This is a genomic window from Streptomyces sp. NBC_00038 (genome assembly GCF_026343635.1).
Lineage (GTDB): Bacteria > Actinomycetota > Actinomycetes > Streptomycetales > Streptomycetaceae > Streptomyces.
Genome location: NZ_JAPELQ010000001.1, coordinates 4,296,507 through 4,411,180, shown reverse-complemented (window position 1 = coordinate 4,411,180; position 114,674 = coordinate 4,296,507). Strand labels below are relative to the sequence as shown.

Sequence of the window (114,674 nt, the reverse complement as noted above, 5' to 3'; positions counted from 1 at the left end):
CCTGAAGCCGTTCGACGGCGGACCGGTCGTACAGATAGGAGATGTCACGGGCGACGAGAAAGAGCCGGGCCTCGTGCGAGTCGCCGAGCTGCTGCAGAAGCGCCTTGACGGGCGCCCACCCCGTACCCGCCGCGATGAACGTCAGCGACCGCTCCCCGGGCGTCCGCAGGGTCAGCCCACCACCGGGTGCGCCGAGCCGAAGGACGTCCCCCTCCCGCGTCTGCCGGACCAGCGCCGTGGAGAGCACCCCGCCCTCGACCCGGCTGATGTGCAGGTCGAGGGTGTGGTCGACGCGGGGCGCGTTGCCCAGCGAGTACGGCCGCCAAATGCCCGGCAGATGCGGGGCGTTGACACTCACGTACTGACCGGGGGAGTACCGCAGCCGCCGGTCGGGCCGCAGGGTCAGCACGACGAGATCGTCACCGTGCCGCGTCCGGGCCACCACTTCGGCGTCCCACCAGGGCGGCTCACCCTCCTGCTGCGCCTCCCACGCGCCCTGGAGCATCACATTCGCGATCGCCCCGTACGCCTCGGCCCACGCCTTCTCGACCTCCGCGTTCCACGCCGACCCCGCGACGACGGTGAACGCGGCGATCAGACTCGCCCCCACGGCGGCGTAGTGATCCGGCTCCGCCAGATACTTCCGGTGATCCCGCCCCAGCTCCCGCAGATACTCCGGCAGCGCCGGATCCCCCAACCGCTCCATCACATACGTCAGCGCCGCGAACAACCGATCCCGCTGCCGCTCCATGTCCTCGGGGAAGTCCAGCGGAAACAGCGCGCGCACCTCCGGGTTGTGCCGGAACAGGTGCGAGTAGAAGTACTTGACCGCGAACTCGGCCCGTCTCTCGACGACCGCGAAGCTGGATCTGAGTATTTCGGGGTCCACTTCGCGAATGTAGGGACCTGCCGAGCCGCGGAGTCAAACAGCAGATGATTTGCGGACAGCCTGGGGTGAAGAGGATGAGAGGCGGAGAGGGGCTCGCTGGGAACGACTCAGAGACCGTGTCGTGCTGGTCTTCGATCGTGCCGGGAGTCCGGCAAGGACTCTGCTGCCGTCAACCACTCACTTCCGGCAGAACATCCGAAACGGTCGTCCAGGCCGGCTCAGTTCTGTTGGTCCGCCCACGCGTTGAACACGGTGTTGCGGCACAGCTGTTCGGCGCACCACCGGAAGTGCCCGTCGCTGTCGTCCAGGCCGAAGAGGTCGTAGGTGGTGAGGGCGTATGCGGCCTGGTAGACCGTGAGGGCGGCGGGTGCGTAGCCGAGCTCCCGTGCGAAGAACCGGGTGAGTTGTGCAGTGTGCTCCTGGGCGTACGGGCCGTACATGTCCCAGACGGCTGCGGTGACGGCCGCCTCGAAGGCCGGGTCACCCGCGGTCGTATAGAAGCCGAAGTCGAGTACGGCGACGGGGCGTCCGGCAGCGTCGGTGTGGATGTTGGGCGGGACGAGGTCACCGTGGATCGCTGTGACCGGACCATCGGGAAGCGACCCCAGCGCGTTCACCGTACGGTCGACTCCCGCGTCGAAGTCCGGTACACGGATAGCGAGGGCAGCGCCGTGTCGGGCCGCGGCCCGAACGACCAGGGCCCCGAGTGCGCCTTGGAAGCGGTCGTGGCCCTGCCACAGCGGACGGTCGTCGCCTTGGACGGTCAACTGGCGCATCGCGGCTGTGCCCGGTACCGAAGCGAGGCCACGCAGGACGGCAAGCAGCGTGTTCCTGTGGTGGACAGGCAGCGCGCGCTCGTAGTCCTCGTGCGCGGAGTCGCCCCGCATCGGGACACCAGGCAGTTCGCGCTCATACGTCACCACGACGCCCTCGTGTTCCTGGACCTCGAAGATCTCCGGGGTGGCGAACGGCAGTCGGTGTCGTGCAATGTCCCCGTACACCTCACGGGCGAGTTTGGCCGGCGGTCGACCGGTCCACACCTTGGCGACCCGGCCGTCCCCCAGCCTGTAGACGACGCCCTCGACGCCGGCGCCGATGCGGCGGGCCCCAGGGTGTCCGCAGTCCGCGAAATATCTGGCCCACCGGTCGGAGGCGGGGGGCGCTTCGGAGTTCGGGGGGATCTCCATCCGCGCATTAGATCAGCAGCTGTACCGGCCCAACCAGGCTTTTTCGAGCGGCGCCGCATCCTGGCACGCAGGCTCATTTCTGAAACATGCCCTACGTCAGGTCGCCGTGAACTCCACCGGAAGGTTCCGCAGCCCGCGCATGATCAAGCCGCCCCGCCAGCGCAAGTCCGCGGGATCAGCCGCGAGTTGAAGGTCGGGTAGGCGGCGCAGCAGGGTGGCCAGCGCGGTGTGGCCTTCGAGTCGGGCGAGCGGGGCGCCGATGCAGTAGTGGATGCCATGTCCGTAGCCGAGGTGCTGGTTGTCCCGGCGGGAGAGGTCGAGTGTGTCCGGCTCGTCGAAACGGGCGGGATCACGGTCGGCAGCGGCGAGGACCACGAGCACGGGGTCACCGGAAGCGATTCGCTGTCCGCCGATTGCGAGTGGTTCGGTTGCGTAGCGCCAGGTGGCCAGTTCGACAGGGCCGTCGTAGCGGAGGAGTTCCTCGATGCCGGTGTCGAGTAGCTCTCGTTCGCCACGCTCGATCGACTTCTGTAGTTGCGCCTGCTGCTTCGGGTTGCGCAGCAGCGCGTACGTGCCGTTGCCGATGAGGTTAATGGTCGTTTCAAAACCGGCGAACAGCAGTACGAAACACATGGCTGCGGCCTCATTCTCGGTGAGGTGCTCGCCGTGGTCAGAGGCGCGGATGAGCCCGGAGATGAGGTCTTCTCCAGGGCCGGGGGTGTCCGGGAGCGCCTCCCGTTTGCGGTGGATCAGCTCGGCGAGATAGCCGCGCATCTTCTTCACGGACCGCGCGACACCGCCCCTGGGTCCTCCCCCGTGCCGGATCATCATCCCCGCCCAGTCGCGGAAGTCGTCCTGGTCCTCGCGGGGGACGCCGAGCAGGTCGCAGATGGCGTAGATGGGGAGAGGGAACGCGAACTCGTGGATGAGGTCAGCGCTTCCGGTATGCGCAAACTCATCGATGAGCTGGTCGGTCAACTCTTGGACCCTGGGCGCAAACTCGGCCACCCGGCGGGGTGTGAACGCCTTGGAGACGAGCCGGCGGAGCCGCGTGTGGTCCGGCGGGTCGATGTTGAGCAGATGGGTCATGAGGTTGGCGCTGCGCTCGCCGGGGATGCCCGTCTTGCTCTTGCCTTGGGCGTCTTCGGAATGGTGCACGGGATTCTTGGAGAGTCGCTGGTCGGCGAGCGCCTGCTTGGCGTCTGCGTACCGGGTGACCAGCCAGGCCTCCACCCCACTGGGGAGTGTGGTGCGGTGTACGGGCGAATGTTCGCGGAGCCACGCGTAGGCCGGGTAGGGGTCGGTGGCGAACTCCCAGGTGAAGAGTTCGGGTTCGATATGGGGGGCGTTCACGGGGTGACGGTACCGGGAGCCGTGTTGCCCGGGTGAGATCGCCGAATTGTGCAATTCCCCTTCAACTGCACAGAGTGACGGGTAAAGTTCCCCAAAACGGCACCGGCCCCAGAGCGCTTGCGACAGCGCAAAGGAGCCGGAACCTTCCCGGCGGTGAGCCAACACCCCGGGGACGGAACAGTCTCGGAGGACTGAACATGCCCATTGTGGCACGCCCATGCCTTGCTGCCCCGGCATCCGTAGTCGTCGCCAAGTACGCGCGCGTCTCGACTCTCGACCAGCTCGACGGCTTCGGACTTGAAGACCAGGACGCGATCTCCAACGGATGGCTTGACCGACAGCCCGGTGTCACCGTCTACGACTCCTATGTCGACGAAGCCGTGTCCGGGTCCCTGGAAAACCGCCCTGAGATGGACCGTCTCGTCGTCGACGCACACCAACAGCGCTTCAACCGCATCCTGGTCCCCAAGGTCGACCGCATCGGGCGCACAGCCCGGGCCGCATACCAGTGGGCTTGGAACATGGCTGACATCGGCATCCACTTCATCTCGGTCACCGAAGGCATCGACACCAGTACTGAAGCGGGCTGGCAGCAGTTCATGCAGTACGTCACCTTCTCCGAGATGGAGTGGCGACGGATCAAGGAGCGGACCTTCGCCGGCCGAGAGCTGAAGATCAGCTACGGCGGCTGGCCCGGGGGTCCGGCCCCCTATGGCTACAGGATCGAGAAGGACACCAAGGAAGTCGGGGGACGCCGTAAACGCTTCTCCCTCCTCGTCACGGACGCCCACGAATCCATGGTCCTCGCAGCCGCCGCGGAACTCATCGTCGACCAGGGCATGACCCTCACCGGGGCTTGTGAAGAACTCAACGCCCGCAAGCTCTTCACCCGCAGCAGTGTTCCTTGGAGCGTCGCCAACCTCCGCAACCGTCTCTACAGCGAGACCATTCACGATGGCTACGTGGTCTACCGCAAGACCAACCGCGGTAGTGGGAAGAACTCCACCCTGCGCTGCGACGACGGCACTCCCGTCCACGGTGAGCAGGTCAAAATCGGTGTCCCGCCGATTCTCTCCGGGGAACGGGCCACGCAGCTCATGGCCGCCCTGAAGAAGCTCGGCTTTCAGAACGGCAGGCGAGGGGATCGCGTCTACCCACTCACAGGACGGATTCACGGCACGTGCGGCGAGGTGTACACAGGAGTCAGCGGGGACACCGGTCGGTCGTACCGTTGCAAGGGAGTTCTCAACCACCCTTCCTGCCGCGAGCCTTACGTCGGGGCCGATGACATCGAAGACGTCGTCTGGAAGGAACTGGCTAGGCTCCTCGAAGCCGACGGCCGTCTGCTGGACCTGGTTGCCGCACGGGTCGACTGCCTCCCGGGAGACAAGGAGAGGTACGAGAAGCGCGTCGCCGAGTTCACGGCCAGAATCGCCGAACAGGAGCACCTGATCGAGGTGCGCATCCCCGAGTACGTTCGTGCCGGCGTCGACCCGGCAGTACTCAAAGCCTCCATCGCGGCGCTTCAGACCGAACTGGCGGAATTCCGGAAGCAGCGCAGTTTCGCCCTGCAATGGCTGGAGGCGTACACCGAGCAGGACCAGCGGGCGCACAGCCTCGTCGATCTCGCGACCAACGCTGAGGAACGGCTGAAGAACCTGACGCTGGAGGAGCGCAAGGAAGTCGTCGAGATGCTCAACCTCAAGATCGTCCCTGGCGACATGACCAACCTTCGCAAGCCCGGCGTACGGTGTGCTGTCAGCGAGTGGCACTGGGCGACCGGCACGAAGGTGCCGCCGGACCCCGACGACAAGCAGTGGGAGAACGTGCTGCATGTACTGCGGCCGTACTTCACCAAGCGTCACTTCACGAGCAAATACGACATCCGCGTTCAGTTCCGGGGGATGCTTCACCGGCTTCGGCAGGGCCTTTCGTGGGTCGGCATGCCCCTTACTTGGGGACCCGTCGACCCGATTCGCGAGCGCCAGCTTTCCTGGTGGCAAAAAGGCGCATGGCCGGAAGTCATGACGACCTTGGACGCCGACACCACCGGAGTCGACGCCTACAAGCGACCGTTTTTGCCGCAACTCACAGTGACATGCGGGCCTGGAGCCGGGCTGTTCGCAGAGTTCGGGAGCAAAACCCCCTAGGGATTCACAGAGGCAGCGACGGTCTGGCCGCATCGAGGGCCAGACCGCGCTCGCCACCCGCCTCCCCGACCTCCAACTCGCGGGAGATTCCGCCGATTTGCGATGGCGTGGTGGGCTCATTATGCGTGGATTGCGCACACTTCCAGTGGAGTTCACGCCTCCGCTCCAGTTGTCCGCCGGGCGGTCGTAAGGCACTTCGGGGGCGCGAAAAACTGACGGTCCCTCAACATTGTGATCTTCACGTGATCTACGCTGCATCGACTTGTGACAAGCGTTCGAGTGCCGATACGTTCGATCACCGGCGCGGATCATCCGTCGCTGACGTCTCCGTACGTCGCTTTAGTCACTTGCTGTCACGTGAAAGGCTTCCGCATGCTCTCCGGGAACGGCCGCCATCGTCGCCCCCGTCAGGCTCCCGCTCTCATCGTCGCGGCAGGAGTGACCGGATCGGCCATCGCGATCCCGTTGCTCGGTGCCACGAGTGCGAGCGCGGCCGACGTCACCACCTGGGACCGTGTCGCGGAGTGCGAGACGGGCGCCGCCTGGAGCGACAACTCCGGTGACGGGTACTACGGCGGGCTGCACGTGACCCAGTGGGACTGGGAGAACTACGGCGGCCTCAAGTACGCCCCGAGCGCCGACCAGGCCAGCCGCTCGCAGCAGATAGCCGTCGCCGAGAAGATCCTCGACGGCCGGGGGCTCGTCGCCTGGCCCACCTGTGGACCCCTCTCCGGGCTCAGCAAGGACTCCGCCTCGGTGGAGGTCGACACGGGTGTGTCCGACGACTCGTCATCCGACACGTCCACTTCGGACTCCTCGGACTCTTCGGAATCAACCGACTCATCTGGTTCGACCGACTTGTCCGCATCGTCCACCCCCTCGCCGTCCGCTTCGTCCTCGTCCGGCACTTCGACCAAATCCGATACTTCGGATGAGGGTGCGGGTGCGGACTCGAACGGATCAAACAGTGACGACTCGGACAAGTCCACCCAGGAGGACGGCTCTTCGAGTACGTCCGACAGCGCGACGACCGGCGCCGGGCGGCACCGTGGTGACACCGCCACCGAGGGTGCGACCGACAGTCGTACGGACAGCACGTCCGGGCGGCACGCCTCGCGTGAATCCGACGCGGCCCGCGATGTCGTCGACGGCTCGTACGTCGTCCGCGCCGGAGACAGCCTCTCGGTCATCGCCGACGCCCTTGGCCTCGAAGGCGGATGGACCGAGCTGTACGCCGAGAACGAGGAGACGGTCGGCACCGACGCGAACCTCATCCTCCCCGGTCAGAGCCTTGCAGTTGATGTCGAACCGGGCGAAAAGTAGCGGGAGTTCACGTCATGGTTCGCCATGGAATGTCCGGTTTGGCGAGAATGAGAGATGGATCTCAGACCCCCTGATCGTCTTTGAAATTCCGCCGATCGCCTGCCTACGGTCGTGACCGCTCGCCACAGCGGGCCCCGACGGACGCAACGCCGAATCCTGCCAGCGGCCGTACGGGAACAGTCGTCGCGTCAAGCGCCGTAGGCAGGAGCGGGGGACCCAAGGTAAGTGCCGCGCCCGGTAGTTGACCGGGAGTGGCTTGGGGTGAAGCCGTGTGCCGAAAGGTGCGCGACCGGGCACTCACCCGCCCGAACCCGACAGCTCACCTCGCAGGCGTCGGTGAGGGGATCACTTCATGCTGCGTTCGTGCAAGGGCAAGCACCGTCGCCCGTCCAAGGTCACCCGCATTGCCACGCTCGCCGGGGTGACCGGCGTAGCCGTCGCCGCCCCGCTCATGGCGTCCGGCACCGCCTCCGCCGCCACCACCTCCGAGTGGGACACCGTCGCCCAGTGCGAGTCCGGCGGCAACTGGGCCATCAACACCGGCAACGGTTACTACGGCGGTCTGCAGTTCTCCTCCTCCACCTGGTCCGCGTACGGTGGCAGCGCTTACGCCGCCACCGCCGACCAGGCCTCCAAGTCCCAGCAGATAACCGTCGCCGAGAAGGTCCTCGCCGCGCAGGGCAAGGGCGCCTGGCCGTCCTGCGGCACGGGCCTGTCGAGCGCCGCGTACGACGGTGGCACGAGCGACTCCTCGTCGTCCTCGTCCTCCTCCTCGTCGAGCAGCGAGCAGAGCACCACTCCTTCGCAGCAGTCGAGCACGCCCACCGCCACGACCAAGGCCGCTGCGACGAAGACCGTCGACACCCCGACCGGCAAGAAGGTCAAGAAGGGTGACGGCGAGTACAAGGTGAAGAAGAACGACACCCTCAGCTCCATCGCCGAGGCGAAGAACGTCAAGGGTGGCTGGCAGCAGCTGTTCAAGCTGAACAAGGACATCATCGACGACGCGGACTTCATCTACCCGGGTCAGCAGCTGCACCTCAGCTGAAGCGCGAAGCCTCAAGACTGAGGAGCCATGGTTGTCGGCCCACGGCGGTCGGCTGACAACAGGCTCGCAGCTGAACCACAGCTCTCTCCTATACGTGGTCTCCATACTGAAGGCCTCGTGTGGGTCACCCCCGTCCCCACGGGCTCCCCGCTCCGGTGCGTGTTCCCCCGTACGCACCGGGGCGGGGTTTTTCATTCCCTTTTTGTTCCGATCTGGAACAATGTTTACCCTGAGTTCTGCCCAAGGGATGGTCGACCGGCTGGCCGATCCCTCCGAGCCGGTTAGGCTCATCCCGCAGGGGTCTAAAAGGCCCCCGCGTACCCGCGTCACATCCCAGAAGGAGATGCTCGTGCCGTCCATCGACGTCGTCGTAGCCCGGGAAATCCTCGACTCGCGAGGGAACCCCACCGTCGAGGTCGAGGTCGGCCTCGACGACGGCAGCACGGGTCGTGCCGCCGTTCCGTCCGGCGCCTCCACGGGTGCCTTCGAAGCCATCGAGCTGCGCGACGGTGACCCCAACCGCTACGGCGGCAAGGGTGTGGAGAAGGCCGTCCTCGCCGTCATCGAGCAGATCGGCCCGGAGCTCGTCGGCTACGACGCCACCGAGCAGCGCCTGATCGACCAGGCGATGTTCGACCTGGACGCCACCGACAACAAGGGCTCGCTCGGCGCCAACGCCATCCTCGGCGTCTCCCTCGCCGTCGCGCACGCCGCCTCCGAGGCCAGCGACCTCCCCCTCTTCCGCTACCTCGGCGGCCCGAACGCGCACCTGCTGCCCGTTCCGATGATGAACATCCTCAACGGCGGCTCGCACGCGGACTCCAACGTCGACATCCAGGAGTTCATGATCGCCCCGATCGGCGCGGAGTCCTTCTCCGAAGCGCTGCGCTGGGGCGCCGAGGTCTACCACACCCTCAAGAAGGTGCTGAAGACCAAGGGCCTGTCCACCGGCCTCGGCGACGAGGGCGGCTTCGCCCCGAACCTGGAGTCCAACCGCGCCGCGCTCGACCTCATCATCGAGGCCATCAAGCAGGCCGGTTACATCCCCGGCGAGCAGATCGGGCTCGCGCTCGACGTCGCCGCGTCCGAGTTCTACAAGGACGGCAAGTACGAGTTCGAGGGCAAGTCCCGCTCGGCCGCCGAGATGACCGAGTACTACGAGGAGCTCGTCTCCGCGTACCCGCTGGTCTCCATCGAGGACCCGCTGTACGAGGACGACTGGGCCGGCTGGAAGGTCATCACCGACAAGCTGGGCGACAAGGTCCAGATCGTCGGCGACGACCTCTTCGTCACCAACCCCGAGCGCCTGGCCCGCGGCATCGAGGAGGGCTCCGCGAACGCCCTGCTCGTCAAGGTCAACCAGATCGGCTCGCTGACCGAGACCCTGGACGCCGTCGAGATGGCCCAGCGCAACGGCTTCAAGTGCATGATGTCCCACCGCTCCGGCGAGACCGAGGACGTCACCATCGCCGACCTCGCCGTCGCGGTGAACTGCGGTCAGATCAAGACCGGCGCCCCGGCCCGCTCGGACCGCGTCGCCAAGTACAACCAGCTGCTGCGCATCGAGGAGATCCTCGACGACGCCGCGGTGTACGCCGGTCGCAGCGCCTTCCCCCGTTTCAAGGGCTGACCCTCCGGGTCAAGTAGGAAGCGTCGTACGTACGTCCCCGTACTCGGTCCCGTACCGTGTGCGGGGACGTACGCACGTGACGGGTTTGTACCGGGGAGGCGGGACTCATGGCCGTGAAGGACCGGGACCGGTTCTCCACCGCGACCAGGCTGAAGCTGCTCGGCGAGCAGACGGCGGCCCGGGTCTACCGCTCCCAGACCAAGCGGCAGGCGCGCCGCTCGCGGCTCACCGGGCGGGCGGCGCTCCTCGCCCTCGTCCTCTGTTCGCTGGTCGTGGCCCTCGCGTACCCGATAAGGCAGTACGTGTCCCAGCGCGCCGAGGTCGCCGACCTGCAGCAGCAGCGCGAGGAGGCCCGTGCGCGTGTCGAGCAGCTGCGTGACCTCAAGGCTCGCTGGCAGGACGACGCGTACGCGGAGCAGCAGATCCGGGACCGGCTGCACTATGTGATGCCGGGGGAGACCGGGTACATCGTGATCGACCCGGACGCGGCGAAGCAGTCCCGCGCCGGCCAGGGGGCGGCCGACCGTCCCTGGTACGCCAACGTCTGGGACGGTGTGGACAAGGCCGACCGTTCCGACGAATGACAGTTGACAGATATTGAAATCTGTCATCTGTCATTCGATATCTGATAGCTGACCACGGAAAGACAGCACCCAGGCATGCAAACGCCCCCGCCGACCACCCCCTACACCGAGCCGACCGACGCGGACGTCGAGGCCTTCAAGCAGCAGCTGGGGCGACCGCCGCGCGGGTTGCGCGCGATCGCGCACCGTTGTCCCTGCGGTCAGCCGGACGTGGTGGAGACGGCGCCCCGCCTTCCCGACGGGACGCCGTTCCCGACGACGTACTACCTGACGTGTCCGCGTGCCGCTTCCGCGATCGGCACGCTGGAGGCCAACGGGGTCATGAAGGAGATGACGGACCGTCTGGCGAGCGATCCGGAGCTGGCCGCCGCGTATCGCGCCGCTCACGAGGATTACATCGCGCGGCGTGACTCCATCGAGGTCCTGGAGGGCTTTCCCAGCGCGGGTGGCATGCCGGACCGGGTGAAGTGCCTCCATGTGCTGGTGGGTCATTCCCTGGCGGCGGGTCCGGGCGTGAACCCGCTGGGCGACGAGGCCATCGGGATGCTGCCGGAGTGGTGGCGCAAGGGGCCCTGCGTGACGTCGTCGGATGACGACACCCGGCAGCTCGGCGCCGAGGCGGCCCCCGCCGCCGAGGAGGCCGCCAAGTGACCCGTGTCGCCGCCGTCGACTGCGGTACGAACTCGATCCGGCTGCTCGTGGCGGACGCGGACCCGGAGACGGGTGAACTCGTCGACCTGGACCGCCGTATGACGATCGTGCGGCTCGGTCAGGGTGTCGACCGGACCGGGCGGCTCGCCCCGGAGGCGCTGGAGCGGACCTTCGCCGCCTGCCGTGAGTACGCGGCGATCATCAAGGAGCACGGGGCGGAGAGACTGCGGTTCGTGGCGACCTCCGCGTCCCGTGACGCCGAGAACCGGGACGAGTTCGTGCGCGGGGTGCTGGACATCCTGGGTGTCGAGCCGGAGGTGATCACCGGTGACCAGGAGGCGGAGTTCTCCTTCACGGGTGCGACCAAGGAGCTGACGGGCCGGGACGACCTTGCCAAGCCGTACCTGGTGGTGGACATCGGCGGCGGGTCCACGGAGTTCGTGGTGGGCGAGGACCATGTGCGTGCCGCGCGCTCCGTCGACATCGGCTGCGTGCGGATGACCGAGCGGCACCTCGTGCACGAGGGCAAGGTCAGTGACCCGCCGGCGTCCGCCGAGGTCGAGGCGATCCGCGCCGACATCGGAGCGGCCCTGGACCTCGCGGAGCAGACGGTGCCGTTGCGGGAGGCGCGCACGCTGGTCGGGCTTGCGGGCTCGGTCACCACGGTCTCGGCGATCGCGCAGAACCTTCCCGAGTACGACTCGGTCGCCATCCACCACTCCCGGGTCCCGTACGAGCGCGTCCGTGAGATCACCGAGTCGCTGGTGAGCTCGACGCATGCCGAACGGGCCGCGATCCCGTCGATGCACCCTGGCCGTGTCGACGTCATCGCGGCCGGTGCCCTGGTGCTTCTTTCGGTGATGGAGCGGATCGGCGCGACGGAGGTCGTGGTGAGCGAGCACGACATCCTCGACGGGATCGCCTGGTCGATCGCGTAGTGGTGGCTCGCCTCGCCGGGCGCCTCTCCTGAGCAGGTCGGACAACGTATGAGCGCGCTTCAGGGCCCTGGAAAACCTCTCGGCGACGCGCCGTCGGAAAAGTTCGTGAAGTTCTTCACAAGGAAAAAGGCCCTGTTGGGCGAGGTTTTCTTCCCCAGGGCCCTTCCGGGGGGCTCAGCAGGCCGGGAAGGGTGCTCACCGGAGCGTTCGGGGAGTGTTTCGGCCGTGTGAAACGGGGGTCGGCCCGGTCGGTTCGGAGGGCCTTCGCGGGGCCTCCGTGGACACGGAGTGGCAGCTCACGCGGTGTTGACAACGGTCCGCGTTACACGGTGGTTCCCCTCCGGCGCCATGACCTGGGTCACGTGGGCGGCGGAGTGTAGCAGAGGGTCCACCCATGCTTGTGAAGGGGCTCACGAGCGACCCCCCTGGGGCAGGTGGATACTCGATGGCATGAGCACCACGGAGCGTCCCAGGATCCTCGTAGTAGGCGGTGGGTACGTAGGCCTGTACGCAGCTCGGCGCATTCTCAAGAAGATGCGCTACGGAGAGGCGACCGTCACGGTTGTCGACCCCCGGTCGTACATGACCTACCAGCCCTTCCTCCCCGAAGCCGCCGCCGGCAGCATCTCCCCGCGGCATGTCGTCGTCCCGTTGCGACGCGTGCTGCCCAAGGCGGAGGTCCTCACCGGTCGGGTCACCACCATCGATCAGGACCGCAAGGTCGCGACGATCGCCCCCCTCGTGGGTGAGGCGTACGAGCTGCCTTTCGACTACCTCGTCGTCGCGATGGGCGCGGTCTCGCGCACCTTCCCGATCCCCGGCCTCGCCGAGCAGGGCATCGGTATGAAGGGCATCGAGGAGGCCATCGGCCTGCGCAACCACGTTCTCGAGCAGCTCGACAAGGCTGACTCCACGACCGATGAAGAGGTCCGGCGCAAGGCGCTGACGTTCGTCTTCGTCGGCGGTGGCTTCGCGGGCGCGGAGACCATCGGTGAGGTCGAGGACATGGCCCGCGACGCGTCGAAGTACTACACCAACGTGTCCCGCGAGGACATGCGGTTCGTCCTCGTCGACGCGGCGGACAAGATCCTTCCCGAGGTCGGCCCCAAGCTCGGCCTGTACGGCAAGGAGCACCTGGAGAGCCGCGGTGTGGAGATCTACCTCTCCACCTCCATGGACTCGTGCGTCGACGGTCACGTCGTGCTCAAGAACGGCCTCGAGGTCGACTCCAACACGATCGTCTGGACGGCCGGCGTCAAGCCGAACCCCGTTCTCTCCCGCTTCGGTCTGCCGCTCGGCCCGCGTGGTCACGTGGACACGCAGACCACGCTGCAGGTGCAGGGCACGGACTACATCTGGGCCGCGGGCGACAACGCCCAGGTTCCGGACGCCGCCGCCCGCAAGGCCGGTGTCGAGAACGCCTGGTGCCCGCCGAACGCCCAGCACGCGCTGCGTCAGGCGAAGGTCCTCGGCGACAACGTGATCTCCGGTATGCGGGGCTTCCCGCAGAAGGAGTACTCGCACGCCAACAAGGGTGCGGTGGCCGGGCTCGGCCTCCACAAGGGCGTCGCGATGATCGTCATGGGCAAGATGAAGATCAAGGTCAAGGGCCGTCTCGCCTGGTACATGCACCGTGGCTACCACGGCATGGCGATGCCGACCTGGAACCGGAAGATCCGCGTCTTCGCGGACTGGACGCTGGCGATGTTCCTCAAGCGTGAGGTCGTCTCGCTCGGTGCCATGGAGACTCCTCGCGAGGAGTTCTACGAGGCCGCCAAGCCCGCGCCCGCCCCGGCGGCCGCTGCCGCTCCCGCTGCGCCCGCCAAGACCGAGGAGAAGGCCAAGGCCTCCTGACCTCCGGTCACTGAACGTCCCGAACGCCCCGAAGGGGCCTCCCGCCATCCGTGGTGCGGGGGGCCCCTTCGGCGTTCCCGTGGGCATTTCTGTGGGCATTTCTGTGGCGTCAGAGGCATCACCAAAAACATGGCCCATGCACGTATTTTGCGAAGCCGTAACGCGGAAGGGGGACTGCGCGAAGACCATGTTGGTGTTTACGTGAGTGTTGGAGCGTTCGGGAGTGTCGTCACGGAGGTGTGCGCCATGCAGGACGCCGCGCTGCGGCTGAAGAGCCTTGTCGAACAGTTGCTGGGAGCCCCGCTCCCGCTGCGCATCCGCGCCTGGGACGGCTCGGAGGCAGGGCCGCCCGGCGGCCCCGTGCTCGTCGTACGGAACCGGCGGGCCGTGCGCCGGCTGCTGTGGAAGCCGGGAGAGTTGGGCCTCGCGAGGGCATGGGTCGCCGGAGACCTAGGGGTGGAGGGCGACCTGTACACCGCCCTCGACCTGATGTCCGGGCTCCTGTGGGAGCGGGGAGAGGGCGCGAGGGGCGTCGGGGAGGCACTGCGGGACCCCGAGGTGCGCGCCGCCCTGCGCGGCCTGGTGAAGCTGGCCGGGCCGCTGCCGCCCGCCCCGCCCGCCGAGGAGGTGCGCAGACGCCGCCACCTGCACACCAAGCGCAGCGACAGGCGGGCCATCAGCCACCACTACGACGTGGGGAACGACTTCTACGAGATCGTCCTCGGCCCGTCGATGGTCTACTCGTGCGCTTACTGGGAGGACGATGGAACTCTCGAGGACGCACAGCGCGACAAGCTCGAACTCATCGCCCGCAAGCTGGACCTGAAGGCGGGGCAACGGCTTCTCGACGTCGGGTGCGGCTGGGGTTCCATGGCCATCCACGCGGCCCGTGAGCACGGCGTGAGCGTGGTCGGTGTGACGCTGTCGCAGGAGCAGGCCGCGTACGCCCGTAAGCGGGTCGCGGACGAGGGGCTCACCGACCGGGTGGAGATCCGGGTGCAGGACTACCGGGATGTCGCGGACGGGCCGTACGACGCCATCTCTTCGATCGGGATGGCCGAACACGTGGGCGCCGAACGGTACTTGGAGTACGCCGAGGTGCTGGGCCGGCTGCTGAGGCCCGGCGGCCGGCTGCTCAACCACCAGATCGCGCGCCCGCCGCGGCGGGACGAATCGGCTTACTCCGTCGACGAGTTCATCGACGCGTACGTCTTCCCGGACGGCGAACTCGCCCCCGTCGGCACCACGGTGACCCAGCTGGAGAGGGCCGGCTTCGAGGTCCGCGACGTGGAGTCGATCCGCGAGCACTACGCCCTCACCCTGCGCCGCTGGGTCGCCAACCTGGAGGAGCAGTGGACGCGGGCCGTACGGCTCACCAGCCCCGGCCGTGCCCGCGTCTGGCGCCTGTACATGGCGGCCTCCGCGCTCGCCTTCGAGCACAACCGCATCGGCGTCAACCAGGTGCTGGCGGTCAGGACACCGGAGGCGTCCGGCGCGTCCGGGATGCCGCTGAGGGCGCGTACCTGGAACTGAGGAGCGTGCGTGTACGAGAAAGGGGCCCCGTTCCCTCGGGAGGGAACGGGGCCCCGAACTCGTGCTCTGCTACTCGGACTTGATCGCCGACAGCATGTTCAGGCGGGACGCCCGGCGCGCCGGCCACAGCGCGGCGAGGATGCCGACCGTCGCCGCGAGGAGCAGGAAGAGACCCATCCTGGCCCAGGGCAGGACCAGTTCGTACGTCGCCATGCTGCTGCCGAGCAGCTCACCGGCGGCCCAGCCGAAGAACACGCCGAGGCCGATGCCGAGCACGCCACCGAAGAGCGAGATGACCAGGGACTCCAGACGGACCATCCGCTTGATGCCCTTGCGGTCGAGGCCGATCGCGCGCAGCATCCCGATCTCCTGCGAGCGCTCGAAGACCGACATGGCCAGGGTGTTGATGACACCGAGGACGGCAACGATGACCGCCATCGCGAGCAGGCCGTAGAGCATGTTCAGCATCAGGGTGAACATGCTCGCGATGCTGTCGGAAATGTCCTTCTTGTCCTGGACCTGGATGGCCGGGTTGTCGCCGAGGGCCTTCTCCAGCTTGCCCTTGGTCGCGTCCGACGCGCCGCTCGACGTCTTCAGCATGACCTGCATGTCGAAGGCGTCCGTGGTGTGCGGGGTGAGCGTCGAGTTGTCGAGCATGATGCCCGAGATCATCTCGTTGCCCTGGTAGACACCGGCGACCGTCAGCTGCTGCTTCGTGCCGTCCTCGTAGGAGACCGTGAAGTCCGAACCGGCCTTCCAGCCGTGCGACTTGGCGGTGTCCTCGTCGACCACGACCTGGCTGCCGCCGACCTTGAACGAGCCCTGCTCCATGGTGAGGTCGGTGAGCTTGGCGATGGACGCGCCGTTGACTCCCGTCAGGTATTCGGTCTCCTGGTCGATGCGCGAGGGCGAGTTGCGCAGCGCGCTGGTGTCCGTGACCCCGTCGACACCGGCGAGCTTCTTCTCGACGTCCGGCGAGAGCGAGATGCCGTTCGCCATGGAGACGACGTAGTCCGCCTTGATCGCGGAGCTGGCCATCTTGTCGATCGACTTCTGCAGGCTGCCCGCCATCACCGTCATGCCGGTGATCAGGGTGAGGCCGATCATCAGGGCGGAGGCGGTCGCGGCGGTGCGGCGCGGGTTGCGTACGGAGTTCTGGCGGGCGAGCTTGCCGGAGACCCCGAAGATGCGGAGCACCGGGGCGGCGGCCGCGATCAGCGGGCGGGACAGCAGCGGCGTGAGGATGAAGACGCCGATGATGAGCAGGACCGCGCCGAGGCCCATCGGGGCCTGGCCGTCCGAGCCGCTCATGGTCGTCGCGTAGAGGACGACGGCGATGCCCGCTCCGGAGAAGAGGGCGCCGATCGTGTTCCGTACGACGAGGGACTTCGTGGTCGCCTGCGCGTGCACGCTGCTCATCGCGGCGACCGGCGGGATCTTCGCGGCGCGGCGGCCCGGCAGCCAGGCGGCCAGCATCGTGATGAGGACGCCGACGAGCAGGGCCGTGGCGACCGTGCCCGGCGAGATCACCAGCGGGCCGTCCGGCACGGGCGCGCCGAGTGTGCCGATCAGGGCGCGCATCCCGGCGCCGATGCCGATGCCCGCGACCAGACCCGCGACCGCGGCGACCGCGCCGACGACGAACGCCTCACCGAGTACGGACCGGGTGACCTGCCTGCGGGAGGCGCCGACGGCGCGCAGCAGCGCGAGTTCCTTGGTGCGCTGGGCGACCAGCATCGTGAAGGTGTTGGCGATGATGAAGGTGCCGACGAACAGTGCGATGCCGGCGAAGACCAGGAGTCCCGTCTTCATGCCGCTCATCGCCGAGGCGATCTGCTCGGCCTGGTCGGCGGCGGCCTTCTCGGCGGTGGTGGTGGAGGCGACGTCCTTCGGCACGACCTTGTCGAGCGCGGCCAGCAGGGTGGTCTGGCTGGTGCCGGCGTCCGCCTTCACGTCGATCTCGTCGTAGGTGCCGACCGAGTCGAAGAGTTTCTGCGCGGTCGCCGTGTCGAAGAGGGCGAGGCTGCCGCCGGCCGCGACGTTGCCGTCGTCGGTGGTGAAGATGCCGGAGATGGTGGGCGTGAGGACGGGTCCGTCGACGGACAGGCGTACGGTGTCGCCGACCTTGTATCCGGCCCGCTTCGCGGTCTCGGAGTCGATGGCGACTTGGTTCGGGCCGCGCGGGGCCTGACCGCCCGTCAGCGGATACCGGGGGTCGTTCTCCTCCCAGTAGTTCCCGCCCTGGGACTGGAAGCCGCTGCCGACGAGCTTGCCGTCCTTGTCGGCGATGGCGGTGAAGCCGTTGACGACGCCGACGGCGGAGGCCGCACCGGGCACCTCGGCGGTCTTGTCGAGCAGCGCCTGCGTGAGCTTCTGCTCCTTGCCGACCGTGTCGCCCGTGGATTCCGGGCTCTCCGGTTCTATGACGACGTCGATCTGGTCGAAGCCCTTGGCGGAGCTCTTCTGGTAGGCGTCCGAGATGGTGTTGGTGAAGACCAGGGTCCCCGACACGAATGCCACGCCGAGCATCACGGCGAGCACGGTCATCAGGAGCCTGGCCTTGTGCGCGAGTACGTTGCGCAAGGCGGTACGGAACATGGGGTCTCAGTCCAGGGAGGTAGAGGAAGTCTTCGGGGCGGCGCGACGGGCGCCCGGCCGGATGGACCGGCGAGCGTCGGCTCGCAGGGCCATGGACCTCAGCTCGTGCGGCCCTTCGAGTCGAACTGCTTCATCCGGTCCAGGACCGAGTCGGCGGTCGGCTCGCGCACCTCGTCGACGATCCGGCCGTCGGCCAGGAAGATGACGCGGTCCGCGTACGCGGCGGCCACCGGGTCGTGGGTGACCATGACGACGGTCTGCCCCAGCTCCCGTACGGAGTTGCGCAGGAAGCCGAGGACCTCCGCGCCGGCCCGGGAGTCGAGGTTTCCGGTCGGCTCGTCGCCGAAGATGATGTCGGGCCGGGAGGCGAGCGCGCGGGCGACGGCGACACGCTGCTGCTGGCCGCCGGAGAGCTGGGAGGGCCGGTGGCTGAGGCGGTCGGCGAGGCCGATCATCTTGATGACCGTGTCCAGCCACGCCTGGTCGGGCTTGCGGCCGGCGATGTCCATCGGGAGCGTGATGTTCTCCAGGGCCGTCAGGGTCGGCAGCAGGTTGAACGCCTGGAAGATGAAGCCGATCTTGTCCCGGCGCAACTTGGTGAGCTGCTTGTCCTTGAGGGAGCCGAGCTCGGTCTCGCCGATGCGCACGGAGCCGGAGGAGAAGGAGTCCAGTCCGGCCACGCAGTGCATCAGCGTGGACTTGCCGGACCCCGAGGGGCCCATGATCGCGGTGAACTCCGCCTGGCGGAAGTCGACGGTGACCCGGTCGAGGGCGACCACCTGGGTCTCTCCCTGTCCGTAGACCTTGGAGAGTTCCGTGGCGCGGGCGGCCACCGTGGTGGTCCGGTCGGCAATGGGGGTGGTGGTCACGGGAGGGTGCTCCTGTCGGGACGACGGCGAATTCCGAGGACGTGTGTCCATCGTCGTGGCCGTTCGGGGTGATGGAGTCAGCCGCTGTTCCGGTTCCGGGGGGCGACTTCGGTCGCACCGCGAGCGCCCGTGTCATACCTGGGGATGAGGCCCGTCCCTGAGGGCCGGCGGCCGCCGGTGCCGTGAATGCCGTGGAGGCCGCTTGTTCGGACGGTGAAATTCCGTCATTCCGCATGCGCCGCCGAAAGTCTCCGACAAGGCTATTGGCAAGTGCGGATGGCCCGTACCGAGGGCTGATGCACCCTCAGGCATCAATAAAATAAGACAACATCGGTCCGCCCGCCCGCTGTTGGGGCGATGCGTCCCGATAGGCTCGGAACCTCGATGCGGAGCCCATGGCCTGCCCGGATGGTGGAATGCAGACACGGCGAGCTTAAACCTCGCTGCCCCTCGCGGGCGTACCGGTTCAAGTCCGGTTCCGGGCACTTCCGACTTCACGGCGCCTTACCTGTCAAAACGGCAGGAAGGGGCCGTATCTCTTTCGTGCATCGGGAGCAGGGTGGGAGCACGGAACCCTGCATTCTGCCGAGGCGGTGCGCTCGGCCCCAGCCGGGATCCCGATCACCTGGGGGACGAGAACAAGCGGCGATACGTCTGCGTCTCCGTTGCCCGTCCGATCCTGTTGGGCAGAGTTGAATCACCGGGATCAGGGTGGCCTCCCGGCGGCTGGATCGGCAGGCGTGCTCAGGGCTCGAGCGGAAGTGAGGTCTGTTCGGCCGCCGGTCCCAGGTACGTGTACTCCGTGGACCTCGTGATGCCCACAGAGTCCAGCCGCTGCCGGAAGCGGACCCGGAAGTGGACGTTGTCCCCCAGGCCGGGGCGCATGCGCAGCAGTTCCTCGGGTTCCTCGAAGCGGACGTCGTACGCCGGAGCGTTCTTGGCCGTCCCTGTTTTGACCTTCACCCAGCCGCTTTCACGCAGTTCCGTGATGCGGCCGGAGATGGTGATCGGCTGATCGCGGTCCCTGGTCTTGCTGAGCCGTTCCACATAGCGCCTGCCTCGCTCGGTGAGCCGGGCCCGGCGGATGCCGCCGTCGGCGCCGTACCAGGTCACGCCCAGGTCCAATTCGTACTTGCTCAGCGCGCGGGACAGTGTCTCGACCGCGTCGAAGAGCCGCGCCCACTCGCGGATGTCGCGCTCCGATTCCAGCGCGGCCAGCAGCTCGGTGAGCGCGCTCATGCCCGTGCTCGCGGCGGATGTGGCGGGAGCGTCCAGGGCGTACGGCTCAGAGGGGACGGCGGGGGTGACAGGTCGGGCGTGCACCACGGTGCTGCCCGCCGAGATTCCCGTGAGTTCCAGTTGGACGGGCGTGCGTGCGGCGACGGAGACCGCGTGCTCCACGGGTTCGAGGAGGGCATCACCCCACTGGAAGCGGAGAGCGCCGTCTTCCGTGTCCGGACCGGTCAGATGGAGCTGAAGTTCTTCGTCGAGCCGGGCATCAGGTGCGTACTCGCGCGCCGCGGAGAGTCGGCTCGCCCGATGCTCCGCCTCGATGTCCTCGTCGTCCCTGTCCTCGGTGCCCAACTCGTCGAGGAGACGCGCGGCGGTCTCGGCCGCGGCGGGGTCGTCACGTAGGAGCGCGCGCCTGCGCTCGCGCCAGCTGTCGCCGGTCACAGTCGCACCTCCAGGTATCCGCGTGCCGGGGCGGCACTTTCTTCCGACGGCGAGCGGTCACCCTGGTCGGGCAGTCGACAACGCTGCCACCAGTCGTCCCACACACCCCGTTGTGTGAAGTATGTCCGCTCGTCCGGGGTAAAGCGTTCCGGCTCGAAGATATGGGCAACGGGCTGGTACCCGATTCTCAGTGGCGAGACGCCGAACTTCTGCCTCATCCTGTCCCGGCTCTTGAAAGCGGTGGTCAGCCACTTGGACCCGGGTTTTCCCCGTACCGCTCGCTCGGCACGCGTGTCGATCAGGAGGGTGGCGTCGATGTTCCCCGGATCGGCCTTCGTGCTGATGAAGCTGCCGCCGAGCCACAGCCGGTGGACGAGTGGGAGACCGTCCAGGACGTCCGCGTACGCGTCCTCAAGCGTGAGAAAGCAGTCGAGATAGCCGTGCAGGCCGTCCCAGAGTCCCGTGCGCGTCGCGGAATCCCGGAACTCGGGGGCGCTGACCAGCATGGACTCCGCATCGTCGAGGGAAATGGAGTACCGGCCGAGAGGAAGGAATCCGTTCGCGGCGAAGGAAGGCAGCACATGAGGTCCTGTGGGGTGAAGGGGGAATCATCCTGCCGGGTTGGCTTCGGTGTCGTCGTGGCTTCCCGAGAATCGGCCCGCTGATGTGCATGCCCGACATGTGCCGGGTCCGGGGCCCCGGAAGGCGCGGTCGCAGCCGTCGCAGTTCTGGAGGGCGTGCCGGACCACCGGTGGTGAGGCGGGCGCGCGGAACAGCGGCGGGGGTGGCAGCTGGGCAGCGAGGCGGTGGGCGAGGAGGGCCGCTGGGCGGCGCAGGTCCTCGGGTGGCAGATCGCTGGTCAGGGCGTGGCGTACGGCGGTTGGGGTGAGGTCGCGCTCCAGCCAGGCGACGACGCCGGGGGCGAGGTGTTCGGCGTCGGTGGCGGAGAGGAGGAGGCGCGGGTCTTCGCGGCGGAGGTCGGCGAGGAGGTCGGTGGCGGTCTGGAGGAGGGTTGGGGAGGTGTACGCGGGCTTCGGTACCGCGGGGAGGGCGCGGCGTGGGGGCTTCTGCTGGGGTGCCGCCGCCCGGCGGGCCGGGGGTCTGACCGGGTGTCCGGGTGCGTCGTCGTTCGCGTCGCTGGGTCGGCCCGGTTGGTTGCAGGAGACGGTGCGGGTGACGACGCGGCCGCTTTCGGTGCGTTCGCGGGTGCGGCGCAGGTAGCCGTGGGTTTCCAGTTCGCGCAGGGCGGCGGCGATACGGGTCGGGCCCTCCGGGAAGCGTGCGGCGAGGGTCTTGATGTCGGCGCGGGCGCCGGTGGGGAGGGACTGGATGTGGACGCCGAGTCCGATGGCGAGCCCGGACAGCTTCGGGTGCTGGGCGAGGTGGTTGCCGATCACTGTGAAGCGGGTGGTGTGGCGGGTGTTGTCGTGGATGACGCCGCCGGAGTGGGGCTGCTGGTGGGGGTGGTTTTTGCCCGCGATACGGGACTGGGCGCGCGGGGGCGCGCTAGGGTTCTGTGTATCCATCGGGAAGGTGCTGTCTTCCTCTGTGGTCAGGCCCTCGCACTGGGATTGCAGTCCCGGCGGGGGCCGTCGCATGTTTGCGGTTGTGTTGTGTCGCGCTGAGCGTAGGGCAGGCAACCGGTCCCGAATCCAGCTGAGTTGGCGATGTTCACTCGCGCGAGTGAGTGCGCGCGATGGGCGCTCCGACCGGCGGGAGGGAGGGGTGGGGCTTGGTGCGGTTACTTTCTCTCCCGTGTTCCTTGGGAAGAGTGCCGGGGGCACCGGAGCACACGCTGTCGGGATGCGGTGCGTCCGGAGTTTCCGGTGGCAGGTCGAGTTCCGCCCATACGGTCTTGCGGGGGGACGGGGCCGAGTTCGACGCCTCGGCGGTCGGCGAGGGCCTCGACGAGGAGGAGGCCGCGTCCGAACTCGGCGTCGGTGGTGGGTGGTTTGCGGCGCGGGAGGTCGTCACCGCGTGTGTCCGTCACTGCGATGCGGAGTGCGTCGGTGGCGGCCAGGAGGGCGAGGCGGAAGTCGCCGCCTGGGAGCCGGCCATGGGCGGCGGCGTTCGCAGCGAGTTCGGCGGCCAGGTGTTCGGCGGCCTCCGTTAGAACGGTGAAGTGGCGGGTGGGGGACTTGAGTTGCGTGGATTTCCGGTTCACGTCACTGAGCGTGGCGGTGTGTGCTTACCGTGATCCGTGACTCGGCCGATGCGTACTGTGACCGTCCGGCGTTCGTCCGGTCGTGTCCGGGCTGTCGACATGGGTCGTGCGGGTAGGGCGTTGCGCCTGGGGAGTCGGCTACGGCGTCGAGACCGTTCACCTCCTCCTAGGTCTCGCCTTCGATGATCTCGGTCTGCACCGCGTGTGGGGCGCCCGGTCCCCCCCACAGCGAGGCATCCGCGAAGACGATGACCGCGGCCGGAATGGTCGAGGAAGGCGTCGTCCGCGGGCACATCCAGAGGCGATGGAGTAGCGCGACTCCGTTGTCCACGCGATCCTCGACCATGAATGGCTCGCCGCCCACCTGTGATGGGCTGCCTGGTCTCTCCAAGCAGGCCACGCGAGCGGCGGGTGTGGACGCCGCGTGCACGACATGCGGCCCGCGTGGCTCGGACGCACTCTGAAGCCATGAACGACAGGCTCCCTTCCGGTCCTCCTGGAGGACCGCTGCAGCGAGACCCGCAGTCTGCCCCTGCGCAGGGTTCGGGGAGGTCGAAGCGGGGGGTTCTGACGCACGCGGCCGTCGGGCTCGTCGGGCTGCTGGTCGGCGGGCTGATCGGGTCGGCCGTCGGGGGTGACTCCGGGGGCGATGCCGCGCGGCCGGCCGAGACCGTGACTGCCACGGCGACCACGGGGCCGGTCACGGGGGCGGAGAGCGCGGCCTCCGACTCCACGGGGGCGGGACCGGCGGACGAGTTCTCCGGCGACGGGACTTTCGTCGTCGGCAAGGACATCGTGGCGGGGACCTATAACAGTGCCGGGCCGCAGGGCGGACTCGTCTCCTACTGCAGCTGGGAGCGGCTGAGCGGCACCTCCGGCGAGGTGGGCGACATCATCGCCGCGAATGCCACGAAGGGGCGGACGACCGTCACCATCGCGTCTACCGACAAGGCCTTCACCACCACAGGGTGCAAGAGCTGGCAGAAGGTCGGGTAAGGAATCCCCCAGCCGCAGCCGTTGGCGGAGGACTGTTGACAGAGGGCGTACGTCGTCGGAGACTCGCGTTCAGAGATTGGTGAAGTAAATTTCACTGTGCGAACGCAAGTGGGTCGAGGAACGCGAAGGGGCGTGCCGATGCGTACCACCGTCGGGATCATCGGGGCCGGGCCGGCCGGGCTGCTGCTGGCGCGGCTGCTGCACAACGCGGGGATCGAGTCCGTGGTCCTGGAGAGCCGGGACCGGGCCTATGTGGAGCATCGGCAGCGGGCCGGGATCCTGGAACAGGGGACCGTCGACGTGCTGCGGGCCGCGGGCGCCGGTGAGCGGATGGACCGGGAAGGGCTGCGGCACGACGGGATCGAGCTGCGGTTCGAGGGCAAGCGGCACCGCGTCGACTTTCCCGGCCTCACCGGGGGCAGCTCCGTGATGGTGTACGCGCAGACCGAGGTGTGCAAGGACCTCATCGCCCTCCAGCTCAAGGAGGGCGGGCCACTGCTCTTCGAGGCCGAGGCGCTCGCGGTGGAGGGGGCCGAGAGCGACCGGCCGCGGATCCGGTTCACGTACGAGGGGCGCGAGGACGTACTCGACTGTGACTACGTGGTGGGGTGCGACGGATTCTGGGGGGTCGCGCGGAACGCCGTGCCCGCCGATCTCTCCCGCGTCTTCGAGCGGACGTACCCCTTCGGCTGGCTCGGGATCCTCGCCGATGTGCCCCCCTCGCACGACGAGCTCGTCTACGCCCGCCACGACCGCGGCTTCGCCCTGCTGAGCATGCGCTCGCCCACCGTCTCCCGCCTCTACCTCCAGGTGCCCGAGGGCACGGACGCCGAGGCGTGGGGCGACGAGGAGATCTGGGACGAGCTGGAGCGGCGGTTCGAGACCGAGGACGGGTGGCGGCTGCGGCGGGGGCCCATCACCGCCAAGTCCGTCACCCCGATGCGGAGCTACGTCCACGAGCCGATGCGGCACGGGCGGCTCTTCCTCGCCGGGGACGCCGCGCACATCGTGCCGCCCACCGGAGCCAAGGGGCTCAACCTCGCCGTCGGCGACGTCGTCACCCTCGCCCGCGCCCTGGTCCGGCTCCGGGACACCGGATCGGCCGAACTGCTCGACACCTACTCCGCGACCTGCCTGCGCCGCGTCTGGCAGGCCGAACGGTTCTCGTACGACATGACGACCATGCTGCACCCCGCCCCCGACGCGACCCCCTTCGAGAACCGCCTCCAGCTCGCCCGGCTGGAACGGGTCGTCGGCTCACGGGCGGCCGAGACGGACCTCGCGGACGGGTACACCGGGTTCCCGCTGGACTGAACCGGTCGTCCGGCCGGTCTCGGCCGTGTCCCGGGTTGGTCATGGATTGGGTGCTCCGTCGCAGGGAATGAGGGCAGCACGTAGCGTGTTCCGCGTCATGACAAGGGAAAGATCCTCCCCAAGCACTAGGCTCTTTCCTTTGCCTACCTATTACTCTTGAGCCAACGCCACGCACGGTGGCCATGGAGGAGTGAAATGAGGAGCAGCAACCCGGTCTTCTCGCGACGGGGGTTCAGCCGCGACAACGGCTACGCGGGATTCAACGCGGCGCCGCAGGCCGGGGGACCCGCTGTCGGCACGCAGGGCAACCCGTACGCCCAGGGCGCCGCCAATCCGTACGCGCAGAACCCTTACGCGCAGCAGGACCTCCAGCAAGGCGCTCCGCCGCAGGCCCCGGTCACCACCGGCCGGATGACGATGGACGACGTCGTCATGCGCTCGGCCATGACGCTCGGCACCGTCACCGTCGGCGCCATCCTGGCCTGGGCCCTGCTGCCGGTCACCAGCACCAGCTTCGGGCTCGCCATCGGCTCCGCCCTCATCGCCTTCGTACTGGCGATGGTGCAGTCCTTCAAGCGCAAGGCCTCGCCCGCGCTGATCCTCGGTTACGCCGCTTTCGAGGGCGTCTTCCTCGGGGTCATCAGCGAGATGTACAACAGCCGGTGGTCGGGCGCTCCCTTCCAGGCCGTGCTCGGCACCATGGCGGTGTCCGGCGCGACCCTGCTGATCTACAAGGCGGGCTGGATCCGCGTGACCGCGCGGTACGCGCGCATCGGCATGGCCATCGCCATCGCCTTCATCCTGGTCACGGCGGTCAACCTGCTGCTGGTCGTCTTCGGTGTCGCCGAGGACGGCGGACTGCGCAGCATGGGCCCGCTGGGTGCGATCGTCGGCATCATCGCGATCATCCTCGGCGCGTTCTTCCTGACGCTCGACTTCAAGCAGATCGAGGACGGCATCGCGTACGGCGCGCCCCGCGAGGAAGCCTGGCTGGCCGCGTTCGGCCTGACCATGACCCTCGTGTGGATCTACGTCGAGATGCTGCGGCTGGTCGCCATCTTCAGCGGCGACGACTAGTCGGGCCGCCGGCTCCGGTCGGCATCGACCGACTGAAGGGCCCGCGAACCCACCGGTTCGCGGGCCCTCTGCCGTGTGCGGATGCCTGCGGTGTCGGATATCTGTCGGACATCTGTTGGCGACTGTGGTGTTTGTGGTGTCTGTGGTGTCTGTGGTTCGCATGCCTGTGGTGCCGGTGGTGCGCGCTCAGAGCAGTTTGCGCGCGGCCCTCCTCAGGTCGTACTCGTGGATGATCGCCTTGGCGTGGCCGTACGCGAGGTCGTGCTCGGCGCGGAGCCAGCTGACCTTCTCCTCGAAGCGGAAGAGCGCGGGGCCTTCGTCGACGGTGCGCAGCCAGTCGGAGATCTCACGACCGGTGCAATGGGGGATGCGGGCGAGCAGGTTGCGATGGGTCTCCTGGGAGAACACTTGGGACATCGGCGCCTCCGGACGCAATGGGGATGTAAGCCGGTCCTTCACGCCACCGTGCCTGAGGGTTGGGTTGTTGGCAACAGTCCTGCTGCGGCGCGTACGCTCGCCGCGTGCTTGATACGACGCCTTTGACCCGTGCCGTGGACCATTTCGCCGACCGGTTGCGGGCCGCGCCGCAGAGCCGGCTGCAGCGGGGGGCTGCCGCCGAGGCGCTGGGTCTGGCCAGGGAGTTGGCCCTGTGGACCCAGCGTGTGGAGGACCCCTCCGGGGAGCCCCGTGAGATGCCCGACGCGGGGATGTTCGCCGCCGCCGATCAAATCACCGTCGCCGTGCATGATTTGGCGCTCGTACTGAAAAACGAGCGGGAGCTCGCGGAGGCTGTGGGGCTTGTGGCGGAGGCGCAGAAACGCGCCGGGGTTTGATCCTGGGATCGGATCGACTCCGGCGCGCTGTGTTTTCACCGCGGGTGGTTCGTGGCTGGTCGCGCAGTTCCCCGCGCCCCTGAAGGGGCGCTCCTGCTCGACTCCGTTTACAGGGACGCTATGACGCGGTCCGCCAAGATGTAGACGTTCTCCTCGCCGCACGCGAACGTCAGCGCGTACGCGCCCGAGACGCCGGAGCCGCCGAGGAGGACCGGGGCGGCGCCCGCGCGCAGGGCCGCGGCCAGTTGCTCCGCGGTCTCGCGGTGGCCCGGGGTCATGCACAGGGTCGTACCGTCGGCGAAGACGTAGACGTCGAGGGTGCCGAGCGGGCCGGGGCGGACGTCCGCCAGCTCCGTGCGGGACTCGGCGAGTTCCTCCAGGCAGGCCACCGTGCGCTCATGGTCGTTCACGACGGGTGACTGGACCGGTACGAAGTCCGGGTGGGACGGGTGGCGGCGGCGGGCCGCGGCCAGTTCGGGGGAGTCGCCGGCGAACTCCTCTGCGTCCAGGCCCGGCTCGGTCACCGGCTCCAGGTACTCCAGGCCGATGAAGTCCGAGTGGCGCGGCAGGAACGGTTCGCCGTCGGGCAGACCGAGCAGGGAAGGCATGTCAGAGGCGTCACGCGCCTCCTGGGCGGCCCAGAACGCCCGCGCCTCGGCAAGCTCCCGCTCCCGCTCCTCGGCGAGCGCCTCGGCCACTGCGGCGCGTATCTCGTCCGCGTCCGTGGCCGCGCGGGCGGCGGGTACGAGGCCTCGCGCGGCCGTGGCACGGCTCGCGGCGAGTTCGGTGTGCAGGGCCGCGACCTGCCGGCGCAGTCCCGTAAGGGTGCGCAGAACGGCGACGCCCACGACCGCGGTGGCGGTCGTGGTGAGCAGCAAAGCAATCGGCATGGCGCTCACTGACGTACTCCCGGTTCAAAGTCGACCCCCGACTTCCTACATCAGCTTGAAGGGCGGACCATCCCGCTGTCAGTGCGTAACGTCACGAAAAGGACAGGACTTTGGGCCTGGGGTTTAGCCGCGCAACGGCTCTGACCTGCGTAAATCGCTCTCCAGGGGGAGATAGGTCACATCTTGGGGGGGATTGGATCACAAATCGGCCCAGATCCCTGTGGTTGCTGGGATCTGGGCCAGTTCGGTCACGCTGGGTTCAACTCCCGTGACAGGAGCGGTACTAGCTGAGGCGCTCGATGACCATCGCCATGCCCTGGCCGCCGCCGACGCACATCGTCTCCAGGCCGAACTGCTTGTCGTGGAACTGGAGGCTGTTGATGAGCGTGCCGGTGATGCGGGCGCCGGTCATGCCGAAGGGGTGGCCCACCGCGATGGCGCCGCCGTTCACATTCAGCTTGTCCAGCGGGATGTTGAGGTCGCGGTAGCTCGGGATCACCTGGGCGGCGAAGGCCTCGTTGATCTCGAACAGGTCGATGTCGTCGACGGTCAGGCCCGCGCGCTTCAGGGCCTGCTTCGACGCCTCCACCGGGCCGAGGCCCATGATCTCGGGGGAGAGGCCGGTGACGCCGGTCGAGACGATCCGGGCGAGCGGGGTCAGGCCGAGCTCGCGGGCCTTCGTGTCCGACATGATCACGAGGGCGGCGGCGCCGTCGTTCAGGGGGCAGCAGTTGCCGGCCGTGACGAGCCCGTCCGGGCGGAAGACCGGCTTGAGGCCCTGTACACCTTCGAGGGTGACGCCGGCGCGGGGGCCGTCGTCCTTGGCGACGACCGTGCCGTCCGGCGTCGTGACCGGGGTGATCTCCCGCTCCCAGAAGCCGTTCTTGATGGCTTCCTCGGCGAGGTTCTGCGAGCGGACGCCGAACTCGTCCATGTCCTGGCGGGTGACGCCCTTGATGCGGGCCAGGTTCTCGGCGGTCTGGCCCATCGCGATGTACGCGTCCGGGACGAGGTCGTCCTCGCGCGGGTCGTGCCAGGTCGCGCCCTCGCTGGCGGCGACCGCGGCGGTGCGGGCCACGGCCTCGGCGAAGAAGGGGTTCTGGGTCTCGGGGAGGCCGTCGCTGGAGCCCTTGATGCTGCGCGACACCATCTCGACGCCCGCCGAGATGAAGACGTCGCCCTCGCCCGCCTTGATGGCGTGCAGGGCCATGCGGCTCGTCTGCAGCGACGAGGAGCAGTAACGGGTGATGGTGCACCCCGGGAGGTGGTCCATGCCCATCTGGACGGCCACGATGCGGCCGAGGTTGTAACCCTGCTCGCCGCCGGGGAGGCCGCAGCCGAGCATCAGGTCGTCGATGTCCTTCGGGTCCAGCTCGGGGACCTTGGCGAGGGCGGCCTCGATGATCGTGGCGGTCAGGTCGTCGGGGCGTACGTCCTTCAGGGAGCCCTTGAAGGCGCGGCCGATCGGGGAGCGGGTGGCTGAGACGATCACGGCTTCGGGCATCGACGGCTCCATTGGCGTACGGGGGGTTGGGCATGGCTGAGTGGGAAGTTACCCGTACGTACCGTCGAGGTCACCGCTCTGGGGGTGTGACTCCGGCCGCACTTTTCTAAGCGCTTGCTTTTCTCTGGCGTGGGCGCCTTGTGCGTCCGGGGCTCCGGCCGGCTTTTTTCGCCCCCTCCGCCCCTACCCGTCCCGTACCTGGGGGCTGCGCCCCCAGACCCCCGCATCGGCCTGAACGGCCTCGTCCTCAAACGCCGGACGGGCTGAAAGATCTCTCCCCGGCCGGGGCTGAAGGGCGGAGCCCCCCACGAATGCCGGACGAGCGGAAAGGTCTCCGGTGCGGACTGGAGGGCGGAGCCCCCACGGGTGGGTGGGGGATCGGGATGGTGCCGTCTCGTCCTCGGATGCCGGACGGGCTGAAGGTTTTCAGCCCCTCCGGCGTTTGAGGAGCGGGGTCTGGGGCGGAGCCCCAGGAACAAGGGACGGGTAGGGGCGGAGGGGGCGAAGAAAAGTCCCCTACGTCGACGGGGCCGGGGCCGGGTCCGTGGCTGGGACGCGGCGTCGGCGGCGGCGTTTCAGGAGGGCCCAGGGGCCTCGGGGGCCTGTGGGCATGGCGGCGGTGACCTCGGTGCCGGGCTCGGAGGCGGCCTCCGCGGCTGCGCGGGCGACGGGCAGGAAGCCCTCGCGGCGGGAGGCGTCCGGCCGCTCCTCCTCCGCCGGCCAGAGGTTGAGGGCCGCGCAGACCGTCGGGAGGAGCGCCATCGCCGCGGTCGCGTAGCCCTCGGCGGAGGGGTGGTAGTTGTCGGGGCCGAACAGCTCCCGCGGGTTCGCCTCGAACTCGGGCCCGAGAAGGTCGCCCAGCGAGACAGTGCGGCCGCCCTGCTCGACCGTACCGATCGTCTGCGCCGCCGCGAGCTGCCGCGAGGCCCGCCGCGCCAGCCACCGCAACGGCTGCTGGACCTGCTCGACCGTACCCAGGTCGGGACACGTGCCCACCACGACCTCCGCACCGGCCGTGCGCAGCCTCCGTACAGCGGAGGACAAGTGGCGTACGGAACGCGTCGGCGGCATCCGATGCGTCACATCGTTCGCACCGATCATGATCACGCAGATGTCGGGCACCCGGGAGGTGTCCGACAGGGCCACCCCCACCTGGCGGTCCAGGTCGTCCGACTGGGCGCCGGGCAGCGCCACGTTGCACAGCTCCACCGGCCGCTCGGCGACCGCCGCGAGCCCGGACGCGATGAGTGCGCCGGGAGTCTGCCGGGCCCGGTGCACACCCTGGCCCGCGGCCGTGGAGTCACCGAGCATGGTCAGCCGCAGCGGCGGACCGTCCTGCCCGGCGTACCCGTACCCGTACAGGCCTTCGCCGCGCGGCGCGTGCGGCGCATGCCCGTTGCCCACCACGCGTTTCGCCATCTGCACCTCGGCAAGCAGCAGGCCGACCGCGGCCGCGCCCACCAGACCGATCCCGCCGCCGCCGTACGCCGCGCCCGCCGCGATCCGGCGTGCCACCCTCGCCCTAGACAAGCCCGCCATGCTCCGCCGCCACCTCCTCATAGCCGTACATCCAGTGCTTGCCCCGTGAAGGCCGTCCCCCAATCTCAACGGTGCGTGAACGGTCATCCGACGCCTTACGCTGACGGAACCATCCCTCTTGAAACACAGCTCCGGAGACAACGGTGCAATTCCACGACTCGATGATCAGCCTCGTCGGCAACACCCCGCTGGTGAGGCTCAACAACGTGACCGCAGGTATCGGGGCGACCGTCCTGGCGAAGGTTGAGTACTTCAACCCCGGCGGGTCCGTGAAGGACCGCATCGCCCTGCGCATGATCGAGGCCGCGGAGGAGAGCGGCGCCCTCAAGCCGGGGGGCACGATCGTCGAGCCGACCAGTGGAAACACGGGAGTTGGGCTCGCCATCGTGGCGCAGACGAAGGGGTACAAGTGCATCTTCGTGTGCCCCGACAAGGTGAGCACCGACAAGATCAACGTGCTGCGCGCCTACGGCGCCGAGGTCGTCGTCTGCCCCACCGCGGTCGACCCCGAGCACCCGGACTCGTACTACAACGTCTCCGACCGGCTGGTGCGCGAGACGCCCGGCGCGTGGAAGCCCGACCAGTACTCCAACCCGAACAATCCCCTCTCGCACTATCACTCCACCGGCCCCGAGCTGTGGGAGCAGACGGAGGGGCGGATCACCCACTTCGTGGCGGGCGTCGGCACCGGCGGCACCATCTCCGGGACCGGGCGGTACCTGAAGGACGTCAGTGACGGCAAGGTGCAGGTCGTGGGCGCCGACCCCGAGGGGTCCGTGTACTCCGGCGGGTCCGGGCGGCCGTACCTCGTCGAGGGCGTGGGCGAGGACTTCTGGCCCACCGCGTACGACCGGACCGTCGCCGACGAGATCGTCGCCGTGTCCGACAAGGACTCCTTCCAGATGACGCGCCGGCTCGCGAAGGAAGAAGGCCTGCTCGTCGGCGGGTCCTGCGGCATGGCCGTCGTGGCCGCGCTGCGGGTGGCGGAGCGGCTCGGGCCCGACGACGTCGTGGTCGTCCTGCTGCCCGACAGCGGGCGCGGATACCTCAGCAAGATCTTCAACGACGAGTGGATGGCGGACTACGGGTTCCTGGAGGACTCGGGTCCCAACGCGCGCGTCGCCGACGTCCTCGACGACAAGGAGCACGGCCACATCCCGTCCCTGGTGCACATGCACCCGGAGGAGACGGTCGGCGAGGCGATCGAGGTGCTGCGCGAGTACGGCGTCTCGCAGATGCCGATCGTGAAGCCGGGCGCCGGGCACCCGGACGTGATGGCCGCCGAGGTCATCGGGTCCGTCGTCGAACGGGAGCTGCTCGACGCGCTGTTCACCAAGCGGGCCTCCCTCGAGGACCCGCTCGAGAAGCACATGTCGCCGCCGCTGCCGCAGGTCGGTTCCGGTGAGCCGGTCGGGGACCTGATGACCGTCCTCGGCGCCGCCGACGCCGCGATCGTCCTGGTCGAGGGCAAGCCCACCGGGGTCGTCAGCCGCCAGGACCTGCTGTCCTTCCTCGCCAAGGGCGGGGCCAGGCAGTAAGAGCGCCCGGTTGTCCGGGGCCGAGCTGCGAGAAAACCTCTGAACGGCGGTTTCGGCGGGGAACTTCGCGGAAGTGGTACGAGCGTGTCACGTCCGCGCAGCACCCGCTTAACACGGGTCCGGCACATTAGTGGATGTCGGCAAGGGCGGGAGCGGCTCCCCGCCCCGGCCGACACCAAAACGGCGTCAAGGACCTCCGGAGCGGCTCCCGGACCTCCATGGACGCCACGGACGCGCACGCCTGGCCCTGACCCGGCACGCGTCCCTCGCGGGGACCGCCGTCGTCCCGCCCCCCGGTATCGGGGGTGCGGCGGTCCCCGCGCAAGACATCGAAGGGCCCGGCACCGTAACGGTGCCGGGCCCTTCGCACGTGCTGTCTTGGCCCTTCTAGCCTTCCCAGTCCGAGTCAGACCTGCCCTTGCGGCGGCGGAGGAAGTTCGGGGAGAGGCGCGCGGCCTGGACCACGTTGACTCCCACGATGCCCGCCCAGGCGACCAGGAGGCCGGGCAGGCCCGCGACACCGCCGCCGATTCCGGACAGGGGGATCGCGAGGACGAGCGAGACGATTCCGAAGCCGAAGCGCTCCCCGAAGGAGTCGGACGACTGGGGTGAGCGCGCGCCGCGGGCCACCACCATCTGCTGTTCCGCGAGCTGGCGGCGTACCTGGCGGTCGACCGCGCCGTCGACGCGCTTTTCGACCTTCTCCAGGAAGGAGTCGATCAGCGCGGGTTCGTACTCTTCGCCCAGCTCCTTGCGTGCGTGCAAGGTGGCGTCGAGTTCCTTCTTCAGTTCGGCGTCGCCGCGGGCATCCATACCGGTCATGGTGCCTACGTTAGGGAGCCGACGGTCTCGTCGCACTGGGGTTAGCCCCCCTGTTCGAAGTGGGCTGCACCCCCGGTGAGGTGGCCCCGGCCGCTACTTCGCCAGCCCGTGCTGCTTGGCATACGTGTTCGCGACGTCCTCGGGGTCCTTCTTGTCCTTGTCCACCTGGCGGTTGAGTTCGGTGAGCTGGGCGGTGGTGAGGACGTTGCCGAGTTCGGCGAGGGCCTTGCGGACCGTGGAGTCGGCCTTGCGGTCGGCGATCAGGGGGACGATGTGCTGGCCGGGGATGAGGTTCTTGGGGTCGGTCAGGACCACCCAGTCGTTGGCCACGATGTCCGTGTCCGTGGTGAAGAGGTTCGCCACGTCCACGTCGCCCTTCTTCAGGGCGCCCTTGACCAGCGGCCCGGAGGAGTCGAGGGACTTGAACTCCTTGAACTCCACCCCGTACACCTCCTTCAGGCCGACCGCGCCGACCTCGCGCTTCTTCACCTCGGGCGCGGCGCCGATGACGAGCTTGCCGTTCTGCTTCTTGAGGTCGGCCAGCGAGGTCAGGCCGTACTTCTTCGCCGTCTCCCGGGTGACCACGAAGGCGTCGGAGTCCTCGGCCATGCCGTACGGGAGGATCTGGAGGCCCGCGGGGAGCGCCATCGCGAGGGCGTTCTGCATCTCGCCCTCCTCGGTGGCCGTCGCCTTCGGGGCGAGGTAGTGCAGCAGAGCGCCCTGGTACTCGGGGAGCAGGTCGATGTCGCCGCCCTTGAGCGCGGGGATGAGGATCTCGCGGGTGCCGAGGTTGGGGCGGACCTTCGTGGTGACGCCCGCCGCTTCCAGGACGGCCGCGTAGAGGTAGCCGAGCACCTGGTTCTCGGTGAAGTTGGCGGTGCCGATGGTGACGCCGTCCGCGCTGGAACCGCTGCCCGAGCCCGCGCTGCCCCCGCCGTCGAGCGAGGTGATGCCGCTGCTGCAGGCGGAGAGGACGGGGACGGAGACGGCGGCTCCGGCGAGCGCGCCGAGGAGAGTACGACGGTTCATGGCTGTGCTCCTAGGCGGGGCGGGGGCGGTGGCGGAAGAGGATGCGCTGGAGCGCGGAGAGGGCGAGGTCCAGGACCACGGCGACCGCGGCGACCAGGACCGCGCCGCCGAGTACCTGCACGAGGTCGCGCTGGGCGAGGCCGTCGAACACGAAGCGGCCCAGGCCCCCAAAGCTGACGTACGCGGCGACCGTGGCCGTCGACACCACCTGGATCAGCGCGAGACGCAGGCCCGTCATGATCAGGGGGAGCGCGAGGGGCAGTTCCACCTGGAAGAGGATCTGGTGCCAGCGCATGCCCTGGCCGCGGGCCGCGTCCTTCACGTCCGGGTCGACGGCGGTCATGCCGGCGTACGTGTTCGTGACGATCGACGGGACCGCGAGGGCGACGAGCGCGATGTACACCGGCCACATGGACAGGCTGCTGGCCAGGAAGACGAGCACGACCAGGCCGACGGTGGGCAGCGCGCGGCCGAAGGAGGAGAGGTTGATCGCGAGGAAGGCGCCCTTGCCGGTGTGGCCGATGAGCAGGCCGACGGGGAGTGCGATCGCGGTGGCGACGAGCGTCGCGAGCAGTGAGTACTGGAGGTGCTCGGCGAGGCGGTGCGCGATGCCGTCGGTGCCGGACCACATCGCGCCGCTGGTCAGCCAGCTGCCGAGGTTCTTGAAGAGTTCGAACATCAGGCTCGCCGCCTCGTCCACGGGGTGAGTACGTACTGCACGGCCACCAGGAGCGCGTCCGCCACCAGCGCCAGGAGGAGCGTCAGGACCACGCCGACGATCACCGGGGTGGGGAAGTTGCGCTGGAAGCCGTCGGTGAAGAGCTGGCCGAGTCCGCCGTCGCCGATGTACGTCGCCACCGAGACCAGCGAGATCGACATGACCGTCGCGATGCGGACGCCCGCCATGATCACCGGGAGGGCGAGGGGGAGTTCGACGGTGAGGAGGGTGCGCAGGGGGCGGGTGCCCATCGCCTTCGCGGCCTCCTTGGTCTTCGCGGGGACCGAGTCGAGGCCCTCGACCGTGTTCCGGAGGAGGACGACGAGCGTGTAGATCGTCAGGCCGATGACGGTGGTGGTGCGGGTGAGGCCGGACACCGGGAGCAGGAGTACGAAGATCGCGATCGACGGGATCGTGAACAGGACGTTCGAGAGGCCGAGGAGGAGGCCGCGCAGGGGGCGGATCCGGTGCGCGACCACGGCCAGCGGGAGGGAGATCAGCAGCCCGAAGAAGACCGCGGACAGGGCCGCCTGGAGGTGGGAGACGGTGAGGGTGGTGAGGTCGTCGGTGTGGTCGCCTATCCACGACCAGTCGATGGTCATATGGCCACTCGCGCTTCGGTGTGCGCGTTGCCCGCGTGCTTGTGGATGTCGTCGCGGGAGGTGACGCCGGTGAGCACGCCGTCCGTGTCGACCCGTGCGATCAGGCCGGTGGGGGAGGCGACCGACTCGTTGAGCGCCGCCAGCAGGGAATCGCTGTCCTTGAGCGGCCGCAGGGGGATCTTGGTGTCCTCGGACGCCCAGTGCAGCGGCTTCCGTGCCTCATCGAGTACGAGGGTCCAGGCGCCGCCCTCCGGGGCCGGGCCCCGCGGGACGTCGGCGAGGCTCGTCAGCGAGAGCAGCTTCAGTCCGCGCTCGGCGCCCAGGAAGTCGGCGACGAAGTCGTCCGCGGGGCGGGCGAGGAGCTCGGCGGGCTCGGCGCACTGGACGAGGTGACCGCCCGTGCGGAAGATCGCGATCTGGTCGCCGAGGCGTACCGCCTCGTCGACGTCGTGCGTGACGAAGACGATGGTCTTGCTCAACTCCTTCTGGAGCCGCAGCAGTTCGTCCTGGAGCTGGGTGCGGACGACGGGGTCGACCGCGCCGAAGGGCTCGTCCATGAGGAGGACGGGCGGGTCGGCGGCGAGGGCGCGGGCCACGCCGACGCGCTGCTGCTGGCCGCCGGAGAGCTGGTGCGGGAACCGCTTGCCGGCGTCGGCGGCGAGGCCGACGGTCTCGAGCAGCTCGGCCGCCCTCGCCCGGGCCTTCTTGCGGCCCCAGCCGAGGAGCAGCGGCACGGTCGCGATGTTGTCGAGCACCGTGCGGTGCGGGAAGAGCCCCGACTGCTGGATGACGTAACCGATGGAACGGCGCAGCTCGGCGGCGTCCTGCTCCAGGACGTCCTTGCCGCCGACCCGGATGGTCCCGGAGGTCGGGTCGACCATTCGGTTGATCATCCGGAGGGTGGTTGTCTTACCGCAACCGGAAGATCCGACGAGTACGGTCACGCCGCCCTCCGGCATCTGCAGGGAGAGGTCGTGGACTGCTGTGGTGCCGTTGGGGAAACGCTTGTGGACCGTGTCGAACTGGATCATGAGGTGTCCCTTGCCCGGTCTGCATATCGTCATGCAGAGTTCTCTGTACCTGAATAGGTTGTCAACGGTCCGGTGTTAATCGCTGGTTACTTATGACCGCCAGGCAAGATCCAATGTCCGGATTGAGGGGAGTTTGCGCTCTATGTCGTCTCGGAATGTGGACGTGCCGAGTGGGGTGACGGCCGGCCTCGTGGTGCTGGACGGATGCAGCACCGGCGTCGCCGACGTCGTCCGGCTCGCCGACGGGGCCGCGCGGCCGGTCCCCGGCACCGAAGCGATGAAGCGCGTCGAGGAATCCTGGGACGCGGCCCGGCAGATCGCCGCGAGCGGCCGCGTGTACGGCCGCTCCACCGGGGTCGGCGCCAACCGGAACGAGGACGTGCCGACGGCGTCCGCCGCGGGACACGGTCTGCGGCTCCTGCGCAGCCACGCCGGAGCCATCGGCGAGGAGCTCCCCGCCCGGCAGGTCCGCGCCATGCTCGCCGTGCGCGCCAACCAGCTCCTCGCGGGCGGCGCGGGGCTGCGGCCCACTGTCGTCACGGCGCTGTGCGAGGCGCTGGAGACCGGGGTGTACCCGGTGGTGAACGAGTTCGGGTCGGTGGGTACGGGGGACATCGCGGCGTTGGCGCAGCTGGGGCTCGCGCTGGCGGGGGAGCATCCCTGGCGGTCCTCCGGGGAGGGTGCCGGGCGGTCCCCCGAGGGGTGGTCCTCCGGCGGGCGGTCCCGCCAGGGGCTGGGCCCCGAGCCCCAGCCGCTCGACAACAACGACGCCCTCGCGCTCATCAGCAGCAACGCGCTCACCCTCGGGCAGGCGGCCCTCGCCCTCGACGAACTGCGCGGGCTCATCGGGGCCACCCAGGTCGTCGCCGCGCTCTCGCTGCTCGCCGTCGACGGCTCGCACGAGGCGTACGCGGCGCCCGTGCACGCCGCCCGCCCGCACCGCGGCTCGGTCGAAGTGGCCCGGCGCATGCGGGAGTTGATCGGGGCGGCGGACCGGCCGGTGCCGCCGCTCGGGCGGATCCAGGACCCGTACGGCTTCCGGTGCGTCCCGCAGATCCACGGGCCCGCGCAGGACGCGGCGGATGCGCTGGAGGGCGTCCTCACCGTCGAGATCAACGCCGCCGCCGAGAACCCCCTGATCTCCCCCGAGGATATGGCCGCGTACCACCACGGCGGCTTCTACCAGGCCCAACTCGCCCTGGCCCTGGACCACTTCAGGCTGGCCGTGACCCAGGTGGCCCGCCTGTCGACCTCCCGGCTCTCCACCCTCAACGAGCCCGCCTACACCCGCCTGCGCCCCTTCCTAGCCGACAACGAACCCGCGTCCTCCGGCGTGATGATCCTGGAGTACGCCGCCGCGGCCGCCCTCGGTGACCTGCGGGCCTTCTCGGCGCCCGCCTCGCTCGGCCACGCTGTACTCTCCCGGGGCGTCGAGGAGCAGGCGAGCTTCGCCTCGCTCGCCGCACGTCAGACCTTGCGGGCGTGCGGTGCGTACCGTCTTGTCGTCGGCTGCGAACTCGTCGCCGCCGTACGGGCGTTGCGCCAGCGCGGCCTGCGGCCCGACCCGGAGCTGCCGGCCGGGCGCGCACTGGAACTGGCCGAGTCGGTGCTCGACCCGGAACAGGCCGACCGGCCGCTCACCGACGACGTGGGCACGGCGGCCGCACTGCTCGACCGGTTCACGGACATCTGGAGGGGGAGCGCGTCATGAGCGGCGTGGACGCAAGTAGGGATGGCGGTACGGATGGCAGTACGGGTGCGGACGGGAGCAGCGGTATGACGACGGACAGTCCCGCCGCGCGGCTTCAGGCGCTCTTCGAGGGGCACCGGCTGACGCCGACCCAGCGGCGGATCGCGCACAGCATGGTGCGGCGCGCCGCCGACGTGCCGTTCCTGTCGAGCGTCGAGCTCGCCGAGCTGGCCGGGGTCAGCCAGCCCTCCGTCACCCGTTTCGCGGTCGCGCTCGGCTTCGACGGCTACCCGGCGCTGCGCAAGCACCTCCGCGAGGTCGCGCCCACCGAGCAGAGCGCGGGCTCCGCCTCGTACAACGAGTACCAGCAGGCCGTCGAGGCGGAGATCGAGAACCTGAAGCACCTGGCGGAGGTGCTGGCGGACCCGCGCCCGGTGGCTCGGGCCGGACGTCTCCTCGCTACGAGCAGGCCGCTCCCCGTGCTCGGTCTGCGGGCCGCCGCCTCCCAGGCGTACGGCTTCGCGTACTTCGCCGCCAAGGTCCACCCCGACGTACGGCTGCTGCACGAGGGCGGCACGATGCTCCACGACCGCATCGACGCTGCCGTGCACGCCGGGGCCACCGCACTGCTCTGCTTCGCGCTGCCCCGGCATCCGCGCGAGGTCGTGGACTCGCTGGCGTACGCGAAGGCGGCGGGACTGACGGTCGTCACCGTCGCGGACTCGGCGTTCGCGCCGGTGGCGAAGGTGTCGGACCTGCTGCTTCCGGCCGCCGTCGGCACCGGCCTCGCCTTCGACACGGCCTGCGCCCCGATGCTGCTCGGCCGCGTCCTGCTTGAGGCGATGTGCGACGACCTGCCGGACGCGCAGGCACGCCTTGAGGAGTTCGATGTGCGGGCCGCGGCCAGGGGACTGTTCGTCGAGTAGCCGTGGAGTAGTCACGGTTTGGTTGAGCGGCCGTGCTTCTCAGGTTCGTCTCACCTTCGCTCGCTAGCGTGCGCGCCCGTAGAGCTGGGACACACGAGGAGGCGGAACGTGGGGCGCGGAGGGCAGGGACTGGCCCGGGTGGCTGTCGTCGTCAGGGCCGGTGCCGCACCGCTGTGGTGGTGCGGGGTGTTCGCGGCGGGTATCGGGTTGCTGTTGCCGGGGCTGACCGGGCGCCGGATCGGGGTCATGGCCGGGGCTGTGCTGTTCATCGTGGCGGCCGTCGTGGTGGCGTACAGGCGCAGGAAGCGGTACGTCGCACTGGCGCGGGCCGCGGCGCGCGCCGGCAAGCACGACGTGCTCCAGGACCGTGCGGTGACCGTACGGAACTGGCGCCGGGGCCATCGCTGGTGGCTGCTGCTCACCTTCGCGGGCGCGCTGGGCAGCTCGTTCGCGGTGCCCGCCGCGGGCGGCATGCTGGTCGCGGGTGCGGGCGTCGGCCTGTGGCTGAAGGCCGGCTGGCTCGGCCGCCGCGAACGCGCCGAGCAGGAGCTGATCTGGGTGCGTGTCGACTGGCTCGGCCGGGGCGCGGGCGCCCCCGCCGGCAAGCCGGTCAAGGCCTGCCGTGCCACCGGAGTGGCGGCGGGCGACGCCGCGCCCGGCGGAGCGCGGCGCCACTGAAGACGCCAGCAGCCGTCGGCCAACGGCTGCTGGCCATCAGCCGTTGGCCAACACTGGTTGGCTCGGCTACACCTCCAGGTCCGCTTCGATCTTGCGCAGCTGGTGGCGGGCCATCGCCAGGTTGGACCGCTTGACGTCGAGCACCAGGTACAGGAAGAGGCCGTTGCCGCCGCGCCCCTTCATCAACCGGATCAGGTGGTACTGGTCGGACAGCGTGATCAGGATGTCCTCGATCTCGCCCTTCAGTCCGAGGTGCTCCATGGTGCGCAGCTTGGCGCGTACGACGTCGGTGTTGCCGGCCGCCGCGACATTGAGGTCGAAGCTCTTGCTGCCGCCGATGGTGCCCAGCGCCATGCCGCTGGTGTAGTCGACGAGGGCGGCTCCGGTCGCGCCCTCGATGGAGGCGAGCGCCTCTTTCAGCGCGGTTTCGGTGTTTGCCATGGTGTCTTGGTTCCTTTCAACTCTCGGATGTGGTCGGGGTGTTGGGGGTACGGGTGGCGGCGGTGGCGGTGCGTTGACCCGCCGTGCCGCGCGCCGTGCGGTTGCGCGAGGGGGTGGCGGCGGTCTTCGCCGGAACCCTCGCCGAGGTGGCCGGTTCGCCGCGCGCCGTCGCGGCGTCCACGAGCTCCCCGATCCGGGTGCCGGAGCGGCGCCCCTCCAGGTGCAGCCGGCCGACGTTCACCCGGTCCTGCGCGAGCAGGGTCAGCACGGCGGAGGCGCCCGCCGCGTACGTCGCCACATAGCCGTGGACGCCGCGCACGAGCAGCTCGCGGAAGTCGCCCTGCCCGGTGGCGTCCGCCATCCGTACGGCGACGCCCAGCGCGGCCGCGGTGAGCGCGGCCAGGCCGTCCGGCTCCACGCCGGGGGTGTCGTGGGCGAGGACGAGACCGTCCGCGCTGGCCGCGAGCGCCCCGGTCAGCTGGGGTACTCGGGCCCTCAACCGGTGGAGTTCGTCGAGGACTTCGGGCTCCGCCGCCATCAGCAGTCTCCTCTCGGCACGCTGTCGTAGCGCGCGGATCACAAGGCCTCCCGCTCATCGGTGCTCACAGGGCCTCCAGTGCGTCTCTGAGCCGCCGCAGCAGGGCCACGTCGGGATCGGCCGAGGGCTGGGTGAGCACACTGGGCACGGGAGGCGGCTGCGCCGGGGCCGCCGCCGTCACGAGCCCGGCGGCGGCCAGCCGGCGCAGGTCGACCAGGGTGTGGAACGCGGGCCGCCCCAGGGCGAGTGAGACGTCCGCCGCGGTGCGTACGCCGTCCACCCGGACCAGTACGGCTTCCTGGCGCAGCGGGACGGACGGCCCGGCGGCGAGGCGGGCGCGCACCAGCGGTGCGGTGTCCGTCGCCGGGTCGGGCCAGATGTGGTGCAGCAGCTTGCGGCGGCGCACGGTCTCGCGCTCCAGTGCGGCCACCGGCACCGGGCGGACGATGCCGAGCCAGTGCGCGGCCCCGTAACGGAAGCGGGTCGGGGTGCTGCTCGCCCCGAGCACGAAGTACGCCGCGTCGTACAGCGAACCGAGATGGCACAGCTCCAGCGCCCCTTCCGCGATCCGGCCGCTGTCGACCAGGAATCGGCCGACCCGGTGGCGTGCGCCGGCTGCCGCGACGGCCTCCCGCCACGCCTCGGCGTCCACGACCCCGCGGGCGGCGAACAGCACGTCGAGCCCTGGTGTGGCGGGGCTCTCGGCGTGCACCACGTCGCCGTCGGCGAGGTAGAGCGTGCCGCGTTCCCGTATGAGGACGCCGGTGGCCCGCTCGGCGGCGAGCCGGCTCAGCATCGGCGAGACGCCGCCACCGGTGTCGGCCGCCCTGTCCCGCAGGGGGAGTCGGGGCGGAGGTGGTGTCCTGACCGCCGTCACCCCAGCACCAGCCGTCCGGCCAGCTCGCCGAGGCGGATGCGGGCCAGCGCGAGGTTGCCCTCCGCCCGGGTCAGCCACAGGTGCAGGAACACGCTGCTGTCGAAGGTGGTGCTCACGAAGCGCAGCAGGTGGTAGCTGTCCCGGTTGCTGAGGATCAGGTCCTCGACCGGCGTCTCCCGGTCGGACCAGTCGGAGCCGTCGGCCGGGGCGAACGCGCGGTGCTCCGCGGCGAGCCGGGCCAGCTCCGCGGCCTCGGCCGCGGTCGTCTCATGGTCACCGCCCGGCGCGTCCCCGACCGTGCCCAGGGCCAGGCCGCTGGTCCAGTCGACCACCGCGGCACCCCGGGCACCGGGCAGTGTCATGGCTTCCAGTAGGCACTCGTCGATTCCGGGCACCGTGTCTCCCCTCCCGCCAAAGGGTTCGGCCGAGTGACGCCGAAGTTACGCAACGTGTGCGCCGGGGGTGAGGGTTCTGGCATTTTCCTGTGGAACATGCCCTGAGGTGACTAAGGTGGGTCAACTGACCATATTTTCTGGCCGGTTGAAGCCGTCGCGAAGGCTCGGCAGGGGGCGCGTTCGGTGGTGCGGGGGCGTGCGGAGTGTTTTGAGCGCCGGTGACCGACGACTTGGCTGGTGGGGCGGGTGCCCCCTGTCGGGCGAGGGCCGAGACCCTTGGCCAAGACCCGCTCGGCATGGCCCGTCAGGCGTGGGCCGGGGTCTGTGCGCGCCGGTGCGCTAGAGCCCCGTCAGCGCCGACGCGTGCGCCCCGCCCGACTCCGCGACGATCTCGTCGAGGGTCTGCGGCTCCCGTACGACGGCGAAGTGGACCCCGCCCTCGCGGTCCGGTGCGAAGCCGTAGATGCCCGGGCGGGCCAGGGAGTTGTACGCGTAGTGGTGGGCGAAGTAGTAGGCGCCGGTGTCCAGCGCGGCCGCGTAGTCGCCCTGTTCGAGCAGCGGCAGCGCGCGCCCCTCGGCGAGGAGGTCGCCCGCGAAGCAGGCGGGGCCCGCGATGTCCTGGACCACGTCCGGTCCCGCCTTGGGGCGCCCCTTCGCGTCGTACCCGGCGATCCGCAGCGGCCAGGACGCGGGTGCGTACACCGTGCGGGCGGCGATCTGCACGCCCGCGTGCGTGACCGCGATCGCCCGGTCCCCGGCGGACTTCGTGTACTCGACCCGGGCGAGGACCGTCCCGTGCTTGGCGAGCAGCGACCGCCCGAACTCGGTGACCAGCCCGTACCGCCCGTCGAACAGCCCCGGCACCACCTCGGCGAGCAGCCGCGCGTACTGCGCGTACGTCGGAGCCGTCGCGTCGGAACCGAAGTTGACCGGAAGCCCGCCGCCGATGTCGATCGTGTCGATCTGCCGGCGCCCGAGGTGCCGGTTGATCTCCTCGGCCAGCGCGTACGTCTCCGCCGCGCCCTGCGCCATCAGCGAGAGCGGGATGCCCTGCGAGCCGGTGTGCGCGTGCAGCCGGGTCAGCCAGGGGCGGTCGGCGTACGCCCGGACGATCCACTCGCGCGCCCCCTCGTCCCGCAGCGCGACCCCGAACTTGGAGGTCGCCGTCGCGGTGGACAGCGCCTCGATCGAACCCCCGCCGACCTGCGGGTTCACCCGGATTCCGATCGGGGAGCCGGTGGCCGCGGACCGCACCATCGCGTCGATGCGGTCCAGTTCCTGGGGGTTGTCCGCGTTGACCGCGATGCCCAGCGCCAGTGCCTCGCGCAGCTCGGCGGGCGTCTTGGCCGGGGAGTCGAGCACCGTGCGCGTCGGCGGTACTCCGGCCGCCCGGGCGAGGGCGAGCTCTCCCGGGCTCGCCACTTCCGCGCCGATGCCCTGCTCGTGCAGCAGCCGCAGGACGGGCACGAGCGGGGTCGCCTTCACGGCGAAGGCGTGCAGCACGGGGGTGCCGGGAGCGGTCACCGCGTCGAAGGCGGCCCGCAGGGCGGCGGCCGAGGCGCGGATGTCGGGGACGTCGAGGAGCGCGACGATGGGGGTTCCCGGCGTGAGGAGTCCTTGCTCGACGGCGGCCCGGACGGCATCGTCACGCCGTAGGACGCGATCGCCGTCCTCGTCGCCCACCGGATCCGCTCGCCTGTCCCTGTCTGCGCCCATACGTACCAGCCAAACATCCACGGCGTGGCCGCGCTGGCCCATGCGGCTATTGACTAGCTCTATTCAAGAAGCCAGGATGTGAATATCTACTGCAATAGTCCGCATAGGAGGCAGACCATGTCAGGACCCCGCCCCGTACGAGCGCCGCGCGGTACGGAACTGAGTGCCCTGGGATGGCAGCAGGAAGCCGCCCTGCGGATGCTGCAGAACAACCTCGACCCCGAGGTCGCCGAGCACCCCGACAAGCTCGTCGTCTACGGCGGCACCGGCAAGGCCGCGCGTGACTGGCGCTCCTTCGACGCCATGGTGCGCACGCTGCGGACCCTGAAGCAGGACGAGACGATGCTCGTCCAGTCCGGTCGCCCCGTCGGTGTCATGCAGACCCACGAGTGGGCCCCGCGCGTCCTCATCGCCAACTCCAACCTGGTCGGCGACTGGGCGAACTGGGAGGAGTTCCGGCGCCTGGAGGCCCTCGGCCTGACCATGTACGGGCAGATGACCGCCGGTTCGTGGATCTACATCGGCACGCAGGGCATCCTGCAGGGCACGTACGAGACGTTCTCCGCCGTCGCCGCGAAGAAGTTCAACGGCACGCTGGCGGGGACGATCACGCTGACCGCCGGTCTCGGTGGCATGGGCGGCGCCCAGCCGCTCGCCGTGACGATGAACGACGGCGTCGCGATCTGTATCGACGTCGACCCGCGCGCCATCGAGCGCCGCATCGAACACCGCTACCTCGACGTCCGCGCCGACTCCCTCGCGCACGCCCTGCAGCTCGCCGTCGAGGCCCGCGATGCCCGCCGCCCGCTCTCCATCGGCCTCCTGGGCAACGCGGCCGAGCTGCTCCCGCAGATGCTGGCCGAGGGTGCCCCCATCGACATCGTGACCGACCAGACCTCGGCCCACGACCCGCTTGCCTACCTCCCGGTCGGCGTCGACTTCGACGACATGGCCACCTACGCGGCGAAGGACCCCGCCGGGTTCACCACCCGTGCCCGTGAGTCCATGGCGCGTCACGTCGAAGCGATGGTCGGCTTCATGGACGCCGGTGCCGAGGTCTTCGACTACGGCAACTCGATCCGGGGCGAGGCCCAACTCGCCGGGTACGAGCGGGCGTTCGCCTTCCCCGGCTTCGTCCCCGCCTACATCCGGCCGCTCTTCTCCGAGGGCAAGGGCCCCTTCCGCTGGGCCGCCCTGTCCGGCGAGGCCTCCGACATCCACAAGACCGACAAGGCGATCCTCGACCTCTTTCCCGAGAACGAGTCCCTGCACCGCTGGATCAAGCTGGCCGGCGAGCGCGTCCACTTCCAGGGCCTGCCCGCCCGTATCTGCTGGCTCGGCTACGGCGAGCGCGACAAGGCCGGTGAGCGCTTCAACGACATGGTCGCCTCCGGTGAGCTCGCGGCGCCCCTCGCGATCGGCCGCGACCACCTCGACTGCGGTTCCGTCGCCTCGCCGTACCGCGAGACCGAGGCCATGCTCGACGGGTCCGACGCGATCGCCGACTGGCCGCTGCTGAACGCCATGGTGAACGTGGCTTCGGGTGCGTCCTGGGTCTCCATCCACCACGGGGGCGGTGTCGGCATGGGGCGCTCCATCCACGCCGGTCAGGTCTCCGTCGCCGACGGCACGAAGCTCGCCGGCGAGAAGATCCGCCGGGTGCTGACCAATGACCCCGGGATGGGGGTCATCCGGCACGTGGACGCCGGGTACGACATCGCCGAGTCGGTGGCGGACGAGCGTGGTGTGCGTATCCCCATGCGGGAAGGCGAGTCCGCGTGACCCAGCGAGAAGGCGCGCCTGCGGCGCGGGGCGGCAACCCCCCGGTGGGGGCGGATGCCTCGTCCCCGCCCGCGGGCCCGGCTGTGCCCACCCGTTCCGCCCTGCGGAACGATTGCCCACAGCCTGGAGCGGCTGCGGCTGCGTCAGCGCCCGGCGCTGGTGGCTCCGCGCGGCCTGCGGTGGCTGCGGCTGGCGACAGCCCGCAGCCCGCGGTTGCAGCGGCCGACAATCGTCCGCAGCCGTCATCGTCAGCCGCAGCGGCCGCCGCTGACGGTCACCCGCAGCCCGCCGTTGCAGCGGCCGGCAATCATCCGCAGCCTGCGTCGGCGGCAGAAGCTGCCGCCGACGGTCACCCGCAGCTCGCGGCGGCGGCAGCAATCGGTGATACACCGCAGCCCGAGGCGGCGGCAGCAATCGGTGATACACCGCAGCCCGAGGCGGCGGCAGCAACCGGTGATACACCGCAGCCCGAGGCAGCCGCAGAAGCCGCCGCCGGCGATCACCCGCAGCCCGCGGCGGCAGCGCTCGGCGAGCGCCCGCGGGCCGTCGCCGTGCCGGCTGCCGGCGCCCCACAACCCGGGCGCCCCGCACCAGCCGCCCCCTCCTTCCACGACATGTGGAGTGACCTGAAGCCCATCGGTCGGCACCCCGACTCCGGTGGTTACCGTCGCTTCGCGTGGAGCGGTGCCGACCTCGACTGCCGGGCCTGGTTCCGGGGGCAGGCCGAGGCTCGTGGGCTCGACTACGAGGTCGATCGGAACGGGAATCAGTGGGCCTGGCTCGGGGATCCCGTCGCGGGGGACGCCGTGGTCACGGGGTCCCATCTCGACTCCGTGCCGGACGGCGGGGCCTTCGACGGGCCCCTCGGCGTCGTGTCGTCCTTCGCGGCGCTGGACGAACTGCGCGCACGCCAAGTGGAGTTCAGCAGGCCTCTGGCCATCGTGAACTTCGGGGACGAGGAGGGCGCCCGGTTCGGGCTCGCCTGTGTCGGGTCGCGGCTCGCGGCCGGGCAGCTCACCGTCGAGCAGGCGCACCGGCTCACCGACGCCGACGGCATTACGCTGCCGCAGGCCATGGAGCGGGCCGGATACGACCCGGACGCCATCGGGCCCGACCCCGAGCGGCTCTCCCGTATCGGCGCCTTCGTCGAGCTGCACGTCGAACAGGGCCGCGCCCTCGACCTCTCCGGCGACCGCGTCGGCATCGCGAGCGCCATCTGGCCGCACGGCCGCTGGCGGTTCGACTTCCGGGGCGAGGCCAACCACGCGGGCACCACCCGGCTCGTGGACCGCCGCGACCCGATGCTGCCGTACGCGGAGACGGTGCTGGCCGCGAGACGAGAGGCCCGACTCGCGGGCGCCGTCGCCACCTTCGGCAAGATCGCCGTCGAGCCGAACGGCGTGAACGCCATCCCCTCCCTCGTCCGCGGCTGGCTCGACTCCCGCGCCGCCGACCAGGCGAGCCTGGACACGGTCGTCACCGGCATCGAGAAGGCGGCCCGCGAGTACGCGGAGGCGCAGGGCGTCGAACTCGACGTCGTCCGCGAGTCGTTCACCCCCGTCGTCGAGTTCGAGCACGCCCTGCGTGACGAGCTCGCCCGCATCCTGGGCAAGGAGGCGGACCTGAGGGTCCCCGTCCTGGGTACCGGCGCCGGACACGACGCCGGAATCCTCTCCGGGACCGTCCCGACCGCCATGCTGTTCGTACGCAACCCCACGGGCGTCTCGCACTCCCCGGCCGAGTACGCCGCCGAGGACGACTGCGTGGCCGGGGTGACCGCACTCGCCGACGTACTCGAAGGGCTGGTCCGCAGGTGACGCAGACGTACTGGCTGGAACACGCCTGGCTCGACACCAACGTCGAGCCGGGCGTGGCCCTCGACGTCCACGACGGCCGCATCACCGCCGTCCGCACCGGCGTCGACACCCCACCCCCCGGCGCCGAGACCCTCCGCGGTCTCACCCTCCCCGGGCTCGCCAACGCCCACTCGCACGCCTTCCACCGCGCCCTGCGCTCCACCGTCCAGGTCGGCTCGGGCACCTTCTGGACCTGGCGCGAGATCATGTACTCCTTCGCGGACAGGCTGACCCCGGAGACCTACCACGCGCTCGCCCGAGCGGTGTACGCGGAGATGGCGCTCGCCGGGATCACGGCCGTCGGCGAGTTCCACTACGTGCACCACGCCCCGGGCGGCACCCCGTACGCCGACCCCAACGCGATGGGCGAGGCGCTCATCGCGGCGGCGGCCGAGGCCGGGATCCGCATCACCCTCCTCGACACCGCATACGTCTCCGCCGGCTTCGGACAGCCCCCGAACCGGCACCAGCTCCGCTTCTCCGACGGCAGCGCGGACGCCTGGGCGGAACGCTCTTCACTTCTCAAGGACCGTGATCACGCGCGGATCGGTGCGGCCATCCACTCCGTACGGGCCGTGCCGGCCAAGCAGTTGGCGACGGTGGCGCGGTGGGCCGAGGAGCGGCGGGCCCCGCTGCATGTGCATCTGTCCGAGCAGACGGCGGAGAACGACGCCTGCCAGGCCACGCACGGCCGCACCCCCACCCAGCTGCTCGCCGACCACGGCGTCCTCGGCCTGCGCACGACCGGCGTCCACAACACGCACCTCACGGATCAGGACATCGCCCTGATCGGCGGCTCCGGGACCGGGACCTGCATGTGCCCCACCACCGAACGGGACCTGGCCGACGGCATCGGGCCCGCGGTCGCCCTGCAGAACGCGGGCTCGCCCCTCTCCCTCGGCTCCGACAGCCACGCCGTCATCGACCTCCTCGAAGAGGCCCGCGCCATGGAGCTGAACGAGCGCCTGCGCACCCGCACCCGCGGTCACTGGACGGCGGCCGCCCTCCTCCGCGCCGCCTCCGCGGACGGCCACGCGGCCCTGGGCTGGGACGGCGCGGGCATCCTGGAGCCGGGCGCGCTCGCCGACTTCACGACGATCGCCCTCGACTCGGTCAGAACAGCGGGACCGGTGCCGCGCCTCGGTGCCGAGACAGCCGTATTCGCCGCGACGGCTGCCGACGTACGCCACACGGTCGTGGGCGGCAGGCACGTCGTACGAGACGGCGCACACACCCTCGTACCCGAAGTGCCGAGGGCTCTCGCGGACGCCATCGACGCCCTGCGCGCCTGAGCCCGACGACCGTCCCCCGCAGCCCCAGCCCCCACAAGGACATCGCCATGACCACCGTCATCACCAACATCGCCAGCCTGGTCACCAACGACCCCTCCCTCGGTGACGGTTCCCCCCTCGGTCTGATCCAGGACGCGGCCGTCGTCATCGAAGGCGACCGCATCGCGTGGACCGGTGATTCAAGAAAAGCACCCGCCACTGACAATCGGGTCGACGCCGGCGGCCGGGCGGTGATCCCGGGCTTCGTGGACTCCCACTCGCACCTCGTCTTCGCGGGCGACCGCACGCAGGAGTTCAACGCCCGTATGTCGGGCCGCAGCTACACGGCCGGCGGCATCCGCACCACCGTCGCCGCCACCCGCGCCGCCTCCGACGAGGACCTGGAACGCAACCTCACGCACTACCTCCGCGAGGCCCTGCTCCAGGGCACCACCACCTTCGAGACGAAGTCGGGCTACGGCCTCACCGTCGAGGACGAGGCCAGGGCGCTGCGTATCGCGGCGGCGCACACCGACGAGGTCACCTACCTCGGCGCGCACATCGTCTCCCCGGACTACGCCGACGACCCGGCCGGGTACGTGGCCCTGGTGACCGGCGAGATGCTCGACGCCTGTGCCCCGTACGCCCGTTGGGTCGACGTCTTCTGCGAGAAGGGCGCCTTCGACGGCGACCAGGCCCGCGCGATCCTCACGGCGGGCAAGGCGAAGGGCCTGCACCCGCGCGTCCACGCCAACCAGCTCTCCTACGGCCCCGGCGTCCAGCTCGCCGTAGAACTGGACGCGGCGAGCGCGGACCACTGCACGCACGTCACGGACGCGGACGTGGACGCGCTCGCGAACAGCAGCACGGTCGCCACGCTCCTCCCCGGCGCCGAATTCTCCACCCGCGCCCAGTGGCCGAACGCCCGCCGCCTGCTTGACGCGGGCGTCACCGTGGCCCTCTCCACGGACTGCAACCCGGGCTCGTCGTTCACCTCGTCCGTCCCGTTCTGCATCGCGCTGGCGGTACGGGACATGGGGATGACGCCCGACGAGGCGCTCTGGTCGGCCACGGCCGGAGGAGCCCAGGCCCTTCGCCGCACGGACATTGGCCGCCTATCCCCGGGCGCCTACGCCGACCTGGCGATCCTCGATGCCCCGAGCCATGTCCACCTCGCCTACCGGCCGGGCGTCCCGCTGGTCTCGGAGGTCCGGCGGCGCGGGATTCCGGTCACGTAGCGGCGGAACCGGCCAGCCACCGCTGGTCCTCGCGGCCGTGGTCCCTGGCCAGCGAGAGCCGGTCGCCGTACGGAGTGACGGCGTGGTCGGGGGCGATGTCCGGGCGGATCAGGCCTCGCGAGTCCACCGTGAAGTGCAGGTTCTTGCCGTTGGGCTCGTAGTCGTCGGCGGCCGAGCACTCCCAGATGCCGACGCCCCGGTCCGTGGAACCCCGGCTGTCCAGGCAGAAGCGGTCGTCGGCGAACGACTGGAGGACGCCGCGGCCGGTGTCGACGCGCCACATCTGGGTGCGGGACGAGGTGCAACGGGCCGTGACGACGTCCGTGCCCAGGTCCATGACACCGTCGCGGATGTCGAGGCAGAGCCCCGAATCGGCGTTCACGACCTGGGCGTAGGTGCCGTTCGGGGGGTGCGGGGTCGGGGACGGCTTCGGCTTCTTCGAAGGCGTGGGTGTCTTCGACGGCGTCGAAGTGTGCGTCGGGGACGGGGACTTGGCCGTACGAGTGGGGGAGGGGGACGCGGACGGCGACGGAGTCACCGAGACCGTCGCGGTCACCGTCACCGGAGGCGGCGCAGCCGGTGTGCTCACCGCGCTCACCGCGGGCTCCGACCCGCCCGACGTCAGCAGATACAGCAGCAGCGGCGCCACCGCGACGCCGAGCGCGGCCGAGGCGAGGACGAAGCGCCGGGAAGGCGGCCAGGAGGAGGAGGCCGGACTCCGGGTGGGAGCGGTCTCGCCCCCGTGGCCCATGACGTAGGCCGCGCCGCCCCACGGCAGCAGTCCCTCGGCCAGCGCCGTGAGCGGGGTGTCGCGCAGGGCGCCCAGCTCCTCGTACGCGGTGGCGCAGTGCGCGCAGTGCGTCATGTGGGCGTTCAAGTCGGCGCTGTAGCGCGGGTTCTCGGGGTGCGCCGCCTCCTCGATCAGCCGGCGGAAGTCCTGGCAGCGGGGGTTGCCGGAGCGGGCGAGGCGGGTCTTCAGACAGGCCTGGCGCAGGGCCTGGAACGCGGGCTGCTTGCCGTACGCCACGTCCTGCGGCAGGGCCCCGAGGAAAGCCGTGGTCCTGGCGTCGGGCTCCTCGTCGACGACGCCGTACCAGATGAGGCCCTGGACACGGCTCGGCAGCGACTGGAACGCGTCGAGCATCGGCGGGACGGGCCCGTCGGGGCCGTTCGTCCCGCGGAGTCGGGCGAGCAGACCCGGATCGAGGCGGCTCGCGCGATGGTCGAGGGGAGCGGCCCAGGATGCGGCCACCCGGCCTGCCAGGAGCAGCAGTTGGTGGCGCCAGGGCCCTCGTGGGTCGATGCCGCGTGCCGTGTCGCGGGCGGCGAGCGCGAACGCCTGAGCTGTCAGCTGCCGTGCGGCGGACTCGCCGACGGTGCACAGACGGGCGTACGAGAGGACCGCGGGCCGGTGCCGCAGGCGCAGTTCGCGCAGTGCCGGATACGCGGTCGGGGTGTCGGCGCGCAGCAGTTCGGTGAGCTGCGCGTCGGACGCCGTGGAGTACATGCCACTCCCGGCGTCGTCCCCGACATAAGGGTCGTCCCCGCCGTACCCGTCTTCACCGTCACCATCGGTCCGGCCGGCCCCAGCCATCCCCGTGCCTCCTCGCACCCCACGCTCCGCCCGCCGGAGTCCTGGCGTACCGGCGGGTACGGGGGTGCCCATAGTGGTGGAAGGCAACCTGTGAGGAAAGAGGTTTCCCGGGGTAACCACAGCCGCTGCCAAGCTGTAACTAGGTCGGGCGCCCCCGGAAGTTGGGGGCGCCCGACCTGGTTACAGCTACTGGAGCCGACAAGCGGCTGTCGAACCGTCACTCCTCGACGGTCAGCCCCTTCCGCAGCCGCACCAGCGTCCGCGAGAGCAGCCGGGAGACATGCATCTGGGAGATGCCGAGTTCGTCGCCGATCTCGGACTGGGTCATGTTGGCGACGAAGCGGAGGGCGAGGATCTGCCGGTCGCGGGAGGGGAGTTCGGCGATCAGCGGCCTCAGCGATTCCACGTACTCGATGCCTTCGAGCCCGTGGTCCTCGTAGCCGATGCGGTCCGCGAGCGCGCCCTCGGAGTCGTCCTCCTCGGGCTGGGCGTCCAGCGAACTGGCCGTGTACGCGTTGGACGCGGCCATGCCTTCGACGACCTCTTCGTTGGAGAGGTCCAAGCGCTCCGCCAGCTCTCCCACCGTCGGCGCGCGATCGAGTTTCTGGGCGAGTTCGTCGCCCGCCTTGGCCAGGTCGAGGCGGAGTTCCTGCAGCCTGCGCGGTACGCGCACCGACCACGACGTGTCGCGGAAGAAGCGCTTGACCTCGCCGACGATCGTCGGCATCGCGAAGGTGGGGAACTCGACGCCGCGGCTCATCTCGAAGCGGTCGATCGCCTTGATCAGGCCGATGGTGCCGACCTGGATGATGTCCTCCATCGGCTCGCTGCGGGAGCGGAACCGAGAGGCGGCGAACTTGACCAGTGCGAGGTTGAGTTCGACCAGTGTGTTGCGAACGTACGAGTACTCGTAGGTGCCTTCTTCGAGGGACTCCAGCCGCTCGAAGAGTGTCTTGGACAGGGCCCGGGCGTCCACCGGCCCCACCTGGTCGTACGGGGGGATCTCCGGAAGGCCTTCGAGTCCGTCGGGTTTCCCGGGGAGTCGCGGGAGTTCCGGCGGGGGAGCCGACGTCGCCGTCTGGGTATGCGATTCGTCGAGCCGGGGTGACATGGTGTCCTCCATGGTTCTCGGCATATGGCCGCCGATGCCAATACGTGCACTGCGGTGTGCGGCGCCTCCAAAGCCGGTCGTGTCGAAAAGGTGTCTCTACTAGCCCTACCCGCTCCCGCGCGGTTGTTGCAAGTGTGCTTACTTGTGAAATGTCCGTTTAATGGCGGTTGTTCGGGTGTCGGGGTGTGTAGAGAAGGCGTAGTGTTCGAGTGCCTACATCAGCAGTCACGACGCTCAGGAGAGAGACGGCATGGACCGCGGGACGGTCGGCAGCGCACAGTCGGGCCGGCTTCTTGTCGAAGTGCGGGTAGAGGGCCCCAGTGCCGTCGTTACCCCCGCGGGTGAGCTCGATCACCACACCGCCGATTTGTTGCGTGAACCACTCGATGCGTGCCTCGAGAAGGGGTACGCCCGCCTGGTCGTCGACTGCTCGCGCCTGGAGTTCTGTGACTCCACCGGACTCAATGTGCTGCTCGGCGCCCGGCTGAAGGCCGAGGCCGCGGGCGGCGCGGTCCATCTCGCCGCGATGCTGCCGGTGGTGGCCCGGGTCTTCGAGATCACCGGGGCGGAGGCCGTTTTCACGGTCCATGACAGCCTCGCCGCGGCTCTGGCCGTCTAGGCGGACCAGGGTGGATCGCGTCACAGTGGTACCCCAGTTGTCCCTGCGTGATCGACGGGTTACGCGCGTCACGGGTTTCGGGTCGAATAATTGGGTGTTCGGACGGTTCGGTCGGGCAGGAGACTTTCTGTATGCGTCCGCCGCCGCAACGTACTGAGTAGTGAAGTCTTGAATTGTGAATGTGAATGGGTGAATCGGTGAGGTGAAGCGCTGATGAGCACCACCCGGCCCTACCCGCCGGGAGACCGCGGCCCGGAGTCGGGCGACGGCGGCGCTTCCGCGGTGTCCGGCACCGGCAGTGGCATCGACAGTGTCAGTGGTACCGGCACGGCCACCGGTACCGGCAGTGCGACTGCCACTGGCGCCGGCGCTACCGGTACAGGCACCGGCACGGGCACCGGCCCCGGCCGCCAGGCCCGCCGCCTGAGCTTCGACGGTCAGAGCGGTGTCGTGCCGCTCGCCCGCGACTTCGCCCGCCAGGCGCTGCACGCGTGGGGCTGGCTGCCCGCCGCGACCGCCGACCGCCGCGCTGCCGCCGAGGACGTCCTGCTGGTCGTCTCCGAACTCGTCACCAACGCCTGCCTGCACGCCGAGGGTCCGGAAGAACTCCGGATCGCCTGCGACAACAAGGTGCTCCGCGTCGAGGTCTCCGACCGCGGCGCAGGACAGCCCGCCCCGCGCACCCCGCACCGTGCCGGGCGCCCCGGCGGCCACGGAATGTTCATCGTGCAGCGACTGTGCCTGGACTGGGGAGTTGTCCGCACTCCGGGGGGCGTGGGCAAGACCGTCTGGGCCGAACTCGGGGCACCCGCGTAGCCCCTGGCGACTCCCACCTTGTGTTACCCGGGGTTCGAACCCTCATTCGCGCCCTTCTCGTACGTCATCGAACGCGCGCCGGATCTCCTCACATCCGGCGCGCGCTTTGTCTTCCCTCCACAAGTCCCCGGGCGTACCTTGACGGCCGATCTGATGTTCCGTCAGGAATGAGGCCCCGAGGTGTCGTACCGGACGTACCAGAAACGAACCGCCGCGCTCGCGTTCGCCGCGGCCCTGGCCGGCTCCGCGGTGCTGATGGCCGCCCCCGCCGCCCATGCCGACGTGGTGGACGTCAACTACCAGTGCAAGACGCCGATCGGCGACAAGAGCGCCGTGTCGCCCATCGACATCAAGAGCGTCAAGAGCGGCAGCGCCTACAAACTCACCATGTCCTGGCAGAAGGGCGTCTCGTCGAGCCCGGTGGAGCTGGGAAAGGGCTCGATGACCCCGAGCGCCGTGATCAAGCTGGGCGGCGCGGAGGAGGGCACGGTGGCGGTGAGCGGTCCGGCCAACGCGGCCGCGATCCCCGCCAACACCCCCATCAAGATCAGTGACTTGAGCGGCACCTACACGCCGAAGGAAACCGGCAAGGTCACCTTCACCGCGGACGTGCTGACCATCAAGGCACTGGGCACCACGACCACCTGCACCCCTTCGAACAACCCCAAGCCCTCACTCACCCTCGACGTCACGGCCGCGGGCGGTTCGGATACGGGCGAGACCCAGAGCGGCTCGGGCGACGAACTCCCGCAGACCGGCCCCGAGGACTCTGCGATCGCGCTCGGCACGCTCGGCGGCACGGTCCTGCTCGCGGGTGCCGCCGGTGTGCTGTGGCTGACGCGCAGGAACCAGGCGGTACGCCGCTGACCGGCCCCCCGTAAAGCAACCAGGAGCCGCTGATGCCGTACGCACTGCCCGCCGCCCGTGTACTGGGCCTGACCTTGCTGTTGCTGGGCATGGCACCCGTGGCCGTGGCCGACGACGGCTGGTCCGTGGTGCCCTCCGCGAGCGCGCCGGAGGGCAGGCCGTACGTCTACGCGGAGGGCGCGCCCGGCACCGTCGTCGAGGACTCGGTGTCCGTGCTCAACCCGGGCGCGAAGCCGCTCACGGTCAGGCTGCGCGGCGCGGACGCGGACAACACGGCGGACGGCGGCTTCACGATCCGCGAGAAGGCGACGGACGCGGGCGCGTGGATCAACTTCGCGGGGAAGGCGGACGGACGGCGGGTCCCCGTGCGGGAGCTGTCCGTACGCGTCCCCGCGCACACCCGCGCCGACGTCCCCTTCACGGTGAGCGTCCCGGCGGGCGCGTCGCCCGGCGACCACCCCGGCGCGATCATGGCGAGCGGCGACGGCGGACGCACCTCGGCGGTCCGGATCCAACTGCGGGTGGACGGACCGACGTTGTCCGCGCTCACCGTCGAACACGTCACCGTGCGCGCGGGCCGCATCTCGTACGAGCTGGTCAATCGGGGCACCACAGCCCTCACCCCGCGACTCGCCGTCCACGCCGACGGCACCCTCGGCGAGGTACTCGACCGCGCCCCGCGCACCCTGCCCGTCGAACTCCTGCCGGGCCGCCGCGTCACGCTCAGCGAGCCGTGGCCGGACACCCCGGCGCTGGACTCGGTCGAGGTACGGCTGACGGTGACGGCGGCGGGCGGGGCGCGCGACACGGGGTCCGCGTCGGCGACCTTCGTGCCGTGGGGCGCGGTGGCGGGGGCCGGGGGCGCGCTCGCGGCGGTCGTCGCGTTTCTCCTCGTACGGCGTCACAGGCGTCGTCCGCCGGGCGGTGTACGGCGTCACGGGCATCGCACGCCCAGCGGTGAGGCGTGTGAACAGCCGCGTACGGAAGTCGAGTTGACGGGAGCGGTGTCGTGAGCGGTGTCGTGGGCGGCAAGGTGCGGATGACGGTGCTGGCGGCGGTGCTGGCGCTCCTCGTGCTGCCCCTCGCGGGGAGCCCCGCGGTCGGCGCGGACAAGCCCTCCGTCAAGTTGTCCAAGTCCCAGGCGGGGACGGGGGGTTCGATCACCGTCACCGGCAGCGGCTGGCGGCCGAAGGCGCTGCTGATGATGCTGATCTGTGGCCAGTCGGTGCCCTCCCGGGGTGTGATCGGCGGCACCAACTCCTGTGCCAACGCCGACGGCCGGGCCGTCACCACCGACGCGAAGGGCGACTTCAGCAAGGAACTGCCGGTCGCCGAGCCGCCCGAGCCGTGCCCGTGCGTGGTGCACGTCGCCACGGTCACGGGGGAGAAGGCGGAGGCGGACGCCATCTTCATGGTTGCCGGGCACTCGGTCGAGCCGCTGCCCGAGGAGGAGAGCGGCGGGCGGCTCTCGGTGCTCACGGACACCCGGCTCGACGGTTCGAGCGGGCTGCTCACCTCGTTCGGCGCCCCGCCCTCGCGCACGCTCGTCTTCACGGTCGGCAACGTCGGCACCGCCGCCGTCAAGGACCCCGTCTTCCAAGTCGGCACCTCCCACGGCGTGTTCGCCCCGACGTGGGAGGAACAGCAGTGGCGCGGCACCGTCGAGCCGGGCAAGAAGGCGCAGATTGAACTCCCCGTGGAACTCGCGGCCGGGGCGCACGGCGACTACACGGTCTCGCTGAAGTACGGCGGGAAGATGCTCGCCGAGCAGCCGTGGGGCGTGGGCCGCCCCTGGGGCGTCACGCTGTTCTGGATCCTGCTCGCCGTGGTCGTGCCGGCCGCGGTGTTCCGTATCGGCATGGCCGTGGTGGACCGGCTGCGGCCGCGCAGGCCGGCCCGGCGCGGTGGTAGCGGCCGTCGGCGGGGCCTGCGGCTGCCCGAACTCACCCTGCGCATGCCGAGGTTGAGCATGCCGTCGGCCACGAAGGCCACGACGGCACCTGAATCCCGTGCGACCCCGAACTCGACTCCGACTCCGACTCCGGCCCCGGCTTCGACGCGGACCCTTCCGTGGTTCACGCCGGACAGCGATCCGGGGATCCTGGCGGCCGGTCAGCTCTCCGCACCGCAAGAGAACAGTCCGACGACTCCCACGAGGAAGGGCAATACGTGAGTACGCAACGGAGAGTGGCACCAACGGCGGGGCGGAGAGTGAGCGCGGCCGGGATCGCGCTGGTACTCGGCGGCGCGGGCATCCTGCTAGGGGTGGCCGCGGTCCCGGCGCAGGCCGCCGAGGTGTCGTACGCGACCAAGTGCATCCCGCCCGCGGCCTCGGGCCTCGACCCCGTCGAGGGCACCACGAAGGTGGAGATCACCGCACCGGCCTCGGCGAAGGTGGGTGACGAGGTCGAGATCGTGTGGAAGTTCACGCAGGCCGCCTCGAAGAACCCCGACCTCATCGACCTGCCGGAGGACTCGGTCCAGCCGACCGGCGTCCTCAAGGCGGCCGGCGCGCAGACCGCCGACATCGCGATGGAGGGGCCGCGCGAGAACCCGGCCATCCCCAAGGGCGGGGACATGGTGCTGTCCGACATGAAGGGCACGCTGACGCTGACGGCGGCGGGCGATGTCACGCTGACACCGGACGCGTACACCATCAACGCCTACTCGACGGACACCGTGTGCACGCCCCAGGAGGCGGTGCCTGTCGCTGCCACCATCACGGTGACGGACGCCGGGGGAGGTACGACGACCTCGGGCGGGACGACCACCGATGGTGGTACGACCTCGGGTGGATCCACGACCGGCGGCACGACCACCGACGGCGGTACGACGACCGGCGGTGGCACGACGACCGGCGGCACGACGTCAGGTGGTTCGACCTCCGGTGGCGATGACGGTCAGACTGACTTCGAGGGCAAGACGGTGACCACGTCCTTCGCCTGCACCTCGCCGGGACCCGAGAAGATCGACTCCACGGCGACGATCAACGCCAAGAAGAACGGCGGGAGTTACGACCTCACGGTGAAGACCGCCGAGGGCGTGATGGACAGCCCCGCACCGCTGCCCGCGGGCGCGCTGAAGCCCTCCATGGTGATCACGGTCGGCGGCGACGACAGCGGCTCGCTGGAGGTCGAGGGCCCCGCCAACAAGGAGGCCCTCAACGCGGGCGACCCGGTCTCGCTCGAAGACATGACGGGCACGTACAAGCCCGGAGCCGACGGCAAGGCCACCCTCAGTCCGGGCGACCTGACGATCGTCGTGACGTTGAGCGCCGGGGCGGACCCGATCACGATTCCCTGCAAGGCGACGAAGACCGCTGTCTCACTGGAACTCGACGTAGAGAAGCAGGAGGGCGGCGTCTCCGGTGCGACAACGTCGGGCTCCGGGTCGTCATCGTCGTCCTCCTCCGGCGGAGGCCTGGCGGAGACCGGCGCGAACGACAACGGCGGGCTCCGGGCCCTCGGCCTGGTGGCCGGCACCGTGATCCTGCTCGGCGGCGCCGTCTTCACCTTCATGCCCCGACGGCGCGTGCGCTGAGCGGCACGGGGAAACCCGAAGGGCCGCCGCACCAATCGGTGCGGCGGCCCTCCGTGCAGAAGCCTCAGGCGTACGTCAGCGGACGTCGCCCATGAGTTCCTTGACCTTGTTGCGGTACATCCACACCGCGACACCGGCGACCACGGCGAGCGTGGCCTCCAGGGCGACGATGCCCATCTTGTTCAGGTCGACCCCGGCGATGGAGAGCAGACCGGTCGTGGCGTCACCGGCGGTGACGGCCAGGAACCAGACGCCCATCATCTGGGAGGCGTACTTCGCGGGCGCCATCTTCGTGGTGACGGAGAGGCCGACCGGGGAGAGCAGCAGCTCACCGACGGTCTGCACGAAGTAGATCGCGACCAGCCACATCGCGGCGGCCTTGTGACCGCCCTCGGCGATCGACAGCGGAGCCAGGAAGAGGAAGAACGACGCACCGACCAGCACGAGACCGGACGCGAACTTCACGATGGTGCTCGGCTCCTTGCCGCGCTTGTTCAGGGCCAGCCAGAACCAGGCGAAGACCGGGGCGAGCGCCATGATCAGTACCGGGTTCACCGACTGGTACCAGGAGACCGGGAACTCCCAGCCGAAGACGGTGTTCTCGGCCGAGCCGTCGGCGAAGATCGACAGCGTCGAGCCGCCCTGGTCGTAGATCATCCAGAACACGGCCGCGGCGACGAAGAACCAGATGTAGCCGGACATCTTCGACTGCTCGGCGCGGTCCAGGTCCTTGTCGCGCTTGATCCGCACCAGGACCATGATCGGGATGATCACGCCGAGCAGGGTCAGCGGAACCAGGATCCAGTTCAGCGTGTAGTGGCCGGTGGTGCCGACGATCGCGTAGAAGACGACGGCGATGCCCGCCCAGATCGCGGCCTTGCGCAGCGTCGAGGACTTCTCCTGGGCGGAGAGCGGCGTCGGGACGATCTTGGAGCGCTCGGCGAGGTTGCGGCTGCCGATCAGGAACTGGCCGAGGCCGAGCGCCATGCCGAGCGCGGCGAGCGCGAAGCCCAGGTGCCAGTTGACGTTCTCACCGATGGTGCCGATGATCAGCGGCGCGGCGAAGGCGCCGAGGTTGATGCCCATGTAGAAGACCGTGAAGCCACCGTCGCGGCGCGGGTCGTCCGGGCCGTCGTAGAGGTGGCCGACCATCGTGGAGATGTTGGCCTTCAGCAGACCCGAGCCGATCGCCACGAGGCCGAGGCCCGCGTAGAAGGTGCCCGACGACGGCAGCGCCAGCGTCAGGTGGCCGAGCATGATGACTCCGCCGGCGACGGCGACGGTCTTGCGGGGACCCCAGACCCGGTCGCCGAACCAGCCGCCGGGAAGGGCGAGCAGGTACACCATCGACACGTAGACGGAGTAGATCGCGGTCGCGGTGGCCACGTTCAGGTGCAGGCCGCCCGGTGCGACCAGGTACAGCGGGAGCAGAGCCCTCATGCCGTAGTAGGAGAATCGCTCCCACATCTCGGTCATGAAGAGAGTGGCCAGTCCGCGGGGGTGGCCGAAGAAGGTGCGCTCGAAACCGGGGGTGCCCGGGTTTGTCGAGTCCTTCGTCAGGCTGGACGCCATGGTCGTTCCTTGCTGGTCGGGACGCACGGGAAGTGGGGTTGCGCGCCCGGTGGGGGCGGCCGGCACCGGCGGGTTCCGACCGTCCGTCCCCACGCCCACGGGGAGTCCGCTCCGGATTGCGAAGCGGCGGAGGTCGACCACCGGGATCCACGCCCGCACGCTTCGATGCGCTCGGGCCCGGCCACAGGTCATTCCTTTCAAGGCTGGCGAATACCAGCCCGCACATAAAAGAGACCTTCAGCGTCAAATGCCCGCCAAAGGTCCCTGCAGTGCTACAGGCGTCTGGTCACCATACGACATGTCAATGCCGCATATGGAAGGACTTGAGAGATGGATCACAGGCAGTAATGGAACCACAGGAACCTATTCGAAGGTGTTTATCAAGATCGCCCCTCATAGCCGCAGGCCGACACCTTCAGGGCCGCAGGTAAGAATCACGGATGCCGATCACCCCGCGAGTGTCGTCCGCGGCGGACTACCATCACCTCATGACCCGTGTACTGCTCGCCGAGGACGACGCGTCCATCTCGGAGCCACTGGCCCGTGCCCTGCGCCGGGAAGGCTACGAGGTCGAGGTGCGCGAAGACGGACCCACCGCGCTCGACGCCGGCATCCAGGGCGGCATCGACCTGTGCGTCCTGGACCTGGGCCTGCCCGGGATGGACGGGCTGGAAGTGGCCCGCCGGCTGCGCGCCGAGGGGCACACCGTCCCCATCCTCATCCTGACCGCGCGCGCCGACGAGGTGGACACCGTCGTCGGCCTCGACGCGGGCGCCGACGACTACGTCACCAAGCCGTTCCGGCTCGCCGAACTGCTCGCCCGCGTACGGGCCCTGCTGCGGCGCGGCGCCGCCGAGCCCCAGCAGCCGCCCGCCACGCACGGGGTGCGCATCGACGTCGAGTCGCACCGCGCCTGGATGGGCGACGAGGAACTCCAGCTCACCGCCAAGGAGTTCGACCTCCTGCGGGTCCTCGTCCGGGACGCGGGGCGTGTCGTCACCCGCGACCAGCTCATGCGCGAGGTCTGGGACACCACCTGGTGGTCCTCCACCAAGACCCTCGACATGCACATCTCCTGGCTCCGCAAGAAGCTCGGCGACGACGCGGCGAACCCTCGCTACATCGCGACGGTACGAGGCGTCGGGTTCCGCTTCGAGAAGAGCTGACGGACCCCTCCCACCAGGCTCCAAGCAACCCGCCCGGAGGGCACCGTGCGTCGCCGTCTCATCCAGTCCACGCTCGCCGTGGTGCTCGTAGTGATCGCCGTCTTCGGCGTCTCGCTGGTGATCGTCGAGACGCGCACGATCGGCAGCAGCGCCCAGGAGCGGGTGGACTCCGAGGCGCTGCGCCTGGCGAGCATCGTGGACAGCCGGATCATCGGCCACGAGGACATCACCGCGGAGATCCTGAAGAACCAGGTCACGGACGAGCGGTACGCCGTGATCAGGATCCCGGGCAGGGAACCGATCGAGATCGGGACCAAGCCCAGCGGTGAGGTCACCCACTACACGGCCAAGGGCGAAGAGGGCGAGACGGTCACCGTCCTGGAACCGCGCTCGTCCGTGACGAAGGAGATCGGCCGTACGCTGCTGATCATCGCGGCGGTCGCCCTGCTCGCCATCATCGCCGCCGTCCTCCTCGCCGTACGCCAGGCCAATCGCCTCGCCTCCCCCCTCACCGACCTCGCGGAGACCGCGGAACGGCTCGGTTCAGGCGACCCCCGTCCGCGCCACAAGCGGTACGGCGTCCCGGAGCTGGACCGCGTCGCGGACGTCCTGGACGGCAGCGCGGAGCGGATCGCCCGGATGCTCACGGCGGAGCGCAGGCTGGCGGCGGACGCCTCCCACCAGCTCCGTACGCCCCTCACCGCCCTCTCCATGCGCCTGGAGGAGATCACCCTCACCGACGACCTGGACACGGTGAAGGAGGAGGCGACGATCGCGCTGACGCAGGTCGAGCGGCTCACGGACGTCGTGGAGCGGCTGCTCACCAACGCCCGCGACCCGCGCACCGGCTCCGCGGTCTCCTTCGACCTGGACGAGGTCATCAAGCAGCAGCTGGAGGAGTGGCGCCCGGCCTACCGCAGCGCGGGCCGCGCCATCGTCAGCTCGGGCAAGCGGCATCTGCGGGCCGTGGGCACCCCGGGCGCGGTCGCCCAGGTCCTTGCCGCGCTCATCGAGAACTCCCTGATGCACGGCGGCGGCACCGTCGCCCTGCGCACCCGCGTCACCGGCAACCAGGCCGTCGTCGAGGTCACCGACGAGGGCCCCGGCGTCCCCCCGGACCTCGGCGCCCGCATCTTCGAGCGCACCATCAGCGGCCGCAACTCCACGGGTATCGGCCTCGCGGTCGCCCGTGACCTCGCGGAGGCCGACGGGGGACGTCTGGAGATGCTCCAGGTGAAGCCGCCGGTGTTCGGCCTGTTCCTGTCCCGTACGCCCTTGAAGAAGCCCCTGGCGGGCGAGGAGCCGGAGCCGACCGTCCGGTAGCGGTACGGCTCAGCTCACGCGCTGAGCGGGCCTGGGGCGCTGCTCGGGCCCCGGCCCGGCTTCGAGGAACGATTCCGCACTGGCCACCGCCTCCCGGGCGGGCAGCGTACGGAACACCCAGGTGCGGTACGACCAGAAGCGGAACAGGGTCGCGACGCCGATGCCCAGGAACTTGAAGACGTTGCTCTGCAGCGGGCTGTCCCAGCCGAAGCCGTACGTCGCCGTGTAGAGCACGCCGTTCTCGATGACCAGTCCCACCGCGCTGAACAGCAGGAACAGCGTCAGTTCCTTGGTGCGGCCGCCCTTGTCGCGGTCGCGGTACGTGAAGTACCGGAACCCGACGTAGTTGAAGATGATGGCGACGACGGTGGCGATCACACTGGCCCGCACGACCTGCAGACCGGTCCCGTGGCGCACCAGGTTGAACACGAGCAGGTTGACCAGCAGCCCCACCCCGCCGACCGCGCCGAACTTCACGACCTCTCGGAAGAGCCGGTCGAAACGACGGCGAACCGCGCCGCGAGGCTGCTCGGTATGGGGCCCCGAAGAACCACTGCCCATGGTGTCGCCAGCCCCCGTAGGTTGCCGTCAGTCGGATATGTCAACTCAGCCATGCTAACCAGCGGGCCTCTGCATCGCCTGTGTGTACAGACTCACAGGTAAGAAAAATGGCCGCCGCGGCGGGCACCTCGCCGCGGAATTACCGGCTTGTCGACGTGGAGACACCGGGCTGCGGGTGCGGAAACCGGCCGCCATGGCGTGGCCGATACTCTTGGAGCGTGACGTTCCCGGTAGTCGGCATGGTCGGCGGGGGGCAGCTCGCTCGTATGACACACGAGGCGGGCATCCCGCTCGGCATCAAGTTCAAGCTCCTCAGTGACACCCCTCAGGATTCCGCGGCGCAGGTCGTCAGCGATGTCGTCATCGGCGACTATCGCGACCTCGACACGCTGCGTGAGTTCGCGCGGGGCTGCGATGTGATCACCTTCGATCACGAACACGTACCCACCGAGCACCTGCGTGCCCTGGAGGCGGACGGCATCCCCGTCCGCCCCGGGCCCGACGCACTCGTGCACGCCCAGGACAAGGGTGTGATGCGCGCGAAGCTCGACTCGATCGGTGTGCCGTGCCCACGGCACCGGATCGTGAGCGACGTCGACGACGTCGCCGCTTTCGCGGCCGAGGGCGACGGTTTCCCGGTGATCCTGAAAACCGTCCGCGGCGGCTACGACGGCAAGGGGGTGTGGTTCGTCCGCTCCCTCGAAGAGGCGGCCGACCCCTTCCGCGCCGGAGTCCCCGTCCTCGCCGAGGAGAAGGTCGACTTCGTGCGCGAGCTCGCGGCGAACGTCGTCCGCTCGCCGCACGGCCAGGCGGTCGCGTACCCCGTCGTCGAGTCCCAGCAGGTCGACGGCGTCTGCGACACGGTGATCGCCCCGGCCCCCGGTATCGCGGAGGAGCTGGCCCTCCAGGCGGGCGAGCTGGCCCTGCGCATCGCCAAGGAACTCGGCGTCGTCGGCCACCTCGCCGTGGAGCTCTTCGAGACCCGCGACGGCCGCATCCTCGTCAACGAACTGGCCATGCGCCCGCACAACTCGGGCCACTGGACCCAGGACGGCGCGATCACCTCCCAGTTCGCCAACCACGTACGGGCCGTCCTCGACCTCCCGCTCGGCGATCCGCGCCCCCGCGCCAAGTGGACGGTCATGGCCAACGTCCTCGGCGGCGACTATCCCGACATGTACTCCGCGTACCTGCACTGCATGGCCCGCGACCCCCAGCTGAAGATCCACATGTACGGCAAGGACGTGAAGCCCGGCCGCAAGGTGGGCCACGTCAACACCTACGGCGACGACCTGGACGACGTACTGGAGCGCGCCCGGCACGCAGCCGGATATCTGAGAGGCACGATCACCGAATGACCGGTCCTGTTGAACCCGGCGCGTCCGACGCCCCCCTCGCTCCCGTCGTAGGCATCGTCATGGGATCCGACTCCGACTGGCCCGTCATGGAGGCCGCCGCGCAGGCCCTCGACGAGTTCGAGATCCCGTACGAGGTGGATGTCGTCTCCGCGCACCGCATGCCGCGCGAGATGATCGCGTACGGCGAGCAGGCCGCCGACCGCGGGCTCAAGGCGATCATCGCGGGCGCGGGCGGCGCCGCCCACCTGCCCGGCATGCTGGCCTCCGTGACCCCGCTGCCGGTGATCGGCGTCCCGGTCCCGCTGAAGTACCTCGACGGCATGGACAGCCTGCTGTCGATCGTGCAGATGCCGGCCGGTGTCCCGGTCGCGACCGTCTCCGTCGCCGGCGCGCGCAACGCGGGCCTGCTTGCCGCCCGGATGCTCGCCGCGCACGACGAGGAACTCCTCGCCCGGATGCGGGAGTTCCAGCAGGAGCTGAACGACCAGGCCACCGAGAAGGGCAAGCGGCTGCGCACCAAGGTCGAGGGCGCGGGCAGCGGCTTCGGCTTCGGGAAGTGACGCCGATGACCTCCCCCTCGCTCGACGAAGTCCGCGAACTCCTCGCCGAGTTCCCCGTGGTCGACGGCCACAACGACCTGCCCTGGGCGCTGCGCGAACAGGTCCGCTACGACCTCGACGCCCGCGACATCGCCACCGACCAGAGCGCGCACCTGCACACGGACCTGGCGCGGCTGCGCGCGGGCGGGGTCGGCGCCCAGTTCTGGTCGGTGTACGTCCGCTCGGACCTGCCGGGAGCGGTCACCGCGACGCTCGAACAGATCGACTGCGTACGGCAGTTGATCGACCGGCACCCCGCCGACCTGCGCGCCGCGCTGACCGCCGCCGACATGGAGGCGGCGCGGGCGGAAGGCCGTATCGCCTCGCTGATGGGCGCGGAGGGCGGCCACTCGATCGACAACTCCCTCGCCACGCTGCGGGGTTTGTACGCGCTCGGCGTCCGCTACATGACCCTCACCCACAACGACAACATCGCCTGGGCGGACTCGGCGACCGACCACCCCGCCGTCGGCGGCCTGTCGTCCTTCGGCCGTGAGGTCGTACGGGAGATGAACCGCGAGGGCATGCTCGTGGACCTCTCCCACGTGGCCGCGACGACCATGCGCGACGCGCTCGACACCACCGCCGCGCCGGTGATTTTCTCCCACTCCTCCTCCCGCGCGGTGTGCGACCACCCGCGCAACATCCCGGACGACGTCCTGGAGCGGCTGCCCGCCAACGGGGGAGTGGCGATGGTGACGTTCGTACCGAAGTTCGTCCTCCAGGCGGCGGTCGACTGGACGGCCGCGGCCGACGAGAACATGCGCGCCAACGGCTTCCACCACCTCGACACGACCCCCGAGGGCATGAAGGTCCACCGCGTCTTCGAGGAGTCCAACCCGCGCCCCGTCGCCACGGTGTCGACGGTGGCGGACCACCTGGACCACATGCGCGAGGTCGCCGGCGTCGACCACCTCGGCATCGGCGGCGACTACGACGGCACGGCGTTCACCCCGGACGGCCTCAGCGACGTGTCCGGCTACCCGAACCTCGTCGCGGAGCTGCTGGATCGCGGCTGGTCCAAGGCCGACCTGGCCAAGCTGACCTGGCAGAACGCGGTACGGGTGCTGGGCGCGGCCGAGGACGTGGCCGGCGAGCTCCGGGCGCGGCGGGGACCGTCGAACGCGACGCTGCAGCAGCTGGACTGCTGACACCTCCGAAGCGTGCCCGGTGGGTGGGGCGTACCCCCAAACGCCCCACCCACCAGGAAGCGTCCGGGCCTCCGTGGAACGGTGGTGGTACTGCGATCACCGTCCACCCAACGGAGCCCTGTCATGGCAGACCTGCAGGACGAACTGCACACGACCGCTGAGGTGGGCGAGCTGGACCGGCCGGCTGCCTGGCCGGAGTCCGAGCCGCTGCCGCTCGACACCAGTGACCTCGAGACGGCACCCGAGTCCGAGCCCGAACCCGAGCCGTCGGCCGATCCGCTGGAGCGGGCCCACGCCTTCCTCGCAGGCCACCCCGTCGCCGACGGCTACAGCGGTCTGCCCTGGGCGCTGCGCCACCTGCCCTGGTTCGACCTGGAGCTGGGCGAGAGCGCCGTGGACACGGATGTGCCGCGGATGCGGGAAGGGCATGTGGGCGCCCTGTTCTGGTCGCTGCATCTGCCCGAGGGGCTCGCGGGCGACCGTGCCGTCGGGGCGACCCTGGAGCAGCTGGACCTGGTGCGGACGGTGGTCCATGCACACCCCGAGGGCCTGCGCATGACCCTCAACGCGGCGGAGGTCAACGACGCCCACCACTGCGGCCGTGTCGCCGTCGTACTCGGCCCCGCCGGAGCGGGCGCGCTCGGCGACTCCTTGGGCATCCTGCGCGCCCTGCACTCACTCGGCCTGCGCGTCCTCACCCTGTCCGGCGCGTCCTGGGCGAGCGAGGCGGGTCTGACCCGGTTCGGCGAGGAGGTGCTCCGCGAGATGAACCGGCTCGGCGTGCTCGCCGACCTGTCCGGCACCTCGGACGCCACGATCGCCCGCGCGATCGCCGCGTCCAAGGCCCCGGTCCTGTTCACCCGCTCCGCGGCCCGGGCCCTGCGCCCCCACCCGGCCAACCTCCCCGACGGCGTCCTCGCCGAACTCGGCGCCGCCAAGGGCCTGTGCCTCGTCCCGCTCACCGCCGAGCAGACGGGCCCCTCCGTACGGGACGTCGCCGACCACCTCGACCACGTCCGCGCCCTCGCGGGCCCGGAGTGCGTCGGCCTCTCGGGGACCTACGACTCCGGAGCCGCGCACCCCCAGGACCTCGCCGACGCCTCCTGCTACCCGCACCTGATCGCCGAACTCCTCACCCGCGGCTGGTCCGAGACCGACCTCGCCCTGCTCACCTGGGGCAACGTCCAACGCGTCCTGCGCCTCGCGGACTTCACAGCCCGCGCGGCCCAGCAGCGCCGCGAACCGTCGTCGGCGAAGATCGCGGAGCTGGACGGATAGCTACGCCGGGTGGTCGATCCGGCAGAGGCAGAACGGATGCCCCGCCGGATCGGCGTACACCCGCCAGTCCCGCTTGCCGCCCTCGTCGTCCAGGTCCAACGGCCTGGCACCGAGGGCGAGCACCCTTTCCTGGGCGGCGTCGATGGCCTCCCAGGTGCTGCCGGCGTCGAAGTCGAGATGGAACTGCTGCCCGTTGCGGTCCGCCCGCGGCCACTCGGGCGGGACGAACCCGGGGGCCCGCTGGAACGCGAGCCGATACCCGTCCGGGACATCCAGGACGACCCATTCGTCGTCCTCGCCCTGGGGTGTGCCGCCCAGCACGCGCGCGTAGAACTCGGCGAGCGCGCGGGGGTCGGGGCAGTCGAGCACGACGGAACGCATACGTACGACAGGCTCCACAGCAATCTCCTTCGGGCTCAACAGGCGCAGAGGCAGAACGGGTGCCCCGCCGGATCGGCGTACACACGCCACCCGCGCGACCGGTCCTCCGCGTCGAGTGCCCGCGCCCCGAGCGCCAGCACCCCCTTCTCGGCCGCGTCCAGGTCGGCCACGGTCAGGTCCAGATGGAACTGCTGCGAGGCGTCGCCCGCGGGCCACTTCGGCGGTACGTGTCCGGGGGCGGCCTGGAACGCCAGCGACCGCCCGCCGGGCAGTTTCAGGTCGATCCAGTCCCCCTCGCCCTCGACCGTGCCGCCGAGCACCTCGGCGTAGAACCCGGCGAGAGCGCGGGGGTCGGGACAGTCCAGGACGACGACGCCGAGTTCGGCGAGAGCCATGACTTCCTCCCAGGGGAGTCGAGTTACCTGTAGACCGCGTGAAGAGGTAACGGCGGTTACTGCATGCTCCCGCATTGGAGGTAACGTCGCAAGCATGAATGACAGATGGCCCGCGCCCGGGGGCCTGGCCCTGGTCCAGTCCCTGGTGAACACGCTGGACATCGAGACGGGCGCCGACTCACTGGACGGGGCGGAGGGCCGGGCGGGGTTCGGCGTTCCCGAGGGCGAGCTGGAGCGGGCCCGCGAACTGCGCGAGTCCCTGCGCGCGGCCCTGCTCGCCCACGCGGGCCACCCGCCGCACGGCACGGTGACCCCGCTGGGCGAGCTGCTCGCGCGGGCGCCCCTGGTGGTGACGGTCGACGTGGGCGACGGCTCGGCGGCCCTCGCCCCGGCGGACGAGGGCCCGCTGCTCTCCCGTGTCGCGGCGGCCGTCGCCCAGGCTCTCGTCGAGGGCACCTGGACCCGGCTGAAGGCCTGCGAGGCCGTCGACTGCCACTGGGCCTACTACGACCGCTCCCCGGCCGGCCGCGGCCGCTGGTGCTCGATGCAGGTGTGCGGCGCCCGCGCGAAGATGCGCCGCTACCGGGCGAAGGACTGATCTACGCCTCCGCTTCCGTCTCCTCCCTATCCTGCGCGGCCGCCCGGGACCCGACGACCAGCAGACACAGCACGGCGACACCGGCGACGATGCCGGCCAGCACGAGCAGGGGGTCGAGCGGGCGGGCCGCCGAGGCGGTGGTCTGGAGCTGGTCCGGCTGTCCCGGCTGCGGTGACTGCGACGTCTGCGGTACGGCTGCCCCGGGGGCCGTGGACGGCGGCGACGACGCCGGCATGCTCATCGTCGGCGGCTTGCTGCTCGTCACCGTGCGGCTCGGCGAGGACGCCTGCTGCCGCGACTGTCCCGTCGAAGAACCCGAGGAACCCGACGTACCGGAGGAGCCGGACGTGCCGGAGGAGCCCGAGTTCTCCGCGTGCGAGTGCGTGGGCGCCGCCGCCGTGGTCGCCGGTGCCGCCGCGCGGACCGTGATCCCGGCCGTCATGTCCGGGTGGACCGTGCAGTAGTAGCCGTAGGACCCGGCCGTGCCGAACGTGAAGCTCCAGCTCTCCCCCTTGTCGAGCATGGGGGAGTGGATCGAGACCGGGCCCGAGGTGGTCTTCACGTCGTGCGGTGCCGTGTCCTGGTTGGTCCAGGTCACCGTGGACCCGACGGGGACGGACAGGCTCGCGGGCGAGAAGGCGTACCCCTTCATCGTCACGCTGTAGGTGGCCGCCGAGGCCTGGCCGGGCGGGAGCAGCAGCAGGGCGAGGAGGGCGAGGACGGCCGACGCGGCGGCGCTCCGGGCCACCCGCCGTGCCGTTCGCCGGGCCGCGCTCACGCGAACTCCGCCGCGACGAGCAGCCGCAGCCGGGTGGCCGGCAGGTGCCACGGCAGCCGGAACCCGGTGGCGCGGCGCAGCAGCCGGTACGGCAGCCGGGCGGTGCCCACGACGAGCAGCCGGTCGTCGGCCCGCTCGACCACGCGCAGCCGCAGCAGGACGGGGAAGCCGACGTCGTTCAGGTCGAGGTCGCCGGTGAGCTGGAGACGGCCGCGGACCCTGTCGATCCGTTCCGAGGTCAGCGCGGCCGTGAGGTGGGTGCCGTCGAACTCGAAGCGGAACTCGGGGTGTTCGGCTTCGGCGGACACGGTGAGGGACGCCGCCGAGAGGGGGACGCGGCGGCGCCGGGTCGGCAACGGGCCGTACCAGGCGGTGAGTTCGGCGAGTGAGCGGCCGGGCGCGACCGTGTACCGGCCGGGTCGGGGCAACAGCCGGCCGGTGCCGGAGCGAGACTCCGGCGGGGGAGGGACGGTGGGCAGGGTGACGGTCGTCATCCCGGACTCCTTGAAAGCGGTTCCCGAAGCGTGGCGAAGGTGTGGAGAATGGGAGGGCGCCGCTCCGGCCGGCTGAGCCCCGGCCGGAGCGGCGTCCCCCGTGTCGCGGAGCGCGTCAGCAGTTGTCGGTGAGGAAGTCCGTGGTGGGCGTGAGCATCTGCCCGGCCCAGACGGTGTGCATCTTCACGTAGCTGTCGACGTCCAGCAGGTCGGTGATCTGCTGTCCGAGTGACTGATCCAGGTGCGCCGAGTAGATGTGGTTCAGCAGCACACTGAGCGTGCTGTCGAGCACCGAACTGCCGCCGGATACGGCCGGCTTGATGATGCTCTCCACCCACACCGTGTGCATCTTGATGTACGAGTCGAGCGCGAGCGCGTCCTGCACCTGCTGTCCCGGCGACGTCTCCAGGTGCGCCGAGTAGATGTGCTGGAGGATCGGCAGCAGCACGTTCTGGATGCTGGTGCACTGCTCGTCGTCACCGGAGCCGCCGCCCGTGCCGCCCGTCGCGGTCGGTGTGGCCGTCGGTCCGGTGGTCGGCGTCGCGGTGGGAGTGGCCGTGGGGCCGGTCGTGGGCGTGGGAGTGGCCGTAGGTGTGGTGGACGTAGGCGTGGGCGTGGGTGTCGAGCCCCCGCCGTCGGCCTCGACGACCTTCACCGACGACACCATGTCCGGGTGCACCGCGCAGTAGTACTCGTACGTCCCCACCTCGGTGAAGGTGTACGACCACGACTCGCCCTGCTCCAGGTTCCCGGAGTCGAAGGCCACCGGGGCCTTGGTGGTGGTGACCGTGTGCGGCGCGCTGTCGTGGTTGGTCCACTGGACGGTCTGGCCGACCTCGACGACGAGCTGTTTCCCGTCGCCGTACGCGTAGCTCATGATGTCGACCTGGTAGTCCGCCGCGGCGGCCGCCGCGGGCTGCGCCTCGGCGGCGGCAACGGGCGCCTGAGCCGCGCCCGCGGCCGTCTCCGAGGAGCCGGATGTCGAGCCCGAGGCGGCGTTCAGCAGCCCGAGACTGAGTACGGCGGCCAGCGCCGCACCGAGCCCGGCGACCAGCAGGCCCCGGTTCCCGGCCGGCGGCCTGCGCCGCCGTTCACCGGTGTTGTCGCTTTCTTTCACTTCAACTCCTTTGTGCATCGGGGGAGTTCAGCGGCCGGGGTCGGCCGTGACCAGCAGACTCGTCACGACGAGCACGACGAGGACGAGCCCCGTCTCGACCGCGACCGAGTAACCGAAAGGCCGCACACTCGCGGCGTCACCGCGCAGCAGCACGGCGAGATCGAGGCGCGTACGCACCCACTGGCGACTGGCGTACGCGGCGAGCAGGACGGCCGCGAGCACGGCCGTCTTGATGAGCAGCAGATGGCCGTACGAGCTGTGCAGCAGGGCGTCGTACGAGCCCACCACCTGCCAGGCGAGCACCAGCCCCGCGGCGACGATGCCCGTGACACTCAGGGCCGCGAGCCGCGAGTAGCCGGGCACCACCGCGGCCAGCTCCCCGGCCCGCCTGCGCGGTAGCACGGCCACCGTGAGCATGGCCAAGCCGCCGATCCACAGCGAGGCGCCGAGCAGATGGACGAAGTCGGCGATGGCACCCCAAGTGGGCTCGCTCCCCTCGGAGTTGTGGCCCGCCATGCCGGTCGTACGCAGCAGCCCGAAGGCCACGGCGAGGGCGCCCACCCGCCAGCCCGGGGAGTGGGAGGTGCCCGCCCCGCCCTGCATCAGCGCGCCGAGGACCACGGCCGCGAGTACCCAGAGCAGACCGCGCGAGGCGAGCACCGCGCCGGGTTCGGTGGCCAGCACGTCGGCGTACGTCGCCGGGCGCAGCGCGTCCCGGAGACCGCCTAGCGCGGTGTACGCGCCCTGGAGACCGAGGGCGGCGACGGTCGCCAGTAGCCCGACGGTCCAGGCGAGTACGAGCAGTGCCCGGGCCCGCGGTTCGTGCGCGCCGCGCGGCCACAGCAGGGTGACGAAGGCCAGCCCGCCGACGAAGAGCGCCAGCGCGAGATAGCCGGCCCAGCGGGCGGCGACGAGGCCCTTCCGCACCGAGGGGGAAGGTGCGGGAACGGGGGACGCGGCCTCGTCGCCGCCGGTCATGGTGGCTGTGGTCGCAGCGCCGACGCCGAAGGTGAGCCGCCCGGAGGACGCGTGCCCGTCCTCCTCGTCGACCACGGACCAGACGACGGCGAGCTCACCACCCGCCGGGGCGGCGAGGGCGACCCGCACGCTGTCCTTGCCGCCGCCCGCTGTGCGGGACACCGGGAGCCGGTTGCCGTCCATCGTCAGTACGCGCACGTCGGCGAGGTCGACGGGTTCGTCGAAGGTGAGGGTGAGGTGGTCGGGGGCCTTGGTGAGTTCCGCGCCGTCCTTGGGGGAGGCGGACACCAGCTCGGTGTGGGCGGAGGCGGCCTGGGGCGCGACGGCCAGGGCGTACAGGAGCGGGGTGAGGACGAGCAGGACCAGGGTGCGGCGGACGTGTCCGGTCACGGGGTCGCCTCCGGCGTCGGGGAGGCGCTGATGCCGAGCAGCCCGGTCACGGAGACGGGGGCGAGCCCGACACAGGGGGTGGGCGTCGGTCCCGGCGTCTCCTCGCTGCCGTTCAGCACGTCGAAGAGGGGCTCGGTGACTCCGGTGAGGAGCGGGCCCACGAGGACGACCTCACCCTCCTCGCAGGTGTCGGTGCCCGGGTCGGTCGGCGAGGGGGTGGGCGTGGGGGAGGGGGAAGGAGAGGCGGTGCCGGTGGGCGGCGAGGTCTCGTGACCGGAGTGTCCGGGGTCGGTCGTACCGCCGGTACTGCCTGTGCCGAAGCCGGTGTCCACGGCGCCGCCCCCGGTGCCGACGCCGCCCACCCCGCCGTACGACGGCACTTCACCGCTACCGGGGTCCCGCGCACCGGAGCCTCCCGGAGCGGCGGGGCTCGCCGGTGCGGTGACCGCGGGCGGCGAGGTCGGGGGAGTGGCGGCCTCGGCGGTGCCGGAGGGGGCGCCGATGCCCGAGGCGTATCCCAGCACGATCACCACGGCGCCGACGAGCGCGCCCGCCACCACTTCGTCGCGGTGGTCCCGTGGCCTCCCCCACTCTCGGCTTCGCTCGAGCGGGGGGACCCCCATGGCCGTGCGGAACAAGGGCATGTCTCACTCCTGGCATGGTCTGGTCAAGCCAATGAAAGGCCCTGGCGAATGACGACCAGTGGAGTGGAACGTGGATTCCCTTTGGATACACGCTTGTTAAGCGCCCGTTGCCTGCCTCTCTTTCGAGGGGGCATGGACTGTGAGAACGGTCGATTCCGCATGCCGCTCGAAAGGGAATCGAACTCGTGATGTGGGTTTCGCGGACGACTGCATATGCCGTCCCCGGTGACCGCACGGGCCTGGGCGGCTCGGGCCCGGGCATGGCCCGACACTGAGGCGCGTCGCGGGAATTCCCGCGACGCGCCTCCAGGAAATCACCGTAAATGCAGCCGAGCCTTCACCGAATCTGCGGGAATTCCCGGAACTACCTCGAACCCGTCGGGAATTCACGGAACTCGACCCGGCGGTTCTCCGACCGTGCGCGGCCCGAAAGGACGGCCTTTCAGGCTGTCGGCCGCCCCATCGCGCGGTACGTCCACCCGGCCCGCCGCCACGCCTCCGGGTCGAGCGCGTTGCGCCCGTCGAGGACCAGCCGCGTCGTCACGGCCTCGCCAAGGACCGCCGGGTCCAGCTCGCGGAACTCACGCCACTCGGTCAGGTGCAGTACGACATCGGCGCCGCGTACGGCCTCTATGGCGGAGTCGGCGTACGCGAGCGTCGGGAAGAGCCGGCGCGCGTTGTCCATGCCCTTCGGGTCGTAGACGGTGACCTGGCCGCCCTGGAGGTGGATCTGCCCGGCGACGTTCAGCGCGGGCGAGTCCCGGACGTCGTCCGAGTCGGGCTTGAAGGCGGCACCGAGGACGGCGACCCGCTTCCCCAGGAACGACCCGCCACCGAGCGCCTCCCGCGTCAGCTCCACCATCTGCCCGCGCTGCCGCATGTTGATCGAGTCGATCTCGCGCAGGAAGGTCAGCGCCTGGTCGGCGCCCAGCTCACCGGCGCGGGCCATGAAGGCGCGGATGTCCTTCGGCAGACAGCCACCGCCGAACCCGATCCCGGCCCGCAGGAACTTCTTCCCGATCCGCTCGTCGTGCCCGATGGCCTCGGCCAGCTTGACGACGTCGCCGTCGGCGGCCTCGCACACCTCGGCCATGGCGTTGATGAAGGAGATCTTGGTCGCGAGGAAGGAGTTCGCGGAGGTCTTCACCAGCTCGGCGGTCGGGAAGTCGGTGACCACGAACGGCGATCCGGCCGTGACCGGCGTCGCGTACACCTCGCGCAGCAGCTTCTCGGCGCGCTCACTGCGTACGCCGACCACGATGCGGTCGGGGTGCAGCGTGTCGCCCACGGCGAAGCCCTCGCGCAGGAACTCAGGGTTCCAGGCCAGCTCGGCGTCCTCACCGGCGGGCGCGAGCTCCGCGAGCCGGGCGGCCAGGCGCTCCGCCGAACCGACGGGCACGGTGGACTTGCCGACGACGAGGGCGGGGCCGTGGAGGTGCGGGGCGAGCGACTCGAAGGCGGCATCGACGTACGACATGTCGCACGCGTACTCGCCGTGCTTCTGCGGCGTGTTCACGCAGACGAAGTGGACGTCCCCGAACTCCCCGACCTCGGCCCAGTCCATGGTGAAGCGCAGCCGCCCGCTGGACCCCTCGATCCCCGCGACATGCTTGCGCAGCAGCTCTTCGAGCCCCGGCTCGTACATCGGGACCTCGCCCCGCTTGAGCATCTCGATCTTCTCGGGCACGACATCGAGCCCGAGGACCTCGAAGCCGAGCTCGGCCATGGCCGCGGCGTGGGTGGCGCCGAGATAGCCGGTGCCGATCACGGTGATCTTGAGGGCCATGGGTACTCCTGAGGTGTACGGCGGGGATGCGCGCCCGAGCATATCCGGGGCATGCGACGGCCCCTCAACGGGCAACTTTCCCTCTGTCGCCAAGCTCACGTATCCCTGACGTGGGCGGGCCCCTAAAATTTGGGTTACTTAACGGTAGTTAGCACCACCGTCACAGCATCCTTGGAGCGTGAGAGACCTTGGCCGGATCGGCTGATTTCGACCTGTACCGCCCGTCCGAGGAGCACGACATGCTCCGTGACGCGATCCGTTCGCTGGCCGAGGCGAAGATCGCGCCGTTCGCTGCCGCGGTGGACGAGGAAGCCCGTTTCCCGCAGGAGGCCCTGGACGCCCTGGTCGCCTCCGACCTGCACGCCGTGCACGTGCCCGAGTCGTACGGCGGCGCCGGCGCGGACGCCCTTGCCACGGTGATCGTGATCGAGGAGGTGGCCCGCGTCTGCGCGTCCTCCTCCCTCATCCCGGCGGTGAACAAGCTGGGCTCGCTCCCCGTGATCCTCTCCGGCTCCGAGGACCTCAAGAAGAAGTACCTGGGCCCGCTCGCCAAGGGCGACGCGATGTTCTCGTACGCCCTCTCCGAGCCCGACGCCGGTTCGGACGCGGCGGGTATGAAGACGAAGGCGGTCCGCGACGGCGACTTCTACGTCCTCAACGGCGTGAAGCGCTGGATCACCAATGCCGGCGAGTCCGAGTACTACACGGTGATGGCGGTCACCGACCCGACGAAGCGCTCGAAGGGCATCAGCGCCTTCGTGGTCGAGAAGTCGGACGAGGGCGTCTCCTTCGGCGCCCCGGAGAAGAAGCTCGGCATCAAGGGCTCCCCGACCCGCGAGGTCTACCTCGACAACGTCCGCATCCCCGCCGACCGCATGATCGGCGAAGAGGGCACCGGCTTCGCCACCGCCATGAAGACCCTGGACCACACCCGCATCACGATCGCGGCCCAGGCCCTCGGCATCGCCCAGGGAGCGCTGGACTACGCCAAGGGCTACGTCCAGGAGCGCAAGCAGTTCGGCAAGCCCATCGCCGAGTTCCAGGGCATCCAGTTCATGCTCGCCGACATGGCCATGAAGATCGAGGCCGCCCGCCAGCTCACCTACGCGGCAGCGGCGAAGTCGCAGCGCGGCGACAAGGACCTCACCTTCCAGGGCGCGGCGGCCAAGTGCTTCGCCTCGGACGTCGCGATGGAGGTCACGACGGACGCCGTCCAGCTCCTCGGCGGGTACGGCTACACCCGCGACTACCCGGTCGAGCGCATGATGCGCGACGCGAAGATCACGCAGATCTACGAGGGCACGAACCAGGTCCAGCGGATCGTGATGGCCCGCAACCTGCCGTAAGGGCGGATGCGGGGGAGGGGCCTTCCCGAGCCCCTCTTCCGCCTGCCGTCCGATGGCGGGGTCGGCCGGGACGGCGTACGACGGAAGGGCACGGGACCCCGCTCAGGGGCCCCCACCCCCGGGAGAAGTCATGACCCAGACCGGAAACATGACCGCGATGAGCAAGGCGATGCAGGACTGCGTCGAGGCCTGCATGTCCTGCCACGCCGTGTGCGAGGAGACCATGAGCTCCTGCATGCAGATGGGCGGCCAGGCCCAGATGCAGGTCATGCGCGCGCTCATGGACTGCTCCGAGATGACCCGCATGTGCGCCGACATGATGATGCGCCGCTCGCCCATGTCGGCCGAGATGTGCGCCATGTGCGCCAAGGCCTGCGACATGTGCGCCGAGGCGTGTATGTCGATGCCGGACGACCCCCAGATGATGCGCTGCGCGGAGTCCTGTCGCCGCTGCGCCGAGATGTGCCGGGCGATGGCGGGCGCCTCGATGTGACCGCCGCCTGAAACGAGTGAAGGGCACCCCCTCGGGTGCCCTTCACACGTTTCCTGGCTCAGTCGCCCGGAACGCCCGGCTCAGTCGCCCGTAACCGTCACCTTCTCGTCGTTCTTCAGCTCGTTCACCAGCGTCTTGACCTTGGCCTTGTCCCAGAGGAGGTTGCCATTGGAGGAGCCGGAGATCGGCATGTTCATCGACGTGCCGTCGCCGCCGCTGACGCTCTTCATGGCCCAGAACATGTCGGCGAGGTCGAACAGGCTCATGTCCTTGTCCACGATGAGGCTGTCGAGGCCGGCGCCCATGGTCGGGTAGAGCTTGAAGGGGTTCAGGACGGTGCCCGGCGTCGCGACCTGGTTGGCCAGCGCCGAGAGGAACTTCTGCTGGTTCTTCGTACGGTCGAGGTCGCTGCCCGCGAGCGCGTAGCGGGTACGGACGAACGCGAGGGCCTGCTCGCCGTTGAGGGTCTGCTTGCCCGCCTCGAAGTCGGCGCCGGACTTGGTGTCCTTCATGCCGCCCTTGGGGATCTCGATCTCCACGCCGCCGACCGAGTCGACGATGTCCGCGAAGCCCGCGAAGCCGATCTCCACGTAGTGGTCGATGCGCAGCCCGGTGTTGAACTCGACGGTGCGCACCAGCAGTTCGGGCCCGTCCTCCGCGTACGCCGCGTTGAGCTTCACCTCGCGGCCCGTGCCCTCGTACGTCTTGCCCGACTCGGAGCCCACGAAGGTCGGGATCTCCACGTTGGAGTCACGCGGCAGCGAGATCAGCGTGGAGCCGTTGTCGCCGGTGTGCAGGATCATCATCGAGTCGGTGCGCTTGCCGTCGGCGGAGCCGGTGTGCAGCTCCTTCTTCTCCTCGGCGGTCATGCCCTCGCGGCTGTCGGAACCGACGATCAGGTAGTTCGTGCCCGCGCCCGCCTCGGGGCGGTCGATGACCTTCGAGAGATCCACGTCACGGTTGAGCTTGGAGTCGGCCCAGAAGTAGGTGCTGACGGAGACCACGACGAGCAGTGTGACCAAGGTGATGGCGGTCCACTTGATCCGTCGGCCCCAGTTCGGCGCGCGGCGCGGACCCCGTCCGCCGCCCTGCCCGCCCGGTCCCTGCGGTCCGCCGCCGTTCGGCGTGCCGTAGACCTGGCCCGAGTTGTAGCCGTTGTCGTACTGGTCGCCGTACCCCTGCCCGTCGACGTACGTCGGCTGCTGGGGCACCCCGCCGTACGGCGGCGCGGACGGACCGGGACCCGGCTGGCCACGGCGGACCTGCCGCATGACGCGCGCGCTCTCGGGCTGTGCGCCTGCGCTGCCGCGTCCGTAACGGTTGTTGCGGTTCTCGTCGGGCCAATCGTTCATGCGGACCAGTGTGCAGTGCCGCACTGTGCGCCATACAAGAGAGTGAGCAGATTCATGCCAGGCCTGTTGCAGATCTGATGCAAAGCGGACCTTGTACGCCCCCGGCATAAGGTGGACGCCATGACAGACCAGGCCTCCACCCCGGAATCCGATATTCCGGGCAAGCCGACCTCAGCGTCCCGGACCACCCTCAGTCACATCATGAGCCACAACGACACCAACCTTCTGGGGACGGTGCACGGCGGTGTGATCATGAAGCTCGTGGACGACGCGGCGGGCGCGGTGGCCGGACGGCACTCCGGCGGGCCCGCCGTCACCGCCTCCATGGACGAGATGGCCTTCCTGGAACCCGTCCGAGTGGGCGACCTGGTCCATGTGAAGGCCCAGGTGAACTGGACCGGTCGTACGTCCATGGAGGTCGGCGTCCGCGTCCTGGCCGAGCGCTGGAACGAGTCCACGCCACCCCAGCAGGTCGGCTCGGCCTACCTCGTCTTCGCCGCGGTCGACGCCGACGGCAAGCCGCGACCGGTGCCGCCGGTCCTCCCGGAGACCGAGCGCGACGAACGCCGTTACCAGGAGGCCCAGATCCGCCGCACCCACCGGCTGGCCCGGCGCCGCGCGATCCTGGACCTGCGCGAGAAGCGCGCGGCGGAGGGCCTGGACGAGTAGCGGTACGCGTGGTGACGAGTGGCAGCAAGCGAGGTCACGGGCAGACCACCTGGTCCCCCGTCACCACCCCGAACTCCCCCTGCTGCTCATCTTCCGCCCGCACCTTCCGCACCTCCTTGAAGTCCGCCCCCGCGGTCACCTTCAGGAGCGGCCCCCGCCCCTTGACCGCGCGCAGTTCGCAGCCCGGCAGAGCGGCCGCGAGGGACTTCGCGGAGCGGTCCCAGCGGGGGTCGTACGAGACGATCGTGCGGCGCAGGGTGCGGTCCTGCGCGTTGAGAGGCTGCCCGGTGGTGCGGAACCCGGTGGCGGCGAGCGCGCTGTCGACCCGCTTGCCGAGGCCCGCCGTGGCCGTCCCGTTCTCGACCTGGACGCGGATCTGCTGCGGGGCCACATCGACGCGCAGGGCGTTGCTGCGGGGCTTGTGCGCCGCGAGCGGCCGGTCGTCGCGCAGGGCCTGGAAGAGCTTCTTCGACTTGACCGGGTCCCACTTGAGCGTCGAGCCGACGCCCTTCACGGCGTATCCCATCTGCCCGATCGGCACGGTCGTGAACTCGGACGAGGAGGGTGAGAAGTCCCGCATCGCCCGCCCGAGGTCGAGCAGTTCGTCCGTGCCGAACCCCTTGTCCGCGCGGACCGAGCCGAGCACGGCCCGGGTGACGTCGCGGAACTTCATCGGGTTCAGCAGCACCCCGGACGAGGTGGCCCGCGCGATCAGCGCCGCCAGGAAACGCTGCTGGCGCTGCATCCGGCCGAGGTCGGAGGAACCGTCGGCATGGCGGGAACGGACGTACTGGAGCGCCTGCCCGCCGTTCAGCCGGTGCGAGCCCGCCGCGAGGTCGAGTCCCGTGTACGAGTCCTTCAGCGGCTTCGTCGTGCAGATCTCCACACCGCCGAGCTCGTCCACCGTCTTCATGAAGCTGGTGAAGTCGACCTCCAGGTAGTGGTCGATCTTCACCCGGGTCATGCTCTCGACCGTGCGCACGGTCAGCTGCGGCCCGCCCTCGGCGTACGCCGCGTTGATCTTGATGGGGTGCGGGCCGTGCTTCTCGCCCGTGACCTGATTGGTGTGCGCGGGCGTCTCGGCGTACGAGTCGCGCGGCAGGCTCACGACGCTGGCCCGCTCCCGGTCCTCCGAGATGTGCACGATCATGATCGTGTCGGTGCAGTGGCAGGGCGCGCCGCCCAGCCGGTACTTGCGCCGCTCCGCCTCCGTGATCTTGTCCCGGCCGTCGGTGCCGACCAGCAGCACGTTCATCCCGTGGCCGGCCTCGGGACGGTTCTTCATGTCCTTGAAGGGGTCGACCCGGGCGATGTCCGCGTCCAGGCTGGTGACCACCGCGTGCCCGATGCCCGCGGCGGCGAGCACCACCACCGAGAGCGTGGTCACCGCCCGCATGGCCCAGCGCGGCTTCTTGCGCCGTACGGGCGGCCGCCGGGAGGGGGAGGGCCCCGGTCGGCCTGGAGGGCGTGCGGGGGAGCGGGGCGGCGTGGGCAAGGGGGCACCTCCGCGAAGGCCGAACGTGGGATCCGTGAGCACCGTAGGCCCATACGATCTGCGGCCCGGGGCGGAGGGAGGGCGGCGCGCGACCGTGTCCCCCATTCGCGGTAACGTGACGTCCGATGAGCGAGAAGTCTGACGTGCGGTCCCCCGCCGTTTCTGTGATCATGCCCGTCCTCGACGAGGAGCGGCACCTGCGCGGGGCCGTCCAAGCGATCCTGGCGCAGGAGTACGACGGCGAGATGGAGGTGGTGCTCGCCATCGGCCCGTCCTCGGACCGTACGGAGGAGATCGCCGCCGAGCTCGTGGCCGAAGATCCGCGCGTGCACACCGTGCCGAACCCGGCCGGCCGCACCCCCGCCGCGCTGAACGCGGCGATCAAGGCGTCCAGCCACCCCATCGTCGTACGCGTCGACGGCCACGGCATGCTCTCGCCGAACTACATCGCGACCGCCGTACGCCTCCTCGCGGAGACCGGCGCGCAGAACGTCGGCGGGATCATGCACGCCGAGGGCGAGAACGACTGGGAGCACGCGGTCGCCGCCGCGATGACCTCGAAGATCGGCGTGGGGAACGCGGCCTTCCACACGGGAGGCGAGGCCGGGCCCGCCGACACCGTGTACCTCGGTGTCTTCCGGCGTGAGGCCCTTGAGCAACAGGGCGGCTACAACGAGGAGTTCATCCGCGCCCAGGACTGGGAGCTGAACTTCCGGATCAGGGAGGCGGGCGGCCTCATCTGGTTCTCGCCCGAACTGCGGGTGTCGTACCGCCCGAGGCCCTCCATGCGCGCCCTCGCCAGGCAGTACAAGGACTACGGGCGCTGGCGCCATGTCGTCGCCCGCTACCACGAGGGCTCCATCAACCTGCGCTACCTCGCCCCGCCGACCGCCGTCTGCGCGATCGTGGCGGGTGTCGTGGTGGGCGCGGCGCTGACCCCCTGGGGGTTCGTGATCCCCGGCGGCTATCTCGCGGCCATCGCGCTCGGCTCGCTGCCCGCGGGCAGGGGGCTGCCGCTGAAGGCGCGGCTCCAGATTCCTCTCGCCCTCGCCACGATGCACATGTCGTGGGGCTGGGGCTTCCTCACCAGCCCGAAGGCGCTCGCGAAGAGGGTCATCGCGTCGCGGCGTCCGGCGGTGCTCAGCTCCAACTGAGGTCGTAGGTGAACGAGTTGGGCCCCTCTCTGCGCAGAGAGGGGCCCAAGTCTCTTACGACCAGGTGTAGTTCGGGTTCACGTGCATGCAGGCCTCGTCGTTGGCGCCGTTGAGCGCCTCCGCCGTGTCCGGAGTCGTGTTGTCCTCCGCCTCGGCCTTGTACGTCGTGCCCTCGCGCCAGTCGGCGCCGACCACGAGCGTGACGCCCGAGACGTCCGTCGACTTCTCCACCGAACTCAGCGGAATCCCCAGGGCCTTGGCGACCCGCTGGGCGTCACCCTCCAGGTCGGCGCTCGGGTACTGGATCAGCGTCTTGTCCTCGGCCGTCGCTTCCGTCCGCTCCGCCGAGGCCTGGGTGAAGCCCTTGCCGACCAGCAGCTCGCTCACATCGCTCGCACGCCCGCTGACCGGGGCCAGCGTGGACGTCCGGGTGCCGTTGAGCACGGCCACGCCGATCTTGTCGTCCGCGGCGGCCGGATCGGTCGAGGCCTCTTCCGTGGTCGTCTTCTTCTTGTCCTTGCCGTCCAGCGCAATGTCCTCGCGGACGAGGCGGAAGAGCTTGGTCGCGTCGTCCGTGGGCTCCACGTGCACACCGACGTACCGGTTCGGCATCGTGGTCATCGTGATCCGCTTCGGCTCGACCTTCTTCAGCTCGTTGCCGAGGTCGTAGAGCTTGTCCACCGTGTCCAGGCCCTCGTCGACGATCAGCGCGTCGGTGGCCGCCTCGGCGAGGCTGAACAGCTTCTTGGGGTTGGTGACCGTGGCGTTCTCGCGCAGCTGACGGACCATCGCGTTCATGTACTGGTGCTGAGCCTTGGCGCGCGCCAGGTCGCTGCCGTCCTCGAAGCCGTACCTGGTGCGCAGCCACTGCAGGGCCTTCTTGCCCTTGACGTACGTGGTGCCCTCCTCCAGCTTCAGCCCGGAGCCGTGGCCCTGACTGTCCCTGGACTCGATGTTGGCGTCCACACAGACCGGGACGCCGCCGATCGCGTCCGCCATCGAGACCACACCCGAGAAGTCGATCTGCATGAAGTGGTCGATGTGGATGTCGGTCAGCTTCTCCCAGGTGGCCACTGTGCAGCCGGGGCCGCCGCGGCCGAGTGTCCGGTTGGTCAACGTGCGAACGGTGGTCGCCGCGTACACCTCGCCGTCGTCCGGGTCCGTGCACTTGGGGATGTCCACCAGGGTGTCGCGCGGCATGCTGACCACCGACATGTTGGTGCGGTCGGCGGAGAGGTGCAGCAGCATCTGGACGTCCGCGAGCGGGGTGGAGCCGAACGTCTCCTTCGCGCCGCCGAGTTCCTGGTTCTCCTCGGTGTCCCGGGCGTCCGAGCCGATCAGCAGGATGTTCAGCGGGGTCTGGCCGGCGGCGTTCGCCTCGGACTTGGCGGCGCGGTCCTTCTCGTCGCCGATGTTCAGCTTGTCCTTCTTGATGTTGTCGTTCAGGTGCTGGTAGTAGAGATAACCGGCACCCGCGGTGCCAAGTATCAGGACTGCCAGGACCATCGCCGACCAGCGCAGTATTCGGCGTTTGCGGCGCGGGCGCGACCCGCCACCGTGCCGGCCGGCGCGCCCGCCGTGCCCGCCGCTCCCCTGCGGCTTGAGGGGCATCGTGTCCTCGGCCGTCCGGCCGCCGGTTCCCGGGACCGGAGCGCCGCCGGCTGCCACCGGGGCCGACGGATCGCCGCCGGCCGCGACTGAGGCCGCCGGACTGCCGTCGCCGGTCCGGCCGGCATCGCTCTCGGCGCCCTGACCGGAATCGCCGTCGGCCCCCCGGACGGGCTTGCCGCTCCCGTCGTACAGGCTGTCGTCCCAGCCCAGCTCACCGGCCCCCCGGCCGTTTGAGCGTCTTCCCTCCCCGCGCACACCACTTTGCGCCATCTTGCTGCCCCTCCCCACCCTGCGCCTGACAAACGGGCCCGTCCCGCGTCCGGTTGAACGTTTGCCGCGCCCGAATCGAACGCGCTCACGTCCTGTTGGACGCATGACGGACCCGTTAGGTCATCAGCTGGCGCACACAGTTTTGTCCGCCGTGGACTTCTCGACCGTCGAGGGCGCCGTTGTCGCAGCGGTCATGGAGACCCCCGCGCCCTTGAAGTCCTTGCCCAGGGTCAGCACGATCGCGGGCAGACCCTGTGAGTTCGTCTCGCTCTTGCCCGGCTTCATCGCCGAGCCGGACAACCCCATGAGATCCGCCAGCTTGCGCGCCTGATCGGCCTGGTCGGGCGAGTACTCGAGGGTCGTCTTGCTCAGCGTCTCCTCGGCGTTGCCGAGCTGGCTGGACTTGGTCACGCCCTCATCATTCTGCAGCCAGTTAAGAGTCTCCTGTGCGGAGCCGGCCTCGGCGCCGCCGTTGTAGATGTTGACCCGGATGTCGGCGGCGGCGGACTGGGTGCCCTTGAGCCGGGCGGCCACCGCGGCGGCCTCCTTCTTCTCCTGCGCCTTCACCTCGGTGAACGACACGTCGTCCTTGATCATGTCGAAGACCGGCTGGGAATCCGACGGGTGGACGACGACCGTCACCGGGGTCTCCTCGGCCGGGTTGTCGATGACCGGCGTCGTGAGGAAGGTGATGTTCTTCGTCGGCACCTTCTTCAGCTCCAGGGCCACGTCCTTGAGCGTGCTGACCTTGCCGAGACCGGTGTCCACGGTCAGCGCCTTGGTGGCGGCCTCGGCCAGCTTCAGCAGCTTGGTGGGGCTGGTGAGGGTGTCGCTGGAGGACATCTTGCGCATCAGCGAGGCCAGGAACTGCTGCTGGACCTTGATGCGGTCGAGGTCGCCCGAGTTGCCGAAGGCGTGCCGGGTACGCAGGAAGGCGAGCGCGGTCTCGCCCTCGATCGTGTGCTTGCCGGCGGAGAGCTTGAGCTTCGAGTCCTCGTCGTCGACGTCCTTGGCGAGACAGACCTCGACGCCGTCCACCGCGGTGGTCAGCGTCTTGACCGCGTTGAAGTCGGCCATCATGAAGTGGTTGGGCGTGATGCCCGTGACTTCCTTGACCGTGCGCATGGTGCAGCCCGCGTCCCGGCCGGACTGGCCGAGGCTCGTGTTGAAGCGGACGCCCGTCGATCCCTTGATGATCTTGGTGGAGCCGTCCTCCTGCTTCGTCTCGCAGTCCGGGATGTCGACGATCAGGTCGCGCGGAATGCTCAACGCGGTCGCGTTCGTACGGTCCTTGGAGACGTGCAGCAGGATCGTGGTGTCGGCGTGACCGACGCTGCCCGAGTCCCCGTACTCCTCGTTGCCCTCACCGGTGCGCTTGTCCGTACCGATGATGAGGATGTTGAAGGCCTCGTCCTTGCTGAAGCTGCTGGAGGCCGCGTTGCCGACGTCCGTCGTGGTGACGTTGCCCTCAAGGTGCTTGAGGTAGAAGTACCCGGCGGTGGAGGCGGCGACCAGCACGAGGGCCATCGTGCCGCCGGTCCACAGCAGTATCTTCTTCGCCTTCGACTTCTTCGGCTTCGTACGCCCCCGCCGGCGCCCTGGAGGCGGCTCGGCGGGCGTGCCACGGCGCCTGCGCGGCCCCGGCACATCGGTGTCGGGAACGCGGCCCGGAGCCTCGCCGGGCTCGCGGACCGGCGCGCTGCGTGAGCCCGTTGGGACGCCCCCCGCGCCACGGGCCGATCTGCGAGGACCGGGGACTGGTGATTGCGGTGCGGAAGGCCGCAGTCGCAGTTCGTAGTCGCCGGTGTTCGGGTTGAGTACCCACTGGTCTGCGGGGTCGATATCGTCCGCCCGCCCACGGCCTTGCGCGTCCACGGTTGCTTAAGTCCTCCGTCGGGGCCACGCGGCGCCTTATCCCCCTACAAAAGGCGCTCGGTCAGTCGGTCCAGCAGTGCCCGACCGCAGGACAGACCTGAAGACCGGGGGCACCGAGTCGCTCACACTATCCGCCCAGTTCAGCGTCAAGCGACGACAGTGACAAATTCCACCTGCCTACAACTGGGCAATCCGCCCTATTTCTCAGAGAGTTCTTAGCTCAGCAGTTCCCCACCTTGACGTGGGCTTTACCCGCACTCGTCCTCGGCCGCCGTGTTCCCCCGGAAAGTCGGCGCGGGATCGGGGCTCCGCGGGACTCCGACGGGTCCCTTTCCGCCCGGTTTTCCGTCCTCGTAGGACTCGGCGTAGGAGTCGTCGTAGGACTCGCCGTGGGGCTCCTCGAAGGACCCCTCGAAGGAGGAGTCGTACGAGCTGTTTGTGGCGGAAACCTCCGGAAGGTCCTTTGTGACCGAGATCGGCGCGTCCGCACGCAGCCGCGTGAAGAGTTTCTCAGCTTCGGGTTCCACGAGCTGGTCGCGATTGGCGTTGTAGGCGTACGACGTCCGGGGCACCGTCAGGAACTGCACCCGCTCCGTGGGGATGTTGCGCATGCCGCGCACGAGGTCGTACAGCCCGCGCAGGTTCGCCAGCGCCGGGTCCGTGGTGAGCGACGAGGTGGCCGCGTCGAGCACGGGATAGAGCCTCGTGGGGTTGAGCAGTACGTCGTTGCTGCGCACCTTGTTGACGAGCGCGCCGAGGAAGCGCTGCTGGCGGTCCATCCGGTCGGTGTCGCTGCCGTCGCCGATGCTCTTGCGGGCGCGGACGTAGCCGAGGGCCTGTTCGCCGTTGAGCGTCACCTTGCCTGCGGGCAGCTTCAGCTGGGCTTCCTTGTCGTCGATCGGCTCCTTCAGGCACACCCGGACGCCGTCGACCGCGTCGACCATCTCCTTGAAACCGTTGAAGTCCACGACCATGTGGTGGTCGACGCGGATGTTCGTGAGTTTCTCGACGGTACGGATCGTGCAGGCCGAACCGCCCGTCTGGAAGGCGTAGTTGAACATCGCGAGCATCGGCTCGGTCCGGGTGCCGTCCGGGCGGCGGCAGCTGGGCACGTCCACCATCAGGTCGCGGGGGAGGGAGACGGCGGTCGCGCTGCGCCGGTTCGCGGCGAGGTGCAGCAGGATCGTGGTGTCGGACCGCTCGGTGCCGGAGTCCCGCCCGTACTTCGCGTTGCCGTCCCCGGCCCGCGAGTCCGACCCGATCAGCAGGATGTTCTGCGCGTCGCGCACCAGAGCGGTGGGCCGTTCCTTCTCGTACCGGGCCAGCTCGGTCGCCGCGTCATTGTCGGCCGTGATGTTCGCGTTCAGCTTCTCGTACGCCGCCCAGCCCACCCCCGCGGCACCGACCACCACGACCGCGACACCGATCGCCGTGTAACGCAGCCAGCGCCTGCGGCGACGTATGAGCCCGGCGCCGGTGGGGGTGGCACCGAGCCCCGGCCCCAGCGCGCCGCGTCCGGAGGACGTGCCTGCGGTGTCGGTCACGTCTGAGTCCACCCCTCATGGCGTACGAGCGTGTCCTGCTCTTACGACCATGGCGCGGGGCGGGGCGCGGGGCGGGCGGTGATGGGCCGAACGGGGGATGCCTGAGCGGCCGGACCGCTACCGCTGTGGGCAATCGTTCCGCAGGGCGGAACGGGTGGGCACAGCCACCAGCGCCGGGTGCCGTGTCGCCGACGCTCCCTGGTGCCGGGGTGGCCCGGTGCCTGCCGGAGGGCTAGCGAGCCGTCGCCGTCACCCGCTCACTCTCGATCCGCTTGGCCAGCGCGTCCTCGCCAAGCTCCTCAAGATGGCGGCACAACACCACGGACCCCCCGGTGGCGAGCGCCGAGTACAACCCCGCGCTGAGCCCCTCCCAGGTGTCGTACGGCAGCGCCGACAGAATCCGGGACCCGGGCCCCGTGATCCCAAGCGCAGCCGCGTCCGCACGCGCCCGCTCCACAACCTCCGCGCTCGTGTACTCCGCCCCGGCAACGATCAGCGCCGCCACCTCCGGATCCACAGGCGCGTACGCCTGGAACCTGTCCCCCTGCGTCGGCACCTCGACGGCGTAGTCGGCGTACCCGGCGGGCGGCGTCGGAAAGCGCCGCCCCAGCGGCGCCAGCGACAGCGCGATCCGGTCCCCGGAGCAGGCGAGGCCGGCCTCGAACTCGCCGGGCCCCGCGACGACGTGGTCCGCCGCGCCGGGGTCGCCCCCGACATCCGCGACGACGCCCACCGACGAACACGCGAGCAGCCAGACGGCCGTCTGCCAGTGCGCGGGCAGCAGCAGCGCGACGCGTTCGCCGGGCTCGGCCGACAGTTCGTTCTGGAGCAGGTTGGCGGTCTTGGCCACCCAATTGGCGAAGGTGGCGACGGACAATTCGATCCGTTCGCCCGTGGCGTCGTCGTAGAAGGTCACCAGGGGGCGCGCGGGGTCCGCGGCGAGCGCGGATCGCAGCAGGTCGGCGGGGGTGCGGTCGGTGGCGTTCACGCGGGCAAGCGTACGCGGGGCGGAGTGCCCACCGGACCCATCGGGCCACCGGTTCGGACGAGTGGAACCCGACGGCCCGTCAATTCCCCGATAGACAGATATGTATGACTATGTCCAGGATCAGGGGCATGCGTGGATTCCTTGCTTCCTCGGTCGGCGTCACTTGCGCGGCCGCTCTCGCCCTTCCGCTGGCCCTGTCCGCTCCGGCGCAGGCCGGCCCGCCGGCGGTGACGTCCGAGCCCGCCGTCCCCGGCAGCACCCAGTCCCTGCCGCTCGTCCCGCTCGCGGGCGAGCGCTCCCTCGGCTCCGCCGCTCCCCAACAGGGGCTCGCCAGACGTGACGTACGGCCCTTCTCGCTCGTCGGCGTCATCTGGGACAACCCGGACAGCGAACTGCGCGGCCGCGTCCAGGTCCGTACCCGGTCCGCCGCCACCGGCCAGTGGTCCGGCTGGCAGGACGTCGAGACGCACAACCACGAACACGGCGCCGACCCGGACAGCGCCGAAGGCGGGTCGGGCCGGCTGCGTGGATCCACCGCGCCGCTGTGGGTGGGGGACTCCGACGGCGTCGAGGTACGCGTCCAGGCGGAGATGGACGAGCGCGCGCCGGTGGTGAGCGACTCGCCGCTCCCCAGGGGGCTGCGTCTCGAACTCGTCGCGCCCGGCGCGGACGCCCTCTCCGCAGGCGCGCAGCCGGACGTCCCACGCGCCGGTGCACAACAGAGCCTGCCGCGCGCCGACGCGCAGATGCGCGCCCCGCGGGCCGGCGCACTCTCCGCCGTGTACGCCGCCGTACCCGCCGGCAACACCGGTCTGGAGCCCACGAGCGCCAGCGACATCCCCGAGCTGTCCTCGGACGTGATCCCCGCGCTCTCCCAGCAGGAGACCGAGCGCGAATTCCTCGCCGAGCGCCCGGACGAGCAGCGCGTGAAGCCGTACATCGGCCCACGCCCGCGCATCGTCACGCGCAAGGGCTGGGGCGCGAACGAGGATCTGCGCGAGCGCGGTTTCGTCTACACGAAGAAGGTCAAGGTCGCCTTCGTGCACCACACCGCCTCGGGCAACAACTACACCTGCTCGCAAGCCCCTTCGGTCATCCGCAGTATCTACCGCTACCACGTAGTGAGCAGTGGCTGGCGGGACATCGGCTACAACTTCCTCGTCGACAAGTGCGGAAACATCTACGAAGGCCGGGCCGGGGGCGTGGCGAAGGCCGTCATGGGTGCCCACACTCTCGGTTTCAACACCGACAGCATGGGGATCGCCGTCCTCGGCAGCTTCGGCAAGACGAAGCCGTCCGGTTCCGCCGTCACAGCCATCGCGAAGCTCACGGCGTGGAAGCTTGGCCTCTTCGGAGCCAATCCGAACGGAAAGACATATCTGAAGTCCGGCGGTGGCAATCTCTACAAAAAGGGAAAGAACGTACGACTGAACGTGATCTCCGGCCATCGGGACGGGTTCAGCACGGAGTGCCCGGGCTGGCAGCTGTACAGCAAGCTCGGCTCCGCCCGGAAGACGGCGGCCAAGTACCAGGGCAGGTAGCAGGGCACGCAGCACGGCAGGCAGCACGGCCGAGCAACACGGGAGGAACCGCACCGTCGGCCGTCGAAAGCGCCATCGAACGGTCTGCATACACTGGCCGGCCGAAACAACAGTTCGGCCGGTCCCGGCAGGAAGCAGAGACGACAGGTGACAGAAGCGATCCTCCTGGTCGGCGGCAGAGGCACCAGGCTGCGCCCGCTCACGGTGCACACCCCCAAGCCGATGGTTCCGGCGGCCGGGGTCCCGTTCCTCACCCACCAGCTGGCCCGGGCGAAGGCAGCGGGCGTGGAGCGCATCGTCCTGGCGACCTCCTACCTGGCCGAGGTCTTCGAGCCGTACTTCGGCGACGGCTCCTCGCTCGGCCTCCACCTCGAGTACGTCACCGAGGACGAGCCCCTCGGCACCGGCGGCGCCATCCGCAACGTGGCCTCCCGCCTGCACTCGGGCCCCGACGCCCCGGTCCTGGTCTTCAACGGCGACATCCTGACCGGGCTGGACATCCAGGCCCTGGTCCGCACCCACGGGACGACGGGCGCGGACGTCTCCCTCCACCTCACCCGTGTCGAGGACCCGCGCGCGTTCGGCCTCGTCCCCACGGACGCCACCGGCCGCGTAACTGCCTTCCTGGAGAAGCCCCAGACGCCCGAGGAGATCGTCACCGACCAGATCAACGCGGGCGCGTACGTCTTCCGCCGCTCGGTCATCGACACGATCCCCGCCGGCCGCCCGGTCTCGGTGGAACGCGAGACCTTCCCGGACCTCCTCGCCACCGGAGCCCACCTCCAGGGCATGGTCGACTCCACCTACTGGCTCGACCTGGGCACCCCCCAGGCCTTCGTACGCGGCTCCGCCGACCTCGTCCTCGGCCGCGCCCCCTCCCCGGCCGTCCCCGGCCGCTGCGGCGACCGCCTGGTCCTCCCCACCGCCACCGTCGCCCCCGACGCCAAGCTGACCGGCGGCACAGTGGTCGGCGAGGGCGCACACATCGGCGAAGGCGCCCGCATCACAGGCAGCGCCATCCTCGCGGGCGCCGTAATCGAACCCGGCGCAGTCATCACCGACTCCCTAATCGGCGCCCGAGCCCGCATCGGCGAACGCTCCATCCTGGAAGGCGCGGTAATCGGCGACGGCGCACACATCGGCCCGGACAACGAACTCCGCGAGGGCGTACGGGTGTGGTGCGACGCGAGGATCCCGGCGGGCGCGGTGCGGTTCTCTTCGGACCAGTAGCCAGTAGAGGGACGAGCCTCTCGGACGCCGGACGGGGAGATCTTTCAGCCTGTCCGGAGTTTCGAGGGCGAGGTGGTGCCGTCCCGATCCCCCACCCACCCGTGGGGGCTGCGCCTTTCAGCCCGGGCCAGGCATCTCCAGCCCGTCCGGCGTTTGAGGACGAGCCCTTCGGGCGAACGGGGGTCTGGGGGCGGAGCCCCCAGGGACAAGGGACGGGTAGGGGCGGAGGGGGCGAAAACCCCCGAGCTCAGCTCAAGCACCGGGCGCCAGGTCAAAGCCGCCCGATATCCCCCCGAGGCATCTTCGGCATCCGCCGAGCCGGCGTCCGCCCGGACAACAGGATCAACCGAGCCGCCCGATGCCGCTGCCCCGCATAGGGCGCGAGCAACGACAACATCACGGAGTCGTCCGCGTCACGGTCACCCGCCAGCGCGTACCCCACGATCCCAGGCAGATGAAGATCCCCCACGGTCACGGCATCCGCCGCCCCATGACTGCGCTGCACAACCTCCGCAGAGGTCCACGGCCCCACCCCGGACACCAACTCCAACCGAGCCTGAGCCCGCCCGGGATCGAACGCCACCGCCTCCTCAAGCCGCGCAGCAACCCGCACGGCCCGCAAAATCGTCGAAGCCCGCTTGTCGTCCACCCCGGCCCGATGCCACTCCCAGGAGGGAATCAACGCCCAGGTCCGAGCCGCAGGCATGACACACATCCGCTCCGGCGCAGGCCCGGGCGCAGGCTCCCCGTACTTCCGTACGAGCAACCGCCAGGCCCGGTAAGCCTCATCGGTGGTCACCTTCTGCTCGAGCACGGACGGAATCAGCGACTCCAGCACCAGCCCGGTACGCGTCAGCCGCAACCCCGGCCGCCGATGCCGGGCGACCGCGACCAGCCGGTGCCGCGGTTCGAAGGCATCCGGGTCGTCCAGGGCCCCGAGCAGCTCCGGAAGCTGATCGAGCAGCCACTCGGCCCCCGCCCCCCACGCCTCGCCGCGCACCACCCCGCCCCGCAGCGCGACCCGCAGGGTCCCCGGCCCGGCAGGGGTCCGGCAGGCCCGCCACACGGACCCGTCCGGCGTCGTACGGAAGGTCGGATCGCCCGGCCCACGCCGCAGCGGCCCGAGCACGAGCCCCAGATCGAGAGGCCAGGACGGCGTCCACGTACGACTGCGTCCGGGCGTCGCCGTCTGTCGCGGTATCCCGCCGGGCACCACGACATGCCCGCCGCGCACAGTCGTACGCGTCGGCCGAGGAGCGAATCGTCCAGCCACGAATGAGGTCCTAGCGCTTGGGGTGCCTTACGAGGGTAGGCGGTCCGACTCCCCGGAAAGCCTGACTCACCGCACCTCGATGAACGCCCCCGCGTCCCGCTCGGGCCGAGCCCTGGGCTCCTCCGCCGCGTGCCCCACGGCCACTGCCCCCATCGGATCCCACCCCTCCGGCAGCCCCAGCACCTCCCGTACGACATCCCGGCAGAACATCGTCGACGACACCCACGCGGAGCCGAGCCGCTCCCCGGCGAGCGCGACCAGGAAGTTCTGTACGCCCGCCCCGGCGGCGACCACGAACATCTCGCGCTCGGCCCCGTCCCGCCGTACGTCGCCGTACGTGTGAGCCCCGTCCATCACCAGACACGGCACGACGAGGTACGGGGCCTTGCGCAGCACATCCCCCCGCCGCACCCGCTTGGTGATCGACTCCTCGGCCTTCCGATCCCCGCGCAGATCCGCGATCCAGGCGTCCCGCATAGCGTCGAGGAGCCGTGTCCGGGACTCCTCGGACTCCAGGAGGACGAACCGCCAGGGAGTGGTGTGATGCGGCGCGGGCGCCGTGACGGCCGCCGCCACGGCCCGTCGTACGGCACCGGGGTCGACGGGCTCGTCGGTGAAGGCCCGCACCGTACGCCGCTGGGTCACGGCCTCCCGTACGGCCTCCGAGGTGCCGAGCCGGAACATGTCGTCGCGCCCGCCCCGCACCATCGCCCGCGCTCCCTCACCGTCGTCCTCGGCCACCACGTGCGACAGCCCGCGCACGACGGCGACGGGCAGCCCGGCGGACTTGCCCTTGATCAGGTCACCGGCGGCGGCCAGTTCGTCGGCGGTGGCGACGACGGTCGCGCTCAGCGGATTGCCGTGGGCGTCCGTGCCGCCGCGCAGATCGTCGAGCACGTGTACGCCCGCGGCCCCGATGGCGACATCGGTGAGCCCGGTGCGCCAGGGCCGTCCGAAGGTGTCGGTGATCACGACACCGACGTCCACGCCGAGGGTGTCCCGCACCCCGTCCCGAATCGTCCGCGCGGACGCGTCGGGGTCCTCGGGGAGCAACAGCACAGTCCCGGCGGGGGTGTTGGAGGCGTCGACTCCGGCGGCGGCCATCACGAGCCCCTGCCGGTTCTCGACGATCCGCAGAGTCCCGCGGCGCGCCACGACCCGTACGGTCTCGGCGTCGATGGCGGCCTCACGGTCGACGGCCTCGACGATCCGCCCCTCCGCCTTGGACACGATCTTGGAGGTGACGAGGAGCACGTCACCGTCGACGAGCCCGGGCTCGGCAGCGGCGATGAACTTGGCGAGGTCGTCGCCCTCGCGAACCTCGGGAAAGCCGGTCAGCGCCCAGACCCGATAGCCGGGAGAGGCGGCCGGGGCGTCGGCGTCCGGACGCCCGGACACCGCGGAGGCCGTGCGAGCTGCGAGCCCGTCACCGGCCCCGCGCTCCGGCAGGCCGTCACCCAACCCGCCCGCAGAGCCTGCGGAGCCCGTGGAGGCGGCAAACCCCTCCTCCGGAGGAACCCGTCCGCTCAAGGCGCCCGCACCTCCTCCGCCAGCGTCAGCGCCTCACGGGCCATCTGCGCCGTCGCGTCGAGGTCGGACATCATCAGCGGCACGGCCCGGCAGCGGATCCCGGCCGTCTCCACGCGTTCCACGACGGACGCGTCCACCGTGTCGACGAGCCAGCCGTCGAGGAGCCCCGAGCCGTAGTGCTCGGCGACCGCGGCGGCCGTGGACTCGACGCCCACCGCTGCCAGCACCTTGTCGGCCATGCCGCGTACGGGCGCGTCGCCGACGATGGGGGAGAGGCCGACCACGGGAACGCCCGCGTCGGCGATCGCCTCCCGGATGCCGGGCACGGCGAGGATCGTGCCGATGGAGACGACGGGGTTGGACGGCGGGAAGAGGATGACGTCCGCCTCGGCGATGGCTTCGAGCACCCCGGGCGCGGGCTTCGCCTGCTCGGCGCCGACCGGCACGATGGCCTCGGCCGGCACGGAGGCCCGCAGCCGCACCCAGTACTCCTGGAAGTGGATCGCCTTGCGCTCGCCGTCGACCTCGACGGCCACATGCGTCTCCACGCGGTCGTCGGACATGGGGATGAGGCGGACGCCCGGCTTCCACCGGTCGCACAGCGCCTCGGTGACGGCGCTGAGCGGAAAGCCCGCCCCCAGCATCTGCGTCCGCACGATGTGCGTCGCGAAGTCGCGGTCGCCGAGCCCGAACCACTCGGGCCCGACCCCGTACGCCGCGAGCTCCTCCTTCAGGTGGAAGGTCTCGTCCGCCCGCCCCCAGCCCTGCTCCTCGTTGATGCCGCCGCCGAGTGTGTACATCACCGTGTCGAGGTCCGGGCAGACCTTCAGCCCGAAGAGGTGGATGTCGTCCCCGGTGTTGCCGATGACCGTGATGTCCGCGTCCGGCGCGGTCCGCTGAAGACCACGCAGGAACCGGGCACCACCGATGCCGCCTGCCAGAACCACAATGCGCATGGGAATCAGTCTTGCAGGCGGGTACGACAACGCGTCAGGCGGTTACGGGACCTCGCGTCAGATGGCTACGTCACTTGCGTCAGGCGCTACGAGACCTCGGCGACGGCGCAGCGCGCGGCGTGCATCGGCATCTCGGTCAGACCCGGGTAGTACACGTGCAGGCTCACGGCCGGTTCGAGGGAGTCGTTGACGACCTCGTGGACGTAACCGGGCGCGAACACCCTCTGTGAACCCGTGCCCAACGCGCGCGTGCCCCGCTCGGTGCGCTCGGTCAGCGCGCCGTCCAGGACGGTCAGTACGCCGGAGGAGCCGCCGTGGTCGTGCAGCCCGCTGCCCTGCCCGGGCACCCAGGAGAGCAGCCACACCTCGTAGCCGGGGCCGGTGCGGAGCCGGTGGTACCAGCGCGAGGTGGCGTCGTACTGGACGAGGTGCTCCCACTGGGAGCGGTCGGCGGCGATGGAGCGGGCCAGGCCGACGAACTCGGCCACGGTGGCGGGGTGCTCGCGCGGCGGCTGGAGCAGGTGCGGTACTTCGAGGATGTCGCCGGCGATCTGGAGGTCGCTGTCGCTGTTCATGGGGTGCGGTGGTTCCTCGGCGGGAGAGTGCTGGGGTGTCGCGGACCATTTCCGCTCGGGTTACGAGCGGGGGTGTCGCCCGGTTACGGGCGGGGAGTCGCGCCCGTACGGATCTACGGAGCGGACGGCAGCCGGAGCGCGGTACGGCTCAACAGCTGGGACAGCAACAACAGCTACAGCGAGCGCGGACAGCACCGTGGGACCCGGCGGTGCGGGTCGAGGTGAGCGCCAAGTTCGCGAGCATGCCCACAAGGACATCGGTTCACACTCCGACTGTCAACTTCATGCCCGCCAAGTGGGAGATGTTTCACCTCATCCGGTTCATCTCTCAGGCGAAAGGTTTGTTCAGTAGCCGCCCCGGACACATGGCGCACAACCGGGCGCACAAACCTCGCTGCGAGCCCGTGATCCGAATGTGATCCGGTTCGCTTCGTTGTTCGCGTCGGAACGAGATCGAACTCCTGCGCGTCCTTCCCTGTGAAGGGGGCGGGGGTCTGGCCTGGGCACCCTTCGGCTGTCAGGGTTTATGCCGATTTGAACACTTTCTGCATTGCCTTGGTTCCGCAGAGTGAATATGGGGCCCAATACCAGATCTCGGCTTGACTGGCCCGGATCGGCACACTTGTAATTTCACTCGTGTCGTTCAGCCGAAATCGGTGACGGCAGCATCACGGGGACGCGAAAGACAGACGAGGGGCGCACATGACCGAGCTGGTGCAGCAACTGCTGGTCGACGACGCGGACGAGGAACTCGGCTGGCAGGAGCGCGCGCTGTGCGCCCAGACCGACCCCGAGTCCTTCTTTCCCGAGAAGGGCGGCTCCACCCGCGAGGCCAAGAAGGTCTGCCTCGCCTGTGAGGTCCGTTCCGAGTGCCTCGAATACGCGCTCGCCAACGACGAACGGTTCGGCATCTGGGGCGGTCTGTCCGAGCGTGAACGACGCCGCCTGAAGAAAGCCGCCGTCTGAGCGTGACCGGCGCCGGCTGAGGGCTGACCGAAGGCTGATCGAAGAGGTGCGCCGTCCGACCGAACGGCGCACACCCCTACGTACCGATGCGTAACGAACGGCCCGTCGCAGGTGGGTTATCCACAGGCGGCGGGCCGCTGTGTTGCCCAGCCGTTAGTGTGGGCCCTCGTCCGAGACGTCACGCTGTCCCCGCCGGACACAGACGTCCACCGCAGTCCATCGAACCGGGGCCCGTACCTCGATGTCCGTGCAGAGCCATACGGCAGGCCAACACGACGCTGCCACTCCTGAGTTCCCGCGCCACGTGGTGACCGCGGTGCTCGTCTCCCATGACGGCGCCCGCTGGCTGCCCGAGGCGCTCGCCGGGCTGCTCGGCCAGGAGCGCCCCGTGCAGAACGCGGTGGCGGCCGACACCGGCAGCGCGGACGACTCCGCTCAGCTGCTCACCGAAGCGCTCGGCGCCGACCGCGTGGTGCACCTCGCCCGGCGCACCGGCTTCGGCCAGGCCGTCGAGGAGGCCACCCGCACCGCCGGTGTGCTCACCCCGGACGACCTGCCCTACCTGAAGCGCCCCAGCGGCTGGGATCCTGTCACCCGCACCTGGCGCGACGACGCGTACGACATGCCGGACCTCCCGCACGGCGAGCCCGAGCAGTGGCTGTGGCTGCTGCACGACGACTGCGCGCCCGAGCCGGACGCCCTGTCGCAGCTGCTGCGGGTCGTGGAGAACGAGGCGGAGCTCGGCAAGGAAGTCGCCGTGATCGGGCCCAAGCTCCGCGGCTGGTACGACCGCCGTGCGCTGCTCGAAGTCGGCGTCACCATCGCCAACTCCGGCCGCCGCTGGACCGGCCTCGACCGTCGCGAACAGGACCAGGGCCAGCACGACCACGTACACCCCGTGCTCTCCGTCTCCACCGCCGGAATGCTGATCCGGCGCGATGTCTTCGAGGAACTCGGCGGATTCGACCGCCGGCTGCCCCTGATGCGCGACGACGTCGACCTGTGCTGGCGCGCCCGGTCCGCGGGGCACAACGTCCTCGTCGCCCCCGAAGCGGTCGTCCGGCACGCCGAGGCCGCCTCCCGCGAGCGCCGCACCGTCGACTGCGTGGGCCGCACCTCCGCCTCCCCGCACAAGGTCGACAAGGCGGGCGCCGTCTACACCCTCCTCGTCAACGCCCGTACGGCACAGCTGCCCTGGATCCTGTTCCGGCTGGTCCTCGGCACAGTGCTGCGCACGGTCGCGTATCTCGTCGGCAAGGTTCCCGGACAGGCCGTGGACGAGATCCGCGGCCTCCTGGGGACGCTGCTGCGCCCCGAGCGGATCCTCGCGGGCCGCCGCAGGCGCGGCCGCCCGCAGGTCGACAAGGACGAGCTGCGCCCGCTGTTCCCGCCGCCGGGCGCGACCGTGCGGGCCACCATCGAGCAGGCCGCGGGCAGTCTCGTGGGCCGCTCCGACCCCGAGGCCACCGCCGGCGCCGGACGGCACGGCGGCGCGGTCGAGTCCGGGCCCGGCGGCGACGACGCCGACTTCCTGGAGGTCGAGCAGTTCGGCCGGGTCAAGCGCGTCGCGCGCAAGCCCGGACCCGTGCTCTTCGTCGCGCTGCTCTTCGTCTCGCTCATCGCGTGCCGCTCGCTGTTCGACACCGGGGCGCTCGCGGGCGGCGCGCTGCTGCCCGCGCCCGGTGACGCCTCCGAGCTCTGGTCGCGCTACCTCGACGGCTGGCACGCGGTGGGCGCGGGCGGCACACAGACGGCGCCGCCCTATCTGGCGCTCGTCGCGATGCTCTCCTCCCTCCTTCTCGGCTCCACCGGGCTCGCGGTCACCTTGCTCCTGGTGGCCTCCGTACCGCTGGCGGGCTTCACCGCGTACTTCGCCTCGCGGCCCCTCGTCGAGTCGCGCCTGCTGCGCGCCTGGGCGTCCGTCGTGTACGCCTTCCTGCCCGCCGCCACCGGCGCGCTCGCGGGCGGCCGCATCGGCACCTCCGTCCTCGCGATCCTGCTGCCGCTCCTCGCGCGCGGGGGCATCGCCGCGAGCGGGCTGACGAACTCCTCCGGCACGCGCGGCAGCTGGCGCGCCACCTGGGCGTACGCCCTGCTGCTGACGTTCACCACGGCCTTCACACCGATCGTGTGGCCCATCGCGCTGGTTCTCGGAATCGCACTCCTCGCAGTGCGCCGAAACGAGATCACCGCCTACGGACTGCGTTTTCTGGCCCAGCTCGGCACTCCGCTGCTGGTCCTCGCCCCCTGGTCACTGACGCTGCTCCCGTTCGGCTTCTTCAAGGAAGCCGGTCTGGAGTACGGGACCGGCTCGGCCTCCGCGCTCGATCTGCTCGGCGCCAGCCCCGGCGGCCCGGGGACCGTCAGCGGGCTGATGCTGATCGGCGTCGTCCTGGCCGCGCTGGCCGCCCTGCTGCGCACCCAGCGCCAGGCGGGGATCTGGGCGGCCTGGGCCGTCGCCCTGGTGGCACTCGTCTTCGCCGCGCTGTCCAACAGCTCCACCTGGGCCGGCCCTGCGACCCTCGTCTACGGCCTGGCACTGCTCGCAGCCGCCGCGCTCGGCGCCGACGGGGCACGCTCGCGCGTGGCCGAGCAGAGCTTCGGCTGGCGTCAGCCGGTGGCCGCGCTGATCGCGTTCACCGCCGCCGCGGGCCCGCTGCTCGTCGCCGCCGGCTGGATGATCGGCGGCGCCGACGGGCCCTTGGAGCGCCGCGACCCGGTGCAGGTGCCCGCGTTCGTCGCCGAGGAGAGCGGTACCCGCGACCAGGCCCGCACCCTCGTCCTCGACAGCCGGTCGACCGCCGAGGTCGGCTACACCCTCGTCCGCGGCTCCGGCGCCCGCCTCGGTGACGCCGAACTCGCGGTGGCGGACGGTGAGAACGAGAAGCTCGGCAAGGTGGTCGCCAACCTCGTGGCGGGCTCCGGCGCCGACCAGGCCGACGAGCTCGGCGGCTTCGCCGTGCGCTATGTCCTGGTCCACAAGGGCGCGCCCACCGAAATGACCAGTGTCCTGGACGCGACGCCCGGCCTGAGCAGGCTAAGCCAGCAGGACGGCAGCGCCCTGTGGCGCGTGGACCAGCAGGTCTCGCGCGCCGCCATCGTCCCCAAGTCCGGTGACCCGCAGTCCATCGCCGCCGGACCCGTCGAGCTGCACACCACCATCCCCGCCGGCGCCGACGGCCGCGTCCTGCGCCTGGCCGACACGGCCGACGAGGGCTGGACCGCGACCCTGGACGGCAAGCCGCTCACCCGCACCACGGTCGACGGCTGGGCGCAGGGTTTCGAACTGCCCACCGGCGGCGGCAAGCTGGACGTCACCTTCGAGGCACCGCTGAGCCACACCGCATGGCTGTGGGCGCAGGGCGCCCTCGCCGTCGTCCTCGTGGTGATGGCCCTTCCCGGACGCCGCCGTGACGTCGACGACGACCTCCCCGAGGAGGAGGTCGTCTCCGCCCAGGACGTCACCGGCGACGGCCGCCGCGCCCGCCGCCTGCGAGCCCAGGCGGAAGCCGATCAGGCCGATCAGGCAGTCGACACCGCCACCGACACCGCCGACGGTTTCCCTCTTCAGGAGGAGGAGATCCCGGTCGCTTCGGCCGCGGTCCCGCAGCAGCAGTCGTACGGCGAGTGGGACACCCCGAGCTACGCGAGCGCCGAGTACGGCACCTACGGCGGCGAGCAGTACCAGGGCCAGCAGCAGTACCAGGCCGGCACGTACGAGCAGCCCTACCAGGCGGATCCGTACCAGAGCGGCCAGTACGACCCGTACGCCTACGGGGGCACCACGCAGTACGAGCAGACGTACGACCAGGGCTACGACACGACCGGCCAGGGCTACGACCCGGCGTACGACCCGTCGGCGCAGCCCCCGATGCCCCCGCAGCCGCCGCACGGCACCGACAGTGAGCGCCCCGACGGGAGCCAGCAGTGAACCGCACCACCCTGTCCCTGATCGCCGGCACCACCGCGCTGGCCGCCGTCACCGGCTTCGCCGCGCTCAGCGCGCCGGACGCGTCGGGCGACAGCAGCGTGAAGACGGCCGCCCGGCTGCCCGTCGAGCGCACCAGCCTGCTCTGCCCGCAGCCGAGCACCTCCGACCTCGCCGAGACCGCGTACACGTCCTTCACGCCCGTCTCCGAGGGCACCGGCGACAGCGGCAAGGCCGAACTCCAGGTCGCGACCGAGGAGTCGGCGGACGGCGGCGCCGACGACAAGGCCGACAAGCCCGTTCTGGAGGTCGAGGAGCCCGGCAAGCCGGCCACCGGCGACAGTTCGGGCGCGGAGTCCCCGGCCCTGGTCGGCACCGCCGAGGGCAAGTTCGCGCCCGGCTGGACCGTCCAGGAGACAACGGAGGTCGCCGCGGGCACCGGCCGTGGCCTGCTCGGCACCAACTGCACCGCTCCGGACACCGAGTTCTGGTTCCCGGGCGCCAGCACCACCGAAGACCGCACCGACTATGTGCACTTGACCAACCCCGACGACTCCGCCGCCGTCGTCGACATCGAGCTGTACGGCAAGGACGGCACCCTCAAGTCCCCGCTGGGCGAGGGCATCACGGTCCAGCCGCACTCCAGCGACGCGATCCTCCTGAACACGCTCACGGGTGACCCGCAGACGGACCTCACCGTGCATGTGACGGTGCGCAGCGGCCGCGTGGGAGCGGCCGTGCAGGCCCTGGACGACAAGATCGGCGGCGACTGGCTGGCCGCCTCCACCGACCCGGCCGGCAGCCTCGTGCTGCCCGGCATCCCGAAGGACGCCACGTCCGTGCGCCTGGTCGCCTTCGTACCCGGCGACGCCGACGCCGATCTGAAGGTGCGCCTCGCCGCGCCCTCGGGCCTGATCACGCCCGCGGGCAACGAGACCCTGCACGTGAAGGCCGGCATGACGGCCGCCGTCGACCTCGGTGACCTGACGCGAGGCGAGGCGGGATCCCTGGTGCTCACGCCCACCGGCACGGCGGTGCCGGTCGTCGCCGCCCTGCGGGTCGTGCGCGGCAAGGGCGCCAAGCAGGAGACCGCGTTCATCCCCGCCACCGGCCCGGTCGTCGCGCGCGCGACGGTCGCCGACAACACCTCGAAGGCCTCCACGCTCGCCCTGACCGCCCCCGGCAAGGCCGCCGAGGTCAAGGTCACCGCGTCCGCGGGCAGCGAGGGAGGTACGGCGGTGACGAAGACGTTCACCATCAAGGGCGGGACTACGGAGAACATCGAGGCGCCGGTCCCGAGCGGCCTCAAGGGGACGTACGCGCTGACCGTGGAGCCGGTCTCCGGCGGTTCCGTCTACGCCTCCCGGATGCTCACCGCCGGCGTGAACGGCATCTCGGGCTTCACGGTCCAGACCCTTCCGGACGACCGCGGGACGGTGGCGGTGCCGGAGGCCGAGCAGGATCTTTCGGTGCTGCAGAAGTAGTGATCCAGCGGTGGTACGCCGGGGCGGTGCACGGCCCCGGCGGACCTCACTTCAGTCCTCGCCGTACCGCGGATCCACCGTCTCCGGGGTGAGCCCGAGCAGCTCAGCGACCTGTTCCACGACGACCTCGTGCACCAGGGCGGCGCGTTCGTCGCGGCCCTTGGTGCGGATCTCGACGGGGCGGCGGTAGACGACCACGCGCGCGGGATGGCCCTCACGGGCCGGGATCGTGCCGCCCAGGGGCACCGCCTCGTCGCTCCAGCCGTCTCCGGAGCCCTCCAGGCGGGGCACTTCGAGGACGATGAAGTCGATGTCGGCGAGCTGCGGCCAGCGCCGCTCCAGCCGCTCCACGGAGTCCTGCACCAGGTCCGCGAACACCTCGGCACGGCTCGCGGCCAGCGGTACCTGGGGTGGCGCGACGGGGCCACGCATGCCCCTGCCATGGCGGTCACGACGGCGGGGCCCTGGTGCGGCGGCGCGGGGAGGTACGGGGTTGTCCATCACTGACGAAGAGTAGTCCTCGTCAGGGTGGTGTGCCCGACCCCCACGCGGTGGACGGGAAGCGGTGCCGGATCTTGCTCCGTGGCCGTCGGCGATCTCGCTCCGTGCATTGCGGATGTCAGGCGGTGACCATCCCGGATGTCGCTGGATGACCATTCCGGCCAAGGTTGGGCTCGATTCCGTATCCCCCAAGACCGTCGCCCACATGGCAATTGACATGGTTTGCACCAAGTGGTGACCGGTTTCAGGTCTGTTCGGCATCGTGACACGTGATGTCGCCCCAGGTCAGGGCCGCGTGTACGGGCGTTCATGTGGGCGGTCTCACAGCACGACACGGTGGGGTGACCTGGGAGAGAGTCGTCGCGGCCCGCTCAAGAGTGCGGTACCGTCCAACGTCGTGAGCCCTGTACGTCGCTGTTCGCGCACCGCTTGCGGCCGTCCCGCCGTCGCGACGCTGACGTACGTCTACGCCGACTCGACCGCGGTCCTCGGCCCGCTCGCCACCTACGCCGAACCCCACTGCTACGACCTGTGTGCCGAGCACTCCGCACGCCTCACCGCCCCGCGCGGCTGGGAGGTCGTCCGGCTCGCCGACTCCTCGGGCCCCTCCCGCCCCACCGGTGACGATCTGGAAGCGCTCGCCAACGCGGTGCGTGAGGCGGCCCGTCCGCAGCAGCGTGCGGCGGGCGCCGGTGGCGGCGGCAGCGCGCGTACGGCGGACCCGATGGAGGTCGCGCGCCGCGGTCATCTGCGGGTGCTGCGCTCGCCGGACTCCTGAGCTCCGCCTACCCGGCCGCGCTCCGTTTCGCTGCCTGACCTGGTTGAACTGCCCCTCCCCGACGGGAACTTCACCTCCGTGCATGTTCCGTGCACGTTTCACTCAGCGGTGTACAAGTATTGACGCGCACTTGTCGCGGACACGACCATGCCTCCGCCCGTGAGAAACCGCTTTCCGCATCGCGGAATTCGAGGAGGCGCCCGTGTACGTCCAGGAACTGGAACCCGTGGCCGACTCGCTGGGCCTGTCCGCCCTCGTCGCGACCCTGCCCCTCGTCATCGTCCTGATCCTGCTCGGCGGCGTCCGCATGAAGGCGCACCGGGCCGGGCTGATCGGCCTCCTGGCCGCCGCACTGGTCGCCTGGCTCGCGTACGGCATGCCGGTCGGCCAGACGCTCTCCAGCGCCGCTCAAGGGGCCGTATTCGGCCTCTTCCCCATCCTGTGGATCGTCGTCAACGCCCTGTGGGTGTACCGGATGACGGTCCGCACCCGGCACTTCGACATCCTGCGCCGCTCCTTCGGGCGCCTGTCCGACGATCCGCGCATCCAGGCCCTCGTGGTCGCGTTCTGCTTCGGCGCACTCCTGGAAGCCCTCGCGGGCTTCGGCGCGCCCGTCGCGATCTGCTCGGTGATGCTGGTCGCCCTCGGCTTCGACCCGGTACGCGCCGCGGTGGTCGCACTGGTCGCCAACACCGCGCCGGTCGCCTTCGGAGCGATGGGCACCCCGGTCGTCACACTCGCCCAAGTCACCGGTCTGCCACTGGATTCCGTCGCCTCCGTAGTGGGCCGTCAGACACCGCTGCTGGCCCTCGTCGTACCGCTCGTGCTCGTCTTCCTGGTCGACGGGCGGCGCGGGCTGCGCGAGACCTGGGTGCCCGCCCTGGTGTGCGGGATCGCCTTCGCCGTCGCCCAGTTCGCCGCCTCCAACTACGTCTCCGCGCAACTCGCCGACATCGGAGCCGCCTTGGCGGGAGCGGGCGCCCTGGTCGCCGTACCGCACGCGCGCAGGCCCGCCGCCGAGCCCGTCCGCGTGGCGGTCCTGACCGGCGTACGCAGCGAGGACCTGGACGAGGAGGACCCGCGGCCCGAAGTCGTGCGCGCCTACTCCCCGTACGCGCTGATCGTCGTCATCTTCTCCATCGCCCAGATCCCCGCGGTGAAGGACTGGCTGGCCCAGGCGACGCGCGTCTTCGACTGGCCGTTCCTGAACGTGGTCAATCCGGACGGCGAGCCGGTCGGCGGCAATGTCTTCACGCTGCCGCTGGTGTCCACCGGCGGCACGCTCGTGCTGCTCGCCGGGCTGTGCACGGCCGTCGTACTCGGGGTGCACGCGCGCGTGGCGGTCAAGGAATGGGCCGCGACGGTGCACGAGTTGAGGTTCGCGATCCTCACCGTGACGTCCGTGCTGGCACTCGCCTACGTCATGAACCTCTCCGGACAGGCCGCCACGATCGGCCACTTCGTGGCGGCGGCCGGCGCGGGGCTCGCCTTCCTGTCACCGGTTCTGGGCTGGTTCGGCGTCGCCGTCTCCGGCTCCGACACCTCGGCGAACGCCCTCTTCGGTGCCCTCCAGGTGAGCGCGGCCAGGGAATCGGGACTGTCCCCCGAACTGCTCGCAGCAGGCAACAGCTCGGGCGGCGTCCTCGGCAAGATGATCTCGCCGCAGAACCTGACCATCGCCTGCGCGGCGGTCGGACTCGCGGGCCGCGAGGGCGACCTGCTGCGCAAAGTGCTTCCCTGGAGCATCGGGCTGCTGCTGATCATGTGCCTGATCGTGGCGGGGCAGAGTTCGCCGGTCCTCGGGTGGATGCTGCCCTGACAGGCGGGGGTCGGGATGCCGCGGCGTGTTACCCCCAGGTGACAAAGAGAGCCCGCAGGTGACGGACGCGCATCCGCTCAGCCACCCCCGGCCTGACTGTCGGTCCGGCCAGGTAGTTTGAGGCGACCGAATTGGATTTATGGAGGGTTGGTCGTGACTGCTGATCTGTCGCAGCTCGTGAAGGCGTACGACGTACGCGGTGTCGTCCCGGACCAGTGGGACGAGGCACTGGCCGAGCTGTTCGGAGCGGCCTTCGTCCAGGTGACAGGTGTGGACGCGATCGTCATCGGGTACGACATGCGGCCCTCGTCGCCCGGTCTGTCGCGCGCCTTCGCGCGCGGTGCGGCGGCGCGCGGTGTCGACGTCACCGAGATCGGACTGTGCTCGACGGACCAGCTCTACTACGCGTCGGGTGCGTTCGACCTGCCGGGCGCCATGTTCACGGCCTCGCACAACCCCGCCCAGTACAACGGCATCAAGATGTGCCGGGCGGGCGCGTCCCCGGTCGGGCAGGACACCGGTCTCTCCGAGATCCGCGGCCTCGTCGAGTCCTGGCTCGACTCGGGCGCCCCTGCGCCCTCGGACGTGACACCGGGAACGATCACGCAGCGTGACACGTTGGAGGATTACGCGGCGCACCTCCGCGGCCTCGTCGACCTGACCTCCATCCGCCCCCTGAAGGTCGTCGTCGACGCGGGCAACGGCATGGGCGGGCACACGGTCCCGACCGTCTTCGACGGACTGCCCCTCGACCTGGTCCCGATGTACTTCGAGCTGGACGGCACGTTCCCGAACCACGAGGCGAACCCGCTCGACCCGGCGAACATCGTCGACCTCCAGAAGCGCGTCCGCGAGGAGGGCGCCGACCTCGGCATCGCCTTCGACGGCGACGCCGACCGCTGCTTCGTCGTCGACGAGCAGGGCGACCCGGTCTCGCCCTCCGCGATCACGGCGCTCGTGGCCGCCCGCGAACTCGCCAAGCACCCCGGCGGCACGGTCATCCACAACCTCATCACCTCCTGGTCGGTGCCCGAGGTCGTACGGGAGAACGGCGGCACCCCGGTCCGCACCCGCGTCGGCCACTCCTTCATCAAGGCCGAGATGGCCACCTCCGGCGCGATCTTCGGCGGCGAGCACTCCGCGCACTACTACTTCCGCGACTTCTGGAACGCGGACACGGGCATGCTCGCCGCCCTCCACGTCCTCGCCGCCCTCGGCGGCCAGAACGGCCCGCTCTCCCAACTCGTCGCCGAGTACGACCGCTACGCCGGCTCCGGCGAGATCAACTCCACGGTCGACGACCAGACGGCCCGCCTCACCGCGATCAAGGCCACCTACGAGGGCCGCGAGGGCATCACCCTCGACGAACTCGACGGCCTCACCGTCACCGCCGCCGACTGGTGGTTCAACGTCCGCCCCTCCAACACGGAGCCCCTGCTCCGCCTCAACGCGGAGGCACGCGACGCGGCGACGATGGAGCAGGTGCGGGACGAGGTCCTGAAGATCATCAGGGGCTGATCCTCTCAGCCCGTCCGGCGTTTGAGGACGAGGCCGTCCAGGCCGATACGGGGGTCTGGGGGCGGAGCCCCCAGGAACGGGACGGGTAGGGGCGGAGGGGGCGAAAACCCCACCCACCCCGGCCCGCACCCGGCCCGCACCTGGTCAGCACCCCTGAGCGCACCCCCGAGCGCACCCCCTCCAAGCCAGCGCCGCGCCCCCGCACACAGCCCCCCACAGCGGTACCCTGACCAGGCCGCATCCACCTGTTCGGAAGGACACCCCATGCCGCTCGAAGCCGGCCTCCTGGAGATCCTCGCCTGCCCGGCCTGCCACGCCCCGCTCAAGGAGCAGGAGAGCGAGCTGATCTGCACGGGCAACGACTGCGGCCTCGCGTACCCCGTCCGGGACGGCATCCCCGTACTGCTCGTCGACGAGGCCCGCCGCCCCGCGTAACGACGACCGGCGATCGGAGGCTGCCGCCCATGCTCGACGAATCGCTGCTCGACACCCCCGAGGCACTGGCCCAGGCGGACCGCCGCGGCCTCCTCAGGGGGGCCGCCGAAGCAGGCGCCCACGTGCGCACCGCCGCCCGGCACGCCGCCGAGGCCGGCATCGCGGAGCTCAAGCCGGACGGCCGCCCCCGCGCCGTCCTGATCGCCGGCCCAGGCACCGCGGCCACCTGCGTCGCCGACCTGCTCGGCACCCTGGCCGGCGCGGGCTGCCCGGTCACCCGGCTGAGCCCCACCGGCGTCGCCCCCGCCGCCGGTGCCCTGCGCTGGGAGCTCCCCGGCTGGGCGGGCCCCGTGGACCTTCTCCTGGTCGCCACCCCCGACGGCTCCGAGCCGGGCCTCGAGCTGCTGATCGAGCAGGCCTACCGCCGCGGCTGCTCCGTCGCCGCCGTGGCCCCGGCCCAGTCCCCGCTGTCCGAGGCGGTGGACGGCGCACACGGCCTCTTCGTAGCCCTGGCGACGACCCCGTACGAGCAGGACGAGCCCGTGGCCGCGTCCGCCCCCGGCGTCCTGTGGGCGCTGCTCACCCCGCTGCTCGCGCTCCTCGACCGCACCGGCCTGCTCACGGCGCCCCCGGAGGCCATCCAGAAGGTCGCCGACCGCCTCGACGGTGTCGCCGAGCGCTGCGGCCCGGCGATCGCGACGTACAGCAACCCCGCCAAGACCCTCGCCGCCGAACTGGCCGAGGCGCTACCGGTGATCTGGACCGAGGGCTCGTCCGCGGGCCCGGCGGGCCGCCGCTTCGCCGCCACACTCGCCGAACTGGCCGGACGCCCCGTGCTCACCGCCGAGTTGCCCGAGGCGCTCGTCGCGCACACCGCGCTGCTGGCCGGCGCGCTGGCCGCCGGCGCCGACCCCGACGACTTCTTCCGCGACCGCGTCGAGGAGCAACAGGCCATCCACGCGCGCGTGGTGCTCCTCCGCGACCGCCCGACAGGCGGCCTCACCGCCGCCCCGGCCGCCCGCGAACTCGCCCTCAGTCACGACACCGCGATCAGCGAACTCGAACCCGAGGAGGGCGGCGAGCTGGAGACCCTCGCGGAACTGATCGCCATCACGGATTTCGCCGCCGTTTACCTGGCGCTCGCTTCAGGGGCCTGATCTGGACGCACACGGGGCAGCCCACAACGGACCCCGGCATGGCGACAAACGCCCGCTGAGCAGCGTACGTATGGAGAAAACAACACACTATGGACCGCCTCGACAACACCATCCGCCCCTACGCCTGGGGTTCGACCACCGCCATCCCGCGGCTGCTCGGCGTGGAGCCGACCGGTGAACCGCAGGCGGAGATGTGGATGGGCGCCCACCCGGGCGCACCCTCGCGCACCGAACGCGGTCCCCTCACCGAGGTCATCGCAGAGGACCCCGAGAAGGAACTCGGCCCCGCGGCCGTCGCCAAGTTCGGCCCCCGCCTGCCGTTCCTCCTGAAGATCCTCGCCGCGGGCGCCCCCCTCTCCCTCCAGGTGCACCCCAACCTCGAACAGGCGAGAGAGGGTTACGAGGACGAGGAGAGCCGCGGCATCCCGGTCGACGCCCCGCACCGCAACTACAAGGACGCCAACCACAAGCCCGAACTGATCTGCGCCCTCACGGAGTTCGACGGCCTGTGCGGCTTCCGCGCCCCCGACGAGGCCGCCGAACTGCTCGCCGGCCTGGACGTCGACTCCCTCAAGCCGTACGTCGACCTGCTGCACGCCCACCCCGAAGAGGCCGCCCTGCGCGAGGTCCTCACGGCGCTGCTGACCGCAGACCCGGACGACATGGCCCACACGGTCAGAGAGGCGGCGACGGCCTGCACCCGCCTCGGCGGCTCCTACGCCCCGTACGCCGACATCGCCCACCACTACCCGGGCGACCCCGGCGTCATCGCAGCGATGCTCCTCAACTACGTCCAACTGCAGCCCGGAGAGGCCCTGTTCCTCGGCGCCGGCATCCCGCACGCGTACCTGAACGGCCTGGGCGTCGAAATCATGGCCAACAGCGACAACGTCCTGCGCTGCGGCCTGACCCCCAAGCACGTCGACGTCCCCGAACTCCTGCGCGTCGTCCGCTTCGAGGCGAGCGACCCCGGCGTACTGCGCCCGGAGGCGTCCCCCGACGGCGAGGAGGTCTACGCGACCCCCATCGACGAGTTCCGCCTCTCCCGGTTCGTGCTGCCCCAGGACGCCGCCCCGCACGACCTCACCGCCGCGACCCCGCAGATCCTGCTGTGCACGGCGGGTTCCGTACGAGCGGACGGCAGCACGCTCGGCCCCGGCGAGTCCGTCTTCGTACCGGCAGGCGAAAAGGCCGAAGTGTCTGGTCCTGGCACGATTTTCCGCGCGACCGTAGTGGCCTGATGTGACCACTGTGGCGACCTGACGCGCCGTTGTCCGAGCGGACTGCAACAATGGCCCACTGGCAAAAGGCAGGCAAAGCCCTGGACGGCGTACGAAGGGACAGCAGGAGCACATGAGCGCTTCAGGCGGCACCAAGGCGATCGTGGCGGCACTCGCCGCCAATCTCGCGATCGCGGTAGCGAAGTTCGTCGCGTTCCTCTTCAGCGGTTCGTCGTCGATGCTCGCGGAGTCCGTGCACTCGCTCGCCGACTCCGGCAACCAGGGCCTTCTCCTGCTCGGCGGCAAGAAGGCCCAGCGCGAGGCGACCCCGCAACACCCCTTCGGCTACGGCCGCGAGCGCTACATCTACGCCTTCCTCGTCTCCATCGTCCTCTTCTCGGTCGGCGGCATGTTCGCGATCTACGAGGGCTACGAGAAGATCAAGCACCCGCATGAGATCGAGGCCTGGTACTGGCCGGTGGGTGTCCTCGTCTTCGCGATCATCGCGGAGTCCTTCTCCTTCCGGACGGCCATCAAGGAGTCCAACCCGCTGCGCGGCAAGAAGTCGTGGAAGGAATTCGTCCGCCACGCCAAGGCCCCCGAGCTGCCGGTCGTGCTCCTGGAGGACCTCGGCGCACTGGTGGGTCTGATCCTGGCGCTGTTCGGCGTCAGCCTCGCCCTCGCCACCGGCGACGGCGTCTGGGACGGCATCGGCACGCTCTGCATCGGCATCCTGCTCATCGTGATCGCGCTGGTCCTCGCCGTGGAGACCAAGTCCCTCCTGCTGGGCGAATCCGCGGGCCTCGAAGAGGTCGAGAAGATCGAGGCCGCCATCGTCGACGGCGAGACGGTCACCGGCATCATCCACATGCGCACCCTCCACCTCGGCCCGGAGGAACTCCTGGTCGCCGCCAAGATCGCGGTCCAGCACGACGACACGGCCACCGAGGTCGCCTCCGCGATCAACGCCGCCGAGTCCCGCATCCGCGAGGCCGTCCCGATCGCCCGCGTCATCTACCTCGAGCCCGACATCTACAACGAGGCAGAGGCAGCGAAGGGCCCGGACCGCGAGGCGACACCGGGCGGCCCGGCGCATCCCGCCGAGCACTGATTCCTCCTTCTTTTACGTCGCCGGGGCCCGTCCGAAGTTCGGACGGGCCCCGGCCCGTTGGGCCCGATGTCCGGAGGCGGACTGGGGAGGGCAGGGCCCACCGGTGTAGCTTGGTGGTTGAGCCAGACGTCGCTGCTGATGGCGGTCGGGCGGTCCCACCGCGGACCGGCCGAGGGAGAGAGGGCCTCCGACGACTGCGCTGCGCGCACCGGCACAGCCGTGCCCTGCCGGGCCTTCGTGCCCAGCCCGGGCATGCGCATGCCCGCCGCCGCGCAGACAGCCGTACCACCTCGCCCCAATCCCGATCTGAGGAGCAGCTCGACATGACGACTGTCGACAGCCGACAGGACTTCAAAGTCGCCGACCTCTCCCTGGCCGCCTTCGGCCGCAAGGAGATCACCCTCGCCGAGCACGAGATGCCCGGCCTGATGTCGATCCGCAAGGAGTACGCCGAGGCGCAGCCCCTCGCGGGCGCCCGCGTCACCGGCTCTCTGCACATGACCGTGCAGACCGCCGTCCTCATCGAGACCCTGGTCGCCCTCGGCGCCGAGGTCCGCTGGGCCTCCTGCAACATCTTCTCCACCCAGGACCACGCGGCCGCCGCCATCGCGGTCGGCCCGAACGGTACGCCCGAGGACCCGCAGGGCGTCCCGGTCTTCGCCTGGAAGGGCGAGACCCTGGAGGAGTACTGGTGGTGCACGGAGCAGGCCCTGACCTGGCCGAGCACCCCGACCGGCGGCCCGAACATGATCCTGGACGACGGCGGCGATGCCACCATGCTCGTCCACAACGGCGTCGAGTACGAGAAGGACGGCAAGGTCCCCTCCGCCGACACCGCCGAGTCCGAGGAGCACCGCGTCGTCCTCGAGCTCCTGACCCGCACCATCACCGACGGCTCGCAGAAGTGGACCCAGCTCGCCTCGGAGATCCGCGGCGTGACCGAGGAGACCACGACCGGCGTCCACCGTCTCTACGAGATGCACCGCGACGGCACCCTGCTGTTCCCGGCGATCAACGTGAACGACGCCGTCACCAAGTCGAAGTTCGACAACAAGTACGGCTGCCGCCACTCCCTGATCGACGGCATCAACCGCGCCACCGACGTCCTCATCGGCGGCAAGACCGCGGTCGTCTTCGGCTACGGCGACGTGGGCAAGGGCTGCGCGGAGTCCCTGCGCGGACAGGGCGCCCGCGTCATCGTCACCGAGATCGACCCGATCTGCGCGCTGCAGGCGGCGATGGACGGCTACCAGGTCACCACCCTCGACGAGGTCGTCGACAAGGCGGACATCTTCGTCACCACGACGGGCAACAAGGACATCATCATGGCCGCCGACATGGCCAAGATGAAGCACCAGGCGATCGTGGGCAACATCGGTCACTTCGACAACGAGATCGACATGGCCGGCCTGGCGCAGATCGACGGCATCGTCAAGGACGAGGTCAAGCCGCAGGTCCACACCTGGACGTTCCCCGACGGCAAGGTCCTCATCGTGCTGTCCGAGGGCCGCCTGCTGAACCTGGGCAACGCCACCGGTCACCCCTCGTTCGTGATGTCCAACTCGTTCGCGGACCAGACGCTGGCCCAGATCGAGCTGTTCACCAAGCCCGAGGAGTACCCGACCGACGTGTACGTGCTGCCCAAGCACCTGGACGAGAAGGTCGCCCGCCTCCACCTCGACGCGCTCGGCGTGAAGCTGACGACGCTCCGCCCGGAGCAGGCCGCCTACCTCGGCATCGAGGTCGAGGGCCCGTACAAGTCGGACCACTACCGCTACTGAGCTCCCCGCCGAGCAGCGGTACCACCGCTCGGCGTACGGATGTCAGCAGGCCCTCGCCGTCACGGCGGGGGCCTGTCCCCGATGAGGACCTGAACCCCCATGCCCCGCGGCCGCTATTCGCTCCATGATCCGCACGATCACACCCCCCTCGCCGAAGAACACTTCCACTGCGCGCCCGGCCCCTCCGGCTGGCGCTACGTCTCCCAACTCACCACCCCCTCCGGCAGGGGGTCTGGGGGTGTCCCCCAGAAAGGCACAGTCGCCGGCTCCGTCGACCTCGCCCTCGACGACCTCGGCCGCCCCATCCGTCTCGAACTGAACGCCGCGAGCTGGCAGGTCCGCGGCGCCGCGATCGACGGCGTCACCTGGGTCCGCACCGACCCCACGGGAACGCAGGCCACCGAAGGCAACGTCCGCGCCCACGCCTTCACCGGCTCGTCCCCGGCGTTCCTCATCGCCACCGCACGTCTCCTTCGCCTCACCCCCTCCACCCCCACCTCCGCGACCCGCGTACGCCTCGTCGCCTTCACGGACCCGGTCCTCGCCCCGCGCACCCTCGACCAGTCCTGGGCCTTGATCTCGAGAGAAACACACGCCACTGACAACGGCCCCCTGACCGTGGACGAATACCAGGTCACAGCCCTGGACACCGGTGAACAGCACGCCGTACACATCGCGGGGGACGTGGTGCTCGCGGCCCCCGGCATCGAACTGGAACACCTCGAGTCACCCCCGTCGGTCTTCGCCTGACGAGATCCCCGCGCTGTTCTCCGCCCGGCGTCGACACCGGTGATTACGCGGGTGGCGCGAAACCGGTCGAGGGACGGTCGGCCTGGTCTTGCCGCGGCGCGGCGGGCGGTGGTTGGACGGGCAGCGGTGCAATGTCCTGGGGCGACTGAGGTGCCGGCGACGCCTGTGGTGACGGGGTTCCCGGAACCGTCGGCGGATAGGGGTAGGCGCCTGGTTGCAGCGGTGCAGGTCCGACGGCGCCCGGCATCGGCATCACTTGCCCACCCGGGCCACCGTGCGTGCCCACGGCGACGCCACCGCCAAAGGATCGCCGAGCTTCCCGCGCCTGCCGCTCCTGCACCACGGCAGCCAGGAACGCGGCCGGCGGGACCCCATGCGGCGCCGGAGTCCCCGTACGGGCGGCCAGATCCAGCGCGAGCCGCTCCGCCATCGCCCCACCGACCTGCGGATCCAACTGCTGCATACGCGTCAGGTACTGCCGGATGGCCAACCACAAGCCGTCCGGAACCGCGGACAGATCAAGCTCGGTGAATCGCCCCGCCAGCCAGGGCGGCGGTGGTGGCACGAAAGACGTGCGGCCGGCCGGGATCCTTTCCCGTACGACAAGGGTCCCCGCGAACACGTCACCGAGCCGCCGCCCGCGCGCCGATACGAGCGAGGCGATGCACGCGACGATCCCGAACGTCATCAGAAGCTCGACCACACCGACGGCACCGCGCACCAGCGCATGCCGGAACCGGATCGGCCCGCCGTCGTCCCGCACCACCCGCAGCCCGAACGCGAGCTTCCCCAGCGAACGACCGTGGCTGAGTGTCTCCACCGCGATCGGCCCGCCCACCAGCACGAGAAGGAAGGTCGCGATCGTGACCGCCACCTGCGCCGCTTCGTCCAGCGCAGCCGTCGCGGCCACCAAGCCGATGGTCACGAGGACATAGACAGTCATCGTCACGACCAGGTCCAGCAAGACGGCCAGCGCCCGGCTCGGCAGTTTCGCGGGGCGCAGTTCCAGCGCCACCGCCTCGCCCGTCACTAGCTCACTCACGCTTGCCGTCCTTCCCCTGACCTGCCTTGAGAACGGCCAGTCTGCCAAGCTGAGCGCACATCGCGCCCCAGTACGACAAGCTGACACTTACGACGAGCAGCCGAGGAGCAGCCAACCAGATGGACCTCGACGTCTTCGTGTCCGCCCACCGCGCCGAGTGGGACCGGCTCGACGCACTGATCCGCCGCCAACGCCGCCTCACCGGGGCCGAGGCCGACGAACTCGTCGCCCTGTACCAACGCACCGCCACCCACCTCTCCCTGATCCAGTCCAGCGCCCCGGACCCTCAGCTGATGGGCCGCCTCAGTCAACTGGTGGCACGCGCGCGTAGTGCCGTGACAGGCACCCGCCGCGCCTCCTGGCGCGATGTCATCCGCTTCCTGACGCACGGTTTCCCGGCAGCGGTCTACCGCTCGCGCCATTGGTGGGTTCCCACCGCTCTCCTGTCCACCCTGGTCGCGGCCCTACTGGGATGGTGGATCGGTACACACCCCGAGGTCCAGTCCTCGATCGCGGCACCCAGTGAACTGCGCGAGCTCACTCGCCCCGGTGGCCAGTACGAGACCTACTACTCCAGCCACCCCGCCGCGTCCTTCGCTGCCCAGGTGTGGACGAACAACGCCCAGGCTGCCGCGATGTGCCTGGTCCTGGGCGTCTTCCTGGGCCTCCCGGTCATCTGGATCCTCTTCGAGAACATGCTCAACCTTGGTGTCGGCATCGGTCTGATGTCCTCGGCCGGCCGCCTCGACACCTTCCTGGGCCTCGTCCTCCCGCACGGCCTCCTGGAACTGACGGCGGTCTTCGTCGCCGCGGGCACAGGTCTGCGACTGGGCTGGACCCTGATCGACCCGGGCCCCCGCCCCCGCCGCACGGCACTCGCTGAAGAAGGCCGAGCCGCCCTGGGCATGGCGATAGGCCTGGCCCTGATCCTCTTTGTCTCAGGCGCCATCGAAGGCTTCGTCACGCCGTCCGGACTCCCCACCTGGGCCCGTATCGGCATCGGAATCGCGGCTGAACTGGCCTTCCTCACGTACGTCTTTGTACTGGGCGGTCGTGCGGCACGCGCCGGTGAAACCGGCGACGTCGACGAGGACGAGCGCAGCGCCGTCCTCCCGACGGCTGCCTGATGTGCGGCCACCCTCGCTGACCTGCTAGTCTCCTTTTCGCCCCACAAGAACCGTTGACACGGGACGAGCGGGGAGGTAGATTCGAACAGTTGCCTAGAACTGGACAGCTCCAGTGGCAGCGGTTAGGGTCTGCCTGCTTCTGGAAACGTCGATTTCCAAGAGGCCCCTCCCGATGATTCAGAAATGGATGCCGGTCAGTTCGGCCCAAAACTTCTGATAAAGTCGGAACCGCCGGAAAGGGAAACGCGAAAGCGGAAACCTGGAAAGCGCCGAGGAAATCGGATCGGGAAACG

The 114,674-nt window shown here is 70.2% G+C and carries 101 protein-coding genes, 1 tRNA gene, 2 pseudogenes and 1 riboswitch (1 of these 105 only partly in view); of the genes and pseudogenes, 55 read left to right on the top strand and 49 right to left on the bottom strand.

All coding sequences use genetic code 11. From position 1 onward, the window contains the following. From OG219_RS19960 to OG219_RS19950, 3 genes are all read right to left on the bottom strand, one after another. Positions 1–889, bottom strand: the 5' portion of a protein-coding gene (locus tag OG219_RS19960; protein ID WP_266828328.1) for a globin domain-containing protein. The gene continues 323 nt to the left of window position 1, outside the view; 889 of the gene's 1,212 nt are visible here — the first part of the coding sequence; its start codon is at positions 887–889; its stop codon lies beyond the left edge, outside the window. Between the two features lie 218 nt (positions 890–1,107). Next, positions 1,108–2,076: a phosphotransferase family protein gene (locus OG219_RS19955; protein WP_266828327.1), complete on the bottom strand. Its 969-nt coding sequence runs from the start codon at positions 2,074–2,076 to the stop codon at positions 1,108–1,110. A gap of 96 nt (positions 2,077–2,172) precedes the next feature. Continuing rightward, positions 2,173–3,429, bottom strand: coding sequence for a cytochrome P450 (locus tag OG219_RS19950; protein WP_266828326.1), 1,257 nt, complete (start codon positions 3,427–3,429; stop codon positions 2,173–2,175). A gap of 197 nt (positions 3,430–3,626) precedes the next feature. Here OG219_RS19950 and OG219_RS19945 point away from each other — a divergent pair, with 197 nt between their 5' ends. The 10 genes and pseudogenes from OG219_RS19945 (at position 3,627) to OG219_RS19900 (ending at position 15,140) form a co-directional block, all read left to right on the top strand. Beyond that, entirely contained in the window at positions 3,627–5,579 is a 1,953-nt protein-coding gene (locus OG219_RS19945) for a recombinase family protein (protein WP_266828325.1), read from the top strand. Between the two features lie 28 nt (positions 5,580–5,607). Then, positions 5,608–5,769 (top strand): annotated as a pseudogene (locus OG219_RS19940) (cytochrome P450); the annotation flags it as partial. Between the two features lie 182 nt (positions 5,770–5,951). Next, entirely contained in the window at positions 5,952–6,902 is a 951-nt protein-coding gene (locus OG219_RS19935) for a transglycosylase family protein (RefSeq protein WP_266828324.1), read from the top strand. Positions 6,903–7,085: 183 nt separating this feature from the next. After that, positions 7,086–7,250: riboswitch (cyclic di-AMP (ydaO/yuaA leader) on the top strand. 4 nt (positions 7,251–7,254) lie between these two features. Next, positions 7,255–7,950, top strand: coding sequence for a transglycosylase family protein (locus tag OG219_RS19930; RefSeq protein ID WP_266828323.1), 696 nt, complete (start codon positions 7,255–7,257; stop codon positions 7,948–7,950). Between the two features lie 343 nt (positions 7,951–8,293). Then, entirely contained in the window at positions 8,294–9,580 is a 1,287-nt protein-coding gene (gene eno, locus OG219_RS19925) for a phosphopyruvate hydratase (RefSeq protein WP_266828322.1), read from the top strand. Between the two features lie 107 nt (positions 9,581–9,687). After that, a complete protein-coding gene (locus OG219_RS19920) occupies positions 9,688–10,164 on the top strand; it encodes a septum formation initiator family protein (RefSeq protein ID WP_266828321.1) in 477 nt (158 codons plus the stop codon). Positions 10,165–10,239: 75 nt separating this feature from the next. Then, positions 10,240–10,815, top strand: a complete 576-nt coding sequence (locus OG219_RS19915; protein WP_266828320.1) for a DUF501 domain-containing protein — start codon at positions 10,240–10,242, stop codon at positions 10,813–10,815. Next, positions 10,812–11,753 (top strand): Ppx/GppA phosphatase family protein, encoded by a 942-nt coding sequence (locus OG219_RS19910; RefSeq protein ID WP_266828319.1) that lies wholly within the window; start codon positions 10,812–10,814, stop codon positions 11,751–11,753. The genes OG219_RS19915 and OG219_RS19910 overlap by 4 nt, the downstream gene beginning before the upstream one ends. 450 nt (positions 11,754–12,203) lie before the next feature. Next, positions 12,204–13,607, top strand: coding sequence for an NAD(P)/FAD-dependent oxidoreductase (locus OG219_RS19905; RefSeq protein WP_266460496.1), 1,404 nt, complete (start codon positions 12,204–12,206; stop codon positions 13,605–13,607). A gap of 246 nt (positions 13,608–13,853) precedes the next feature. Beyond that, a complete protein-coding gene (locus OG219_RS19900; RefSeq protein ID WP_266836157.1) occupies positions 13,854–15,140 on the top strand; it encodes a cyclopropane-fatty-acyl-phospholipid synthase family protein in 1,287 nt (428 codons plus the stop codon). Positions 15,141–15,209: 69 nt separating this feature from the next. Here the strand turns inward: OG219_RS19900 and OG219_RS19895 are convergent, their stop codons facing one another. After that, the gene (locus tag OG219_RS19895) at positions 15,210–17,738 is read right to left on the bottom strand and encodes an ABC transporter permease (protein WP_266828318.1); all 2,529 of its coding nucleotides are present in this window, start codon (positions 17,736–17,738) and stop codon (positions 15,210–15,212) included. Between the two features lie 98 nt (positions 17,739–17,836). Continuing rightward, a complete protein-coding gene (locus OG219_RS19890) occupies positions 17,837–18,607 on the bottom strand; it encodes an ABC transporter ATP-binding protein (RefSeq protein ID WP_266828317.1) in 771 nt (256 codons plus the stop codon). Between the two features lie 402 nt (positions 18,608–19,009). Between OG219_RS19890 and OG219_RS19885 the strand changes: the two genes are divergently transcribed. Further along, positions 19,010–19,092: transfer RNA gene (locus OG219_RS19885), tRNA-Leu, on the top strand. A 259-nt stretch (positions 19,093–19,351) separates the two neighbouring features. Here the strand turns inward: OG219_RS19885 and OG219_RS19880 are convergent. The 5 genes and pseudogenes from OG219_RS19880 to OG219_RS19860 form a co-directional block, all read right to left on the bottom strand. After that, on the bottom strand, positions 19,352–20,281 hold the full coding sequence (locus OG219_RS19880) for a hypothetical protein (RefSeq protein WP_266828316.1): 930 nt from the start codon (positions 20,279–20,281) through the stop codon (positions 19,352–19,354). Beyond that, on the bottom strand, positions 20,278–20,862 hold the full coding sequence (locus tag OG219_RS19875; RefSeq protein ID WP_266828315.1) for a hypothetical protein: 585 nt from the start codon (positions 20,860–20,862) through the stop codon (positions 20,278–20,280). Before OG219_RS19875 ends, OG219_RS19880 begins: the two co-directional genes overlap by 4 nt. Before the next feature lie 27 nt (positions 20,863–20,889). Continuing rightward, positions 20,890–21,807, bottom strand: a complete 918-nt coding sequence (locus OG219_RS19870; protein WP_266828314.1) for a helix-turn-helix domain-containing protein — start codon at positions 21,805–21,807, stop codon at positions 20,890–20,892. A 304-nt stretch (positions 21,808–22,111) separates the two neighbouring features. Next, positions 22,112–22,445, bottom strand: a pseudogene (locus OG219_RS19865) (ATP-binding protein); the annotation flags it as partial. Between the two features lie 166 nt (positions 22,446–22,611). Next, a complete protein-coding gene (locus OG219_RS19860) occupies positions 22,612–22,791 on the bottom strand; it encodes a hypothetical protein (protein WP_266828313.1) in 180 nt (59 codons plus the stop codon). Between the two features lie 122 nt (positions 22,792–22,913). On the opposite strand from OG219_RS19860, the gene OG219_RS19855 reads away from it, so the two are divergent. The 3 genes from OG219_RS19855 (at position 22,914) to OG219_RS19845 (ending at position 25,832) form a co-directional block, all read left to right on the top strand. Continuing rightward, positions 22,914–23,441, top strand: a complete 528-nt coding sequence (locus tag OG219_RS19855) for a hypothetical protein (RefSeq protein ID WP_266828312.1) — start codon at positions 22,914–22,916, stop codon at positions 23,439–23,441. Positions 23,442–23,579: 138 nt separating this feature from the next. Beyond that, positions 23,580–24,755 carry a 4-hydroxybenzoate 3-monooxygenase gene (locus OG219_RS19850; RefSeq protein ID WP_266828311.1) on the top strand — a complete coding sequence of 392 codons (1,176 nt, stop codon included), beginning with the start codon at positions 23,580–23,582 and terminating at the stop codon, positions 24,753–24,755. Positions 24,756–24,950: 195 nt separating this feature from the next. Next, a complete protein-coding gene (locus OG219_RS19845) occupies positions 24,951–25,832 on the top strand; it encodes a Bax inhibitor-1/YccA family protein (protein WP_266828310.1) in 882 nt (293 codons plus the stop codon). Between the two features lie 186 nt (positions 25,833–26,018). Here the strand turns inward: OG219_RS19845 and OG219_RS19840 are convergent, their stop codons facing one another. Continuing rightward, the gene (locus tag OG219_RS19840) at positions 26,019–26,249 is read right to left on the bottom strand and encodes a DUF4287 domain-containing protein (RefSeq protein ID WP_148008763.1); all 231 of its coding nucleotides are present in this window, start codon (positions 26,247–26,249) and stop codon (positions 26,019–26,021) included. 104 nt (positions 26,250–26,353) lie between these two features. Here OG219_RS19840 and OG219_RS19835 point away from each other — a divergent pair, with 104 nt between their 5' ends. Next, on the top strand, positions 26,354–26,665 hold the full coding sequence (locus OG219_RS19835) for a hypothetical protein (protein WP_266828309.1): 312 nt from the start codon (positions 26,354–26,356) through the stop codon (positions 26,663–26,665). A 107-nt stretch (positions 26,666–26,772) separates the two neighbouring features. Here the strand turns inward: OG219_RS19835 and OG219_RS19830 are convergent, their stop codons facing one another. The 3 genes from OG219_RS19830 to OG219_RS19820 all read right to left on the bottom strand — a co-directional run bounded on the left by OG219_RS19830 (position 26,773) and on the right by OG219_RS19820 (position 30,598). Further along, positions 26,773–27,555: a hypothetical protein gene (locus OG219_RS19830; protein WP_266836156.1), complete on the bottom strand. Its 783-nt coding sequence runs from the start codon at positions 27,553–27,555 to the stop codon at positions 26,773–26,775. 283 nt (positions 27,556–27,838) lie between these two features. After that, positions 27,839–29,059, bottom strand: a complete 1,221-nt coding sequence (locus OG219_RS19825) for an acetyl-CoA C-acetyltransferase (protein ID WP_266828308.1) — start codon at positions 29,057–29,059, stop codon at positions 27,839–27,841. A gap of 516 nt (positions 29,060–29,575) precedes the next feature. Beyond that, complete coding sequence (locus tag OG219_RS19820) at positions 29,576–30,598, bottom strand: SGNH/GDSL hydrolase family protein (RefSeq protein ID WP_266828307.1); 1,023 nt, start codon at positions 30,596–30,598, stop codon at positions 29,576–29,578. Between the two features lie 143 nt (positions 30,599–30,741). On the opposite strand from OG219_RS19820, the gene OG219_RS19815 reads away from it, so the two are divergent. Next, positions 30,742–32,136 (top strand): cystathionine beta-synthase, encoded by a 1,395-nt coding sequence (locus OG219_RS19815; RefSeq protein WP_266828306.1) that lies wholly within the window; start codon positions 30,742–30,744, stop codon positions 32,134–32,136. Positions 32,137–32,523: 387 nt separating this feature from the next. On the opposite strand, the gene OG219_RS19810 is transcribed toward OG219_RS19815, so the two are convergent. The 5 genes from OG219_RS19810 to OG219_RS19790 form a co-directional block, all read right to left on the bottom strand. Beyond that, positions 32,524–32,958: a hypothetical protein gene (locus OG219_RS19810; protein WP_266828305.1), complete on the bottom strand. Its 435-nt coding sequence runs from the start codon at positions 32,956–32,958 to the stop codon at positions 32,524–32,526. A 93-nt stretch (positions 32,959–33,051) separates the two neighbouring features. Next, entirely contained in the window at positions 33,052–33,987 is a 936-nt protein-coding gene (locus tag OG219_RS19805; protein WP_266828304.1) for an ABC transporter substrate-binding protein, read from the bottom strand. 10 nt (positions 33,988–33,997) lie between these two features. Further along, the gene (locus OG219_RS19800) at positions 33,998–34,666 is read right to left on the bottom strand and encodes an ABC transporter permease (RefSeq protein ID WP_266836155.1); all 669 of its coding nucleotides are present in this window, start codon (positions 34,664–34,666) and stop codon (positions 33,998–34,000) included. Beyond that, complete coding sequence (locus tag OG219_RS19795; protein ID WP_266460528.1) at positions 34,666–35,307, bottom strand: ABC transporter permease; 642 nt, start codon at positions 35,305–35,307, stop codon at positions 34,666–34,668. Before OG219_RS19795 ends, OG219_RS19800 begins: the two co-directional genes overlap by 1 nt. Further along, positions 35,304–36,338 carry an ABC transporter ATP-binding protein gene (locus OG219_RS19790; RefSeq protein ID WP_266828302.1) on the bottom strand — a complete coding sequence of 345 codons (1,035 nt, stop codon included), beginning with the start codon at positions 36,336–36,338 and terminating at the stop codon, positions 35,304–35,306. Before OG219_RS19790 ends, OG219_RS19795 begins: the two co-directional genes overlap by 4 nt. Before the next feature lie 142 nt (positions 36,339–36,480). Here OG219_RS19790 and OG219_RS19785 point away from each other — a divergent pair, with 142 nt between their 5' ends. The 3 genes from OG219_RS19785 to OG219_RS19775 all read left to right on the top strand — a co-directional run bounded on the left by OG219_RS19785 (position 36,481) and on the right by OG219_RS19775 (position 39,632). Next, a complete protein-coding gene (locus tag OG219_RS19785) occupies positions 36,481–38,049 on the top strand; it encodes an aromatic amino acid ammonia-lyase (protein ID WP_266828300.1) in 1,569 nt (522 codons plus the stop codon). A gap of 65 nt (positions 38,050–38,114) precedes the next feature. Continuing rightward, entirely contained in the window at positions 38,115–38,954 is an 840-nt protein-coding gene (locus OG219_RS19780) for a MurR/RpiR family transcriptional regulator (protein WP_266828298.1), read from the top strand. Between the two features lie 108 nt (positions 38,955–39,062). Further along, on the top strand, positions 39,063–39,632 hold the full coding sequence (locus OG219_RS19775) for a hypothetical protein (protein WP_266828296.1): 570 nt from the start codon (positions 39,063–39,065) through the stop codon (positions 39,630–39,632). A 66-nt stretch (positions 39,633–39,698) separates the two neighbouring features. On the opposite strand, the gene OG219_RS19770 is transcribed toward OG219_RS19775, so the two are convergent. From OG219_RS19770 to OG219_RS19750, 5 genes are all read right to left on the bottom strand, one after another. Further along, entirely contained in the window at positions 39,699–40,073 is a 375-nt protein-coding gene (locus OG219_RS19770) for a hypothetical protein (RefSeq protein ID WP_266460540.1), read from the bottom strand. Between the two features lie 16 nt (positions 40,074–40,089). Beyond that, positions 40,090–40,611 carry a roadblock/LC7 domain-containing protein gene (locus OG219_RS19765; protein WP_266828294.1) on the bottom strand — a complete coding sequence of 174 codons (522 nt, stop codon included), beginning with the start codon at positions 40,609–40,611 and terminating at the stop codon, positions 40,090–40,092. Between the two features lie 64 nt (positions 40,612–40,675). Then, positions 40,676–41,488 (bottom strand): transcriptional regulator, encoded by an 813-nt coding sequence (locus OG219_RS19760; protein WP_266828292.1) that lies wholly within the window; start codon positions 41,486–41,488, stop codon positions 40,676–40,678. Then, entirely contained in the window at positions 41,485–41,883 is a 399-nt protein-coding gene (locus OG219_RS19755) for a hypothetical protein (protein ID WP_266828290.1), read from the bottom strand. The genes OG219_RS19760 and OG219_RS19755 overlap by 4 nt, the downstream gene beginning before the upstream one ends. Before the next feature lie 339 nt (positions 41,884–42,222). Next, entirely contained in the window at positions 42,223–43,599 is a 1,377-nt protein-coding gene (locus OG219_RS19750) for a diaminopimelate decarboxylase (RefSeq protein ID WP_266828288.1), read from the bottom strand. 117 nt (positions 43,600–43,716) lie between these two features. Between OG219_RS19750 and hutU the strand changes: the two genes are divergently transcribed. Then, positions 43,717–45,381 carry a urocanate hydratase gene (gene hutU / locus OG219_RS19745; RefSeq protein ID WP_266828286.1) on the top strand — a complete coding sequence of 555 codons (1,665 nt, stop codon included), beginning with the start codon at positions 43,717–43,719 and terminating at the stop codon, positions 45,379–45,381. A 248-nt stretch (positions 45,382–45,629) separates the two neighbouring features. Here hutU and OG219_RS19740 read toward each other — a convergent pair whose 3' ends face one another. Then, positions 45,630–45,992: a hypothetical protein gene (locus tag OG219_RS19740; RefSeq protein ID WP_266828284.1), complete on the bottom strand. Its 363-nt coding sequence runs from the start codon at positions 45,990–45,992 to the stop codon at positions 45,630–45,632. 3 nt (positions 45,993–45,995) lie between these two features. On the opposite strand from OG219_RS19740, the gene OG219_RS19735 reads away from it, so the two are divergent. From OG219_RS19735 to hutI, 3 genes are read left to right on the top strand one after another with little or no spacing between them, the layout of a single operon-like run. After that, complete coding sequence (locus OG219_RS19735) at positions 45,996–47,198, top strand: allantoate amidohydrolase (RefSeq protein ID WP_266828282.1); 1,203 nt, start codon at positions 45,996–45,998, stop codon at positions 47,196–47,198. After that, on the top strand, positions 47,195–48,529 hold the full coding sequence (locus OG219_RS19730; protein WP_266828280.1) for a formimidoylglutamate deiminase: 1,335 nt from the start codon (positions 47,195–47,197) through the stop codon (positions 48,527–48,529). The genes OG219_RS19735 and OG219_RS19730 overlap by 4 nt, the downstream gene beginning before the upstream one ends. A gap of 47 nt (positions 48,530–48,576) precedes the next feature. Then, positions 48,577–49,746 (top strand): imidazolonepropionase, encoded by a 1,170-nt coding sequence (gene hutI, locus OG219_RS19725; RefSeq protein WP_266828278.1) that lies wholly within the window; start codon positions 48,577–48,579, stop codon positions 49,744–49,746. Here the strand turns inward: hutI and OG219_RS19720 are convergent. Beyond that, positions 49,739–51,253, bottom strand: coding sequence for an RICIN domain-containing protein (locus OG219_RS19720; RefSeq protein WP_266836154.1), 1,515 nt, complete (start codon positions 51,251–51,253; stop codon positions 49,739–49,741). The genes hutI and OG219_RS19720 overlap by 8 nt on opposite strands. A 304-nt stretch (positions 51,254–51,557) precedes the next feature. Continuing rightward, on the bottom strand, positions 51,558–52,463 hold the full coding sequence (locus OG219_RS19715; RefSeq protein WP_266828276.1) for an RNA polymerase sigma factor SigF: 906 nt from the start codon (positions 52,461–52,463) through the stop codon (positions 51,558–51,560). A 238-nt stretch (positions 52,464–52,701) separates the two neighbouring features. Between OG219_RS19715 and OG219_RS19710 the strand changes: the two genes are divergently transcribed. The 6 genes from OG219_RS19710 to OG219_RS19685 all read left to right on the top strand — a co-directional run bounded on the left by OG219_RS19710 (position 52,702) and on the right by OG219_RS19685 (position 58,293). Further along, positions 52,702–53,070 carry an STAS domain-containing protein gene (locus tag OG219_RS19710; protein ID WP_266828274.1) on the top strand — a complete coding sequence of 123 codons (369 nt, stop codon included), beginning with the start codon at positions 52,702–52,704 and terminating at the stop codon, positions 53,068–53,070. 213 nt (positions 53,071–53,283) lie between these two features. Beyond that, positions 53,284–53,886 carry an ATP-binding protein gene (locus tag OG219_RS19705; protein ID WP_266828272.1) on the top strand — a complete coding sequence of 201 codons (603 nt, stop codon included), beginning with the start codon at positions 53,284–53,286 and terminating at the stop codon, positions 53,884–53,886. 180 nt (positions 53,887–54,066) lie between these two features. Then, the gene (locus tag OG219_RS19700; RefSeq protein WP_266828270.1) at positions 54,067–54,753 is read left to right on the top strand and encodes an LPXTG cell wall anchor domain-containing protein; all 687 of its coding nucleotides are present in this window, start codon (positions 54,067–54,069) and stop codon (positions 54,751–54,753) included. A 32-nt stretch (positions 54,754–54,785) separates the two neighbouring features. Next, on the top strand, positions 54,786–55,766 hold the full coding sequence (locus tag OG219_RS19695; RefSeq protein ID WP_266828269.1) for a hypothetical protein: 981 nt from the start codon (positions 54,786–54,788) through the stop codon (positions 55,764–55,766). A gap of 26 nt (positions 55,767–55,792) precedes the next feature. After that, entirely contained in the window at positions 55,793–56,926 is a 1,134-nt protein-coding gene (locus tag OG219_RS19690; protein WP_266836153.1) for a hypothetical protein, read from the top strand. Positions 56,927–56,964: 38 nt separating this feature from the next. Beyond that, complete coding sequence (locus OG219_RS19685; RefSeq protein ID WP_266828268.1) at positions 56,965–58,293, top strand: hypothetical protein; 1,329 nt, start codon at positions 56,965–56,967, stop codon at positions 58,291–58,293. Between the two features lie 75 nt (positions 58,294–58,368). Here the strand turns inward: OG219_RS19685 and OG219_RS19680 are convergent, their stop codons facing one another. Next, positions 58,369–59,865 (bottom strand): oligopeptide:H+ symporter, encoded by a 1,497-nt coding sequence (locus OG219_RS19680; RefSeq protein WP_266828267.1) that lies wholly within the window; start codon positions 59,863–59,865, stop codon positions 58,369–58,371. A 488-nt stretch (positions 59,866–60,353) separates the two neighbouring features. Here OG219_RS19680 and OG219_RS19675 point away from each other — a divergent pair, with 488 nt between their 5' ends. Both OG219_RS19675 and OG219_RS19670 read left to right on the top strand, forming a co-directional pair. After that, positions 60,354–61,031 carry a response regulator transcription factor gene (locus OG219_RS19675; RefSeq protein WP_037748267.1) on the top strand — a complete coding sequence of 226 codons (678 nt, stop codon included), beginning with the start codon at positions 60,354–60,356 and terminating at the stop codon, positions 61,029–61,031. 45 nt (positions 61,032–61,076) lie between these two features. Then, positions 61,077–62,354 carry an ATP-binding protein gene (locus OG219_RS19670; protein ID WP_266828266.1) on the top strand — a complete coding sequence of 426 codons (1,278 nt, stop codon included), beginning with the start codon at positions 61,077–61,079 and terminating at the stop codon, positions 62,352–62,354. A 9-nt stretch (positions 62,355–62,363) separates the two neighbouring features. Here the strand turns inward: OG219_RS19670 and OG219_RS19665 are convergent, their stop codons facing one another. Further along, entirely contained in the window at positions 62,364–62,915 is a 552-nt protein-coding gene (locus OG219_RS19665; RefSeq protein ID WP_266828265.1) for a GtrA family protein, read from the bottom strand. 218 nt (positions 62,916–63,133) lie between these two features. On the opposite strand from OG219_RS19665, the gene OG219_RS19660 reads away from it, so the two are divergent. The 4 genes from OG219_RS19660 to OG219_RS19645 all read left to right on the top strand — a co-directional run bounded on the left by OG219_RS19660 (position 63,134) and on the right by OG219_RS19645 (position 67,301). Continuing rightward, positions 63,134–64,273 carry a 5-(carboxyamino)imidazole ribonucleotide synthase gene (locus tag OG219_RS19660; protein ID WP_266828264.1) on the top strand — a complete coding sequence of 380 codons (1,140 nt, stop codon included), beginning with the start codon at positions 63,134–63,136 and terminating at the stop codon, positions 64,271–64,273. Beyond that, a complete protein-coding gene (purE, locus tag OG219_RS19655; RefSeq protein ID WP_266828263.1) occupies positions 64,270–64,833 on the top strand; it encodes a 5-(carboxyamino)imidazole ribonucleotide mutase in 564 nt (187 codons plus the stop codon). Before OG219_RS19660 ends, purE begins: the two co-directional genes overlap by 4 nt. Positions 64,834–64,838: 5 nt before the next feature. Continuing rightward, positions 64,839–66,023 carry a dipeptidase gene (locus OG219_RS19650; RefSeq protein WP_266828262.1) on the top strand — a complete coding sequence of 395 codons (1,185 nt, stop codon included), beginning with the start codon at positions 64,839–64,841 and terminating at the stop codon, positions 66,021–66,023. A 123-nt stretch (positions 66,024–66,146) separates the two neighbouring features. Beyond that, a complete protein-coding gene (locus OG219_RS19645; protein WP_266828261.1) occupies positions 66,147–67,301 on the top strand; it encodes a dipeptidase in 1,155 nt (384 codons plus the stop codon). Here OG219_RS19645 and OG219_RS19640 read toward each other — a convergent pair whose 3' ends face one another. Together OG219_RS19640 and OG219_RS19635 are read right to left on the bottom strand one after the other, a co-directional pair. Beyond that, the gene (locus OG219_RS19640) at positions 67,302–67,700 is read right to left on the bottom strand and encodes a VOC family protein (RefSeq protein ID WP_266828260.1); all 399 of its coding nucleotides are present in this window, start codon (positions 67,698–67,700) and stop codon (positions 67,302–67,304) included. 17 nt (positions 67,701–67,717) lie between these two features. Beyond that, positions 67,718–68,077 (bottom strand): VOC family protein, encoded by a 360-nt coding sequence (locus tag OG219_RS19635; RefSeq protein WP_266828259.1) that lies wholly within the window; start codon positions 68,075–68,077, stop codon positions 67,718–67,720. A gap of 94 nt (positions 68,078–68,171) precedes the next feature. Between OG219_RS19635 and OG219_RS19630 the strand changes: the two genes are divergently transcribed. Beyond that, complete coding sequence (locus tag OG219_RS19630) at positions 68,172–68,675, top strand: CGNR zinc finger domain-containing protein (protein WP_266828258.1); 504 nt, start codon at positions 68,172–68,174, stop codon at positions 68,673–68,675. A gap of 1 nt (position 68,676) precedes the next feature. On the opposite strand, the gene OG219_RS19625 is transcribed toward OG219_RS19630, so the two are convergent. The 6 genes from OG219_RS19625 to OG219_RS19600 all read right to left on the bottom strand — a co-directional run bounded on the left by OG219_RS19625 (position 68,677) and on the right by OG219_RS19600 (position 74,862). After that, complete coding sequence (locus OG219_RS19625; protein ID WP_266828257.1) at positions 68,677–69,453, bottom strand: plastocyanin/azurin family copper-binding protein; 777 nt, start codon at positions 69,451–69,453, stop codon at positions 68,677–68,679. Continuing rightward, positions 69,450–69,947, bottom strand: coding sequence for a hypothetical protein (locus tag OG219_RS19620; protein WP_266828255.1), 498 nt, complete (start codon positions 69,945–69,947; stop codon positions 69,450–69,452). Before OG219_RS19620 ends, OG219_RS19625 begins: the two co-directional genes overlap by 4 nt. Before the next feature lie 115 nt (positions 69,948–70,062). Next, positions 70,063–71,064, bottom strand: coding sequence for a plastocyanin/azurin family copper-binding protein (locus OG219_RS19615; RefSeq protein WP_266828253.1), 1,002 nt, complete (start codon positions 71,062–71,064; stop codon positions 70,063–70,065). Between the two features lie 27 nt (positions 71,065–71,091). Beyond that, positions 71,092–72,432: a copper resistance CopC/CopD family protein gene (locus tag OG219_RS19610; RefSeq protein WP_266828251.1), complete on the bottom strand. Its 1,341-nt coding sequence runs from the start codon at positions 72,430–72,432 to the stop codon at positions 71,092–71,094. Then, the gene (locus OG219_RS19605; protein ID WP_266828249.1) at positions 72,429–73,076 is read right to left on the bottom strand and encodes a hypothetical protein; all 648 of its coding nucleotides are present in this window, start codon (positions 73,074–73,076) and stop codon (positions 72,429–72,431) included. The genes OG219_RS19610 and OG219_RS19605 overlap by 4 nt, the downstream gene beginning before the upstream one ends. 442 nt (positions 73,077–73,518) lie before the next feature. Continuing rightward, entirely contained in the window at positions 73,519–74,862 is a 1,344-nt protein-coding gene (locus tag OG219_RS19600) for a UDP-glucose/GDP-mannose dehydrogenase family protein (RefSeq protein ID WP_266828247.1), read from the bottom strand. A gap of 188 nt (positions 74,863–75,050) precedes the next feature. On the opposite strand from OG219_RS19600, the gene OG219_RS19595 reads away from it, so the two are divergent. Together OG219_RS19595 and OG219_RS19590 are read left to right on the top strand one after the other, a co-directional pair. Next, positions 75,051–76,208: an acyl-CoA dehydrogenase gene (locus OG219_RS19595; RefSeq protein ID WP_266828245.1), complete on the top strand. Its 1,158-nt coding sequence runs from the start codon at positions 75,051–75,053 to the stop codon at positions 76,206–76,208. 130 nt (positions 76,209–76,338) lie between these two features. Continuing rightward, complete coding sequence (locus tag OG219_RS19590; protein WP_266828243.1) at positions 76,339–76,701, top strand: four-helix bundle copper-binding protein; 363 nt, start codon at positions 76,339–76,341, stop codon at positions 76,699–76,701. 80 nt (positions 76,702–76,781) lie between these two features. Here OG219_RS19590 and OG219_RS19585 read toward each other — a convergent pair whose 3' ends face one another. After that, positions 76,782–78,053, bottom strand: coding sequence for an LCP family protein (locus OG219_RS19585; protein WP_266828241.1), 1,272 nt, complete (start codon positions 78,051–78,053; stop codon positions 76,782–76,784). A 120-nt stretch (positions 78,054–78,173) separates the two neighbouring features. Between OG219_RS19585 and OG219_RS19580 the strand changes: the two genes are divergently transcribed. Beyond that, positions 78,174–78,722, top strand: coding sequence for an acyl-CoA thioesterase (locus OG219_RS19580; protein ID WP_266828239.1), 549 nt, complete (start codon positions 78,174–78,176; stop codon positions 78,720–78,722). Positions 78,723–78,756: 34 nt separating this feature from the next. Here OG219_RS19580 and OG219_RS19575 read toward each other — a convergent pair whose 3' ends face one another. Next, a complete protein-coding gene (locus OG219_RS19575; RefSeq protein WP_266828237.1) occupies positions 78,757–80,259 on the bottom strand; it encodes an LCP family protein in 1,503 nt (500 codons plus the stop codon). A gap of 83 nt (positions 80,260–80,342) precedes the next feature. Between OG219_RS19575 and OG219_RS19570 the strand changes: the two genes are divergently transcribed. Then, entirely contained in the window at positions 80,343–81,371 is a 1,029-nt protein-coding gene (locus tag OG219_RS19570) for a glycosyltransferase family 2 protein (protein WP_266828235.1), read from the top strand. A gap of 54 nt (positions 81,372–81,425) precedes the next feature. Here the strand turns inward: OG219_RS19570 and OG219_RS19565 are convergent, their stop codons facing one another. The 4 genes from OG219_RS19565 to OG219_RS19550 all read right to left on the bottom strand — a co-directional run bounded on the left by OG219_RS19565 (position 81,426) and on the right by OG219_RS19550 (position 87,659). Further along, a complete protein-coding gene (locus OG219_RS19565; RefSeq protein ID WP_266828233.1) occupies positions 81,426–83,252 on the bottom strand; it encodes an LCP family protein in 1,827 nt (608 codons plus the stop codon). A 123-nt stretch (positions 83,253–83,375) separates the two neighbouring features. After that, positions 83,376–85,127 carry an LCP family protein gene (locus OG219_RS19560; RefSeq protein WP_266828231.1) on the bottom strand — a complete coding sequence of 584 codons (1,752 nt, stop codon included), beginning with the start codon at positions 85,125–85,127 and terminating at the stop codon, positions 83,376–83,378. Positions 85,128–85,375: 248 nt separating this feature from the next. After that, positions 85,376–86,671 (bottom strand): LCP family protein, encoded by a 1,296-nt coding sequence (locus tag OG219_RS19555; RefSeq protein ID WP_266828229.1) that lies wholly within the window; start codon positions 86,669–86,671, stop codon positions 85,376–85,378. A 232-nt stretch (positions 86,672–86,903) separates the two neighbouring features. Beyond that, complete coding sequence (locus OG219_RS19550) at positions 86,904–87,659, bottom strand: TIGR03089 family protein (RefSeq protein WP_266828227.1); 756 nt, start codon at positions 87,657–87,659, stop codon at positions 86,904–86,906. Between the two features lie 128 nt (positions 87,660–87,787). On the opposite strand from OG219_RS19550, the gene OG219_RS19545 reads away from it, so the two are divergent. Together OG219_RS19545 and OG219_RS19540 are read left to right on the top strand one after the other, a co-directional pair. After that, positions 87,788–89,200, top strand: a complete 1,413-nt coding sequence (locus OG219_RS19545; protein ID WP_266828225.1) for an N-acetylmuramoyl-L-alanine amidase — start codon at positions 87,788–87,790, stop codon at positions 89,198–89,200. Positions 89,201–89,347: 147 nt separating this feature from the next. Then, complete coding sequence (locus OG219_RS19540) at positions 89,348–90,430, top strand: NDP-sugar synthase (RefSeq protein WP_266828223.1); 1,083 nt, start codon at positions 89,348–89,350, stop codon at positions 90,428–90,430. A gap of 271 nt (positions 90,431–90,701) precedes the next feature. Here OG219_RS19540 and OG219_RS19535 read toward each other — a convergent pair whose 3' ends face one another. From OG219_RS19535 to OG219_RS19520, 4 genes are all read right to left on the bottom strand, one after another. After that, positions 90,702–91,703, bottom strand: a complete 1,002-nt coding sequence (locus OG219_RS19535; RefSeq protein WP_266828221.1) for a DNA-3-methyladenine glycosylase — start codon at positions 91,701–91,703, stop codon at positions 90,702–90,704. A 66-nt stretch (positions 91,704–91,769) separates the two neighbouring features. Next, the gene (locus OG219_RS19530; RefSeq protein WP_266836152.1) at positions 91,770–93,101 is read right to left on the bottom strand and encodes a coenzyme F420-0:L-glutamate ligase; all 1,332 of its coding nucleotides are present in this window, start codon (positions 93,099–93,101) and stop codon (positions 91,770–91,772) included. A 128-nt stretch (positions 93,102–93,229) separates the two neighbouring features. Next, a complete protein-coding gene (cofD, locus tag OG219_RS19525) occupies positions 93,230–94,189 on the bottom strand; it encodes a 2-phospho-L-lactate transferase (RefSeq protein ID WP_266828219.1) in 960 nt (319 codons plus the stop codon). Positions 94,190–94,275: 86 nt separating this feature from the next. After that, positions 94,276–94,764, bottom strand: coding sequence for a cysteine dioxygenase family protein (locus OG219_RS19520; RefSeq protein WP_266828217.1), 489 nt, complete (start codon positions 94,762–94,764; stop codon positions 94,276–94,278). Between the two features lie 702 nt (positions 94,765–95,466). On the opposite strand from OG219_RS19520, the gene OG219_RS19515 reads away from it, so the two are divergent. The 3 genes from OG219_RS19515 (at position 95,467) to OG219_RS19505 (ending at position 101,142) form a co-directional block, all read left to right on the top strand. Continuing rightward, complete coding sequence (locus OG219_RS19515) at positions 95,467–95,730, top strand: WhiB family transcriptional regulator (protein ID WP_003975777.1); 264 nt, start codon at positions 95,467–95,469, stop codon at positions 95,728–95,730. Positions 95,731–95,971: 241 nt separating this feature from the next. Further along, positions 95,972–99,661: a glycosyltransferase gene (locus OG219_RS19510; RefSeq protein WP_266828216.1), complete on the top strand. Its 3,690-nt coding sequence runs from the start codon at positions 95,972–95,974 to the stop codon at positions 99,659–99,661. Next, positions 99,658–101,142: a DUF5719 family protein gene (locus OG219_RS19505; RefSeq protein WP_266828215.1), complete on the top strand. Its 1,485-nt coding sequence runs from the start codon at positions 99,658–99,660 to the stop codon at positions 101,140–101,142. Before OG219_RS19510 ends, OG219_RS19505 begins: the two co-directional genes overlap by 4 nt. 51 nt (positions 101,143–101,193) lie before the next feature. Here OG219_RS19505 and OG219_RS19500 read toward each other — a convergent pair whose 3' ends face one another. Further along, positions 101,194–101,643 (bottom strand): metallopeptidase family protein, encoded by a 450-nt coding sequence (locus OG219_RS19500; RefSeq protein ID WP_266836151.1) that lies wholly within the window; start codon positions 101,641–101,643, stop codon positions 101,194–101,196. A 346-nt stretch (positions 101,644–101,989) separates the two neighbouring features. Between OG219_RS19500 and OG219_RS19495 the strand changes: the two genes are divergently transcribed. The 9 genes from OG219_RS19495 to OG219_RS19455 all read left to right on the top strand — a co-directional run bounded on the left by OG219_RS19495 (position 101,990) and on the right by OG219_RS19455 (position 112,212). Further along, positions 101,990–102,421, top strand: a complete 432-nt coding sequence (locus OG219_RS19495) for a DUF3499 domain-containing protein (RefSeq protein ID WP_266836150.1) — start codon at positions 101,990–101,992, stop codon at positions 102,419–102,421. A gap of 202 nt (positions 102,422–102,623) precedes the next feature. Continuing rightward, positions 102,624–104,240 (top strand): L-lactate permease, encoded by a 1,617-nt coding sequence (locus OG219_RS19490; protein WP_266828214.1) that lies wholly within the window; start codon positions 102,624–102,626, stop codon positions 104,238–104,240. Positions 104,241–104,393: 153 nt separating this feature from the next. Continuing rightward, entirely contained in the window at positions 104,394–105,758 is a 1,365-nt protein-coding gene (locus OG219_RS19485; RefSeq protein ID WP_266828213.1) for a phosphomannomutase/phosphoglucomutase, read from the top strand. A 264-nt stretch (positions 105,759–106,022) separates the two neighbouring features. Continuing rightward, the gene (locus OG219_RS19480; RefSeq protein WP_266460674.1) at positions 106,023–106,193 is read left to right on the top strand and encodes a Trm112 family protein; all 171 of its coding nucleotides are present in this window, start codon (positions 106,023–106,025) and stop codon (positions 106,191–106,193) included. A 29-nt stretch (positions 106,194–106,222) separates the two neighbouring features. Further along, positions 106,223–107,350: an SIS domain-containing protein gene (locus tag OG219_RS19475; RefSeq protein ID WP_266828212.1), complete on the top strand. Its 1,128-nt coding sequence runs from the start codon at positions 106,223–106,225 to the stop codon at positions 107,348–107,350. Positions 107,351–107,439: 89 nt separating this feature from the next. Continuing rightward, on the top strand, positions 107,440–108,591 hold the full coding sequence (gene manA / locus OG219_RS19470) for a mannose-6-phosphate isomerase, class I (RefSeq protein WP_266828211.1): 1,152 nt from the start codon (positions 107,440–107,442) through the stop codon (positions 108,589–108,591). Between the two features lie 112 nt (positions 108,592–108,703). Further along, positions 108,704–109,681, top strand: a complete 978-nt coding sequence (locus OG219_RS19465; protein WP_266828209.1) for a cation diffusion facilitator family transporter — start codon at positions 108,704–108,706, stop codon at positions 109,679–109,681. 323 nt (positions 109,682–110,004) lie between these two features. Then, positions 110,005–111,462 (top strand): adenosylhomocysteinase, encoded by a 1,458-nt coding sequence (gene ahcY, locus OG219_RS19460; RefSeq protein ID WP_266828207.1) that lies wholly within the window; start codon positions 110,005–110,007, stop codon positions 111,460–111,462. Positions 111,463–111,561: 99 nt separating this feature from the next. Then, positions 111,562–112,212 (top strand): hypothetical protein, encoded by a 651-nt coding sequence (locus tag OG219_RS19455; protein WP_266828205.1) that lies wholly within the window; start codon positions 111,562–111,564, stop codon positions 112,210–112,212. A 43-nt stretch (positions 112,213–112,255) separates the two neighbouring features. Here OG219_RS19455 and OG219_RS19450 read toward each other — a convergent pair whose 3' ends face one another. Next, the gene (locus OG219_RS19450) at positions 112,256–113,254 is read right to left on the bottom strand and encodes an RDD family protein (RefSeq protein ID WP_266828203.1); all 999 of its coding nucleotides are present in this window, start codon (positions 113,252–113,254) and stop codon (positions 112,256–112,258) included. Positions 113,255–113,373: 119 nt separating this feature from the next. On the opposite strand from OG219_RS19450, the gene OG219_RS19445 reads away from it, so the two are divergent. Beyond that, on the top strand, positions 113,374–114,381 hold the full coding sequence (locus tag OG219_RS19445) for a stage II sporulation protein M (RefSeq protein WP_266828201.1): 1,008 nt from the start codon (positions 113,374–113,376) through the stop codon (positions 114,379–114,381). Positions 114,382–114,674 lie beyond the last annotated feature (293 nt).

Coding starts and splice junctions, on each gene's coding strand:
- OG219_RS19545 (WP_266828225.1), top strand. CDS start 87,788: ATGCGTGGATTCCTTGCTTCCTCGGTCGGCGTCACTTGCGCGGCCGCT.
- OG219_RS19845 (WP_266828310.1), top strand. CDS start 24,951: ATGAGGAGCAGCAACCCGGTCTTCTCGCGACGGGGGTTCAGCCGCGAC.
- OG219_RS19895 (WP_266828318.1), bottom strand. CDS start 17,738: ATGTTCCGTACCGCCTTGCGCAACGTACTCGCGCACAAGGCCAGGCTC.
- OG219_RS19650 (WP_266828262.1), top strand. CDS start 64,839: ATGACCTCCCCCTCGCTCGACGAAGTCCGCGAACTCCTCGCCGAGTTC.
- OG219_RS19765 (WP_266828294.1), bottom strand. CDS start 40,611: ATGGCGGCGGAGCCCGAAGTCCTCGACGAACTCCACCGGTTGAGGGCC.
- OG219_RS19780 (WP_266828298.1), top strand. CDS start 38,115: ATGACGACGGACAGTCCCGCCGCGCGGCTTCAGGCGCTCTTCGAGGGG.
- ahcY (WP_266828207.1), top strand. CDS start 110,005: ATGACGACTGTCGACAGCCGACAGGACTTCAAAGTCGCCGACCTCTCC.
- OG219_RS19805 (WP_266828304.1), bottom strand. CDS start 33,987: ATGAACCGTCGTACTCTCCTCGGCGCGCTCGCCGGAGCCGCCGTCTCC.
- OG219_RS19480 (WP_266460674.1), top strand. CDS start 106,023: ATGCCGCTCGAAGCCGGCCTCCTGGAGATCCTCGCCTGCCCGGCCTGC.
- OG219_RS19720 (WP_266836154.1), bottom strand. CDS start 51,253: ATGTACTCCACGGCGTCCGACGCGCAGCTCACCGAACTGCTGCGCGCC.
- OG219_RS19905 (WP_266460496.1), top strand. CDS start 12,204: ATGAGCACCACGGAGCGTCCCAGGATCCTCGTAGTAGGCGGTGGGTAC.
- OG219_RS19715 (WP_266828276.1), bottom strand. CDS start 52,463: ATGGAGGACACCATGTCACCCCGGCTCGACGAATCGCATACCCAGACG.
- OG219_RS19665 (WP_266828265.1), bottom strand. CDS start 62,915: ATGGGCAGTGGTTCTTCGGGGCCCCATACCGAGCAGCCTCGCGGCGCG.
- OG219_RS19675 (WP_037748267.1), top strand. CDS start 60,354: ATGACCCGTGTACTGCTCGCCGAGGACGACGCGTCCATCTCGGAGCCA.
- OG219_RS19900 (WP_266836157.1), top strand. CDS start 13,854: ATGCAGGACGCCGCGCTGCGGCTGAAGAGCCTTGTCGAACAGTTGCTG.
- OG219_RS19820 (WP_266828307.1), bottom strand. CDS start 30,598: ATGGCGGGCTTGTCTAGGGCGAGGGTGGCACGCCGGATCGCGGCGGGC.
- OG219_RS19695 (WP_266828269.1), top strand. CDS start 54,786: ATGCCGTACGCACTGCCCGCCGCCCGTGTACTGGGCCTGACCTTGCTG.
- OG219_RS19600 (WP_266828247.1), bottom strand. CDS start 74,862: ATGGCCCTCAAGATCACCGTGATCGGCACCGGCTATCTCGGCGCCACC.
- OG219_RS19500 (WP_266836151.1), bottom strand. CDS start 101,643: ATGGACAACCCCGTACCTCCCCGCGCCGCCGCACCAGGGCCCCGCCGT.
- OG219_RS19860 (WP_266828313.1), bottom strand. CDS start 22,791: ATGGTCGAGGATCGCGTGGACAACGGAGTCGCGCTACTCCATCGCCTC.
- OG219_RS19520 (WP_266828217.1), bottom strand. CDS start 94,764: ATGAACAGCGACAGCGACCTCCAGATCGCCGGCGACATCCTCGAAGTA.
- hutU (WP_266828286.1), top strand. CDS start 43,717: ATGTCAGGACCCCGCCCCGTACGAGCGCCGCGCGGTACGGAACTGAGT.
- OG219_RS19645 (WP_266828261.1), top strand. CDS start 66,147: ATGGCAGACCTGCAGGACGAACTGCACACGACCGCTGAGGTGGGCGAG.
- OG219_RS19690 (WP_266836153.1), top strand. CDS start 55,793: ATGACGGTGCTGGCGGCGGTGCTGGCGCTCCTCGTGCTGCCCCTCGCG.
- OG219_RS19510 (WP_266828216.1), top strand. CDS start 95,972: ATGTCCGTGCAGAGCCATACGGCAGGCCAACACGACGCTGCCACTCCT.
- OG219_RS19565 (WP_266828233.1), bottom strand. CDS start 83,252: ATGGCGCAAAGTGGTGTGCGCGGGGAGGGAAGACGCTCAAACGGCCGG.
- OG219_RS19810 (WP_266828305.1), bottom strand. CDS start 32,958: ATGACCGGTATGGATGCCCGCGGCGACGCCGAACTGAAGAAGGAACTC.
- OG219_RS19455 (WP_266828205.1), top strand. CDS start 111,562: ATGCCCCGCGGCCGCTATTCGCTCCATGATCCGCACGATCACACCCCC.
- OG219_RS19635 (WP_266828259.1), bottom strand. CDS start 68,077: ATGGCTCTCGCCGAACTCGGCGTCGTCGTCCTGGACTGTCCCGACCCC.
- OG219_RS19935 (WP_266828324.1), top strand. CDS start 5,952: ATGCTCTCCGGGAACGGCCGCCATCGTCGCCCCCGTCAGGCTCCCGCT.
- OG219_RS19475 (WP_266828212.1), top strand. CDS start 106,223: ATGCTCGACGAATCGCTGCTCGACACCCCCGAGGCACTGGCCCAGGCG.
- OG219_RS19705 (WP_266828272.1), top strand. CDS start 53,284: ATGAGCACCACCCGGCCCTACCCGCCGGGAGACCGCGGCCCGGAGTCG.
- OG219_RS19785 (WP_266828300.1), top strand. CDS start 36,481: ATGTCGTCTCGGAATGTGGACGTGCCGAGTGGGGTGACGGCCGGCCTC.
- OG219_RS19870 (WP_266828314.1), bottom strand. CDS start 21,807: ATGGATACACAGAACCCTAGCGCGCCCCCGCGCGCCCAGTCCCGTATC.
- OG219_RS19930 (WP_266828323.1), top strand. CDS start 7,255: ATGCTGCGTTCGTGCAAGGGCAAGCACCGTCGCCCGTCCAAGGTCACC.
- OG219_RS19515 (WP_003975777.1), top strand. CDS start 95,467: ATGACCGAGCTGGTGCAGCAACTGCTGGTCGACGACGCGGACGAGGAA.
- OG219_RS19955 (WP_266828327.1), bottom strand. CDS start 2,076: ATGGAGATCCCCCCGAACTCCGAAGCGCCCCCCGCCTCCGACCGGTGG.
- OG219_RS19800 (WP_266836155.1), bottom strand. CDS start 34,666: ATGTTCGAACTCTTCAAGAACCTCGGCAGCTGGCTGACCAGCGGCGCG.
- purE (WP_266828263.1), top strand. CDS start 64,270: ATGACCGGTCCTGTTGAACCCGGCGCGTCCGACGCCCCCCTCGCTCCC.
- OG219_RS19855 (WP_266828312.1), top strand. CDS start 22,914: ATGAACGACAGGCTCCCTTCCGGTCCTCCTGGAGGACCGCTGCAGCGA.
- OG219_RS19465 (WP_266828209.1), top strand. CDS start 108,704: ATGAGCGCTTCAGGCGGCACCAAGGCGATCGTGGCGGCACTCGCCGCC.
- eno (WP_266828322.1), top strand. CDS start 8,294: ATGCTCGTGCCGTCCATCGACGTCGTCGTAGCCCGGGAAATCCTCGAC.
- OG219_RS19605 (WP_266828249.1), bottom strand. CDS start 73,076: ATGCCCTTGTTCCGCACGGCCATGGGGGTCCCCCCGCTCGAGCGAAGC.
- OG219_RS19790 (WP_266828302.1), bottom strand. CDS start 36,338: ATGATCCAGTTCGACACGGTCCACAAGCGTTTCCCCAACGGCACCACA.
- OG219_RS19590 (WP_266828243.1), top strand. CDS start 76,339: ATGACCCAGACCGGAAACATGACCGCGATGAGCAAGGCGATGCAGGAC.
- OG219_RS19850 (WP_266828311.1), top strand. CDS start 23,580: ATGCGTACCACCGTCGGGATCATCGGGGCCGGGCCGGCCGGGCTGCTG.
- hutI (WP_266828278.1), top strand. CDS start 48,577: ATGACCACCGTCATCACCAACATCGCCAGCCTGGTCACCAACGACCCC.
- OG219_RS19770 (WP_266460540.1), bottom strand. CDS start 40,073: ATGGCAAACACCGAAACCGCGCTGAAAGAGGCGCTCGCCTCCATCGAG.
- manA (WP_266828211.1), top strand. CDS start 107,440: ATGGACCGCCTCGACAACACCATCCGCCCCTACGCCTGGGGTTCGACC.
- OG219_RS19630 (WP_266828258.1), top strand. CDS start 68,172: ATGAATGACAGATGGCCCGCGCCCGGGGGCCTGGCCCTGGTCCAGTCC.
- OG219_RS19680 (WP_266828267.1), bottom strand. CDS start 59,865: ATGGCGTCCAGCCTGACGAAGGACTCGACAAACCCGGGCACCCCCGGT.
- OG219_RS19585 (WP_266828241.1), bottom strand. CDS start 78,053: ATGAACGATTGGCCCGACGAGAACCGCAACAACCGTTACGGACGCGGC.
- OG219_RS19570 (WP_266828235.1), top strand. CDS start 80,343: ATGAGCGAGAAGTCTGACGTGCGGTCCCCCGCCGTTTCTGTGATCATG.
- OG219_RS19920 (WP_266828321.1), top strand. CDS start 9,688: ATGGCCGTGAAGGACCGGGACCGGTTCTCCACCGCGACCAGGCTGAAG.
- OG219_RS19750 (WP_266828288.1), bottom strand. CDS start 43,599: ATGGGCGCAGACAGGGACAGGCGAGCGGATCCGGTGGGCGACGAGGAC.
- cofD (WP_266828219.1), bottom strand. CDS start 94,189: ATGCGCATTGTGGTTCTGGCAGGCGGCATCGGTGGTGCCCGGTTCCTG.
- OG219_RS19620 (WP_266828255.1), bottom strand. CDS start 69,947: ATGACGACCGTCACCCTGCCCACCGTCCCTCCCCCGCCGGAGTCTCGC.
- OG219_RS19945 (WP_266828325.1), top strand. CDS start 3,627: ATGCCCATTGTGGCACGCCCATGCCTTGCTGCCCCGGCATCCGTAGTC.
- OG219_RS19580 (WP_266828239.1), top strand. CDS start 78,174: ATGACAGACCAGGCCTCCACCCCGGAATCCGATATTCCGGGCAAGCCG.
- OG219_RS19735 (WP_266828282.1), top strand. CDS start 45,996: ATGTGGAGTGACCTGAAGCCCATCGGTCGGCACCCCGACTCCGGTGGT.
- OG219_RS19830 (WP_266836156.1), bottom strand. CDS start 27,555: ATGCCGATTGCTTTGCTGCTCACCACGACCGCCACCGCGGTCGTGGGC.
- OG219_RS19915 (WP_266828320.1), top strand. CDS start 10,240: ATGCAAACGCCCCCGCCGACCACCCCCTACACCGAGCCGACCGACGCG.
- OG219_RS19445 (WP_266828201.1), top strand. CDS start 113,374: ATGGACCTCGACGTCTTCGTGTCCGCCCACCGCGCCGAGTGGGACCGG.
- OG219_RS19795 (WP_266460528.1), bottom strand. CDS start 35,307: ATGACCATCGACTGGTCGTGGATAGGCGACCACACCGACGACCTCACC.
- OG219_RS19710 (WP_266828274.1), top strand. CDS start 52,702: ATGGACCGCGGGACGGTCGGCAGCGCACAGTCGGGCCGGCTTCTTGTC.
- OG219_RS19825 (WP_266828308.1), bottom strand. CDS start 29,059: ATGCCCGAAGCCGTGATCGTCTCAGCCACCCGCTCCCCGATCGGCCGC.
- OG219_RS19840 (WP_148008763.1), bottom strand. CDS start 26,249: ATGTCCCAAGTGTTCTCCCAGGAGACCCATCGCAACCTGCTCGCCCGC.